Annotated in this window: 94 protein-coding genes, 3 tRNA genes and 1 riboswitch (1 of these 98 running past the window's edge); of the genes, 45 read left to right on the top strand and 52 right to left on the bottom strand. The window is 57.1% G+C overall.

Going from position 1 to position 115,343, the window contains the following annotated elements; translation table 11 throughout:
* On the top strand, window positions 1–401 hold the end of the coding sequence (locus JAO32_RS06015) for a choice-of-anchor D domain-containing protein (protein WP_334238504.1). It extends 5,470 nt beyond the left edge of the window; the window shows 401 of its 5,871 coding nt (coding positions 5,471–5,871); its start codon lies beyond the left edge, outside the window; the stop codon is at window positions 399–401.
* 21 nt (window positions 402–422) lie between these two features.
* Here JAO32_RS06015 and ribB read toward each other — a convergent pair whose 3' ends face one another.
* Together ribB and JAO32_RS06005 are read right to left on the bottom strand one after the other, a co-directional pair.
* Window positions 423–1,580: a 3,4-dihydroxy-2-butanone-4-phosphate synthase gene (ribB, locus tag JAO32_RS06010; protein ID WP_334238502.1), complete on the bottom strand. Its 1,158-nt coding sequence runs from the start codon at window positions 1,578–1,580 to the stop codon at window positions 423–425.
* Between the two features lie 114 nt (window positions 1,581–1,694).
* On the bottom strand, window positions 1,695–1,922 hold the full coding sequence (locus JAO32_RS06005; protein ID WP_083344693.1) for a hypothetical protein: 228 nt from the start codon (window positions 1,920–1,922) through the stop codon (window positions 1,695–1,697).
* Between the two features lie 158 nt (window positions 1,923–2,080).
* On the opposite strand from JAO32_RS06005, the gene JAO32_RS06000 reads away from it, so the two are divergent.
* The 3 genes from JAO32_RS06000 (at window position 2,081) to JAO32_RS05990 (ending at window position 5,638) form a co-directional block, all read left to right on the top strand.
* On the top strand, window positions 2,081–3,496 hold the full coding sequence (locus JAO32_RS06000; protein ID WP_334238496.1) for a sulfatase-like hydrolase/transferase: 1,416 nt from the start codon (window positions 2,081–2,083) through the stop codon (window positions 3,494–3,496).
* Window positions 3,497–3,560: 64 nt separating this feature from the next.
* Window positions 3,561–3,647, top strand: a tRNA-Leu gene (locus JAO32_RS05995).
* Window positions 3,648–4,351: 704 nt separating this feature from the next.
* A complete protein-coding gene (locus tag JAO32_RS05990; protein WP_334238494.1) occupies window positions 4,352–5,638 on the top strand; it encodes a sensor domain-containing diguanylate cyclase in 1,287 nt (428 codons plus the stop codon).
* A 41-nt stretch (window positions 5,639–5,679) separates the two neighbouring features.
* Here the strand turns inward: JAO32_RS05990 and JAO32_RS05985 are convergent, their stop codons facing one another.
* The 12 genes from JAO32_RS05985 to JAO32_RS05930 form a co-directional block, all read right to left on the bottom strand.
* Complete coding sequence (locus JAO32_RS05985; protein WP_334238492.1) at window positions 5,680–6,801, bottom strand: acetate/propionate family kinase; 1,122 nt, start codon at window positions 6,799–6,801, stop codon at window positions 5,680–5,682.
* Between the two features lie 4 nt (window positions 6,802–6,805).
* A complete protein-coding gene (locus JAO32_RS05980) occupies window positions 6,806–9,190 on the bottom strand; it encodes a phosphoketolase family protein (RefSeq protein ID WP_334238489.1) in 2,385 nt (794 codons plus the stop codon).
* Between the two features lie 189 nt (window positions 9,191–9,379).
* A complete protein-coding gene (locus JAO32_RS05975; RefSeq protein WP_334238487.1) occupies window positions 9,380–11,869 on the bottom strand; it encodes a glycoside hydrolase family 95 protein in 2,490 nt (829 codons plus the stop codon).
* 22 nt (window positions 11,870–11,891) lie between these two features.
* Window positions 11,892–12,962, bottom strand: a complete 1,071-nt coding sequence (locus tag JAO32_RS05970; RefSeq protein ID WP_334238485.1) for a LacI family DNA-binding transcriptional regulator — start codon at window positions 12,960–12,962, stop codon at window positions 11,892–11,894.
* A 130-nt stretch (window positions 12,963–13,092) separates the two neighbouring features.
* The gene (locus tag JAO32_RS05965) at window positions 13,093–14,472 is read right to left on the bottom strand and encodes an alpha/beta hydrolase family protein (RefSeq protein WP_334238483.1); all 1,380 of its coding nucleotides are present in this window, start codon (window positions 14,470–14,472) and stop codon (window positions 13,093–13,095) included.
* Window positions 14,473–14,537: 65 nt separating this feature from the next.
* The gene (locus JAO32_RS05960; protein ID WP_334238481.1) at window positions 14,538–18,287 is read right to left on the bottom strand and encodes a TonB-dependent receptor; all 3,750 of its coding nucleotides are present in this window, start codon (window positions 18,285–18,287) and stop codon (window positions 14,538–14,540) included.
* A gap of 304 nt (window positions 18,288–18,591) precedes the next feature.
* Window positions 18,592–19,581 carry a pectinesterase family protein gene (locus tag JAO32_RS05955; protein WP_334238479.1) on the bottom strand — a complete coding sequence of 330 codons (990 nt, stop codon included), beginning with the start codon at window positions 19,579–19,581 and terminating at the stop codon, window positions 18,592–18,594.
* A gap of 99 nt (window positions 19,582–19,680) precedes the next feature.
* Window positions 19,681–21,189: a GDSL-type esterase/lipase family protein gene (locus JAO32_RS05950; RefSeq protein ID WP_334238477.1), complete on the bottom strand. Its 1,509-nt coding sequence runs from the start codon at window positions 21,187–21,189 to the stop codon at window positions 19,681–19,683.
* Window positions 21,190–21,196: 7 nt separating this feature from the next.
* Entirely contained in the window at window positions 21,197–22,579 is a 1,383-nt protein-coding gene (locus JAO32_RS05945) for a glycoside hydrolase family 28 protein (protein WP_334238476.1), read from the bottom strand.
* Between the two features lie 108 nt (window positions 22,580–22,687).
* The gene (locus tag JAO32_RS05940) at window positions 22,688–23,509 is read right to left on the bottom strand and encodes a VOC family protein (protein WP_334238473.1); all 822 of its coding nucleotides are present in this window, start codon (window positions 23,507–23,509) and stop codon (window positions 22,688–22,690) included.
* Window positions 23,506–24,276, bottom strand: coding sequence for an SDR family oxidoreductase (locus tag JAO32_RS05935; RefSeq protein WP_334238471.1), 771 nt, complete (start codon window positions 24,274–24,276; stop codon window positions 23,506–23,508). The genes JAO32_RS05940 and JAO32_RS05935 overlap by 4 nt, the downstream gene beginning before the upstream one ends.
* Before the next feature lie 62 nt (window positions 24,277–24,338).
* Window positions 24,339–24,839: a cupin domain-containing protein gene (locus JAO32_RS05930; protein ID WP_334238469.1), complete on the bottom strand. Its 501-nt coding sequence runs from the start codon at window positions 24,837–24,839 to the stop codon at window positions 24,339–24,341.
* Between the two features lie 82 nt (window positions 24,840–24,921).
* Here JAO32_RS05930 and kduI point away from each other — a divergent pair, with 82 nt between their 5' ends.
* Window positions 24,922–25,737 carry a 5-dehydro-4-deoxy-D-glucuronate isomerase gene (gene kduI, locus JAO32_RS05925; protein WP_334238467.1) on the top strand — a complete coding sequence of 272 codons (816 nt, stop codon included), beginning with the start codon at window positions 24,922–24,924 and terminating at the stop codon, window positions 25,735–25,737.
* Window positions 25,738–25,772: 35 nt separating this feature from the next.
* On the opposite strand, the gene JAO32_RS05920 is transcribed toward kduI, so the two are convergent.
* On the bottom strand, window positions 25,773–27,020 hold the full coding sequence (locus JAO32_RS05920; protein WP_334238464.1) for a glycoside hydrolase family 88/105 protein: 1,248 nt from the start codon (window positions 27,018–27,020) through the stop codon (window positions 25,773–25,775).
* A 162-nt stretch (window positions 27,021–27,182) separates the two neighbouring features.
* Here JAO32_RS05920 and JAO32_RS05915 point away from each other — a divergent pair, with 162 nt between their 5' ends.
* Window positions 27,183–27,449, top strand: coding sequence for a hypothetical protein (locus tag JAO32_RS05915; RefSeq protein ID WP_334238462.1), 267 nt, complete (start codon window positions 27,183–27,185; stop codon window positions 27,447–27,449).
* Window positions 27,450–27,536: 87 nt separating this feature from the next.
* Here the strand turns inward: JAO32_RS05915 and JAO32_RS05910 are convergent, their stop codons facing one another.
* Entirely contained in the window at window positions 27,537–28,586 is a 1,050-nt protein-coding gene (locus JAO32_RS05910) for an L-threonylcarbamoyladenylate synthase (protein ID WP_334238460.1), read from the bottom strand.
* Window positions 28,587–28,644: 58 nt separating this feature from the next.
* On the opposite strand from JAO32_RS05910, the gene JAO32_RS05905 reads away from it, so the two are divergent.
* The 3 genes from JAO32_RS05905 (at window position 28,645) to JAO32_RS05895 (ending at window position 29,571) form a co-directional block, all read left to right on the top strand.
* A complete protein-coding gene (locus JAO32_RS05905; RefSeq protein WP_334238458.1) occupies window positions 28,645–29,232 on the top strand; it encodes a class IV adenylate cyclase in 588 nt (195 codons plus the stop codon).
* A 117-nt stretch (window positions 29,233–29,349) separates the two neighbouring features.
* Window positions 29,350–29,424, top strand: a tRNA-Gly gene (locus JAO32_RS05900).
* A gap of 72 nt (window positions 29,425–29,496) precedes the next feature.
* Window positions 29,497–29,571: transfer RNA gene (locus JAO32_RS05895), tRNA-Cys, on the top strand.
* 71 nt (window positions 29,572–29,642) lie between these two features.
* Here the strand turns inward: JAO32_RS05895 and JAO32_RS05890 are convergent.
* Window positions 29,643–30,689 (bottom strand): NAD-dependent epimerase/dehydratase family protein, encoded by a 1,047-nt coding sequence (locus JAO32_RS05890; RefSeq protein WP_334238456.1) that lies wholly within the window; start codon window positions 30,687–30,689, stop codon window positions 29,643–29,645.
* A 114-nt stretch (window positions 30,690–30,803) separates the two neighbouring features.
* Between JAO32_RS05890 and JAO32_RS05885 the strand changes: the two genes are divergently transcribed.
* The gene (locus JAO32_RS05885) at window positions 30,804–32,447 is read left to right on the top strand and encodes an NAD(P)/FAD-dependent oxidoreductase (RefSeq protein ID WP_334238454.1); all 1,644 of its coding nucleotides are present in this window, start codon (window positions 30,804–30,806) and stop codon (window positions 32,445–32,447) included.
* Here the strand turns inward: JAO32_RS05885 and JAO32_RS05880 are convergent.
* Window positions 32,444–32,761, bottom strand: a complete 318-nt coding sequence (locus JAO32_RS05880) for a Rieske (2Fe-2S) protein (protein ID WP_334238452.1) — start codon at window positions 32,759–32,761, stop codon at window positions 32,444–32,446. The genes JAO32_RS05885 and JAO32_RS05880 overlap by 4 nt on opposite strands.
* 88 nt (window positions 32,762–32,849) lie before the next feature.
* Between JAO32_RS05880 and JAO32_RS05875 the strand changes: the two genes are divergently transcribed.
* The 5 genes from JAO32_RS05875 (at window position 32,850) to JAO32_RS05855 (ending at window position 37,355) form a co-directional block, all read left to right on the top strand.
* Complete coding sequence (locus tag JAO32_RS05875; RefSeq protein ID WP_334238450.1) at window positions 32,850–32,966, top strand: translocated intimin receptor Tir; 117 nt, start codon at window positions 32,850–32,852, stop codon at window positions 32,964–32,966.
* Between the two features lie 88 nt (window positions 32,967–33,054).
* A complete protein-coding gene (locus JAO32_RS05870; protein ID WP_334238448.1) occupies window positions 33,055–34,275 on the top strand; it encodes a GRP family sugar transporter in 1,221 nt (406 codons plus the stop codon).
* A 29-nt stretch (window positions 34,276–34,304) separates the two neighbouring features.
* Window positions 34,305–35,324 carry a LacI family DNA-binding transcriptional regulator gene (locus tag JAO32_RS05865; RefSeq protein WP_334238445.1) on the top strand — a complete coding sequence of 340 codons (1,020 nt, stop codon included), beginning with the start codon at window positions 34,305–34,307 and terminating at the stop codon, window positions 35,322–35,324.
* A gap of 91 nt (window positions 35,325–35,415) precedes the next feature.
* Window positions 35,416–36,282, top strand: a complete 867-nt coding sequence (locus tag JAO32_RS05860) for an inositol oxygenase family protein (protein WP_334238442.1) — start codon at window positions 35,416–35,418, stop codon at window positions 36,280–36,282.
* Between the two features lie 101 nt (window positions 36,283–36,383).
* Window positions 36,384–37,355, top strand: coding sequence for a carbohydrate kinase family protein (locus tag JAO32_RS05855; RefSeq protein ID WP_334238440.1), 972 nt, complete (start codon window positions 36,384–36,386; stop codon window positions 37,353–37,355).
* Window positions 37,356–37,358: 3 nt separating this feature from the next.
* Here the strand turns inward: JAO32_RS05855 and nadC are convergent, their stop codons facing one another.
* From nadC to JAO32_RS05840, 3 genes are all read right to left on the bottom strand, one after another.
* Window positions 37,359–38,216: a carboxylating nicotinate-nucleotide diphosphorylase gene (gene nadC / locus JAO32_RS05850; protein ID WP_334238438.1), complete on the bottom strand. Its 858-nt coding sequence runs from the start codon at window positions 38,214–38,216 to the stop codon at window positions 37,359–37,361.
* Window positions 38,216–39,493 (bottom strand): quinolinate synthase NadA, encoded by a 1,278-nt coding sequence (nadA, locus tag JAO32_RS05845; RefSeq protein ID WP_334238436.1) that lies wholly within the window; start codon window positions 39,491–39,493, stop codon window positions 38,216–38,218. The genes nadC and nadA overlap by 1 nt, the downstream gene beginning before the upstream one ends.
* A gap of 106 nt (window positions 39,494–39,599) precedes the next feature.
* Window positions 39,600–40,790 carry a DNA topoisomerase IB gene (locus tag JAO32_RS05840; RefSeq protein WP_334238434.1) on the bottom strand — a complete coding sequence of 397 codons (1,191 nt, stop codon included), beginning with the start codon at window positions 40,788–40,790 and terminating at the stop codon, window positions 39,600–39,602.
* 21 nt (window positions 40,791–40,811) lie between these two features.
* Here JAO32_RS05840 and JAO32_RS05835 point away from each other — a divergent pair, with 21 nt between their 5' ends.
* Window positions 40,812–42,125: an NCS2 family permease gene (locus JAO32_RS05835; protein ID WP_334238432.1), complete on the top strand. Its 1,314-nt coding sequence runs from the start codon at window positions 40,812–40,814 to the stop codon at window positions 42,123–42,125.
* Between the two features lie 69 nt (window positions 42,126–42,194).
* Here the strand turns inward: JAO32_RS05835 and JAO32_RS05830 are convergent, their stop codons facing one another.
* The 4 genes from JAO32_RS05830 to JAO32_RS05815 all read right to left on the bottom strand — a co-directional run bounded on the left by JAO32_RS05830 (window position 42,195) and on the right by JAO32_RS05815 (window position 47,352).
* Window positions 42,195–43,121 carry a thioredoxin domain-containing protein gene (locus tag JAO32_RS05830; protein ID WP_334238430.1) on the bottom strand — a complete coding sequence of 309 codons (927 nt, stop codon included), beginning with the start codon at window positions 43,119–43,121 and terminating at the stop codon, window positions 42,195–42,197.
* A gap of 202 nt (window positions 43,122–43,323) precedes the next feature.
* Window positions 43,324–43,959, bottom strand: coding sequence for a hypothetical protein (locus JAO32_RS05825; RefSeq protein ID WP_334238428.1), 636 nt, complete (start codon window positions 43,957–43,959; stop codon window positions 43,324–43,326).
* Window positions 43,960–44,124: 165 nt separating this feature from the next.
* Window positions 44,125–45,798: an NAD+ synthase gene (locus tag JAO32_RS05820; protein ID WP_334238426.1), complete on the bottom strand. Its 1,674-nt coding sequence runs from the start codon at window positions 45,796–45,798 to the stop codon at window positions 44,125–44,127.
* Between the two features lie 45 nt (window positions 45,799–45,843).
* The gene (locus JAO32_RS05815) at window positions 45,844–47,352 is read right to left on the bottom strand and encodes a sugar transferase (RefSeq protein WP_334238424.1); all 1,509 of its coding nucleotides are present in this window, start codon (window positions 47,350–47,352) and stop codon (window positions 45,844–45,846) included.
* Between the two features lie 232 nt (window positions 47,353–47,584).
* Between JAO32_RS05815 and JAO32_RS05810 the strand changes: the two genes are divergently transcribed.
* The gene (locus JAO32_RS05810; protein ID WP_334238422.1) at window positions 47,585–48,478 is read left to right on the top strand and encodes a ChbG/HpnK family deacetylase; all 894 of its coding nucleotides are present in this window, start codon (window positions 47,585–47,587) and stop codon (window positions 48,476–48,478) included.
* On the opposite strand, the gene JAO32_RS05805 is transcribed toward JAO32_RS05810, so the two are convergent.
* Complete coding sequence (locus JAO32_RS05805; RefSeq protein WP_334238420.1) at window positions 48,475–49,824, bottom strand: sensor histidine kinase; 1,350 nt, start codon at window positions 49,822–49,824, stop codon at window positions 48,475–48,477. The two genes, JAO32_RS05810 and JAO32_RS05805, sit on opposite strands and share 4 nt — an antisense overlap.
* A gap of 73 nt (window positions 49,825–49,897) precedes the next feature.
* Between JAO32_RS05805 and ribA the strand changes: the two genes are divergently transcribed.
* Entirely contained in the window at window positions 49,898–50,533 is a 636-nt protein-coding gene (ribA, locus tag JAO32_RS05800; protein WP_334238418.1) for a GTP cyclohydrolase II, read from the top strand.
* Between the two features lie 33 nt (window positions 50,534–50,566).
* Window positions 50,567–51,463: an alpha/beta hydrolase gene (locus tag JAO32_RS05795; RefSeq protein WP_334238416.1), complete on the top strand. Its 897-nt coding sequence runs from the start codon at window positions 50,567–50,569 to the stop codon at window positions 51,461–51,463.
* Between the two features lie 49 nt (window positions 51,464–51,512).
* Here JAO32_RS05795 and JAO32_RS05790 read toward each other — a convergent pair whose 3' ends face one another.
* Window positions 51,513–52,247 (bottom strand): OmpA family protein, encoded by a 735-nt coding sequence (locus tag JAO32_RS05790; RefSeq protein ID WP_334238413.1) that lies wholly within the window; start codon window positions 52,245–52,247, stop codon window positions 51,513–51,515.
* Between the two features lie 245 nt (window positions 52,248–52,492).
* On the opposite strand from JAO32_RS05790, the gene uvrC reads away from it, so the two are divergent.
* Window positions 52,493–54,454, top strand: coding sequence for an excinuclease ABC subunit UvrC (gene uvrC, locus JAO32_RS05785; RefSeq protein ID WP_334238411.1), 1,962 nt, complete (start codon window positions 52,493–52,495; stop codon window positions 54,452–54,454).
* Here uvrC and ypfJ read toward each other — a convergent pair whose 3' ends face one another.
* Window positions 54,455–55,375, bottom strand: a complete 921-nt coding sequence (ypfJ, locus tag JAO32_RS05780; protein ID WP_334238409.1) for a KPN_02809 family neutral zinc metallopeptidase — start codon at window positions 55,373–55,375, stop codon at window positions 54,455–54,457.
* Between the two features lie 126 nt (window positions 55,376–55,501).
* Here ypfJ and JAO32_RS05775 point away from each other — a divergent pair, with 126 nt between their 5' ends.
* Genes JAO32_RS05775 through JAO32_RS05760 form a run of 4 tightly spaced genes read left to right on the top strand, consistent with a single transcriptional unit; the run spans window position 55,502 to window position 59,744 of the window.
* A complete protein-coding gene (locus tag JAO32_RS05775; RefSeq protein WP_334238407.1) occupies window positions 55,502–57,106 on the top strand; it encodes an ArnT family glycosyltransferase in 1,605 nt (534 codons plus the stop codon).
* 46 nt (window positions 57,107–57,152) lie between these two features.
* Window positions 57,153–58,541 carry an APC family permease gene (locus tag JAO32_RS05770; protein WP_334238406.1) on the top strand — a complete coding sequence of 463 codons (1,389 nt, stop codon included), beginning with the start codon at window positions 57,153–57,155 and terminating at the stop codon, window positions 58,539–58,541.
* 5 nt (window positions 58,542–58,546) lie between these two features.
* A complete protein-coding gene (locus JAO32_RS05765; protein ID WP_334238405.1) occupies window positions 58,547–59,305 on the top strand; it encodes a HipA family kinase in 759 nt (252 codons plus the stop codon).
* A complete protein-coding gene (locus JAO32_RS05760) occupies window positions 59,289–59,744 on the top strand; it encodes a DUF3037 domain-containing protein (protein WP_334238404.1) in 456 nt (151 codons plus the stop codon). The genes JAO32_RS05765 and JAO32_RS05760 overlap by 17 nt, the downstream gene beginning before the upstream one ends.
* Before the next feature lie 65 nt (window positions 59,745–59,809).
* Here JAO32_RS05760 and glgA read toward each other — a convergent pair whose 3' ends face one another.
* Window positions 59,810–61,258: a glycogen synthase GlgA gene (gene glgA / locus JAO32_RS05755; RefSeq protein ID WP_334238402.1), complete on the bottom strand. Its 1,449-nt coding sequence runs from the start codon at window positions 61,256–61,258 to the stop codon at window positions 59,810–59,812.
* A 61-nt stretch (window positions 61,259–61,319) separates the two neighbouring features.
* Here glgA and rsmA point away from each other — a divergent pair, with 61 nt between their 5' ends.
* Window positions 61,320–62,108 (top strand): 16S rRNA (adenine(1518)-N(6)/adenine(1519)-N(6))-dimethyltransferase RsmA, encoded by a 789-nt coding sequence (rsmA, locus tag JAO32_RS05750; protein WP_443082575.1) that lies wholly within the window; start codon window positions 61,320–61,322, stop codon window positions 62,106–62,108.
* Window position 62,109: 1 nt separating this feature from the next.
* Here the strand turns inward: rsmA and JAO32_RS05745 are convergent, their stop codons facing one another.
* Together JAO32_RS05745 and ruvC are read right to left on the bottom strand one after the other, a co-directional pair.
* A complete protein-coding gene (locus tag JAO32_RS05745; RefSeq protein WP_334238400.1) occupies window positions 62,110–62,745 on the bottom strand; it encodes a hypothetical protein in 636 nt (211 codons plus the stop codon).
* Complete coding sequence (gene ruvC, locus JAO32_RS05740; RefSeq protein WP_334238610.1) at window positions 62,742–63,248, bottom strand: crossover junction endodeoxyribonuclease RuvC; 507 nt, start codon at window positions 63,246–63,248, stop codon at window positions 62,742–62,744. The genes JAO32_RS05745 and ruvC overlap by 4 nt, the downstream gene beginning before the upstream one ends.
* A 192-nt stretch (window positions 63,249–63,440) precedes the next feature.
* Between ruvC and JAO32_RS05735 the strand changes: the two genes are divergently transcribed.
* The 7 genes from JAO32_RS05735 to JAO32_RS05705 all read left to right on the top strand — a co-directional run bounded on the left by JAO32_RS05735 (window position 63,441) and on the right by JAO32_RS05705 (window position 72,596).
* Window positions 63,441–64,427: an acyl-CoA desaturase gene (locus JAO32_RS05735; protein WP_334238398.1), complete on the top strand. Its 987-nt coding sequence runs from the start codon at window positions 63,441–63,443 to the stop codon at window positions 64,425–64,427.
* Window positions 64,428–64,553: 126 nt separating this feature from the next.
* A complete protein-coding gene (locus tag JAO32_RS05730; RefSeq protein WP_334238396.1) occupies window positions 64,554–65,978 on the top strand; it encodes a PP2C family protein-serine/threonine phosphatase in 1,425 nt (474 codons plus the stop codon).
* Window positions 65,975–66,940 (top strand): sensor histidine kinase, encoded by a 966-nt coding sequence (locus JAO32_RS05725; protein WP_334238394.1) that lies wholly within the window; start codon window positions 65,975–65,977, stop codon window positions 66,938–66,940. Before JAO32_RS05730 ends, JAO32_RS05725 begins: the two co-directional genes overlap by 4 nt.
* Window positions 66,937–67,689 (top strand): response regulator transcription factor, encoded by a 753-nt coding sequence (locus JAO32_RS05720; RefSeq protein ID WP_334238392.1) that lies wholly within the window; start codon window positions 66,937–66,939, stop codon window positions 67,687–67,689. Before JAO32_RS05725 ends, JAO32_RS05720 begins: the two co-directional genes overlap by 4 nt.
* A gap of 89 nt (window positions 67,690–67,778) precedes the next feature.
* A complete protein-coding gene (locus JAO32_RS05715) occupies window positions 67,779–70,145 on the top strand; it encodes an LptF/LptG family permease (protein WP_334238390.1) in 2,367 nt (788 codons plus the stop codon).
* Between the two features lies 1 nt (window position 70,146).
* A complete protein-coding gene (locus JAO32_RS05710) occupies window positions 70,147–70,845 on the top strand; it encodes an FKBP-type peptidyl-prolyl cis-trans isomerase (RefSeq protein WP_334238388.1) in 699 nt (232 codons plus the stop codon).
* 2 nt (window positions 70,846–70,847) lie between these two features.
* On the top strand, window positions 70,848–72,596 hold the full coding sequence (locus tag JAO32_RS05705; protein WP_334238386.1) for an ABC transporter ATP-binding protein: 1,749 nt from the start codon (window positions 70,848–70,850) through the stop codon (window positions 72,594–72,596).
* Window positions 72,597–72,599: 3 nt separating this feature from the next.
* Here the strand turns inward: JAO32_RS05705 and JAO32_RS05700 are convergent, their stop codons facing one another.
* From JAO32_RS05700 to JAO32_RS05685, 4 genes are read right to left on the bottom strand one after another with little or no spacing between them, the layout of a single operon-like run.
* Window positions 72,600–73,388, bottom strand: coding sequence for a tetratricopeptide repeat protein (locus JAO32_RS05700; RefSeq protein ID WP_334238383.1), 789 nt, complete (start codon window positions 73,386–73,388; stop codon window positions 72,600–72,602).
* Window positions 73,378–74,160 carry a hypothetical protein gene (locus JAO32_RS05695; protein WP_334238382.1) on the bottom strand — a complete coding sequence of 261 codons (783 nt, stop codon included), beginning with the start codon at window positions 74,158–74,160 and terminating at the stop codon, window positions 73,378–73,380. The genes JAO32_RS05700 and JAO32_RS05695 overlap by 11 nt, the downstream gene beginning before the upstream one ends.
* Window positions 74,161–74,194: 34 nt before the next feature.
* The gene (locus tag JAO32_RS05690; RefSeq protein ID WP_334238380.1) at window positions 74,195–74,929 is read right to left on the bottom strand and encodes an SDR family NAD(P)-dependent oxidoreductase; all 735 of its coding nucleotides are present in this window, start codon (window positions 74,927–74,929) and stop codon (window positions 74,195–74,197) included.
* A gap of 2 nt (window positions 74,930–74,931) precedes the next feature.
* Window positions 74,932–75,666: a hypothetical protein gene (locus JAO32_RS05685; RefSeq protein WP_334238378.1), complete on the bottom strand. Its 735-nt coding sequence runs from the start codon at window positions 75,664–75,666 to the stop codon at window positions 74,932–74,934.
* 146 nt (window positions 75,667–75,812) lie between these two features.
* Here JAO32_RS05685 and JAO32_RS05680 point away from each other — a divergent pair, with 146 nt between their 5' ends.
* On the top strand, window positions 75,813–76,106 hold the full coding sequence (locus JAO32_RS05680) for a co-chaperone GroES (protein ID WP_334238376.1): 294 nt from the start codon (window positions 75,813–75,815) through the stop codon (window positions 76,104–76,106).
* A gap of 133 nt (window positions 76,107–76,239) precedes the next feature.
* Window positions 76,240–77,907: a chaperonin GroEL gene (gene groL / locus JAO32_RS05675; RefSeq protein ID WP_334238374.1), complete on the top strand. Its 1,668-nt coding sequence runs from the start codon at window positions 76,240–76,242 to the stop codon at window positions 77,905–77,907.
* Between the two features lie 72 nt (window positions 77,908–77,979).
* On the opposite strand, the gene JAO32_RS05670 is transcribed toward groL, so the two are convergent.
* From JAO32_RS05670 to hemW, 4 genes are all read right to left on the bottom strand, one after another.
* Window positions 77,980–78,918, bottom strand: coding sequence for a hypothetical protein (locus JAO32_RS05670; RefSeq protein WP_334238373.1), 939 nt, complete (start codon window positions 78,916–78,918; stop codon window positions 77,980–77,982).
* A gap of 101 nt (window positions 78,919–79,019) precedes the next feature.
* Window positions 79,020–81,464, bottom strand: coding sequence for a TonB-dependent receptor (locus JAO32_RS05665; RefSeq protein WP_334238372.1), 2,445 nt, complete (start codon window positions 81,462–81,464; stop codon window positions 79,020–79,022).
* 37 nt (window positions 81,465–81,501) lie between these two features.
* A riboswitch (cobalamin riboswitch) is annotated at window positions 81,502–81,743 on the bottom strand.
* Between the two features lie 39 nt (window positions 81,744–81,782).
* The gene (locus JAO32_RS05660) at window positions 81,783–82,829 is read right to left on the bottom strand and encodes a threonine aldolase family protein (RefSeq protein WP_334238371.1); all 1,047 of its coding nucleotides are present in this window, start codon (window positions 82,827–82,829) and stop codon (window positions 81,783–81,785) included.
* Window positions 82,830–82,858: 29 nt separating this feature from the next.
* Window positions 82,859–84,061, bottom strand: a complete 1,203-nt coding sequence (gene hemW / locus JAO32_RS05655; RefSeq protein ID WP_334238370.1) for a radical SAM family heme chaperone HemW — start codon at window positions 84,059–84,061, stop codon at window positions 82,859–82,861.
* An 80-nt stretch (window positions 84,062–84,141) separates the two neighbouring features.
* On the opposite strand from hemW, the gene JAO32_RS05650 reads away from it, so the two are divergent.
* From JAO32_RS05650 to JAO32_RS05640, 3 genes are all read left to right on the top strand, one after another.
* Complete coding sequence (locus tag JAO32_RS05650) at window positions 84,142–86,139, top strand: ABC transporter ATP-binding protein (RefSeq protein WP_334238369.1); 1,998 nt, start codon at window positions 84,142–84,144, stop codon at window positions 86,137–86,139.
* Window positions 86,140–86,257: 118 nt separating this feature from the next.
* On the top strand, window positions 86,258–86,881 hold the full coding sequence (locus JAO32_RS05645; protein ID WP_334238368.1) for a DUF47 domain-containing protein: 624 nt from the start codon (window positions 86,258–86,260) through the stop codon (window positions 86,879–86,881).
* Between the two features lie 3 nt (window positions 86,882–86,884).
* Window positions 86,885–87,967, top strand: coding sequence for an inorganic phosphate transporter (locus JAO32_RS05640; protein ID WP_334238366.1), 1,083 nt, complete (start codon window positions 86,885–86,887; stop codon window positions 87,965–87,967).
* A 69-nt stretch (window positions 87,968–88,036) separates the two neighbouring features.
* On the opposite strand, the gene JAO32_RS05635 is transcribed toward JAO32_RS05640, so the two are convergent.
* Window positions 88,037–89,101 carry a YXWGXW repeat-containing protein gene (locus JAO32_RS05635; protein WP_334238365.1) on the bottom strand — a complete coding sequence of 355 codons (1,065 nt, stop codon included), beginning with the start codon at window positions 89,099–89,101 and terminating at the stop codon, window positions 88,037–88,039.
* Window positions 89,102–89,253: 152 nt separating this feature from the next.
* Between JAO32_RS05635 and lpxB the strand changes: the two genes are divergently transcribed.
* The 4 genes from lpxB (at window position 89,254) to JAO32_RS05615 (ending at window position 94,421) form a co-directional block, all read left to right on the top strand.
* A complete protein-coding gene (lpxB, locus tag JAO32_RS05630) occupies window positions 89,254–90,429 on the top strand; it encodes a lipid-A-disaccharide synthase (RefSeq protein WP_334238363.1) in 1,176 nt (391 codons plus the stop codon).
* Window positions 90,430–90,524: 95 nt separating this feature from the next.
* Entirely contained in the window at window positions 90,525–92,510 is a 1,986-nt protein-coding gene (locus tag JAO32_RS05625; RefSeq protein ID WP_334238361.1) for a M1 family aminopeptidase, read from the top strand.
* Between the two features lie 298 nt (window positions 92,511–92,808).
* Window positions 92,809–92,967: a hypothetical protein gene (locus JAO32_RS05620; protein WP_334238359.1), complete on the top strand. Its 159-nt coding sequence runs from the start codon at window positions 92,809–92,811 to the stop codon at window positions 92,965–92,967.
* Between the two features lie 107 nt (window positions 92,968–93,074).
* Window positions 93,075–94,421, top strand: coding sequence for an amidohydrolase family protein (locus tag JAO32_RS05615; RefSeq protein ID WP_334238357.1), 1,347 nt, complete (start codon window positions 93,075–93,077; stop codon window positions 94,419–94,421).
* Window position 94,422: 1 nt separating this feature from the next.
* Here the strand turns inward: JAO32_RS05615 and JAO32_RS05610 are convergent, their stop codons facing one another.
* The 8 genes from JAO32_RS05610 to JAO32_RS05575 form a co-directional block, all read right to left on the bottom strand.
* Entirely contained in the window at window positions 94,423–94,905 is a 483-nt protein-coding gene (locus JAO32_RS05610) for a 3-hydroxyacyl-CoA dehydrogenase NAD-binding domain-containing protein (protein ID WP_443082576.1), read from the bottom strand.
* A 50-nt stretch (window positions 94,906–94,955) separates the two neighbouring features.
* Window positions 94,956–95,138, bottom strand: a complete 183-nt coding sequence (locus JAO32_RS05605; protein ID WP_334238355.1) for a hypothetical protein — start codon at window positions 95,136–95,138, stop codon at window positions 94,956–94,958.
* A 45-nt stretch (window positions 95,139–95,183) separates the two neighbouring features.
* The gene (gene malQ, locus JAO32_RS05600) at window positions 95,184–96,827 is read right to left on the bottom strand and encodes a 4-alpha-glucanotransferase (protein WP_334238352.1); all 1,644 of its coding nucleotides are present in this window, start codon (window positions 96,825–96,827) and stop codon (window positions 95,184–95,186) included.
* Between the two features lie 388 nt (window positions 96,828–97,215).
* Window positions 97,216–99,204 (bottom strand): peptidylprolyl isomerase, encoded by a 1,989-nt coding sequence (locus JAO32_RS05595; protein WP_334238350.1) that lies wholly within the window; start codon window positions 99,202–99,204, stop codon window positions 97,216–97,218.
* A 171-nt stretch (window positions 99,205–99,375) separates the two neighbouring features.
* Complete coding sequence (locus tag JAO32_RS05590) at window positions 99,376–100,797, bottom strand: BON domain-containing protein (RefSeq protein WP_334238347.1); 1,422 nt, start codon at window positions 100,795–100,797, stop codon at window positions 99,376–99,378.
* Window positions 100,798–100,960: 163 nt separating this feature from the next.
* Complete coding sequence (locus JAO32_RS05585) at window positions 100,961–102,892, bottom strand: M61 family metallopeptidase (protein ID WP_334238345.1); 1,932 nt, start codon at window positions 102,890–102,892, stop codon at window positions 100,961–100,963.
* Window positions 102,893–103,159: 267 nt separating this feature from the next.
* On the bottom strand, window positions 103,160–104,014 hold the full coding sequence (locus JAO32_RS05580; protein ID WP_334238343.1) for an NAD(+)/NADH kinase: 855 nt from the start codon (window positions 104,012–104,014) through the stop codon (window positions 103,160–103,162).
* 70 nt (window positions 104,015–104,084) lie between these two features.
* Window positions 104,085–104,861 (bottom strand): TlyA family RNA methyltransferase, encoded by a 777-nt coding sequence (locus tag JAO32_RS05575; protein WP_334238341.1) that lies wholly within the window; start codon window positions 104,859–104,861, stop codon window positions 104,085–104,087.
* Between the two features lie 147 nt (window positions 104,862–105,008).
* Between JAO32_RS05575 and JAO32_RS05570 the strand changes: the two genes are divergently transcribed.
* Together JAO32_RS05570 and JAO32_RS05565 are read left to right on the top strand one after the other, a co-directional pair.
* The gene (locus JAO32_RS05570) at window positions 105,009–105,632 is read left to right on the top strand and encodes an RNA polymerase sigma factor (RefSeq protein WP_334238340.1); all 624 of its coding nucleotides are present in this window, start codon (window positions 105,009–105,011) and stop codon (window positions 105,630–105,632) included.
* Window positions 105,629–106,567: an anti-sigma factor gene (locus tag JAO32_RS05565; protein ID WP_334238338.1), complete on the top strand. Its 939-nt coding sequence runs from the start codon at window positions 105,629–105,631 to the stop codon at window positions 106,565–106,567. Before JAO32_RS05570 ends, JAO32_RS05565 begins: the two co-directional genes overlap by 4 nt.
* Before the next feature lie 77 nt (window positions 106,568–106,644).
* Here the strand turns inward: JAO32_RS05565 and JAO32_RS05560 are convergent, their stop codons facing one another.
* The 3 genes from JAO32_RS05560 to JAO32_RS05550 form a co-directional block, all read right to left on the bottom strand.
* Window positions 106,645–107,934: a YncE family protein gene (locus JAO32_RS05560; RefSeq protein ID WP_334238337.1), complete on the bottom strand. Its 1,290-nt coding sequence runs from the start codon at window positions 107,932–107,934 to the stop codon at window positions 106,645–106,647.
* Window positions 107,935–108,097: 163 nt separating this feature from the next.
* The gene (locus JAO32_RS05555) at window positions 108,098–108,763 is read right to left on the bottom strand and encodes a YdcF family protein (RefSeq protein ID WP_334238335.1); all 666 of its coding nucleotides are present in this window, start codon (window positions 108,761–108,763) and stop codon (window positions 108,098–108,100) included.
* Between the two features lie 11 nt (window positions 108,764–108,774).
* Window positions 108,775–109,419, bottom strand: a complete 645-nt coding sequence (locus tag JAO32_RS05550) for an L-threonylcarbamoyladenylate synthase (RefSeq protein WP_334238333.1) — start codon at window positions 109,417–109,419, stop codon at window positions 108,775–108,777.
* Window positions 109,420–109,652: 233 nt separating this feature from the next.
* On the opposite strand from JAO32_RS05550, the gene JAO32_RS05545 reads away from it, so the two are divergent.
* Window positions 109,653–110,420: a TrmH family RNA methyltransferase gene (locus tag JAO32_RS05545; RefSeq protein ID WP_334238332.1), complete on the top strand. Its 768-nt coding sequence runs from the start codon at window positions 109,653–109,655 to the stop codon at window positions 110,418–110,420.
* Window positions 110,417–111,763 carry a replication-associated recombination protein A gene (locus tag JAO32_RS05540; protein ID WP_334238330.1) on the top strand — a complete coding sequence of 449 codons (1,347 nt, stop codon included), beginning with the start codon at window positions 110,417–110,419 and terminating at the stop codon, window positions 111,761–111,763. Before JAO32_RS05545 ends, JAO32_RS05540 begins: the two co-directional genes overlap by 4 nt.
* 2 nt (window positions 111,764–111,765) lie before the next feature.
* Here JAO32_RS05540 and JAO32_RS05535 read toward each other — a convergent pair whose 3' ends face one another.
* Window positions 111,766–114,654, bottom strand: coding sequence for a bifunctional YncE family protein/alkaline phosphatase family protein (locus JAO32_RS05535; RefSeq protein ID WP_334238328.1), 2,889 nt, complete (start codon window positions 114,652–114,654; stop codon window positions 111,766–111,768).
* Between the last annotated feature and the right edge of the window lie 689 nt (window positions 114,655–115,343).

The following is a 115,343-nucleotide window of genomic DNA, read 5'->3' as shown; positions in this document are numbered from 1 at the left end:
TCACCTGTACACCGGATGCCACGGTCGCCTACGCTACATGTTCACTGTTGCCTTCGACAGTGACATTGAACAGTGGATCGCAATCCTCCACTGCCACCGTCACAACTGTGACGGGTGTTAACACCGCGAAGCTGAATCCCCTATTTCATGACACAACCATGCTGGCTTGCTTCCTGCCTGCAGGGGCCATGCTCCTTTGGCTGCGTCGTCGCAGGCTTCAGGGCACTCTGCTGTTGTGTCTGCTGTCTTTTTCTCTGATCGGTTGCGGCAGCGGTGGTTACCCACGTTTCCGCTATGTGGGGCCAGGCACATACACATTTCACGTCACTGCCAGCGCTACCAACGGCACCACAACTTCGCAATCGGTCAAGCTCACGCTCGTCGTGACGCCTTTAACCTGAAGCATTGCAGTGATGTGATGATCAGACAGCTTTTACGACTTCGCCCATGGGGATTTGCTCTGCAATCTCAACACCGAAGCCCTGCAATGCAGGAACGTGCGTCGGGCGCGACACAAGCAGCCGTAACCGATGAATTCCCAGGTCAGAGAGAATCTGACCACCAATGCCGGTATGCCGCAGCGTCTGCGTCTGGTCCTTGCCGCGTGTCACACCGTCACGATGCAGCACCATGCGAGGCGGCATGACGGTGCGGTCGATGCCGAAACCGCGGCTTGCGTTGTGGAGATAGACCAGAGCACCGCGTCCCTCTTCACCGATCCGGCGCAAAGCTGTTTCAATGCTCTGCCTGCACTCGCAACTGTCATGGCAAAAAATGCCCCCCGCCAGACAATGCGTATGCACCCGAACCAGAGGTGCTTCGGTACCGCCGGCAGCCGTCACATCGCCCATGACAAGGGCAAGATGGCTTTCGCCCTCTTCCACGTCGCTGGCATAGGCAATCGTGCGGAATTCTCCCCACGGCGTGCGCAATAGCGTCTCCGCCTCACGATGGATGTAGCGCTCATGCTGCAACCGGTAGCGAATCAGCTCCGCAACTGTCAGCATGGCCATATCGTGTTCACGGCAGAACGTAATCAGATCCGGCACCCGCGCCATGGTCCCGTCTTCGTTCATGATTTCGCAGATCACTCCCGCAGGAATCAATCCGGACATGCGTGCCAAATCCACCGACGCTTCCGTCTGCCCCGCTCGCACCAAAACACCGCCCTTGCGGGCGCGCAGCGGAAACACATGTCCCGGACGTGCGAGGTCTGCCGCCGTACTTCCTGGATTGACTGCCGTAAGGATCGTATGCGCACGGTCTGCCGCGGAAATGCCCGTCGTCACGCCTTCACGGGCTTCAATGCTCTCGGTAAACGCCGTGCCAAAGCGCGAGGTGTTCTCGCTGGCCATGGGCATCAGGCGCAGATAGTCTGCGCGCTCCTCGGTCAGCGTCAGGCAGATCAGTCCGCGGCCATACTTCGCCATGAAGTTGATCGCCTCGGGCGTAACGTGTTCCGCTGCAAGGGTCAGGTCGCCCTCGTTTTCGCGGTCTTCGTCATCTACGACAACGATCATCTTCCCTGCGGCAAATTGCCGCAGCGCTTCCGGAACATCGACAAACGGGCTCTCAGGCATACGCCTCCAGTGTAGTCTTCCCTTCTGTCGGATGCTGCACGGAAAGAAAGGCTTCGGAAAAAGCGAAGGGGCTTCGTCCGAAGACGAAGCCCCTTCCTCATGGATTTCAATTCTTTACAGGGTGGACTCGATTTCAAATCCCCACGCTTCCAACAGCGCCTCCGGGATGTACTTCGAGTTCTTGTTACGGCGGGCCCACTCACGCAACCGCGTGGACCGAACATACTGGTCCGGGGTCAGCTTGTATTCCTTCACGATCAGCTCAAACGATGTCACCGTCGGGACGACCGGCCCAATCGGCTCCGGCTTGCCCCAGTTCGGATTGCCACGACGCTTCGCCATGCACGCTCCCTCACGTCAATTCGTCGGCCACTGCTCAGCGCATTTCGCGAACCCGCAGCCAACACCTTAGTATACCTCGATTTTGGCCTGATTCCAAGTCAAAGCCCACTCTCGGCCACCGGCAAGCTAAGATGGCTACCGGGACAAGGAGTTGCCGATTGGATCGCCGGGATTTTCTTCGTAAAAGTGGAATTGCAGCAGCCGCACTAACCGCCAGCGGCGAGATGCCAGCCCAACAGGCGCCTCGCCGCCGACCGAACATAATCCTGTACCTTTCTGACCAGTTTCGCTGGGACTTTGTCGGTGCAAACGGGGCCAATAGCTCCACGCGGACGCCCAATCTGGATGCCATGGCACGCCGTGGAACCAATTTCACCCATGCCATCACCAATCAGCCGGTCTGCGCCCCATCTCGGTCGGTCCTATTCACCAGCCGTTACGCAACGGAAACAGGCGTGTGGCAAAACGGTCCCGGCATGCGGCAGGATCTCCCCACGCTCGCCGGCGAACTGCGTAAGGCAGGCTACACCGCAAACCTGATTGGGAAATGGCATCTGGCACCCGGCAACCCACAACAAGGTGGTCCCGGAGCCGTCGCACCAGCCTGGCGGGGTGGATTTGATGATCTGTGGGAGGGCGCGAATGCCTTGGAACACACCAGCCATCCCTACGAGGGCACTCTCTACGACCGCGATGGGAAGGAGATCACCTACAAGGACCGTTACCGCGTGGACTTTTTGACCGACCGGGCGGAACAGTTCCTTCGCCAGAAGCATGACAATCCGTTCTTCCTCTTCGTTTCGCAACTGGAACCACATCAGCAGAACGACCTGAATCGCATGGTTGGCCCCAAAGGCTCCGCAGAGCGTTTCATCAACGCCCATGTTCCTCCTGATCTGCGAGCGTTTCCCGGCGACTGGCATCAGCAATTGCCAGATTATTATGGCGCCTGCGAAAGCATCGACGCTTCTGTGGGACGCCTCCACAATGTGCTGAAGGAGACCGGGCAGGATGAAGACACGATCTTCATCTTCTTCTCAGACCACGGCTGCCACTTCATGACGCGCAATACGGAATACAAACGCTCCACGCACAACAGCAGTATCCGTGTGCCTATGATCATCGACGGCCCTGGCTTCAATACAGCGCAGCAGATTAGCCAGCTTGTCGGAATCATCGACATGGCGCCGACACTACTACAGGCTGCAGGTGTTCCGGTTCCCTCGTCATGGAAGGGTCATAGCTTCCTTCCGTTGCTGCAGGAGGGAGCCGCACGAGCCGCATGGCCAGATCAACAACTGGTACAGATCAGCGAATCCATGACCGCCCGCGCTCTTCGCACGCAGGACTGGACCTACTGCGTGGCAGACATCTCCGGCGCCAAGAATGCCGCAAGCCCGCAATACATGGAATGGCAGATGTACGACCAGCGCAATGATCCACACGAACTGGTGAACCTTGCCGGCCGCAAAGAGTATCGCGAAAAAGCCAAGGAGTTAAAGGCGCTCCTGGTGGAACACATGAAATACGCTGGCGAAAGCGCCGAGATAAAAGATGCAACGCTGTACCACTAATGCCATCACCGCACCTGGGTCCTTCCACACCGTAACAGCACGACGGACTCTACAATAGACATAAGCCCGGATGGTGAAATCGGCAGACACAGCGGACTTAAAATCCGCAGACCGCAAGGTCGTGGGGGTTCAAGTCCCCCTCCGGGCACCACGATCAACCATGTATTCTTCGTTGCCCCGAGACGACGGCGGCACGCCTCAGATCCCTTAACTGCTGGTGTGATTGTTGGCCGTGATGTAGGCGGAGCCTATCAATCACCCAGCTGAACTGTTCCATTCGTTCAGCGTCTTGGGCCCTTGGTAACTATCAGGATCAAGCCCCAGGCTTCACACTTAACTTGCAACACAGACCTGGGAGAAGGCGGCTCTGCAAGAGTCGCCATTTTTTTCTTTCCCCCCGTCCCTCCGTCGCGTACTCTTAGGTTATCGAGCGTCGGTACCGTAGCCATAGACTGTGCGACACGCAGCGGGCGCGGAAGCCAGCGACGAGGGATGGCTCATCAGGTCTGCGTTAATAAAAAGAGTCTTCATCCCTCGTCATCCTCGTACCTCTCATTCCCACCACGTCATGCCCATGTTCCGGTCATATAACCGGCGATCCGATAGGCGGGCCATCGCCGTGTAGAAGACACGACTGGCAGCTACAGTGGCAACATGGCCACGAACGAAGTCATCTCTGGCATTGACGAAGAGATCGTCAACTTTAATGGCTCGTTCCCTTCTATCCGGCTATTCCGATCCAACTCCTTCTGCAAATGGAGGCGAAGGATGCAGCGATGGTCTATGGACTTCGTAGCTTGGTTTATCAGGCTCAGTCTATGAGACACTCACTGCGTCCAAATGGGAGGCCAGCAGATGACATCAGTCAGCATTTCCGATCCTGCGGATGAACTGGCTCGTCTACGCGAGCTTGTGGCCCTTAACTCGGATTGGATCTGGGAGGTCGATGCGGAAGGACGTTATGTCTACTCCTCTCCCGTGGGCACAGAAATTCTGGGATATTCCACGGAAGAAATACTTGGCAAAACTCCTTTGGAGTTCATGCTGCCGGAAGAAGTCGAAAATGTTGGAGCGGTTTTTGCCGCAAAGGTAGCGCGTCGAGAGCGGTTTTCTGGATTGATCAATCGGAACCGCCGCCAGGACGGTGCGGTCATCATCCTGGAAACCAGCGGTGTCCCCATATACAACAGGAACGGTGAGTTTGCCGGTTACCGCGGCATTGATCGCGACGTCACTACATTGTGGTCGCGACAGTATCAACTGCAGGCTGTTTATGATTCCGCTCCAGTCGCGTTGTTCGTCGCGGACCGCGAGCTTCGGTTTGTGATCGCGAATGATGTGATGGCATCGCTATGCGGCGTTTCGAGTAAAGAACTAATCGGGCGCAAGGTTGCAGATTTTCTTCCTCCGGCACAGGACGGCAATGGACGAGATGCCTTCGCGATCCTGGATGCAGGCGGAAATGTTCCCAACCGCGACATCGCGTGGGATGGGATGCAGTACGAAATAATCGTGAAGCCTTTGCGGGATATCTCCGGCACGATTACCGGACTGACAATTGCAGTCGTTGACATTACAGAACGTGTCCACGCAAAACGTGCGTTACAGGAAGCGAAGCAGCGTCTGGAAACCTACGCAGGACAGGACTATCTAACCGGCCTTGCTAACAGACTGAGCTTCGACGAGCTACTGATACGTTCTGTGCGCGCCGCTCTCCGCGAACAGCAGATGATTTCTGTGATCATGGCAGACATCGATTTCTTCAAAACATACAACGATCGCTATGGCCATCAGGTCGGGGATGTTTGCCTGCGAGAGATCGCACACGTATTACGCGACACCGTGAAACGGCCCGAGGATGTAGTAGGACGCTATGGCGGCGAAGAGTTCATTGTTGTGCTGCCAAACACGGGGCTGGACGGGGCAAGAGTCGTTGCCGAGCAATTGCGAGAAGCTGTTGAGGCGATGAACAAGCTGCATGAGGATCATCCGCTGCAACGTGTCACGATGAGCTTCGGCGTTGCATCCATCGATCCCTGCTCGCCTTGTCCTGCGGGGACAAATCCTTGGGAAACGTTGGTGAAGCAAGCCGACGTGGCGCTCTATGAAGCCAAGTCCAGTGGCCGCAACTGCGTTCGTTAGGAACCTTAACTTCTTAGAAGGCTACGCCCAAGAATACAGACCTATCGCAGAATTGCGCGACAATGACGCGCGATCTGCAGCTCTTCCTGAGCTGGCACAATAACGATGCATTCCGATGTTAGTCCAACGAACTCCAGGCCATCACATATCGCGCTACGCACGTCATCACTGTGTTCGCCAATGCCTCCGGTGAAGACGAGCAGGTCAATACCTTTCATGAGTGCGGCATAGGCTCCAATCGTCTTGCGGACGCTGGTACAGAACGCGTCGATAGCAAGTGCTGCCGCAGCATCCCCTGTGGCGCGCCGCTGCAGCAGAGCGCGCATGTCGCTTTCGCCGTTGCTGTATCCTGCAAGACCGCTGCTCCGATTCACCAGTGTTTCCAATGCATCTGCATCTAAAGTTTCTTTGCGCATGAGGTACAGCAAAACTCCGGGGTCCAGATCGCCCGTACGTGTTCCCATCACCACTCCGCCGGTTGGTGTAAGCCCCATGCTTGTATCCAACGATTTGCCGCGAAAGACCGCAGTCACGCTGCTGCCATTTCCAAGATGCGCCATCACCGTGCGCTCAGGAAGGCTGCTTCCAAGATGACGCACGATGGATTCGTAGGAAAGCCCATGAAATCCGTATCGCATCACACCCTCATCAAAGTAATGCGAGGGTAAAGGCAAGCATGCTGCCACAGGTGGCATGGTGCGATGGAACGCTGTATCGAAACACGCGATATGAGTTGCGTTGGAAAAGGTCTCCTGTGATTGCCGCACAAGTTGCAGAGCCCCTGGAATGTGTAGTGGAGCGAAATGGACCGCCGCATCCAGTGTTTGCAATAGCTGCGACGTGATGCGTTGATGTTCACGCAGATGTGGGCCGCCGTGAACGATACGATGGCCAACGGCGATGGGCGCCTCGTGCAGATAATCCCACAATGATGCTGCTATCGTTTGCAGCGCCTCCGGTTGCGACTCATGAACGGCTTCACGATGCAGCAGAGTTGTTCCATCAGTGGACTGTATGTGCAGCGTGCCATCACTGCGACCGATTCCCTGCGCGCTACCAGACAACAGCAGTTCCTCATCGTTTCCGGAGTTGGCAAAGACTCCAAACTTCAACGATGAAGAACCGCTATTCAGTGTAAGGATGGCGTTATGCGACGCGTTCATCGCATTAACCCGGCCATGTCCAATTGCGAATCTCTTCGCGGTCAATGCCTTCTTTATAGGCGTAGTTCAGGTGTTCAATAATTTCATTTTTAAGCCAGTCTTTCAGGTGAGCCGCAGTGTCCCGGAAGCGCGGCACTCGATCAATCACGTCAATCGAAAGATTGAACCGGTCAATCTGATTGATGATGGCCAGTTCCAGCGGCGTGTTGATATTGCCCTTCTCCTTGTAACCGCGGACGTGAATATTCTCATGATTGGTGCGACGATACGCGAGTTTATGAATGAGTGATGCGTAACTATGAAACGCAAAGATGACCGGTTTGTTCTTTGTAAATAAGGAGTCGAAGTCGCGGTCGGACAAGCCATGTGGATGTTCCGTGCTGGGCATAAGGCGGAACAAATCGACCACGTTTACAAAACGTAGCTTCAGGTCTGGAAGCTTTTCTTTCAGAATGGCCGCGGCGGCAAGCGCCTCCATGGTGGGCACATCACCGGCACACGCCAGCACCACGTCCGGCTCCTGCCCATTGTCTGTGCTTGCCCAATCCCAAATGCCAATACCCTTCGTGCAATGCTTTACCGCATCGTCCATGGAGAGATACGTGAGATGCGGCTGCTTATCGGCAACGATAACGTTGAAATAATCTACCGATTTCAGACAATGGTTCGCCACGCTCAACAGGCAGTTCGCATCTGGTGGCATGTAGATGCGTACTACGTCAGCACTCTTGTTGGTCACAATATCCAGGAAACCCGGATCTTGATGAGTAAAGCCATTGTGATCCTGCCGCCATACCAGCGATGTAATCAACAGGTTGATGGAGGAGATCGGAGCACGCCAACTAAGCTCGTTCTTCGCTTTCTCCAACCACTTTGCATGTTGATTGAACATAGAGTCGATGACGTGAACGAATGCTTCGTAAGTGGAGAAGAACCCATGTCGTCCGGTCAGTACGTATCCCTCAAACCAGCCTTCCAGCGTATGCTCACTGAGCATTTCCATCACGCGCCCGTCGAGCGCGATCTCAGTACCATCAGTGTCTTCCGGCTTATACTCTGCCACCCATGTTTTCTCAGAAGCAGCATAGATACCGTCGAGTTTGTTGGAAGCAGTTTCGTCTGGCCCAAAGACACGGAAGGTCTTCATGTTCTGCTTCATCACGTCGCGCAGAAATATTGCCAGCGTGGCTGTAGGTGAAATGTACTCTGCACCCGGCTTTTTCACTTCCACCGAGTACGCGTGGAAGTCCGGAAGATTCAGAGGCTGACGAAGCACGCCACCGTTGGCATGCGGATTTGCGCTGATGCGGCGAGTTCCTTCCGGTGCTGTGGCGCGTAGTTCAGGACGCAGTCGACCTGTTTCATCAAACAGCTCTTCGGGCTTGTAACTGCGAAGCCAGTCTTCTACCTGGGCGAGGCTCTTCGGATTGATAACGGGGTCAAGAATAGGTACCTGATGGGCGCGCCAGAAGTCCTCCACCTTGTGGCCGTTGACTTCCTTCGGGCCGGTCCATCCCTTTGGGGAACGCAGCACGATCATGGGCCAGCGAGGACGTTCAAATGTTCCGGAAGAACGCGCTGCATCCTGAATCGCGCGAATCTCCAGAACACACTTCTCCAGTGTTGCTGCCATCTCCTGATGCATCACCTGAGGATCGGAACCTTCGACAAAGTAAGGCTTATATCCCAGACCAAGGAATAGCCATTCCAACTCTTCATGCGGAATACGAGCAAGGATCGTGGGATTCGCAATCTTATATCCGTTGAGATGAAGTACCGGAAGCACCGCACCATCACGAATCGGATTGAGGAACTTGTTTGAATGCCATGATGTTGCCAGCGGCCCTGTCTCTGCTTCGCCATCGCCGACGACACACGTAACGATCAGTTCGGGATTATCAAACGCCGCGCCATAGGCATGCGACAGGCTGTATCCCAGTTCTCCACCCTCATGAATCGACCCCGGTGTCTCTGGCGTGCAATGACTGCCGATGCCTCCCGGAAAAGAAAACTGACAGAAGAATCGCTTCATGCCCGCATCATCGAGCGTGCGATCTGGATATATTTCCGAGTAATGACCTTCCAGATAGCTGTTGGCCAGGGTTGCAGGCGCGCCATGCCCAGGGCCAGAAACGAACAGCACATCCAGGTCATATTTGCGAATCAAACGATTCAGATGGACCCATACGAACGATTGTCCGGGATCAGAACCCCAGTGACCCAGCAACCTATTCTTAATATGCTCTGGCTTGAGTGGTTCACGCAGTAATGGATTATCACGCAGATAAATCATGCCTGCGGAAAGATAGTTACAGGCCAGCCAATAGGCATGAAGCTTGCTCAGTTCATCCTGTTCAAGGGGACTGCTGCTGGGGGTGGTACCGGACATTCGAAACTCCTTCACAGAAAAGGGCTCGTTTACGAAGGGCGGAATTCTTTACCGCCAGAACCAGACACGGATCAGCCGATCCGTTGCTAACAGCATACGTTCCCTTCTGCGATTGCGCAGCAAACGATATGCGAACGACAAGTTCCTTGGATGCAAAGAGTGAAGCCCCTTGCGGGGCTTCTTTTGCATTTATTGAATTTTCACTTCGTATGTTCGATTTCTCTTCACTGGAAGCACGCCAGATGTCACAGCAACTTTTTTCCCTTGGCTAATAACCTCCGCAACAGAGGTACCTGTCGGTAATAACAGGTGCAGACTTGTATCGCCATCTGCATGAATGCTCATCGCAGTGATCTTGCCATTGCTCCAACGCATGTCCACGCTGGCACCGCCGCGTACGCGCAATCCTGTAACCGCACCGGAGTTCCATTGTTGGGGCAGCGCAGGAAGCAGTTCTAACTCCGCTCCATCTTCTGTCCAACGCGATTGCAGAATCGCTTCGAGCATTCCGTTGGCCGCTCCTAGATTGCCGTCAATCTGAAAGACTCCCGGTGGATGTGTATCCATCAGATTTGGAAATGTTGACTGCCGGAATAACACCTGCAGACTCTCGTATGCCTTTTCGCCTTCATGTAGATGGTCCCAATAGTTAACAACCCATGCGCGCGACCATCCAGTTTGTCCGCCGCCGTTCGCAAGTCGACGCTCGAGTGTGACGCGTGCTGCTTTCGCAAGCTCTGGTGTATGCGTCAGTGAAATCTGTGTTCCTGGAAACAACGCCCACAGGTGCGAGATGTGGCGATGGCCCGGAGCATCTTCCGTGTAATCCAGGGGCCATTCCTGCAACTGTCCCAGCTTGCCCACCCGGAACGGCAGCAACTTTGCTCGTGCGTCTTCTACCTGTTTCAGGAAGGCAGGATCTTCGTGCAGCACTCGTCCACTATCCAGCGTGCGTGTGAATAGTTCCCGGACAATTTCCATGTCCATAGTCGGCCCCATGGTCAGCGAATGCGACTTCCCATCGGCCAGCTTGTATTTGTTCTCTGGCGACAGCGATGGTCCTGTGACCAGATGCCCTGAGCCATCATCGGTCAGGTAATCCAGGTAGAACTGCGAAGCATCATGCAGGATGGGCCATGCACGTTGTTTCAGAAAGGCATTGTCCAATGTGAAGGCGTAGTGCTCCCACGCATGCAGTGCCAGCCATGCACCACCCATCGGCCAGATACCGTACTGATATCCATCAATCGGTTCGGCATCGCCCCACAGATCAGTGTTGTGATGGATCACAAACCCGCGCGCGCCGTAGTATTTCTGTGCTACCTGCATACCGCTGCCGCTGGATGGAGTCCGCACCATGTCAATGAGATTGATCAACGGCAGGGTTGTGTCCGAGAGACCAGCCGGTTCAGCCAACCAGTAATTCATCTCAGTGTTCACGTTGATGGTGTACTTCGAGCCCCATGGATTGTTGACACCTGCAGCCCAAAGTCCTTGCAAATTCGCAGGAAGACCGTCTGGACGTGACGAACTGATGAGCAGATAGCGTCCGAACTGGAAGTAAAGCTGCTGCAATCCAAGGTCGTCCGCACCGGCGCTGACACGCTTCACACGCTCATCCGTTGCTAACGCTGAAAGAGCCGCATCTCCCGAACCCAACTGCAACGACATGCGCCGATAGACCGGCTGATACACCGCCTCCTGGGCCCCGAACATTGCAAGGAAGGTCAGGCCGTTTGCCTTGCGGAATGCCTGCTGGCACTGCTCTTCCGGATCACCACCTGCAAACGGACCACCTTTGAAGTCCGTTGCTGCTGCAATCAACACAGTCACCGTGTTCGCGTCGGACACGACGATCTCTTTACCATCGGCTTTCACTGAGCCGCCAGCAGCGACGAATTTGGTTTCACCAGCGAAGTGAATCTGCCCTTCGTGAGTAGTACCTTCACGCAATACCAGCGTGTCGTTGCCCTGCGTACGAACGGCAAAGTCCGAAGGACGATCCATGCTTGCGCGGAAACTGATTGCTCCCTTTTTGTCAGCAGACATTCGCATGACAATGAGTTGGTCCGGAATGGATGCGAAGACTTCGCGCACATAATGCACGCCATTCATCGTGTAGGTCACGCGGACGATACCTGTCTGAAGATCAAGCTCACGCCGATAGCCTGTGACTGTCTGCGCGTTCGTGGCACGCAAATACAGATCGCCCAGGGTGCTGTAGCCCGGCATTTTGATTGGCACGCCGAGCATGCCTTCCTGTGCAATCTTCTCTGCGGCTGTGATCTTTGCGCCGTCTGTGCCCTTTGAATCCAGCAGCAGCTTGCGCGCCTCAAGAAACGATTCATGCCCCTTGGGGTTTAAGCGATCTGCGCGACTTCCCTGCCACACGCTGGTTTCGTTCAGCTGCAAGTGCTCGTCTGCAGCCGAAGTCTGGCTGCCATCCATCAGCGCTGCATTTTCCTTCGCGTCCTGCAGATCGCCATTGTTCGCGCCGGTGTTTGCACCGCCGAACACCATAGCGCCAAGCCGTCCGTTGCCAATAGCCAAAGCGTGATCCCATATAGGAGCAGGCTGGCGATACCACAACACGTTTTCGCTCGATGCGGCAGAGTGTGTCTGCGCGGGAAGGCATAGGCCTCCCATTAGCAGGAATGGAAGGACAAGGATGCGGCGCATAACGTTCCTCTGTGGTGCGGGGCTATTCTTTCGCGGGCGGTGCCGTCGATTCACGTAATACGATGTTTGCCGACAGCGTTGGTTCGTTTACATGCTCTTCCCCATCGACATAGCGGAAGAGCATATCCAGAACGCTGTGAGCCAGTTCGTTGCGCGGCGTCGCCACTGTAGTCAAAGGTGGATGCAGGAAGCGGCACAGGTACGTGTCATCGAATCCCACGACGGAAACGTCATTGGGAATCGTCAACCCTGCAGCCTGCAATGCACGGAATGCGCCCAGCGCCACAAGATCATTAATAGCTACCACTGCGGTAAAGCGGTAGTGCTTCAACGCACGCTCGACGGCGCTCAAACCTGCTGCAGCTGGCTCGCCTGGTTCGTCGATGATGTGAACATCCATGTCCGCGGCGTTGTACTGATGCAGAGCCTCTTCAAAGCCAATCTGACGCTCCATATGCGAGAACATCGGCGGCGCGGCAGAATCGCGCTGCGAATTCTTGATCAACAGAATGCGCCTGTGCCCAAGCTCCAGCAGATGCTTCACCGCCACGTACATACCGTGGCGCTTGTCCACGCGTACGGTGCCGATAGTCGGTGCGGAATGATTGTTGTCCAAATAGACCGCAGGCGTACCGCTGGCCTTGAGCTGGAAGAAGGCCTCAGGATCGTTCTCAGAGGTCATCATGGCAATGCCAGCCACACGGAGCGACAACATCTGGCGAACGGCCACGCCCTGCTGCTCCATGTTGAAGTTCGTGGAGGTAAGGAATGTCTCATAGCCATGCTTGCGCGCTTCAATGTCGAGGGCACGCGCAATCTCAGCAAAGAATGGATTCAACAGATCCGACACGATAATGCCGATCAGCTTGGTGCGGCGGCGCGCCAGGTTGCTGGCGAACATATTTGGCGTATAGCCAAGCTGCGCAATCACGTCCAGTACCCGCTGCCGAGTCTCCGGACGGATATTGTCCTTTTCGTTCAGCACGCCAGAAACGGTGCTGAGCGATACCTGCGCCAGCCGTGCGACATCCTGAATTTTGATTCGGCCGGAGCGGCTCTTCTTACGTGCATCCGGTTTTCGGGTGACGGACAAGTTTAAATCTCCTGAGAAGGCAAAGCAGATGACACGGTTAAACCAAGAATTGCGTTGTAAAACTTATACATTCTTCAGCCCCCAAAGGGATTGCAGACTCGCATAAAAGTAACCTTTACGGGCATCTGCATCACTGCGCCTTTCCTTCTTCCAAGGCGCGGGCTCTTTCAGCCCAGGCGTCATAGATCAGCACATTTTTCTCCCGCTCCCACTCGTCATCTGGCAGCACCATCAGGTCTTTGCGAGAAATTGCCGGAAAGCCCTGTCCCACCGCATCCAAGCCGCCTTCGCGATCTTCGCGGAAGTACGTGGGCGAAATGTCGACGTTATTGGCCTTAATCCATGTGGAGATATGGGTTGTACCGGCCGCCCGGATGGCTCTTTCATCCCACAGAGCAAAGTGAAGCTGCTGGTTCAGCCACAGCATTCCATCCAGATCCACCCAGCTTGTGCGGTGGCTGATCCCCGGATACATGATGTTCGTGAACATATTGCGATCATTACCGTTGAGCGCGATCGCTCGCGCACGCACGGCATCAAACCACGGCTGCGGATGATCTGCCATCTTCATCACGGTATCGCTTTCGCCGTTCATCACATACAACGGTCCACGCGCCGCATTCAGCGCATACAGAATGGCTCCGCGATCTCCCAGCACGCCCAGCGACAGATACGGCGGTGTCTGACAAGGCAGCTTGTTGCTGTCGTAATACTCGTGGGGGCCATCGTAAACTCCGCCTCCGCTCAGCACAATCGCATGGATGCGAGGGTCAATGGCTCCAGTAATGCCGGCGATCAAGGAGCCCAGGGAGTATCCCACCATGCCAATGCGCTGCGAATCCACCTCTGGAAGTGAGCGGAGATAGCTGACTCCCTGCATCGCATCCACCTGCATCAATCCTGCAAGGCGTTGCCCCCAATGCGGCAGGTCGACGACACGATCATGCTCTGCCGGTGACTGGCGGCTGGCCTTGTGCGCATTGCGTTCGCCTTCGCCAATCTGGTCGTAGGTCACCGCAACTGCGCCAGCCTTGGCAAACAGAATGCCGCTGTAAAAGTCGTACCAGCCAAATTTGTCATTACCATGCCCGTTCACCACAACGATGCCGGGCAGCTTGCCCTTCCAATGCGTCGTCTTGGGATCAGGCCGATACACAATGGCAGGTACACGCATGCCATTGGCCGTGGAATAGGTCACACGGTCTGCAAGCACGCCGGGCGTAGGAGAAAACGTCGACCAAACTTTGGCCCGCAGCACAGGAAGTTTGTCCGGAACAAAAAGCTGTTTGCGGATTTCAGCACGCCACGCCTCATCGCGCTTCTTAATCTGTGCCGCGGAAAGGTCCTTGCCCGGTGCGACAAAAATCCCGCTGTTATAGGGTGCCTGCACCGAGAAGAACTGATCCGGACGAGGCACGCCGCCGCCACCCGCGGCAACCTGTCCATGCAGGCTTGTGAATGCGGAAGCGGCAATCAATACGGCAACGGAGAGGCAAGATGAAATTCGCATAGAAAGTAAGAAGACAAGACCACCGACCATATTAATCGGTGGTCTTGTCTCTATGGGGTTAAGAGTTAGAACTCGATACGTGCAGCAAGCTGCAGCGCGCGGATATAAGGCACCGTCGTGTCACGAACCTTGGTGCCGTAGCTGGAGGTTCCGAAGGTGCTGATGACGGCATTCGACTGGCTGTAGACAAAGCGTGTGTGATTCGTCACGTTGAAGTAGTCCGCCTCAAGCACCAGCTTCGTGCCTTCATGCCGTCCGGTCGGAATGTCAATCGCCCGGCGAAGGCTCATGTCCAGGTTGTAGTTGCCCGGTTGATACAGTCCCGACAGGGGAGCCGTACGTCCGGTCGTGCTGAACATGTAGTTCGGTGTATTGGCGGTGCTCAGGAATGCGCTGGAATCCAGATACTGCGTGGTTCCCAGATCAGCCGAGGTCTTTGGACGCGTGCTTCCCTTAATCTGTCCGTTACCCGAATAGTTCGGGTTCAGGAACGGGTAGCAAACGTTCTGCGACGGGTTCGTGTTGCACGAGTTCATCACGATGGAAAGCGGTGCGCCCGAATAGGCCTGAAAGATACCCGACAACTTGAACCCGCCGAAGGCCGCCCTTGTGAACGCATTGCCTCCACCCAGGACACCTGTGCCAAAGGGCAGATTGTAAGCACCGGTGACAACGAACTTATGACGCTGATCGCCGAGAGATGCAGCCTTATCCAGTGAACGAGCAGCATGGAACTTTCCATCTGCTGCATAAGCCGCAGGAATGTCGTAGCCAGAGCGGAACGTTCCGTTGTTGTCGATCGACTTTGCCCACTGATAGTTCGTCATGAAGGTGAGGCCGTGCGTCAGACGCTTTGTCATGTACAGCTGCAGCGCGTGAAAGCGGGTGTTGCCAACGAAACCATAGGCATCGCTGATGCTGCCGTACTGTGCATAAGGCTTAAGCGCCTGTGCAATGGATGGGTTCTGCGATCCACCAAAGCTGGCGTACGGTACCGTCACACCTGCTGCTGCCAGATTTGCAGCGGTAGCCGTGTTCGATAGCTGCGTTCCCAATCCCAGATACTTGGGATCAAGCTGGTTGCTGGCAATGCCGCGTCCGTTCAAGCTGTCCGGCTGAAGGAAGTGGCCCTGCGATCCGACGTAGCTGATGGTCAAAGTAGTGCTCGGGGTGATCTCGCGCTGCAGGCCGAAGTTCCAGTTCAGGAACTGCGGTGCACGCCCACCGTAGTACGGGTCAGCGTACGTGGGTGTCTGCGAGGATGCAGTGGTTGCCGTGGTGTACGACGTACCCAGGCCCGGATCAAGCGTCGGAGGCAGGGTGTAGGCCGGGTACGGGTTGTCGATCTTCCAGTACTGCGTTCCCGTCTGGCTGGCCGTAGGTTGAACCACCGTGGTGCTGGGGCTCACGCTATAACCCTGCAGGCCGGAACCCTGACGGCTGGTTGCTGAACCACCATTTGCGTTGCCGTGGGTGTAGATCACGCTGAAGCTTCCGCGGAACACCGTCTTCGGATCAGCCTGATAGGCAAAACCCACACGAGGCCCGAAGTTCTTCATGTAGTCGTGGACAGGGCTGCTGCAGTTGCAAAGTCCGTTGCCATAACCACCGAAAGCAAGGGCGCCCTTAGATCCCGTCAGCGGGTTGGTTGCGTTTGGATCGAAATAGGCGAAGCGGTTCTTCACTTCGCGATACGTCGGGAAGTAATCCCAGCGCAGACCGTAGTCAAGCGTCAGCTTCGACGTGATCTTCCAGTTGTCCTGGAAATATGGCGACTGCGGACGGAAACGACCACCCGTCTCGGGTACTGAAGAAAGCGTGAAACCACCGGAATTGGCTGCTCCCAACATGAAGCTTGCATAGCCCTGGCCGGAGGTCGAAAGCGCAGTTGTGTTGTTGCTGTAGCCCGCAGTCAGTGCATTGCTGAACGTAAGCTGGAGCGGATTTACGCCCGTTGCGTTGTTCAGGAAGTTGTACTGCATCCAAGCAATCTGGTAGCCGAAGGTGAAAGTATGGTTGCCCTTCACCCACTGCAGGTTGTCCAGCAGCACATAACCGTTGGCAACGGGGCGATTGCTGGAATAACCAGCCCAGCGATTGATATTCGTGTTGCCGCTGAACGTGACCGTCGGGAACGAATCCTGAGCCTGGCCCGCGGGGAGTCCTTGGATACCGTTTGCAGCTGCGCCGTAGTTACCACCAATATCCTGGTTGTAGCCAGGGCCGTCATAACGGCCGAAACCATACTTCAGCTGGTTGGTGATGTGCGGCGTGATGGCATACGTGTGCTCAAACAGGAACACCTTCGTCTTCGGCGCAAACTGCTGCGACGAGATGTACGGTGGCGGCATGCCGTTCGACGTGGAGGAGACAGTTACAGCTGCAGGAGCAGTCGTCGCCTGTCGTCCCCACGCCAGCACCACGGAAGCCGCCTGCTTCTGGTTGATCGTCCAGTCAACGCGGTTCGTCGTGGTCCAGTTGTTGAGGCCGGTCTTGTAGTTGACCAGGTAGTTGTTGTTCACATTGCCATTGGTCGGCGCTGGCAGATACGACTGCATGCGCTGCGCAACAGGAGACAGGCGTGAAGCTGGGATGATGTTGTTGGCGAACGGCGTACGCTGATAAGCCTGTGTGGCCTTGCCATTTACATTGATCGTCACAAGCTTGGTGCTGTCCGGATCGTAGATGCAACCTGCAACCGCCTGCGTGGTAGGTGCGGTGCCGCAGCTTGCGGGGCTCGTAACGAACTCGCCAAAGTCACCCGTACGCATACGAGCGGTGGGAATTGTCTCAAGCTGGTACGGCACCTGACGCGAGAAGCGGTAACCTTCATAACCACCAAAGACAAACAACTTGTCCTTAATGATGGGCAAACCTACGAACAAGCCATACTCATGCTGATGCTCGGTAGGCTTTTGAGCTTTACCCGTCACAGGATTAATCGTCTGCTGGAAGCCCCATGTATCCAGACCCGTGTCACGGAAGTAGTCATACACGGCACCGTGGATATTGTTGGTACCACGCTTCACCACGTAGTTCTGTACGCCTTGGCCTTCGTAGATGGCGGAGTAGCCTACAGTCTGCACCTGGAACTGCTCAATCGCGTCCACAGCCATGGACGTCCACACGAAACGCGGATCGCCTTCGCCGGCAACTGACGTGATGGGCACGCCGTTGATGTAGATTGCCGAGACAGCGCCACGGCTGCCGCTACCGTTGACCGAACCTGCGTTTGTCGTCTGGTTGCCGTTGGTGGTCTGCGAATTCACACCCGGAAGCAGAGCGGCGAAGTCCGTTGCACGACGCTGGCCGCCGCCATCCTGAATCAGCGGTAGAGCTGAGTACTGCTCCTGCTCGATGGTGACGCCCAGGGTGGCGTTTGAAGTTTCGAGCGTCGGAGGAGTGTCCACCACAGTGACTGTTTCCGTCGTTTCGCCGGTCGGCAGCGTCAGATCGACGGAGAACGTCTGCAACGCATTAACGTTCACATTCTCCTGCGTAACAGACTTGAAGCCGTCATGCGCAACCGTGATGGTGTACTTGCCCGGATCAAGGGAAAAGCTGTACTCACCCGAGCCGCTCGACTTCAGGCTCTGCAGCTTATTGGTTGCATTGTCCTTGATGGTCACCGTCGCATCGGGAATGGCAGCGCCCGTGTTGTCCACGATGCGGCCATTGATGGCACCCTTACCGGCAAGCTGTGCGCCCGCCGAAAGAGTCATGGTGGCCACCAGGGCGAGGGGCACCGCAATACGCATGGGTTGCAGAAGGCCTGCTCCAAGCGTCATGCGGGAAAGAGGGTTGCGAAACGTCATTGGTTACTCCTGAAGAGACTCGAAAGGTTTTTATTCTCACTACCAGTTAGCTCCCTTTGCACGGCTGGTAGGACATATCTCGGTTTTTAGCGAGAACGGGCGAATACTAGCGGTCACAACATAGCGTCGTCAACCAATTTTCACGGTTTTGAAAAAAGTCCGAGAAAATAGCGAAACGGTTCGCTAATATCCGGCCAGTTTTCGCATTCTTTCAAGTGATTCTCGCTATTGAACCGTTTCGATATGAATCGATTCAGATACCCTTTTTCTTCGCTTTATGCATGAGGTATCGCATATGCACTGCTTAGCGACGACGGCGGAGTGTATCGGCAGCCTTCACCGGGTTCCATCCATCCCCATCAGCCAGAAGTGCTTTTGGCGTGAGTCGCTTCTCTTCTTCCCGGGATAGCGGAGGATAAGCCACAATGCGATTGCCACCATTCACGCCTGGTCCATGGGACAGATATTCGCGATAGGTGCTGGTCTTCAACTTGCCACCCCACTCTGACCACCCGTCGGTCGACAGCATTGGCTGGATATCCGTGTCATAAAACAGCACTGTCGAGTACGTGCGCCACGGCCGCCCCAGCACCAGCTTGTCACCGGGCTGCGAATCTCCAGTGATCCGGCAATGCAGAAAGTAATATCCCGAATCCTCTTCAGGGAACTGGCGGCTCTGCGCCGTAAACATCACGTTGCTGTTATGCCTGGCGTGCAGTTCACAGTGATCGAAAACAGCCTTCGCATCGCCAAAGATGAAGTCAACATGACCTTCGATGTAGCAGTTCCGGAAATACTGTCTTGATGCACGGCATGCCGCGCGGCCCGGTGGTGGTGGACTACCATCCTTCGGCAGATTCTCGTGACATGTACGGCTGTTGGCATACAGCGTGTCCTGTGCCGCAATCAGGCGCACGTTGTCCAGCACGGCACGATCGCTACTCATCAACAGCGCTACAGCCTGCGAGCCTTCTTCGGTGCGTGTATGCTCCAGTTCCCAGGTGTTTTCGATGGTTAGGTTCTCTGCCATAAAACCATCGGCGTCGACACTTACGCTACCGCTCTTTCCAGTGCCACCAGCGCTCTTCGCGGAATCATTCCAGCTCAACACGACATCCTGCGGCTGCTTCCCTGCGCCAATCAGATGTATGTTTGCGGTGTTGATATGAATCTTCTCGCGGTAGGTTCCCGGTGCAATGCGAATCTCTTCGCCGTCGGCAGGCGCATGATCGATCGCTTCCTGCAGCGTATGAAAGTCAGACTTCCCTTCATGCGCTACAGTGACACGTTTCAACGACTGCGCATGGCACGTCATCACACAAGTAAGAGCAGCAAGCAAAGCGAGAGGGGCCCGATACACAGTCCATCCTTTTCAAAGGTGAGTCAATAAGTTTTAGTGTCCGTCTGTAGGCGCCGCCTGAAGAACAGCCAATGCGCCATCTGGAAGCCCATTGACATTCGGCCCTAGCTCAACCTCAACGCGGATTACATTGTCGGCAACCATGCGCCCAAAGAGAGCTTTGCCTTTGTCATTCAGGTGTGTGCGATCCGGCTTGGCAGCGCTGGCGTTTTCTGCTTTCTCATCTGGATGACCCACCATGTCAAAGGTGTCAGCCTGCTGCTGCGTGATACCGCTCAGATACTTCTGCGACACACTGAACAAATCAACAACGGTCACCTTCTCTTCGGCACCCACCTTGCGAACGGAAGCCGCGTAGTCTTCCAATCCATCCTTCACCAGTGCTCCGTCCTTGTAGTTGCGACGAGACAACGGTGTCACCAGAATAGGAATGGCATCAATCGCGCGAACATCGCGGATGAAGCGGCGCAGATTCTCCGCGTAGAGTCCATCCGCATCCGCATGACGCTTTGGATCGGGCTTTTGATCGTTATGACCGAACTGGATGAAGTAGTAATTCCCCTTCTCATCCAATGCCTTTTGCCACAGGCCTTCGTCGATGTAACTCTTCGTGCTGCGACCATTCATGGCCATATCCACGCACGAGACATTCGACGTTAATGTGGCGCAGAACCCCGGTCCCCATCCACCTTCTGTGGCAACCGTGGAATCCCCAGTAAGAACAATTTTGAACGGCGCCTGCTGTATGACGCGCATGGCCAGTTGTCCTTCTGGTGGCAACATTGCAGCCTGTGAAAGCACGAACTTCTTCAACGCTGGCACAGCGTTTCCGAGATCCACTGCAACCATACGGCCAAAGACATAACTTCCCTGCCAATTCAGGTGCGTCTTGTCAGCAATCGTCTTTCCCTGCCCGTCCTTCTTCGTGATCCCGAGCTTGTTGCCAGCTGCCTCACCAACACTATCCAGGTACGTGATGCTTTCACTCTGAAGGTCGATCAACGGCACATGCATGTCTGTAGCGACGCGCTTCATCACAGCAGCATGCCCTAGCAGATCGCTATGGATCTTTCCGTCCGCTTGGAAGTAACGCCGCGTCAAAGGCGTTACCAACACTGGCTTGATGCTGTGGCTTCGCGCTTCCGTCACAAAGTTCCGCAGGTTCTGCTCGTACACAGCGATTGGAACCTGCCGATCGTTATGCTCGGCCGACTCCATGTCATTGTGGCCAAACTGAATCAACATGTAATCCGGCTTTGTGGCGAGAGTACGATCCCATAATCCAAGTTCGCGATACGTCTTGGTGCTCGCACCACCTTTGGCCACGTTGAGGCAATCGACTTGCGACGATAGATTCGCACAAAAGCCGCGACCATATCCTGCATTGTCCGTTTGGGTTGAATCTCCGATCAGGTCAACACGAACCGAGGTGCCCGTCCTGCGTTGTGCAGGATTGTTGCCGACGTATGCATCCTGTGCCACAGCACCGATCGTGCTTGCAACAAGAAGCACTGCAGAGAGTGAGTATTTCTGCCACGACATGATCGCGTTAATCCTCATAAGGAACAAACTTGCCATCGCAAGAGATGGTGGACTTCACTGCCGGCGGCGTCGCAGGATTGCTCGTTACGCCCTCACCCGAGAAACTCAGATTCGTGCCTTTCGCTCCGTAGGTGAATGCAGCAAACCGAGCACGCATCTGCTTCGGCTGAATCCCGCGCACTTCTACGCCGTTCAGTGTGACTTCGCTGATATGGTCTTTGTTCAACCCAGCTACCTGAACGATCCCCGGAGTGAGACTCAGTACGTCTTCGATGTGAATATCCTTGTAATCCGGGGTCATATCGCCCTTCAGCCCGGTGTCTTCAATACCGTCGGTTGTTTGTCCTGTGTAGAACGGCGAAATGGAAATCGGCATCGCCACGTTGCGCATACACACATTGCGATACGTCACACCGCGCACCATGCCACCACGCTGCACATTGCTTTTAATGCGAATACCACTGGTGGTGTGATCCAGCGTCAGCGTGTCCACGTAGATATCCGATTCATCGCGTGCCTCGGAACCCATTGACATACCGTGACCGCTGTAGAAGTGATTGTCCAATACGCTCATGTGGTGCACGCTGGCCTTGATGGCAATATTGTCATCGCCGTTATCAATCCAGCTCTTGGCCACGGTCACATTCTCTGAGGAACCAGGATCGATGCCGTCGGTATTGCGTGCATCCGTGCCACGCACAGTGGGCGTCAGCAGATGAACGCCCCACGCTGTAAAGCCATTCGTATTGTTCACCGTCACGTGAAAATTCGGCGAGTTATGCAGCCGAATGCGATAAAGGATCAATCCATCCGCATGATTCGCAACAATGAGTCGCGGTGCGGAGTATTTCGTTCCGGTGGGTTCCATGGCGCGTGACTGTTGCCACCACGTAAAGGATTTACCAAGTATCTGCTTATCACCACGGCCATCGATTACACCTTCGCCCATGACGGCTGCGTTCTTCACGTCACGCACATTGATCAGCGCAAGACAGTTCTTTGCCTGTGGCCCTGTAATGCCGCAGGTATCCGGCGTCGCATCAAACAGCCGCGGATCGCGCGAAGCGTACAACGTCACGCCTTTTTCTATCAGCAGCGTTACGCCATTGCGCAGTTCCAGTGGTCCACTAAGAAATGCATTGGAAGCACCGTCTGCCCTGAGCGCCACTGCTTTGCCTTCGCCGCAGTGATCCATTGCTTTCTGGATGCGTGCGGAATCGAGCTTCTGTTCATCTTCTTCGCGCAAGGCATTTTTCGTTGCCTGAAGCTGAGCCTTCAACACGGTGCAGGTGGGAGGAATCACGGGTTCAGTGACGTGCCGCGTGTCCTGTGCGTGGAGGAGAAGCGGCGAACCAAACAGCAGAGCAACTGCGGATACGTAGCGTTTCAAGTGGATTCCAGTCTGATGCGGATTCGATCCGATGCATCGCAACTATAGGAGTCCAGATTCACTGTCGTCAATCAATATCGAAACGTTTCATATTCTGGCGTGACGCGGCTACCGTAAAGTGAACACCAGCAGGTTGCCGTCTGGATCACGGACCAATACACGATGCTCTTGCACTGTTGCAGAAACTCCGCGATTTTTCAGCTTTCGCAACGTTTTTTTCTCTTTTACCCCGGTAAAAACCAGCACAAGCTTTTCCGGCGAACTCTCCGGCAGAAAAGCGAATGCGCTGTCCTTTTCATCGGCAGGAGACGTTACGTGCGCGCCCTCGCGCATGCCCCCATCCACAAAGTTCATCTTCTGGATGAAATACGCTGCCGTAGCTGCCGGATCCTTCATAGGGACCACGGCTGCGGCAAGATGTGTTGCGATCCGGTCCGTGCCCAGGTGCTGGCCGAAATCATTGCTGTGCTTTGAACCGGGAAGGTATTCCGTAATCTCTTCGGTCTGCCCCTCCGGCCCCCTCCATGCCAGCAGCATGTTCCCCGCCCCCGCCTTGCGTACCGGTGGTGCAACCACGCCATTGGCGGTGTAAATGGGATACAAACCCGGCAGGTTCACTGCTTCAAAGCACACATGCAGAAACGCCGCGGTTTGTTCCGCGCTTGCCGGATACAGCTCCAAGTATTGGCGGTCATTCAGTTTGACGAACGCCTCCGTCACCTTGCCGTCTTTGGAGATTTCAAACGGTTGCGCGAAGCCGAGCTTTTCGTAAAACGCACGGGATGCCTGCAGATCCGCCACACGAATTGCCACATGCGCAATACCCACGATCGCGGGTTTCTGGGTCGCGCTCGGCGAAACGACCTGCGCGTGGAGCGTCGACAGTAGCATCGCAGACAAAAGCGCCAAACTGGCAAAGGTCTTTTTCATCGCGCCATCCATCCCCCGTCCACGGTCAGGACGGTACCGGTCACGTAATCGCTGGCAGCAGACGACAGGAAGAGCGTTGCGCCGACGAGATCCGAAGGCTGTCCCCAGCGCCCTGCCGGGATGCGCTCCAGAATTTGTCGATTGCGCGTTTCGTCGGCCTGCAATGCTTCGGTATTCGTCGTTGCAAAATAGCCAGGGGCAATGGCATTCACCTGAATCTGTTTCACGGCCCACTCATTCGCCAGCGCCTTCGTCAGTTGGGCCACGCCGCCCTTGGACGCCGCATAGGCGGGTACACGAATGCCTCCTTGAAAACTCAGCAGCGAGGCGATGTTCACGATCTTGCCCGGTGCGCTGCGGCCGATCAGGTCGCGCCCTACGAGTTGCGAAAGCTGGAAAACGCTCGTCAGATTCACCTGGAGAACGCGCTGCCAGTCTTCCAGCAGCACGTTCTCTGCTTCGTTGCGGTGGATCATCCCCGCGTTGTTGATCAGGATGTCGACATGGCCGAACTTCGCCTTCACCTGATCGAACAACGTGCGTGCGCCGTCCGTTTCGGACAAATCTGACTGGAAGGCTGCCGCAGAATCGCCAATTACAGCCGCAGTTTCATCCGCTGGACGGCGGTTTCCGTGCACAGCAACGGACGCACCAGCCTGGGCAAGCCCCACGGCAATGGCAGCACCCAGGCCGCTGGCGGAGCCGGTCACCAGCGCCACCTTCCCATCCAACCGAAACAGATCCAGCGAAGAAACAGAAGTCGACATAGCTGCATGTCACTCTATGCGCCACACGTCACACTCTGCAAATACGTTTCGATAGAACCGACTTAACGTGCAATTCCTTCGGACGAGATCAGGTAGAACGTCACCTTGTCTGCAGTGGTGCGCTTGTGCAGGGTACCGCGCGGAATCACCAGAACATCACCTTTCTTCAACTCCACCCGGCTGGCACCGTCCGCCGATGGTGCAAGCCATTCGCCCGGCTTCACGTTGCGACCATTTTTCGGTGCTCCGCCAAGCTCGTACACCGTGGAGCCTTCCAATACCTGGAGGATATGGTCGCGGCCTTCGTGCCACTCAAATTCCTTCGCAGCTTTCTTCTCCTCCACGGTCATCACCATGGTCAATCCAGCAGAGCCTTTGAACAGGTTGTCGTTGCCTGGAGCAGCGCCCAGATTCTTCCTCGAGGCTTCTAGTTTTTCGTCCGAGAACAACTGAAACGGCTCGGGATGCGGGATCGCCTGCGCCGGTGTCTCCATCAAAGGAAGAGCCAAAGCAGTGAGCGATGCGGACGAAAGAAAACTGCGGCGAGTGGATGTCATAGCCATGGTGTGTGAAGCATACATGCGCGTTCACACTTGCGGCTAGATCATTACGGCTCGCTATACTGCACACATGAAACTGCTTCAAATGTCCGATCCCGTGCGCTTTCCCCGCATGACCACTGCAGAATTGCGCGAGACCTTCCTGCTGGAAAATCTCTTCACCGCAGGTGCGATCGATCTGGTCTACGTTGATCTGGACCGCACCGTGATTGGCTCTGCTGTTCCGACAATGACTCCACTTCATCTCGAAACGCAGCCGGAATTGCGCGCAGAGTTCTTCTGTGAGCGTCGTGAGCTTGGCGTACTGAATGTCGGTGGCACTGGCACCATCACCGTGGATGGCGAGCGTTATCCCATGGAGAAACTTAGCTGCCTCTACGTTGGTCGCGGCAGTAAGACTGTCTCTTTTGAGAGCAACAATGCCGACGAACCTGCAGCCTTTTATCTACTGAGTTATCCAGCACACGCGGACTATCCCACAAAATCAGTTGCATTCAAAGACCTGCAAGGACTGCAACTTGGCACCGTGGAAACGTGCAATAAGCGCACGATTTACAAGGCTATTTATCGCGACGGCATTCGTTCCTGCCAGCTTGTGATGGGCTTCACTTTGCTTGATGCAGGATCAAACCTGAATACCATGCCACCGCACACGCATATGCGTCGTTCTGAGGTGTACATGTACTTCGACGTTGATCCGGCACACCGCGTGCTGCATCTGATGGGGCCGCCGAAGGAGACCCGTCATCTTGTCGTTGCCAATCGTGAAGTAGCTGTTTCACCAGGATGGAGCATCCATGCAGGCGCAGGCACCAGCGCCTACGGTTTCTGCTGGGGCATGGGCGGTGAGAATCAGGCGTACGACGACATGGACGGCGTCAGCATTGCCGATCTAAAGTAAACAAAACTAACCAACGTGAATGAAACGGTCCGCACCTACTTCGTGCGGGCCGTTTTCTTTGCAAGCATCTGTATTTCGCTTGTAGCGAGAAGATACGCGCCGATGCCCTTCGCATCCTTATCGCCTACAGCTTCGTGCACATAGTAGCTGTAATCACCTGCGCGATACGGCTTGCCCCCTAGACCACTCACCTTTACCGTTCCGTGCAATGTGACCTTGCCGTTGCTATCTGTGGTGATGAACTCTTTCTCGATGCCGAGCCAGCCTTTCACCGCATTTGATCGATACTTCTCTGGCAAATAGCCCAACCGCACGCCCTTTGCCAGTGCATAAGTAAACATGGCACTTGCGGATGCCTCGCGGAAGTTACCAGCCTGTCCGCCCTTGTCCATCACGTCCCACCATGTGCCGTTCTCAGCATCCTGATACTTTGCAGCCCCCTCGGCAACATGCTGCAACACGGCAATCAGCTTTGCGCGTTGCGGATGGTTCGTTGGAAACGATGGAATGGTATCGACCAGCGCCATTGCATACCAACCCAATGCACGCGCCCATACTTCCTGCGAAAGCCCCGTCGATTTATCGGCCCACGGCTGTTCTTTGCTCGCGTCCCATCCGTGGCGCAGCAATCCTGTCTTTGGATCGCGCATGTGTTCGTCCATCAGAAGAAGCTGTTTGGCGATGTCGTCAAACTCACCTGCAACATGGAAGGTCTTCGCATACCCCGCGCGAAATGGCTCCCCCATGTACGCGCCGTCAAGCCACATCTGATTCGGGTAAATCTGCTTATGCCAATAGCCACCCAATGAGTTCCGCGGCATCGTCTGAAACTGATTGAAGATCAGCTTCGCCGCTTTCGCATAACGTTGATCGCCAGTTTTCTCATACACCGCGAGGATGGCGCGACCAGGCTCCAGATTGTCCAGCGTATGCAGTTCGGGGTTGAAAGCCTTGCCGGGTTCTGTCGTCACATTGCCGTCTTTATCTACCCAACGGTCAATCGTTGCGCGTACATAGGCAAAGGCGTTCGCATCATCTGCTGCTCGGGACTGCGCTGTCATGCCATCCAGTAGCGTGCCTACCTCATAAGCCCACGCGCCCGGCCGAGCCTGCGTGGTGATGACACCTGCGGGCCAATCCTGTTCCACGGTGCGGGCCATCGCTGCGCCTTGTGTGGCAGCTTTTTGGGAGACTGCATCCAAAGTCTGTCCATGCATTGGCGCAACCGCCGATAACACCATTACAGCCAACGCGAACCGAACCCCGAAGACACGAACAGACATGAAACCTCTTCCGGACAACCATTTTCACCAATGTTCTGCATTGAGAAAAACGTTTTTAGACTTCCTACGCCCAAATACTACGGCATGGAATACGCGTTCGTCAGATTCACGCTCCGCAATATCCCGCGAAGAGGCACGCCGCCTGATATTCTTCCCCTTGAGATGACTACCGTTGACGTGCTCTACCACTTCGAGATCACCCCGAGCGAACGCTCCGTTCTGGCCATTGCGCGCATCCGTGAGGTTTACGGTATTCGCCGCGTCACGCTAGACGAACGCGCTAAGACGATTGGACTTGAGTACGACGCAACACGCCTGACCGAACCCGCTGTGCGCCAGCTTGTGCGTCGCGCCGGTGTCATGCTGGTCGATCCGCCATCGCCGGAAGAACCGCTGGAAATTGATGACCCGGCAGTTGTTCCGGCTTAAAGAAGGCTTGCAAGACAAAACAGCACTGCATGATCTGAGCGATCATGCAGTGCTGTTTTCAATTCAGAAGCCGTTTAGCGTTTTCCGTTAAGCATCACGAGCGGCCTTAAGCAGGCGGTCGCGAATGGCCTCGACCAAGGGTTCTTCACTGGAGGCAGGCAGAGGGCAGACGATAGTGCGAACTCCCTTTTCATCGAGCGTACGCAGCCCTGTGTAGAGTGTTCTTGCCAACGAGGCAGGATCACTCCACGCCTCCCACGCAAACACTTTACCGCTCCATCCGCTTGCCTTCCAGCCCTTGGGCAGCATCACGCCGGTGTGCTCAGGCGTAACGTGCAATAGCAGATCGTCCATGTCCGCCTGAGTGTGTACCAGCATCACGTTTGCCTTTGGTGCGTAATGCCGAATACCCACACCCGGCGAGGGAAGGCTCTCTGGTTTTGCGGCGGGCTTGGTGACGTCTTCACGACGGTAGTAGACGGTAACAGGCTTACCCAACACTGCTTCGATCTGGGCGCGACTCACGCCTCCCTGGCGATAAAGCACCCGTGCCACCGGATCCAGCACTGTCGATTCCACGCCGATCTCTGACGGACCGGCATCCAGCACGGCATCGATCCGCCCATCCAGATCTGCCAACACATGTGCGACGGTCGTGGGGCTAACGTGGCCAAAGAGATTGGCGCTGGGCGCGGCCAGCGGTAGTCCGGCTCGATGAATCAGTTCCTGCGGCGTCTTGTGCGCAGGCATTCTCACGCCGACCAGTTCTCGTCCCGCAGTCACTGTATCGGATAGGTTCGGATGGCGCGGCAGCAGCAGCGTCAACGGGCCGGGCCAGAATTTCTCCATCAGCATCAGCGCGGCGGTAGGCACCTCACGCACCACGCGGGAGAGCATCACCATATCGCTTACATGGACGATCAGCGGATCCCAGCTTGGGCGTTTCTTGGCTGCGAAGATGGCGGCCACGGATTTTTCGTCAAGAGCGTTAGCGGCCAGACCGTATACGGTCTCGGTTGGCATGGCGACCAGGCCACCATCCTGAAGGATCTTGGCCGCCCTGTCGATGTCCGCGGGTAGATTTGCCTGAAGATGCAGCGTTCGTTGTGCAGAGGAAGAAGATGTCGCAATTTTCACCGGACTATACTGCCCACTTTCTCGTACCGTTCGCAAGTACCCATGCCTATACTTTGATATGCAGCACGCGGAGATTGAGCTCAAGTTCCGTGTCGGCGATGCGCGCGAGTTCCATACGCGCGCCCTGCGCGCCGGCTTCCAGATTCATACCGAACGCACGCTCGAACGCAACACCCTCTTCGATACGCCGGAACGACGCCTGCTTACAGAGCGGCAAATTCTGCGGCTACGCGAATACAACGGCCGCAATCTGCTTACCCACAAGAAACCGCCGCCTGACAACGACGATACCTCGTTCTACAAAGAACGCATGGAAACCGAAACGGACGTTACTGATCCCGACGCATTAGCCGCTGTGTTTCTTGAGCTAGGTTACGGCCCCGTCTTTCGCTATGAAAAATTCCGCACGGAGTTTCGCGATGGCAACGGCGAACTTTTGCTGGATGAGACTCCCATTGGCATCTTTGCTGAACTGGAAGGCGCGCCGGAGTGGATTGATCGCGCGCTGGAAAGGCTCAACATCTCTCGCGATCTGTGCTTTACCAATAGCTATGGTCGTATGTTTCTGGATTGGAAAGAACGCAGCGAGTCTTCTGCGGAAAATATGACGTTTGAGGAGATCGAAGCATCGCGGGCTTTGGCGTAAGTTACATCCGCTGAAGCAGGAACCAGAATATGTAACTGCTTTCCACAGCAGATGTTATTCCGAGGGCGAGCGCACGTTGACCGCAGCCCTCTCATTCGATATAGTTAATCTTGTTGAGCGGGAGTAGCTCAGTGGTAGAGTGCTTCCTTGCCAAGGAAGATGTCGCGGGTTCAAATCCCGTCTCCCGCTCCATTTAAACCTTCCTCCGATCCCCAAATGGAGTTGCAAGGATCGCACGTTCCCTCCTCTCTCGAATGTGCAAGCGGCGCGGTACCCAAGTGGTAAGGGAGAGGTCTGCAAAACCTTTATGCGTCGGTTCGATTCCGACCCGCGCCTCCATCTCCCTGCACGTCTGCAGGGCTTTTCATTTCCGGTCGCCATGTGTGGTTCCCTGGTCTACGCTGACAGGCCTACGAAATCCATTTCAATAAGCGAATGACGCCCATGTCTGCGGGTTTGCGGTGTGCGCTTACATCGGTACGTGCGGCGATTTCGTTGCGATTTTGTTTGTAATAGTCGTATGCGCGCAACAGCATCTCTTCATTGGTCAGAGTCGGATGCCAGCCGAGCTCGCGTTTTATCTTCGTGGTGTCGAAGATAAAACTCTCCGCAATCATCTTGTAGTGATACGGCCCCAGTGGAGACACCTTCAGTTTGTGGGCCAGCATCATGGCTGCAATGGTTGGCGTCTTGGGAAGTGACCGCACTTTACTGCGGCTCCCGCCTGCAGCAATGACCGCCTCATACACCTCGCGCATCGATTTCACGTTGTCCGAACCAATGTGGAAGATGCCGCTGCCCTGGTATGTCGCTCCCTGAATACATGCCGTCGCCAGATCTTCAGCGTAGATGAACTGATAGCGATTGCTGCCATCGCCCACCACCCATACTGTTTTGTGATCGTCGATGAACTCATAAAGAATCGCCAGCAACCCCAGGCGTCCGCTATCCATGATCGTGGGGCAACGAATGATGACCACATTCAGGTCGCCCATGAAGGGCTTCAGACGATGCTCCGCCTCAAGCTTGGAACGCCCGTAGAGTTCCACCGGCGCTGGCGTGTCGTTTTCTTCATGAACCGGATGTCCCAGGTTCGACGCCCACAGACAGTTTGTAGAGACAAAGACAAACGGCTTTACACCATGTTTCTTCGCTAACTCCGCCAACAAACCCGTGGCATCCACGTTGCTCGTCCACATTAAATGCTCATCCAACTTCATGCCGTGAGCAAGCTGCGCGGCGGCATGAAAGATGGCGTCGAAACGGTGTTCGGCAAAGGTGCGTTCCATCAACGCGCGATCGCGCAGATCGCCTTGGATGCTGGTCAACCCGTCGAGCCCGGCGTCTTCATCGCGTTCGAGATCAATGTTGACAACGGTATGTCCTTCGCGCAGAAGCCTGCGCTTCAACACGCCGCCAAAGAATCCTGATGCACCGGTAACGAGATAGTGAGCCACGAAAAATCCTGTTTCTATCGTACCGAAATACGCCATTGCCAACCTGTCCGCAACAAAGGAAGACACTTACGCGATGCAATCCGTACACTAGCGTGAGTAGCCTTGAAGGAAGCAATGCCGTCCCGCAAAACCGCCCTCATCATCGGTGCAGGCCCCGCAGGCCTCACTGCAGCATTGGAGTTTCAAAAGCAGAGCTCCATTCACCCCATCGTCCTGGAGGCATCCGGCGAAATTGGGGGCATTTCGCGCACCGTGCAGTACAAGGGCAACCGCATGGACATTGGCGGACACCGCTTCTTCTCAAAGAACGACCGCGTGATGAAGTGGTGGCTGGACCAGATGCCTACCGAACGCGGAGCGGATAGTAAAGCGGCCATCGCTTACCAGAACACGACGCGCTCTATCGAAGGTCTTGCAGAAAACTCAGATAAGACGGCTCAGGAGGCGGATTTACTCATGCTCATCCGTCCCCGCAAGAGTCGCATTTACTACCTGCGGCGCTTCTTTGACTACCCCATTACGCTCACGCGCGACACGTTAGAAAAGCTTGGCCTGCTGCGAGCGGTGCGCATTGGCATCAGCTACATTGAATCGCGCTTAGCGCCGATTGAAAACGAAAAGTCGCTCGAAGACTTTCTCATCAACCGCTTCGGACGTCAGCTCTACCTTACCTTTTTCAAGAGCTACACCGAGAAAGTATGGGGTACGCGCTGCGATGAAATCAGCGCGGAATGGGGCGCGCAGCGCATCAAGGGCCTATCGCTGACCACCGCGATCAAGCATTTTCTGAAGAAGTCCTTCAGCAAAAACAATGCCGACACGACGGACATTCAGCAGAAGAAAACAGACACGTCTTTAATTGAACGCTTTCTGTATCCCAAGTACGGCCCCGGTCAACTTTGGGAACATGTCGCCGATACTGTCGTGTCTAACGGTGGCGAGATTCACATGGAAAGCACCGTCGTCGGCCTCCATACACAGGGCAATCGAGTAACTTCTGTGGACGCTGCCGATCCACACGGCAACATCACAAACTATCCTGCGGACGTTTTCCTCTCCACCATGCCCATGCGTGACCTCATCCGCGCCATGGAACGTACGGACACGCCCATTCCTGCGAATGTGAAACAAGTGGCAGAAGGCCTTGTATATCGCGACTTCATCACGATTGGACTTCTCGTCGATCGTCTTGCGGTTACAGAAAATGATGGCTCTTTGCTGAAAGACACATGGATTTATATTCAGGAACCCGACGTTCTGATCGGGCGTTTGCAAATCTTCAACAACTGGAGCCCGTACCTTGTTGCATCCGACAAAATATGGATTGGATTGGAGTATTTCTGCTACGAAACGGACCCACTCTGGAGTATGCCGGATGAAGAGTTAAAGCAACTTGGCGCAGCAGAACTGCACAAGATCGGTATTCTTCCTTCGCCTCAGTTTGAAGATGCACATGTGGTCCGCGTCCCCAAAACGTATCCCGCCTACTTTGGCACCTACGATCGTTTTGATGAACTCCGTGCCTTCACCGATCAGTTTGAGAACCTCTTCCTGGTTGGCCGTAACGGCATGCACAAGTACAACAATCAGGACCATTCCATGCTGACTGCGATGCAAGCTGTAGACAACGTGGTCCATGGCGTCACGGATAAGCGCAACCTTTGGAAGATCAATTCGGAAATGGTCTACCACGAAGAGAAAGATGCTGAAGAAGTACCGGACGCCGAAGAAGATTCCATGCGCACTCCAACGTCCTAGATGGAATTAGGAAGCCTAACGAACACTTCATCGTCGTATTGACGGATATCGTAAGTCTCCAGATCAGGATCGGCGATGTTCTCGCTCTTGCCATTCGTTACATCAAACCGCCAGGCATGATACGGGCATACGACCATGCATCCATCCAGATGCCCTGCAGACAACGGCGCACCCTGGTGCGGGCAGCGATTGTTGAATGCAACCAGCTTCCCTTCCAGCTGCGTCACGCAGATCTGTAGTCCGTTGCGCCCCGCAAATGTCTTCATTTTTCCTGCATCCGGCAGGTCGTTTGCACCGCACAGCTTCGCAATCATTCGAAACCCTTTTCATGGCGGAACTTGACATCGTCCGCACAGCATCCTAACGTGACAATCGCAAAGCACTTATTGCAGCGAGGACCGTTTGAGCACATCGCCATCCGCAGGCCGCACCCTTAAAGCCATTGTCACCGACGTCCAGTTCTGGGTGCCAGTCGCCGTTCTTGGCTTCGGCCTCGCGCTGCTTATCGCGCTTCACTAAGCGCCATCTTCTCTTCAGGATTACTGCCCTGTCACAAGAACATTCATCCAATGCGTCGTCGCTGCATTCCCTGGGCGTTCTCTGCGGTTTGACCGCAGGCGTCTGGTTGGGAGCCGCAGAAGCGCCTACCAAACTCGTCACCGCAGGCTTTTCGCCCTTTGCCATCTCGCTCTGCATGGTCGCCGGCGTGTTTACCGCACGCTGGACCTTCCCCACACTGCTCAAGGGCACGGGCTACGTCTTTCGCGACCTCATGGCACGAAAGCACCTGCTTGTGTGGGCGATCCTTGCAGGTGCACTGTGGGCCGTAGCGAATACGCTGACTGTGTTCGCTATTCGTGATGTGGGCCTGGCCATCGCCTTCCCCATGTGGAATACGAACTCGCTCGTTGGCCTCTTCTGGGGTCGTGTTTTGTTTCGCGAACTGCAAGGTGCAGACGGCAAGACTACGACCAAGGTCGTTCTGGGCACCACCTGCATCATCATCGCGGCCATCATGCTCGGCTTCAGCACGATTCACGGAGCCACCTCCACCGGCCACAATGCACTCGGCGGTGTATTGGCTGCCATTGGAGCCAGCCTGATGTGGGGCACCATGTACGTGCCCTATCGCAAGGCATACCTCAGCGGCATGAATCCGCTGTCGTTCGTCACGGCATTCACCGTAGGCGAATTGTTCACCATGTTCGCTCTTACCTGGACACTCGACGGCGGACGGCACTCCTCCGCATTCACGCTCGCGCAGAGCGGCCCGCTACTGTTCTGGCTCTTCCTCGGCGGTTTTGTCTGGGTCATCGGCGATCTCTTTCAGCAGTTCGCAACGAAGTATCTCGGCATTGGCCGTGGTATTCCGCTCTCCAATACGAACCAGTTGTGGGGATTGGCATGGGGTGCACTGGTCTTTGGTGAACTTCGCAATGCCGACAGCCAACACAAGGCTCTGGTCATCGCCGGATCGCTCATCATGATCCTTGGTGCGCTGTTTATCAGCACGGCCAAAGCTTCCATTGGTGAGCACACCTCGCGTAACAAAGCGCTGGAACGTGAGTGCGACCGCTATGGCCTCGACTACCGCGAAACTCTGCTGGCACAGGCGGGAGACGAGTTCTCGGGACGTGAAGAAAAGCGTCGCTGGTGGGATTACCTCATCGTCGCAGTGGCGACAGGATTCTTTATTTTCCTTGCAGTTCGTGCAGTCGTACCGCCCCTGGAGATGAATTTCCGCTGGATGGCTGCGCTTGGTGTCGTCCTGGTGGTGAGCCTTGTGGCCGCCGGGTTACGCCTCCGCCGCGAGACGCGCTTTTCCTGATGCACACCGCACCGTAAACTGGATTTACCGTGGCCGTACGACTGAAAGACATTGCGCGTGATCTGAACGTGTCCACCGTGACCGTTTCCAAGGTGCTGCGGGGTAACCCGGACATCAGCGAAGCCACACGTGCTCGCGTGTTGCAGCGGATGCAGGAACTGAACTATCAGCCGAATATGCTGGCGCGCGGCCTCGCGAGTGGCCGCACCTATACCGTCGGCCTGGTGGTTCCGGATCTTGTGCAGACCTTCTTCGCGGAGTTCGCGAAATCCCTCTCTGCAGTCCTGCGTGAAACCGGGCGTGCGCTCATCATCGCGTCTTCAGAAGACGATCCCGCGATTGAGCAATCGGAGATCCGTACAATCCTCAGTCGCGGTGTGGACGTGCTGCTTGTGGCGTCCTGCCAACAGAACCTGACAAGCATTTACCAGTCCGGCGATGAACGCACTCCGTATCTGTTGATCGACCGTAACTATCCCGAACTGGAAGCTCCTTTCGTAGGCGGTAACGACTTCGCCGTCGGCCGTATGGCTACACAGCACTTGATCGACACGGGCAGAAGGCGCATCGCCCACATCACAGGACGACCGCTGAGCCCGTCTCTCGAACGTGCGCGCGGTTACCGCGAAACCCTTGCAGCAAACAATCTCCCGGTAGATGAATCGCTCGTTGTCCGCTTCGATCACATGGACGAAGCCGGCGACCGGGAGGGCTACGCCGCCATGCAGCGGTTGCTGGAAACGCATCCCGACGTGGATGCGGTCTTCTGCTACAACGACCTCGCCGCCATTGGCGCCATGGAAGCCGCACGTGACGCTGGCCATTCCATCCCCGGTGAGATTGCCTTCGTCGGCTGCGGCAACATGCCTTATGCCCGCTACCTGCGGACTCCGCTTACCTCCATCGATCACGGCACGGATCGTCTTGGCCAACAGGCCGGACGCCTCGCGATTCAGCTCGCGGAACAGCCGAATCTGGAACCCCGCTCCGTCCTTTTGGAGCCGACGCTGGTCGTCCGCGAATCTTCTCAGACAACTTCTGCCAAGTAAGAACTTTTCTCCTTGCGTAACGTCTCATTCACTGGGTATAGTTACCGCTAACTAAACGCCCGCAGGAAAGGCGTAGCTGGGAGGGGTTGTCATGGGTACTGCAGTTGTGGATGTTGCGGGTGAGAACGGTTTACCGATCGAGCACGAATGGGAAGAGTTTCTTCAGGGCCGTTACAAGGAAGGCAAGAACCAGGAAGAATTTCGCGTCTACGACGCAGAGGCAAACCCCGGTGTTGCAGAGTTTTACCGCCTGAACCACACTAACCAGACGCACGAATACGTGCTGGGCAAAGAGAAGGAATACTTCGGCCTGACACGCGGAAAGAAGAGCATCTGGGAAGCAGCCGAGTACCTGAACACTCTCGTCGATGACAGCGATCCCGACACCGACCTGACTCAGATTGAGCACCTGCTGCAGACCTCCGAAGCCATGCGCGCCAACAACGAGCCGCGCTGGATGGTGGCCACGGGTTTCGTTCATGACCTGGGTAAGTGCCTGTGCCTGTATGGCGAACCTCAGTGGGGCGTCGTGGGCGACACCTTTCCCACCGGCTGCGCATACTCCGACCAGGTAGTCTTCCCGGAATATTTCAAGGCAAACCCGGATTACAACAATCCTCTGTACCAGACCAAGTACGGCATCTACGAGCCGAACTGCGGACTGGACAAGGTGAAGATGAGCTTTGGCCACGACGGCTACATCTACGAAGTGATGAAGAACTACCTCCCCATGGAGGCGCTCTACATGCTTCGTTACCACTCGTTCTACGCATGGCACCGTCACGGCGCTTATGACCACCTGTGCAATGAGCAGGATCGCGCCATGCTTCCTTCGGTGCTTCGGTTCAACCCCTACGACCTGTACTCCAAGGGCAACACCAAGCCAGACATGGCCCAGTTAAAGCCCTACTACGACGATCTTTTCGCGGAGTTCTTCCCCGAAAAGCTCGACTGGTAAGCCAGCATCCCTCTTCCTCCAGCGCCCCCGGTTATCCGGGGGCTTTTCATTGAACGCAACCAACAACATGGCGTTCTGCTTTTGCTTTTAAGGGGAGTACGATGAAAGAGATGTCGCATAAACCGAAGAGCACAAAGGTCGATCTGGTGGGCGTGGGTTTGAACGCCACCGATACTGTCATTCCCCTTGCCAGCTTCCCCGCCCTCGGCTCCAAGACCGAATATTCGGAGCGCAGCATCCTTCTTGGCGGCGAAGTTTCGACCGCTGTTATCGCCTGCCGCCGCTGGGGTCTGCGTACGCGCTACATTGGCCGTCTGGGTGATGATTACGCCGCGCGCCTTCACCGCGCCGCATTTGACGACGTCGGTGTCGAAACACACATCACCACCGTAGATGACGCTGCCAGCCCGCAGTCGCTGATCCTTGTTGACGGCTCCGGCGAGCGCACCGTCCTCTGCCATCGCGACCCTCGTTTGACGTTGCAGCCGGAGGACCTTCATCGCGAATGGATCACTTCTGCCCGCGCGCTGCTCGTAGACGGGTATCACACCACCGCGGCGATCACCGCAGCAGGATGGGCGCGTGAGGCTGGAATCCCCGTTATCGCCGATCTCGACGTGATCCGCCCCGGCGTGGACGATCTCTTGCCATTGGTTGATTACGTTCTCGCCAGTCGTGAGTTCCCGTCCGCTCTCACTGGTGAGCCAGATCCATTGAAAGCTCTTAAACTCCTGCAGGAGCGTGCGGACTGCAATCTGGCCGGAATCACTCTGGGGCTGGATGGCGTGCTCACCTTCAACGGCAAGCAAATTCTGCAGCGACCGGCCTATCGCGTCTCCACGGTAGACACTACGGGTGCCGGAGACCTCTTCCATGCGGGCTTTATCTATGGACTGCTACAGGGCTGGCCTCTCGAGCGTCAGCTTGACTACGCCTGTGCCGCCGCCGCGTTGAACTGCACACGCGCAGGCGCACGTGGCCGCATCGGGACAGTGGAAGAGGTCACCCGCATCATGCTCGCGGATCAGCGATACACCATTCAGAACGCTGTTACAGAACAAACAGCTTCGTAATAACTAGCTGTCTTCGATATCCAATCCAAGATCCAGCGCACGGACACTATGAGTCAGTGCGCCTACCGAGATGATGTCGACACCGGTCTCCGCAATCTCACGGATGCGTGGCAACTGAACACCACCGCTTGCTTCCACCAGTGCGCGCCCGTTGATCTGCTTCACCGCGTCGCGCATCTGCTCCGTGGTGAAGTTATCCAGCATGACAGTGTCCACCCCTGCAGCCAGCACAGGTTCAATCTGATCCGGACGATCCACTTCCACTTCAAAATGCGTGGTGTGCGGAAGGCGGTTGCGCGCTTCGCGCAAAACCGCAGTCAGATCTTTCTTGCCGCCGTCGGTAACGATGGCAAGATGATTGTCCTTTGCCAACACCGCATCCGAGAGCGAATAGCGATGATTGAATCCGCCGCCACAGCGGACAGCATAGCGCTCCAGTAGCCGTAATCCTGGCGTTGTTTTGCGTGTGTCTACGATGCGAGCTTTTGTTCCAGTGGTCTCTGCAACATACTTCGCAGTGAGAGTCGCAATGCCGCTCATACGTTGAATAAAGTTCAGCGCAACACGTTCTCCGCGAAGAACACTGCGAGCGAAGCCACTTACTGTTGCCAACACTTGGCCCGCAGCAAACGATTCTGCGTCGCGCACAGAGAACGTGACAAGCGTTGCGTGGTCCACAAGACGCATCGCTGCTGCAAAGACCTGCGCCCCGGCAAGAACCCCATCTTCTCTTGCAGCCAAAACGGCTGTGACTTGCGCATCTTCGGGAATAAGAAGCTCGGACGTGACGTCCCCCCAAGGGGCATCCTCGTCGAGAGCAATGCGGACAATGCGATCAACTGCATCAGCAGCGAGTGTCATTATGCCCCCTTGGGCTTCACGGAGAGCATACGTTCCAACGCAATGCGCGCTGGCTCCGCGACATCATTCGCAACCGTGATCTGATTTACGATCTCACCGCGGTCCAGCGATTCCAACACCCACGCCAGATAGCTCGGATGAATGCGATACATCGTGGAACATGGGCAGATGATGGAATCCAGGCAGACGATGGTGTGTTCCGGATGCTGGTCAGCAAGCCGCTGTACTAAATTGATCTCTGTTCCGACGGCAAATACGCCACCTGGTTCGGCTGCTTCGATGCGTCTCTTGATGTAGTCCGTGGAACCGTATTCGTCCGCAGCGTCGACCACTTCCATCGGGCATTCTGGATGCACAAGCACACGTACGCCGGGGTGGCGATGGCGCGCATGACGAATCTGCTCCACCGTGAAACGCTTATGTACTGAGCAATAGCCGTGCCACAGGATGACCTTCGCCTCACGCATCGCGGCTTCGGTATTGCCACCAAGCACCTGTTCTGGCTGCCATACCGGCATCTGTTCAAGCGGAATGCCCATCGCCTTTGCGGTATTGCGGCCAAGATGCTGGTCCGGGAAGAACAGCACACGCTGTCCGCGCGCAAAGGCCCATTCCAGCACTTGAGCTGCATTGGACGAGGTGCACACAATTCCGCCGTTGCGTCCGCAGAATGCCTTCAATGCAGCCGAGGAGTTCATGTACGTGACTGGAATGACAGGAGCGCGGCCATCGGCATCAGGCTCATTGCCATACAAATCCATCAACTCTTCCCAGCAATCCTGCACACTATCCAGATCGGCCATGTCGGCCATGGAGCATCCAGCGGCAAGATTCGGCAGCACAACCGACTGCGTGGACTGCGACAGCATATCCGCCGTCTCCGCCATGAAGTGAACGCCACAGAAAACGATGTATTCCGCGTCAGGCCGCGTCTTTGCAGCCTGCGCAAGCTGGAAGCTGTCGCCTACAAAGTCGGCGTACTTCACCACTTCATCACGCTGATAGAAGTGTCCAAGGATCACCAGTCGATCGCCCAACGCATGCTTTGCCGCGCGAATACGCAGATCAAGCTCCGCAGCCGTGGCATTGCGATACTCACGCGGAATCACGCCTTGCGCAGGCGAGCCTTCGGGGAGCATGTCGCGCTGCGACGCACCGGGACCATAGCCCGTGACGGCGTCGTACTGCCAGGGATCATCTGCAAGTGCGGAAGAGCAACTGGAGCCTTGCTGTTCGCCGATACGAATCAGCCGGAGGGTGTTGTCAACGGAAGCCACGCCAATCCTCATAAGCCACGCGTCCCTGGATTCCGCTGGCGCTCGCTGTTCTGATGCACCGCGTGTACGCGCTTCTACCAAGGATAAACGTTCTGCGAATGTTGCGTCAGGCCGCCTTCTTCAAAAGCGCTTGCTGATGTAACAGATTCACCAGTTCCCGCTCCTCGTCATGTAACGCCGCAGCGTGTTTCGCGATGCTTCTGCGTTCCGCGGAAATGTCCTGCTCAAGCCTTTCTTTCGCTTCTTCTGCACTGATGGCACCAAGATAGCGTTCCAAAACCGCCGGATGAACGTAGCATTTGCGGCATACGCTGGGCGTATTGCCGAGCTGTGAGGCCACCTGCGCAATAGCCTGCACCACATTCTTCTTCGCCTGCGTGATGGTTGTGGCAGGTTCCAGTTCGCTAAGCAGCGAACAGCACAGCACGCTGCCAGCCCAGGTGCGGAAATCCTTCGCGGTGAAGTGCTCACCGGTAATCTCCCGCAGATAGTCGTTTACGTCAGAGGAATCAATGTTGTGGCGGTTCCCTTCCTCGTCTACATACTGAAACAACTCATATCCGGGAAGCTCGCTGATCTTGCGGATGATCTTTGCAAGCCTGCGGTCCTGCAGATTGATGGTGTGATGCACTCGGCTCTTTCCCTGGAAGTCGAATGTTATCTTTGCCCCGCGAACATCCACATGCTTCGTCCGCATCGTCGTCAGGCCATAGCTCTTGTTCGTGCGGGCATATTCTTCGTTGCCCACGCGAATATGTGTCTCCTCCATCACGCTGACGACGGTAGCAAGAACCTTTTCGCGCGGTAATCCTGGTTCCTCCAAATCGTTTGCAACACGTTTGCGGATGACAGGCAGTGCCTCCGCAAAAAGTGCCATGCGCTCATATTTCGTCTCGTCACGCACCTCGCGCCAGCGCGGATGGTAGCGACTCTGCTTGCGTCCGCGGGCATCCCGTCCAGTGCATTGCAGATGGCCATTGTCATAAGTCGTGATCCAGACATCTATCCAGGCCGGTGGGATCACCAGTGACCGAATCCGTGCAAGCACGTTCTTATCACGTAGCATCTTTCCGTCAGGTGTGGTGTAACGAAACGCCTTGCCATGCGCCATCCGCCGATAACCGGGTTGACGATCGCTTGTGTAGCGAAGTCCCGCTGCCTTTGCTGCTTCCACCGGATCCAGAATGATCTCCGGCGCTTTCACTCTGACTGCCTTCTTCATCGCAACGAATGGGATGCAGAATCCGCAATCGGGGTCACCGCTGTGCCGGGGATGGATGTCTCGTATAGTGACCATATCCCCTCCTGCAGAAAGGACATGCTTTTGCGCCAGGCACTGGAGCGCTATTTCGACTTCGCCGGTCTTCACGCCAATTGGCGCACCGAGATTCTTGCGGGCTTAACGACCTTTCTGACGATGGCTTACATTATCTTCGTCAACCCCGCCATCCTCTCTAAGACGGGTATGCCTATCGCCGCAGTGACGGCTGCAACGTGTCTCTGTGCCGCCTTCGGCTCCATCCTGATGGGGTTTCTTGCGCGGTATCCGCTGGCCCTGGCACCGGGGATGGGGCTGAATGCTTACTTCACCTACACGGTGTGCCTGAAGATGCATATTCCCTGGCAGACGGCGCTGGGGGCGGTGTTCCTCTCTGGAGTCGTCTTCCTGCTGCTTACCTTTGGTGGCATTCGGCAGTTGCTGGTGGAGGCGATCCCGCGTGAGCTGCATGCATCGGTTGCAGGTGGTGTTGGACTGTTCATCGCCTTCATCGGGTTGATGGAATCGGGCATTATCGTGCGTGATCCGGATACGACGGTTGCGTTAGGTAATCTGCGTGCTCCCGGAACCGCGCTGGCATTGTTTGGGCTGCTGTTGATTGGGGTGTTGCAGATACTGCGGGTGCGGGCGTCGATCCTCATTGGTATTGCCGGGACGCTGCTCACCGGATACGTCTTCGGGCAGGTACATTTGGCGTCGCAGCCGTTCTCCTTCCGGGAGATTACGGCGACCGCATTTCACCTGGACATTCCGGGCGCTCTGCATACCGGTGCGCTGGAGATCATCTTCGTGTTCCTCTTCGTGGACCTGTTCGACAACGTGGGAACACTCGTTGCCGTGACCAAGAAGGCCGGACTCATTACGGATGATGCGAAGATACCGCGGCTGTCACGCATCTTCTTCGCCGATGCGACCGCGACGATTGCGGGGTCGCTGGCAGGTACCAGCACTGTGTGCTCTTACATCGAGTCGTCTGCTGGCGTCGCTGCGGGTGGAAGGACAGGCATTCCTGCCATTGTGACGGGGTTGTGCTTCCTGGTGTCCATGTTTGTGGCACCACTTGTGGGAGCAATTCCCAGCTCTGCTACTGCACCTGCGCTCATCATCGTGGGAGCGCTCATGCTGGGCTCGATTGCCGAGGTGAACTGGAGTGATCCTACGGTCGCGATTCCGGCGTTCCTGACGCTGGTGATGATTCCGTTGACCTACTCCATTGCGAATGGGCTTGGGATTGGCATTACCAGCTTCGCGCTGTTGCGGCTGTTCAGTGGGCAATCATCACGCAAGGACTGGCTGCTGTTTGTGCTGGCTGCGCTGTTTGTCGCCCGCTTCCTCTTTCTGTCACATCACTAAAGACATCCACATGAAGAATGGCCGCAACGTCTCACGTTGCGGCCATTTTCATTGGTTCTATGCGAAGAATTACTTCAAACCTTCCTGCTTCAAATCCCAGTCGATGACTTGCTTCAGGGTCTCGTAGGGTACGCCACCCAGGGGCATCAGGTGGCCGTTGACGGCCAGCATGGGGGTCTGGTCCACACCCAGCTTCTCTGCCAGTGCCATCTGCCCGTCCAGTTTGGCCTTGGCGGCCGGGGAGGCGGCGCAGGTAGCCATAGCGGCGGGCTCTGCGCCAGCGGCCTTTACGGCGTTGGCAATCGTGGTGTCAGCCATTGCGTCCGTCAGGCCTTCCTGGTGAGCGAAGACGTCCTTGATGTAGGTGAAGAAGGCAGCATCGCCCTTGGCCTGCGCGACGCAGTTGCCGGTTGCGGCGGACTTGTAGGCGAAGGGGTGAATCTCCACCAGAGGATAGTTCTGGTACACAAAGCGTGCCTGCGGGAAGTCCTGCTGCAGGTGCTCCATGACCGGTTCCGCCTCCTTGCAGTGCGGGCACTGGAGATCGGCGAACTCTACGAAGAGGATCTTCTTGTCGGCGGCGCCAGTGGCGGGACCGTTAGCTTCGGCAGCGAGTACCTTGGCGTTGTCCTCGAAGGGGCGCGCTCCGAAGCGGAAGACCGTATCGGCGATGGCGTACTTGCCATCTGGCGTGACGAAGAAGCGTACGCTGTCGACCTTGTTGCCCTGGCTCTTGTCCGCCACGAAGATGGTTACCTTGCTCACGCCGGGAGCGGGTGTCTTCTGGATGGCCATCACCTTCCATGAGCGGTTGGTGTCGTAGCCCCAAATGGCCTTGAGGAAGGCGTTTACGTCATCTGCTGTGGGCGATGCGGCATCGAAGTACTTCTGGTTGACGGCCGGAAACGGGTCAGCGGCAGGAGCCTGAGCAACGGCGGCAGAACCAACCGCAATTGCCACGGCTGCAGCAAAGGAGAGCAAGGACTGGGTTCGCATGATCACGTTCATCTTCTCACCCACGAGCGTTGTTCGTTTCTTCTTTCATCGCGCCGGAATACGCTACCCCTCCCCCTCCCCCTGTTTTTCTAAAATCGTCTTTCTATTGGGTTTACGGCGCGAGTGGCTGCAAAATCGTCTATCTATTGGGGTTAGAGGCAAAATCGTCTTTCTAGAGGAGTTATGCTCAGCTTCATCCGAATTAATGAACTTCATTGTGCTTTGGGCAGGCCGATATAGCACCGTTGCCCAAAGGACTAAAACAATAGTCCGTTCGATAAGCATTTCCAGACATGTCCTGATAGTAGATACGCCCAGCAATGAATACTTTCCGGCGTTTCATCTGAATGGCGGCCTCTAATTCCGAAACCGTATCTTGAGGAGACACTGTAGAAAAGACGCAGCTAAAGTCACTTGCGCCCACGGCGCCGTCTTCCTCCTTTGGGCATGTCGCTGACGCGTTCGAAGGGATAGTTACGTCACTCCCAGTCGGAGGAATTGTCTGCGAAGGCGTAAGGGTATCAAAAAATTTGTCTAAGTTTTGTTCTGCTGCGTCCCCCAAGAACACGCGATCTTGGCTGACTTTATGAAGTGCTGGTGACTTTCCGTAATTCGTTAGTCCGACGTTGAAGGTCAATGGCACGACCCCATCGCCTTTATAAGGTGCGACCTGCTTCGCGAGGACATACGGTCTCTGATCTTTGATGAAAGAGTCTCTGGTCAGTCCCAATGATTCCCGAGAGAGTAGGGCTTGATAGCCGGAAAAAACGGTCGCTCCTGCAACTGCTAGGAATGTGGCTATATCGAGCCACCTATGCCTTTCCTTACCTTGGTTCATTACACATATCCTCAAATCGGTAGCGATTTTATCAACCGTTCGATCCGATCAGACATTGTGTGTGCGGTACAACCTATTTCTATTTTAGATATTTCTTGGAAATACCATGCCAGCTCTATTTGCTTTGCTTTCTTGTGGTTGAGGGCCGAAGGGGCTTGACAGGTTTTAGAGTTGCTGACGGATGCGGGCTGCGAGTGGGAAGCGGCGGCCTGTGCCGAAGCTCTTGGCGGTCACCTTGAGGACAGGGGCTGCCTGCTGGCGCTTGTATTCGCTGCGTTCTACCAGCCGAAGTACCTGCTCCACGCGTTCGCGGTCCACGCCCTGGGATGTGACGATCTCCTCTGCCGATTCGTAGCGCTCCACATATGCCTGCAGGATGGGATCGAGCACCTCGTAGGGCGGTAACGAATCCGTGTCTTTCTGATCGGGCCGAAGCTCCGCGCTTGGCGGTTTGGTAATGGTGTTTTGCGGGATGACTTCGCGCTCGCGGTTGGCGTAATGGGCAAGCTGGTAGACCTTTGTCTTCCAGACGTCGCCGATGACGGCGAGTGCGCCGACCATGTCGCCGTAAAGCGTGCAGTAACCTACGGACATCTCGCTCTTGTTTCCCGTGGTCAATACCAAGTGACCGAACTTGTTCGAAACGCTCATCAGCAGCGTGCCGCGGATGCGGGCCTGCATGTTCTCTTCCGCAAGGCCGAAGGGTGTGCCCGTAAATACTGGCTCCAGAGCCTTATCCATTGCGTTAAAGGTTTCGCGAATCGCCATGATTTCACACTGGATGCCGAGATTATTCGCCAGGGCGAGCGCATCATCGACAGAACCGCTTGAGGAGTATTCGCTGGGCATGCCGATGCCCATGACGTTCTGCTTACCGACCGCATCGACAGCCAAGGCCGCGACTACCGCAGAATCGATGCCACCACTCAGGCCAATCAAAACTTTTGAGAAGCCGCACTTGCGTACGTAATCGCGGATGCCCATTGCAAGTGCCTGCCACGCCGCTTCTACGCCGTCGACAACAGGCGTTACGGTTTGCGGATGCGAAAGCGTGGTGTCAAAGAGCAGCAAGTCTTCTTCAAAGCTCTTTGCTACTGCAACGGCCTCTCCTTCACGATTGACCACAAAGGACGCACCATCGAAGAGGAGGCTATCGTTGCCGCCCACCTGTGCAGACATGGCTGCCGGAACACCATGCCGTTTCGCAATGGCGCCGATCATGCTGCGGCGCACCTGCTGCTTTCCTTCCCAATATGGCGACGCGGAGATGTTCAACATATGCGTGGGCTTCCGGCCATCTGGCAGCGAACCGTCCAGCAGGCGCTCCACGGGATCGTTTGCATAAAACCGCTCGGGCCAGAAGTCCTTATCGTTCCATGCGTCCTCACAGATAGTGATGGCCAGGACTTCGCCACGAAACTCCACCAGGGACTGGGATTCCGCAGGCTGGAAGTAGCGCTGTTCGTCGAAGACGTCGTAGAACGGCAACAGCATCTTCTGCTGGATAAATTGCACCTTGCCGTCGTAGCAGAGTGCGGCGATGTTGCGCGCGCGCTTACCGGGACGAGTGGCTGACTCTAATGCCGTTCCGCACAGAATGGCCGGCATACCGGGCTGGGCCGTGGCCTGAGCGATCGTATCCAGTGAACGCTGGCAGTGGGCTAGGAAGTTGTCGTCTTCCAACAGGTCCTGCGGCGGATAGCCGGGGATGGCAAGTTCTGGAAAGACGGCTAGTTCTGCGCCCGCTTCTCCAGCACGTTTCGCATATTCCAGGATGCGTGCGGTGTTGCCCTTGAAATCGCCTACGGTGGGGTTCAACTGCGCCAGTGCAATCTTCACAACACCATTATGAAACGGTGGGCGCAGTTATCGCGAATGGCGATGTTAGCTGCCGGTGCCGCTGATGACCACGCTGATGGTGCGGATGAGAATCTTCAGATCAAGCCAGAGATTCCAATTCTCCACGTATGCCGTATCGAGCGAGATATAGCTGTCGAACGACGGATCCTGACGCGCTTCCACCTGCCAGAGGCCGGTGATGCCCGGTAGAACGTCGAGGCGGCGGAGATGGGAGAGATCGTAACGCTCCACTTCCGACGCGATCGGCGGACGCGGGCCTACGAGGCTCATGTCGCCCTTGAGGACGTTGAAGAACTGCGGGATTTCATCCAGCGAATACTTGCGCAGGAAGCGGCCCATGCGAGTGATGCGTGGGTCGTTGCTCATCTTGAAAAGGATGCCGTCGCGCTCGTTCATGTGTGCCAGTTGCGCCTTCAGATGATCAGCGTTCTGGACCATGGTGCGGAACTTGTAGCAATTGAAGGTGCGTCCCTTACGTCCGATACGGCGGGCGCGGTAGAAGATGGGCCCCGGAGAATCCAGACGAACCGCAATGGCAATCAAAAAGAGAAGCGGGCTGAGGATGACCAGAGCGGCGAACGACAACGTAAGGTCGAGTGCTCGTTTGACCATGAACGAGCCAATGGGGAAATCGCGGCGATGGAGCGGAATGGTTGGGAACTGTCCCACGTATTCGATCGGCGCATTCCATGCGAGGCCGTCATAAAGATCGGGGACGACACGCACGTCAATGCCAAGCTCACGCGCTTCCTGAACAAGGCCGATTACGATTTTCTTTTCCGCCGGGACCGAGAAGAAGATTTCATCCACGAACAGCGCCCGAGCAATGGAGAGGCAGTTCGTTACGTCGCCTACGATGTCCGCGTCTGCTGACTCAATTTCCTGTTCGTTCAGGGCGATGAAACCACGGAAGCGGAATCCGAGATGCCGCAAGGATTCGAGATGATTCCGCAAAGCATGGCCTACACGGCCGGAACCGATGATGAGAACGTTCCGCGTATCGACGCCATCGCGGTAGCGGGTGTACACCATGGAACGCCACAGAGCGCGGCGTGCACACAACATGGTTCCCGTGAGGATGACGGAGAGCAGAACGACGATGCGGGAAACGGTTTCGCCGCGAAGAAGATAGATGCTGCCGCAAAGCAGAAGGCCAGCCACCAAAGTTGCCTGAATGGTGAGGCGCTGTTCATTGAGGCCGCTGCGATTCTGGATGGGACCGTAAAGCCCGTACGAGCGCGAAAAAAATGCCAGGCAGAGAGCAAACCAAACCACATACGCGCCGTACTCGCTCCACATGAGGTGCAGAACACCCTTCTGTGTGAGAGCGCCGCTAATATGTGCGACGTCCAGCCGGAAGTGCATGGCAATGAGGCTGCCGATCAGCGCAGTAAGGATGTCCAGCGCCGCCCATGCTGCGCCCGTAACAGATGGTCGTTCCAGCACTCCGGCCGCCATAGACACGCCACGTCCTGGAGAAGACGATGTCTCTGTAGCAATGACATTTCCCTGCGCGTACTCTTGTGCTGGCATTACATACCTTTTTATGCCGTTGGATGCACCCAAGGGCATTTTCCGGCGGATGAGGCTTTACCTGAGTTGCGGGGAGGTCGGCTGACGGCACACTTACCGCCTGGCTGCACTTCCTAATGAGGATACCCTATGACACCACATTAGTTGCGGCAAGCCGCACCATATGTATCACATCGCAACAATTTGTTCTGTTTTTGAAGCCGTTCCTACCACGACTTTTTTGAAATCCGGGATGCAGCCGGTACACTGCCCCGTGATGTCCTCCCATGGAAACGCCCAGCGGCGCCTGATCGTAAACGCAGATGACTTTGCCCTTACCGAAGGGGTGAATCGTGCAATTGGAGAGCTTTCCGAAGCTGGTGCTTTACGGTCCTGCACTCTGATGGCTGCAGGTGCTGCCTTTGATGACGCTATTCGTACTACAAAGGAGTACAAAAACCTGCGTGTGGGTTGCCATGTCGTATTGGTTGATGGCTCCTGTGTGGCTCCGGCAGAGACGGTTCGTGCTCTTCAGGAGGGGGACGAAGGGCAACTGAGGAACTCCTTGCCGGGCTTTATCGCCGATTTGCAGCGCGGGAAGATTCCAGAAGCACAGATTGAAGCCGAGGCGGTTGCCCAGATCCGGCGGCTGCAGAATGCGGGGCTGACCGTCACCCACGTGGACAGCCATAAACATACGCACCTGTTCCCCCGTGTGGCACGTCCGTTGATGCGGGCAGCCATGCAATGTGGGGTTTCGGCGATTCGGAATCCGTTTGAACAGGCGTGGTCAGCCGGGCTGACGCGTGGGCCGCTGTTGCGAAAGCTGGAAGTGGCGGCTTTGCGTAACTTCAGCAGCACGTTTCAGAAACTGCTGCGGGCTTCCGGGTTGAAGACAACGGCGGGGTCGATTGGCGTTTCGGCTACGGGGACTCTTGACGCTGAAAATCTGAAGCGGCTGCTGGATGGGATGCCGGAGGGTACCTGGGAGCTGGTGTGTCATCCCGGTTATAACGATGCCGCGCTGGGGGCGGTTCGTACTCGGCTGCGGAATGAGCGCGATGTGGAGCGGAATGCGCTGTTGACTCAGATTCCTGCAGCCGTTCGCGATGGGCGTTTTGAGCTGATTGGATTCGACGAGCTTTAATTGCTACGGACGCCCGCAGGGGTTTGCTGCAGGTCGGTGGTTGCGACTACCGGCATTTCCAGGGTGATGCGGGTGCCTCGACCGGGGCGGCTTTCCATTTCCAGAACGGCGTCGCTGCCGTAGAGCACTTCCATGCGCTCGCGGACGTTCTTCATGCCGATGCCGTTGCCGGCGCGGCGCAGGCCGCTGACGGGCATGGCGACGTCGCGTTCGGGGGCGATGCCTACGCCGTCGTCTTCTACTTCCAGCAATAGGCGTTCGCCGCGGATGCGGCTGCGCAGGGTGACTGTGCCGCCGCTGATGCGAGGTTCCAGACCGTGCTTGATACTGTTTTCAATCAGCGGCTGCAGCAACATGCTGGGGACGACGAGGTCGAGCGTGTCCGGTGCGATTTCTTTTACGACGCGGAGCTTTTCGCCGAATCGCACGACTTCAATGGCGAGGTAGTCGTCGGTGAAGGCGAGTTCGTCGCGGAATGGGACGAAGGCTTCGCGCTTCTTGAGCAGGATGCGCAGGATGTTGGCGAGGCGGACGATCATCTCGCGTGCCAGTTCGGGTTCGAGGCGGATGAGTGAGCCGATGGAGTTCAACGTGTTGAACAGGAAGTGTGGGTTGATCTGGCGTTGAAGCGCGTCAAGACGTGCTTCCAATAGAAGGCGCGCCTGTTGTTCCAGCTTGTCTTCAATACGGATGGCGTTCCAGATTTTCAGTGGGATGCCGACGATGACGGGAGCTGCGGCAGCGATGGCGAGTTGCAGCAGCCATAGGTTCGAATGCAGCGCAAAAAAGCGGCGTGGGCGGTACATGGCCACTTCGCTGGCGCCAAGCTGCAACAACATAATGATGAGCAACAGCAGTACCTGCCGGTCCAGATGCGGGCGGCGCAGGTTGCGACGCACCCACTGGTACAGGCTGAGGTCGATCATGGGGGAGAACGACCAGATGGCTTCTACGTCTGCGAAGCGATAGAAGCCTCCTGCCACGAGTGCGGCGATGAGGTTTACCGGAAGAGCAAGAAATTCGTGATGCAGCACGGCCGGGAACGAGAGAATGATTGCGCCGACCGCTGCAGCGGATGGGCCGAGGATGGCACCGAGCAGGATCGTCGTTGCAAACGAGATGTCCGCGGCAAGGAAGTTCGGGACTACGGTGCGAATCCACACGCCCAAGGTGAGTGGCGTGACGATCAGCAGCATGAGCTGCATGCGGTCAATCGTGGTGCGCTCTGTTGCGAGGAGCAGTCTGCGAAAGACAGTGGAACGCGCCAGCGAACTGGAGACAGCCGCAGCTACACCAAGCTGAATGAGCAACGAGATGAGGACGAGCTTGGGTTCCAGCGGATTCACGTCTTCAGCTTACCCCGGCGGGTTCGAATGCTCTGCATCCACATACGTCCTTAGGCATCTATAGAATCGACATATGCAGTACAGCCGGGTTGAAAAAGTCGCAGAAGCCGAACTTCCCACTCGCTGGGGAAGCTTTCGCATCCTTGGCTTTGAGGGGCATCTTGCCCCCGATGCAACGCCGGGGCCCATGGGGAATACCGTGGATGAGGCCGTGGTGCTGATCTATGGCGATGTGAGCAAGGGGTCGCCGATTGTGCGTGTGCATTCGCAATGCCTGACGGGTGATGTTTTTCATTCGCTGCGGTGCGACTGCCGCCAGCAACTGGAATTGGCGCTGGACACGATTACGGCGCATGGTTCGGGCATTGTTCTGTATGAGGCGCAGGAAGGACGTGGCATTGGCCTGATGGCGAAGCTGCGCGCCTATGAACTGCAGGACGCCGGACGGGACACGATTCAGGCCAATGTGGAACTGGGTTATCGTGCGGATCATCGTGACTTTACGCTGCCCGCAGAGATTCTGAATCAGCTTGGGATTGGTTCGATTCGCTTGATTACGAACAATCCTGAAAAGGTACAGGCAATGGAAAGCCGCGGGATCAAGGTGGCAGAGCGCATTAGCGCTGAAGTTGCCGCTGAACTGACCAGCCAGAAGTATCTGGAAGTGAAGCGGGACAAGATGGGCCACATGATCGGTTCTTTGCTCTAGACTTTTCACCAGCTTGGGATAGGATGGCGCATCATGCACATCCGTGTCCTTGCTGCTGTGACAGCCTTTTTGCTGTGGCTTCCTTCTGCTCTATGCCAGAAACCGTGTGGCAGTACTGTCACGGGCCATCTGGATGTAATTCCGTTTCATGACAAAACATTTGGCAGGGATCGGATGCTGCGCGTCTGGTTGCCACCGGGTTATGACGATGCTTCGAACGCGCATCACTTGTATCCGGTCCTGTATATGTTCGATGGCCAATGGCTATTCGACCGCTGCCTTTCGCCGTGGCTGAGCGAATGGAAGATCGACGAAACGTTGACGGCGCTCATTCCGCAGCATCGCGTGGAAGCGATGATTGTTGTTGGGATTGATAACGCTGGCAGAGAGCGTTCGAACGAATACGAACTCTACAGCAATCCGCTGGGCCACTCTGCGACAGCTCCGAGTGGCGATAGGATTCCTGCTTTTCTGGACGAGGTTCTTCCCTTTGTGGAATCGCGTTATCGCATTGCAAAAGGTAGAGAACATACGGCAATCGGCGGTTCGTCTTTTGGCAGCCTGGCGGCGCTGACGGCGTTGTTGAGAAGGCCGGATGTCTTTGGGCTTGGCTTACTGGAAAGCACTTCGTTGCAGGAGGGCAATGGACTTGTGCTGCGTGATGCTGCAACGATTGTCCGCGGTCCGCTGCGTGTCTCGATTGGAGTTGGCTCGGAGGAGCTAGGTGAAAAGGATATTGCGGCGTTACAGATTCCGAATGCCGATCCCGGATTCGTTCGTATGCACCAGATGCTGGCCGATAGTATGCGGCATAGCCTAATCAATACACCGGAAGTAAAGTTCACCGTGACGCCTGGTGGCAGACACACCGAAGAGTTCTGGAGTGAACGCTTTCCGGATGCAATTGAATTTCTGTTTCCCTATCGCTGAAAAGAAAGGCGGCCCTGAGGCCGCCTTATCTCTTGGAAGCAGTCGCGTATTAACGAGCCTGGGCTGTCTGTGTTCCGTCAGCCTGCATGTTGGAGAGCACGCGAACCTGTACGCGACGGTTCTGCTTGCGACCTTCTGCGGTGTGATTCGAGGCAACTTCCTGATCCTTGCCGATGCCTACAAGGTAGAACTTGTGCGGAGCGATATCGTACTTGCTCTGCAGGTAGTAGGCCACTGCGTCAGCACGCTTCTGGCTCAGGGCGTAGTTGTATTGCGCATCGCCCGTGGAGTCGGTGCCGCCGGTCAGTTCCAGGATGTAGTGCTTGCTGGACTGCAGGTTCGTGGCCAGCTCATCGAGCTGCTTCTTATCCGATGCGGTCAGTACAGACTTGTCAAAGCCGAAGGTTACGCTGACATCCTGCATGGACTTATAGTTGTCGAGGTTTGCAACGACACCGGTCAGCGTATCCACGCGGTTATACGCGTCTTTAGCGCTTGCCTGCGCCTTGTCAGCGGCCTGACCGGCAACAGTTGCATGCTGGTCGGCTGCATCCGCAGCACCCTGAGCCTTGGCAATGCCAGCCTGTGCACGCTGATCCGTGTCTACGATGTTGCGATGGTCAGAGGCGGTACGCGCATCCAGTTCGTTGGTCTGCTGGATGATGGGGGCAGCCTGCGACCGCACATAGTTCTTCGTGCTGCAACCTGTGGTCAGAAAAAGAATCAGGGCAGCCGATCCGGCCGCCACACTTGCGCGAGTCATCTTGTCTGCTTTCATAGTCATTCCAGCTTCCTCCGGTTCTTACATCGGCGCTCTTTAGGAAAGCGCCTGTACGGCCTAAATGAATGCACGCCCCATGCCAAACACACATATTGTTTACTTTGTTATAGATACACCATTTTCGGCAAACTCTATGGCCGTGTGATTCAGGTACAAATTGCCTTTCTTTCAGGCAGAAACTTCCATCGCCTGATTCCATCTAAACTGTTGCACAGACGCGAAGATATCTTCGCCTGCCCGAACCACGCATGGATCTCCATCAGAAAATCCGGACGCTTCCCCAGCAACCTGGCGTGTACCTGTACAAGAACGCCGAGGGCGAGGTCATCTATGTTGGCAAGGCGAAGAACCTGCGTAGCCGCGTCAGCAGCTATCTGCTGAAGGCGAATCAGGCCAATGCAAAGACTGGCACCCTGATGCGCGAGGCCGTGGATGTGGACTACATCCAGGTGGCTAACAACCACGAAGCGCTGGCGCTGGAAAACAACCTGATCAAGCAGCGCAAGCCGCGGTTCAACATTCTGCTGCGCGATGACAAGACGTATCCCTATGTGAAGTTGACGACGGGCGATCGCCATCCGAAGGTCTTTGTCACTAGGAAGCTGCGCAAGGATGGCAGCCAGTATTTTGGGCCATATTTCCCAGGGAATCTGGCGTATCGGATTGTCGACCTGATCCACCGCTCGTTTCTGATTCCAAGCTGCAAGGTGGATTTGAACCGCTATCATCCGCGGCCGTGCCTGGAGTACTACATCAAACGCTGCCTGGGGCCATGCGTGGAGAACCTTGTTGCGCCGGAGACTTACCGCGAGGCAGTTCGCGATGTGCAGCTATTCCTTGAGGGCAAGGAAGGCGAACTGGAAGGCCGCTTGAAACAGCGCATGGGCGAGGCTGCGGCAAATGAACAGTTTGAGCTTGCAGCCAAGATGCGCGATCAGTTGATCACGCTGCAGGAGTTGCAGGCGAAGCAGCGCATTGCCTCCACGGAGAATGAAGATGCGGATGTGTTCGGATTCCATTTCGACAAAGAGATGCTGGCCGTGGCGCAGTTCCATATGCGCGAAGGCAAGATCGTGGACAAGCGCGACTTCTTCTGGGAAGACCTGCCCGAGGTGAACTTTGAAGTGGGTGCGGAGGAAGAGGATTCTTCTCCGACAAGTGCCGATGTATTGCGCGAGGATGCGCCGACGCAGCCACAGAGCTTTTCGCCTACGCTGTTCTTCGCAGCATTTCTGAAACAGCTTTATCTGGATCAGCCGTATGTTCCTCGACAGATTCTGCTGCCGGTTGAGTTTCCCGATCGTGTTGCGCTGGCTTCTGCATTGAGTGAACAGAGCAAGCGCAAGGTGGAGATACTTGCACCGCAGCGTGGTGACAAACGTTCGCTCGTCGATCTGGCCGGGACGAATGCGAAACAGAGTTATGACCAGCGATTCCGCACGCTGCAGCCTTCCAAGAAAGCGATTGCGGAAGCGCTGCAGGATGCGCTGAGCCTGCCGGAAGTGCCAACGCGCATTGAGTGCTTTGACATCTCGCACATTCAGGGTGCTGAGACTGTTGCCAGCATGGTGGTGTGGGAGAACGGCGATATGAAGAAAGCGGACTATCGCAAGTTCAAGCTGAAGACGGTAACGGGCGTGGATGACTTTGCTTCGATGCACGAGATTCTGGTGCGTCGCTATGCTAAGTTGCAGGCGAACAACGAGCCCTTCCCTTCACTCATCCTCATTGACGGCGGATTAGGACAGCTTCACGCTGCGTATGCTGCGTTGGAGAGCATTGGCGTGACGCTGCAGCCGTTGGCGTCGATTGCGAAGCGTGAGGAAGTGATTTACGTCTACGGGCAGGAGGATGATCCGGTGGTGCTGGATCGTCGTTCGCCGGTGCTGCACCTGGTGCAGCGCATTCGCGATGAGTCACATCGGTTTGCCATCAGCTATCACCGCAAGCGTCGCGAGATGCGTGATCGGGACAGTGAGTTGTTGCAGATTCCCGGTGTGGGGCCGACGACACGTAAGCGGTTGATTGAACATTTCGGTAGTCTGCGCGGCATTAAGGCTGCGGGATCGGATGCTCTTACAGCCGTGGTGAATGCTGCAACGGCGAAGAAGATTCGCGCTTACTTTGATGGTGAACGTGAGGCTGCTATTGACGGCAACGGCGTTCCGGTAGAAACCGAAACGCCGCCTGAGTTCCGTATCTTGCAGTAGCTAGTTTGCGTCAGAAGACTGGTAACCATCCGCGCCGACATCGAAGGTGTTGCAGGATTTCACTTGGCCGGTTTCGAAGCCGCGTTTAAACCACCCCTGACGTTCGGCGCTGGTGCCGTGGGTGAAGCTTTCCGGGCTTACTGTGCCGCGCTGCATTTTCTGGATGTGGTCGTCGCCGACGGCTGCGGCGTTCTGCATGGCCTGATCGATGTCGCCCGGATCAAGGATGTGGCGCTGCTGCGTGGAGTGCGCCCAGATGCCGGCGTAGCAGTCGGCTTGCAGTTCCAGTTCTACCGAGGTCTTGGAACGTGTTGCAGGATTGCGCATGGCTTGCTGCGCTTTCTGTTCCGTGCCGAGGATGTTCTGTACGTGGTGGCCGATCTCGTGCGTGATGACGTAGGCCTGCGCGAACTCGCCCGTGTTGCCGCCGAGTTGCTTCAGTTCGTCCCAGAAGCTGAGGTCGATGTAGACACGTTCATCTTCCGGGCAATAGAACGGGCCGGTGGCGGACTGTGCATTGCCGCAGCCGGACTGTGTGCGGTTGCGGAAGAGCACGAGTTTTGCGTGGCGATAGTTGCGGCCTGTCTGCTCGGGGAGGATCTGTGACCAGGTTTTCTGTGCGTCGTCCAGAACGAAGGAGACAAGCTGCACATCGTGATGTTCGGCGGCGCTTTCCTGTACGGATTGGCCCGGTTCGCTGTGCTGCCGCACCTGCGGTCCGCCACCGCTCCCTGCGGCTGCGCCAAGGCCGGTGAGCAGGCTGCCGATGAAGCCGCGACCGGAGATCAATCCAATGACGACGACGAGGATGAAGCCGCCAATGCCGAGTCCTCCGCCACCGAGATTGAATCCGCCTCCGCCTCCGGAATCTCCACGACGGTCTTCAATATCGCTGCTGGTGCCTCCGGGCGTCCATTCCATTGTTGTTCCCTCTTGATGGTGCTTCGTTTGGAGTCATCGGGTTGGATGCGCGATGCGCTTTTCCGAATGCCTCCACGGGAAGCATAACGCGGAACTAATCGCTTGGGTTGCACGTATGCTTCCTGCATGACAAGGTCGACGATTGTCCGTCCCGTGGATGCATCACTGCGTTCCGCGATCCGCATCTCCCTGTGGTTTGCATTGGCGAAGCTATTGCTTCATGTTGCCGGGACGCTCTGGCAACGGCACATTGGCGTGGGTTACTTCCGCGATGAGTTTTATTACCTGATGTGTGGACGGCATCTGGCCTGGGGATATGTCGATCATGGACCGGTCGTCGCCGTGCAGGCGCGCATTGCGGAGACGCTGTTTGGGCATTCGATGGTGGGCATTCGAATGCTGTCAGCGTTGGCTGGCGCGGGACGCATCTTTCTGACGGGATTGCTTTGCTGGTCGCTGGGCGGTAAGCGAAGTGCGCAGGCGTTGGCCATGCTTGCGTGCATCTGCATGCCGCTCTACCTTGGCGTGGACAGCTACCTGAGCATGAACTCGTTTGAAAGCCTCTTCTGGATGACTTGCCTGCTGGTTGTCATTCTTTTGTTGCGCGATGAGAGCAACGGAGTGGATCGGCGATGGATGTGGTGGAGCATCTTTGGCGTGTCCGCGGGGATTGGGCTGCTCAACAAACCGTCGATGGCTTTCTTTCTTGTCTGCCTGGGCATTGCGTTGCTGGTTACACCGCAGCGGCGGGTATTGTTTACTCGTCAGGCGGCGTTGGGTGTTGCGCTGCTCATTCTTATCGCCACGCCAAATCTTCTGTGGCAGATGCACAATCACTGGCCCACGCTGGAGTTTCTACACAATGGCCGCGTGAAAGGTAAGAACGTTCGTCTGAATCCCATTGCGTGGATTCTGAACCAACTGATGGTTCTGGGGCCTTGGACGGCTTTTGTTTGGATCCCTGGTTTGGTGCACCTGTTGAAGCGTGCGGATCGCCGCTGGCTTGGCCTTACCTGGCTGATTCTGCTGGTGCTGATGATTGGGCTGGGAGCTAAGGACTACTACTTTGCGCCGATCTATCCGATTCTGTTTGCAGCGGGCGGGATTGCGTGGACCAATCGTTTCGCTTCGCGCGCGGCGGTGCAGCAGGATCGCGTGGTTGCCTTCCCTGTGGCGTTTGTCACGATGATTGTTCTTACAGCGCTGGTGCTGCCGACCGCGATCTTTGTGCTGCCTCCGAATACCTTTGTGGCTTACACGAAGGCGCTACATATTCCTGTTGGCGATTCAGAGAATACCGGTGGCCACCAGATGTTGCCGCAGTTTTATGCGGATCGCTATGGATGGGAGGAGAACCTGGCGGAGGTCAATCGCATCGTGAATTCGCTCTCGCCAGAGGACCGCGCGAAGGTGGGCATATTCGGCGGGAATTATGGCCAGGCGGCGTCGCTGGAATGGTTAAGCAGCTTACATGGCATTAAGCTGCCGACGGTGATTTCGGAACACAACAATTATTGGCTGTGGGGTACACGCGGGTTGGACGGTGAGGTGATGATCATTGATCGCAAGACCACCGTCGCCAAGCTGCAGGAGTACTACTACGACGTGCAGGTGGTGGGGCATGTCGATCACCCGCTGTCGATGTGGTACGAGCAGCATGACATCTATCTCTGCCGCCACCGGAAGGTGCCACTGCCGCCGGATTGGGCTGTGAGCAAGTTCTATTACTGAAAATTTTGGCGAGGAGCGCGGTGGATGCTAGGCTCGATTGCACCGCATGAACTCTGATCACGAACTTCCCCGCGTACTTGGCGCACGCCATGCAATGGCCCTGGTGGTGGGCATCATCATTGGCAGCGGCATCTTCCTGGTGCCGCGCGAGATGGTGGCTGCCGTCGGCAAGAGCAGCACGCTGTATGCCGTATGGATTGTGGGCGGATTGCTGAGCCTGTTTGGTGCGCTTACCTATGCAGAGATTTCGGCGGGACGCCCAGCGTATGGCGGTGAGTATGCCTTTCTGCGCGAAGCCTACGGTGATCTGGTTGGCTTTCTCTATATGTGGACGTGGTGGACGATTGCGAAGCCTGCGTCGATTGCCACTGTAGTTAGCGGACTTACGCGAACCCTGGCAACTTTTGCTGTCTTCTCTTTCTTTGCGAACCCAGCCTTTCTTGGCATGAACTGGGGGCAGATTGCAGCGCTGGTGGCGCTTTGGCTTGTAACCGGGCTGGATATCGTTGGTACACGTAAAGCAGCGGACGTGCAGGCAGCACTTACGTTGCTGAAGGTTGCCATCATCCTTGTCATTGCCGTCAGTTGCTTCGTTTTCTCTGGTCCTATGGGCACGCTGCATAACTTCTCCACGATGTTTGGCGGGGCGCGCGGTGGATTCTCAGGCTTCATGGTGGCGCTGATTGCGGCACTGTGGGCGTATGACGGATGGAGCGATGTGGCCACGCTGGCTGGCGAAGTGAAGAAGCCGCAGCGCGATCTTCCGGTGGCTTACATTGGCGGCATTATCATCGTGGGCGCGTTGTACATGCTGACGAATGCGGCGATTCAGTACGTGCTGCCTGCATCGTCACTGGCTGCGGCAGATCGACCTGCAGTTGACGCGGTCAAGTTGGTGTTGGGTCAGCATGGCATTGCGTGGGGTGCCGCTCTGGTCAGCATTGGAATGGCGATCAGCATTTCTGCAACGCTGGTAGGCACGACGCTTTCCGGTGCGCGTATTGGGTTTGCGGCGTCGCGCGATGGATTGTTCTTTGCGCGCATTGCAAATGTGCATCCGCGCTTTCAGACACCGGCTTTCGCGCTGGTCATACAGTCTGTGATCGGATCGCTGCTGATCTTTGCCATTGGCAAGTTTCAGGCGCTGTTTTCTCTGGCGATCTTTGCGGAATGGATTACGTATGGGCTTGCGGTGAGCACAGTGTTTGTCTTCCGCAAGCGTGATGCGATTTCAGGACGCCCGCGTGTGTTTTCGACGCCGGGATATCCGGTGGTGCCGATCCTCTTCATCCTTGCGGCGGTTGCGTTGACCGTGTTCCAGCTTGTTGACGATCCGAAGAATACGCTGCTTGGCTGCATTGTCATCCTGCTTGGCATCCCCCTCTTCCGTTACTTTGAACGGAAGAAGAATGCAGCGGCTCTCCCGATACACTAAGAAACATGCGGTCTGTTCTGGCAACACGGTATGTCCTTGCGCTGCGTGAAGGCGGTTCCCTGCCTGCGATTGTGGAGGCGGATGATCTTGGCATGTATGTGACCAAGTTTCGCGGCGCCGGGCAGGGATTGTTTGCCCTGACAGCCGAGATTGTTGCCGGAGAGATTGGCCGCGCACTTGGTTTGAAAGTGCCGGAGATTGTGCTGGTGGAAGTTGATCCGGTGCTGGGGCGCAGTGATCCTGACGCGGAGATTCGTCATCTGCTGAAGGCAAGCGTGGGAACGAATGTGGGTCTGGATTATCTGCCGGGCTCCACGGATTTTGTTGCTGCTGCTGGTGACAAGGTTTCTGCGGAGACGGCTTCCCTTGCCGTATGGTTTGACAGCTATGTGCAGAACGTTGATCGCACGCCGCGTAATCCGAACCTGTTGATGTGGCATCGCGAACTGTACCTGATCGACCATGGCGCGGCGATGTATTTTCATCACCACTGGGAGACGATGCCGGGCAAGGCGCGCTCGCCGTTTCCGCAGATTGATCAACATGTATTGCTGCCTTTGGCCAGTGACATTACTGCTGCTGGAGCGGTAGCTCGCGAACGGTTGAATGAAACTGTCCTTCGCAACGTCCTTGCGCAGGTGCCAGATGATTTTCTTGGCAGCGACGCAGACGGCATCCGCGAAGCGTATCTACGCTTCTTTGTGGAACGGCTGGAACACGCGCACATCTTTGAGCAGGAGGCCATCCGTGCACGCGAACGTTAGTTTTGATTACGCCATGCTGCGCGTGGTGCCACGCGTGGAGCGCGAGGAGTTTGTGAATGCGGGCGTGATCCTGTACAGCCAGGAGCTGCGCTATCTTGCATGTTGCATCGCGTTGGATTGCACACGACTGCGTGCTTTGGCTCCGAATGTGGATGCCGATGTGATTCAGCAGCATCTGAAGGCGTTCGCGCATGTGTGCTCAGGGGATGACGCTGGCGGCCCGATGGCGAAGCTGTCGCAGCGCGAGCGTTTTCACTGGTTGACAGCGCCGCGCAGCACGATGCTGCAAACGTCCAGTATTCGTACTGGTGTTTGTTCGCGTGACGGCATGTCTCATGAGGCGCTGGATGAACGCCTGCGCGAGATTGCATCGACTGTGCTGGATGAGATTCCGTCGGATCAGAATGCGTTGCGAGCGTTCGCACGTAGCGCCCGATAGCTTACTTACAAAGAGATGGCCCACGTCTCAAAACGAGACGTGGGCCAGTTTCATAAAGCGCTCGCTTAACTCCAGGTGCGGTTCGCGATAACGCCTTCGTAGATCTTGATGTATTCTTCCGCTGGCTTGTCCCAGGAGAAGTCTTCTTCCATGCCGCGCTTCATGATCTCTTCCCACTCTTCCTTGTCCTGGAAGGCAGCGACTGCGCGGCGGATAGCATCCAGAAAATCTTCCTGGCTGTAGCCGTAGAACTTGAAGCCATTGCCATCGGGTCCTTCGTGAATGGTGTCTTCCAGTCCGCCGGTGGAGCGAACGACAGGCACGGTACCGTAGCGCAAGGAATACATCTGGTTCAGGCCGCTTGGCTCGTAACGCGATGGCATCAGGAAGATATCGCTGCCGGCTTCCACCTTGTGCGCCATGGTGTTGTCATAACGAACCTGTACGCGCACCTTGTCTGGATAACGCAGCGCGAGTTCGCCCAACAGGCGTTCGTAGTATTCTTCGCCCGTGCCGAGCGCGAGGAGGACAACATCGTCCTTCACCAGTTCGTGCATGATGCCTGCAAGAAGATCGAAGCCCTTCTGCGTGGCGAAGCGTGAGACGATGCCGAGGACTGCCGTGTGGTCTTCTACGCCGTCCATGCCGAAGGCATGCAGCAGATCGCGGCGGCACTCTTTCTTGCCCTTCAGGTTGTCAGCGGAATAGTGCGCGGCAATGTGCTTGTCGTGCGCTGGGTCCCACTCCGCGTAATCAACGCCGTTCAGGATGCCGAAGAGGTCAGACTTGCGACGGCGGAAGAATTCGTCGAGGCCGTTTCCAAATTCGCCAGTCTGAATCTCCTCCGCGTAATGGCGGCTCACCGTGGTCAACGCGTCGGCGTAGACCAATGCGCCTTTGAGCAGGTTTACCTTGTCGTACATCTCCAGCTTGTCCAGGGTGAACATGTCCCATGGCAGCAGGAGGCGCGGCATGATGTCTGACGGGAACCAGCCCTGGTAACCCGCGTTGTGAACCGTGAAGACGCATGGCACATGGCGCAGAACCGGGTCGAAGAAATAGATGGAGCGCAGGAAGATGGGGATGAGCGCGGTTTGCCAGTCGTGCGCATGGAAGACATCGGGCACGCCGAGAATCTTGCTTGCCTCAATCACCGCACGGCTGAAGAGGCCGAAGCGCTCCCAGTTGTCGGGATAGTCGCCGCTGGGTGTGGCGTAGAAATTTTCGCGGTCAAACATCTCCGGGCAGTCGATGAAGTACACCTGCACGCCTTGATGCACGCCGCCGTCCAACACGCGCGCGTAACGCTGGTAATACGTGTACGGCATGGTGAGGCTGGGGATGACTACGGGGAGGTCCGATAGCTTTTTGGCCACCTGCCGGTAATACGGCACGAAGGTGGTGACACGATGCCCCATGCGTACCAGCACGGGCGGCAACGCACCCACCACGTCCGCCAGGCCGCCGGTCTTGGCCCAGGGTACACACTCCGATGCTGCAAATACGATGTGCATCTACACTCCTACTTCCATGCTCCACGTTAACCTAACGAGAGGAGCACGCACACCGTATCAGATGCAACAACGCAAACCAAAGCTCGGACAAAACTTTCTGGTGGACGATAATGCCCGGCACCGCATTGCGGATGCACTGGGCGATGTGTCCACGCGCATGGTCATTGAAATTGGCCCAGGACACGGTGCCATCACGACGATTCTTGCGGAACGAGCGAAAAAGCTGACCTGCATTGAGCTGGATCGGTCGCTGGTTCCAGAGCTGCGCTTCAAGTTTCGTAATCATCCAAACGTAGAGATTATTGAAGCGGACATTCTGGAGACGGACATCACGGCGCTGATCCCTGCGGGAGAAAAGGCGTTGGTCATCGGCAATTTGCCGTACTACATCACCAGCGACATTCTGCTGCATTTGTGCGCGCATGAATCCGCCATTGAACTGGCCGTTGTGATGATGCAGCGCGAAGTGGCAGACCGTGTGGCAGCGCAGCCGGGCAATCGCGATTTTGGACTGCTCTCCGCTACCGTGCAGATGCACGCGGAAGTGGCCAATGTGTTCACGCTGCCACCGGGCGCATTTGATCCTCCGCCGGATGTGTACTCCACTGTGCTGCGGATGCGCTTTGCGCCGCGATTTGCGGAGCTCGGCATTACGGATGCCGCGGGGTTCGATCGTTTCCTGAAGCTTTGTTTCCAGCAGAAACGCAAGACACTGAACAATAATCTGCGTGCCGCGGGATACACATCGCAGCAGATTGCGGAGGCATGTGATGCTGCGGGGATTGAGCCTTCTGCGAGAGCCGAGGCACTACCGCTGGATGGTTTTGCGGCGCTTTATCGCGCCATCTAACTTACTTGCCCGTCTCTGACTTCGCCAACGCCAACAGATCCTGCGCCTTGGCGCGCACACGATCCATCAATGCTTCGTCTTCCACAATGCGTTGCAGCGTGGGCTGAATGGCGATGACTTCCACGGCACGGTGTTCTTTTACGTCTGCTACGAGGCGGTGCATGACTGCATCCAGGCCGAGGCGGTCGTAGCGGTGTAGTCGATCCAGCTCAATGCCTGTCTGGAGCGTGTTTGCGATGGCCATAAGGTATTCCGTGGACTGGCCCAGCGCCTTGTTATCGGTGTAATTGAAGCTGCAGTGGACTTCCGAGGCACCGCTGGGCCAATACGTCACATCTTTCTGGCCCATGTTCGCAATACCCTTGCTCCTGGTTTCGCAGGGTTGCAGGTTATTTGTTTGGCCCAGGAGCCATCCAAGCTTTTCGCGGCCCGACGCTGACATATGGAAGTTGACCAGTCCCGGGTCAGCTCCCTTGATCGGTTTGCCGGTGTACTGCGCGTCGCCCTGTTCGGGAATCATGATCTTCCAGTGCGGCACGGTGAGGCCGTCACGGTCATACGTCATGGTGACGCTGTAGGTTGACTGTGCGTGCGAGGGCAAGGCAAACAGCAATGTGGCAAGGAACAATTGCTTCATCGGACTCCGACGCCTATCTGTGTCTGAGCAGTATGAACGTGGCAGATGGCGATGGCCAGAGCATCGGCAGCATCGGCAGGTTCTGGCGCTTTCTCCAAATCCAGCAACCGGGCCACCATGAACTGCACCTGCTCCTTCGCGGCAAGGCCGTAGCCCACCACTGCGGATTTGATGGACAACGGCGCGTATTCGCTGACGGAAAGACCGCAGGATGCTGCGGCCAGCATGGCCACTCCGCGTACATGGCCCAGTTTTAGCGCGCTTTTGGCGTTGGCGGCGAAGAAGACATCTTCAATCGCCACACAATCAGGCTGATATGCCGCCATCAGGCCGGTTAACTCGGCGTATACCTGCTGCAAACGCAGCGGCGTGCGCTCTTTCTTGTTCAGCCGAATGGCCCCGGCCGCAACTGGCACAAGACGGCGTTCGCGCGGCGTTTCCTCCACCTGGACGATGCCCCATCCGGTGTATTCCGTGCCGCAATCGATGCCGAAAACCCGCATGGTGACGAGTGTATCGTCTGCAGGCTGCGAACGGCGACCGGGAGGTGGCCGAGTCGATAACCGGCTCATGCAAAGCTGTGCCCTTTCCTGTACCTGGCCGTGACAGAACTCTTACACACAGACGGGTGCCCTTCGCGATAGGGTCAATGGTGTAGAGCGGAACCAGAAACCTCCGCCGGAAAGCAGAGCAGAATGTCACCAGCAGTTGAACAGGTTGAACAGAACACCTCCACGGCCGCACCGGTTCAGCGGCCCGCTCGCCATGTCCCCGCAGCCGTCGAGCAGCGTGAAAAGGTGAAGCAGGACCTGCGCATGGGCCGTGAGCACCAGCAGGGACGCATCAACTGGATCACGACCATCGCCTTCAGCATCTTCCACGTGCTGGGCTTTGCGGCTCTGTTCTTCTGGTCGTGGAAGTACGTCATCTGCGCGGCGGTCATGTACTTCCTGGCGATCAACGTGGGTATCGGCATGACGTACCACCGCCTGCTGACGCACCGCGGCTACCGCGTTCCCCGCTGGCTTGAGATTGCACTGACCACCTGCGGCACCCTGGCGCTGGAAGGCGGACCGATTTTCTGGGTAGCCACGCACCGCGTTCATCATCAGCACAGCGATCACGACGGCGATCCGCACACGCCGAACGATGGCACGTTCTGGGCACACATTGGCTGGATCATCACCGGCCGCGCCCTGCACAGCGAGACTGCCCTGCTGGGCCGCTACGCTCCTGACCTTACCCGCGATCCCGCACAGCGCTGGCTGAGCAAGTATCACTGGCTGCCGCTGACCATCGCTGGTTTCATCCAGATGGGCATTGGTTACTGGATGGGTGGCATTCACGACGCGCTGGGGATGGTTCTGTGGGGCACGTTCCTCCGCGTCTGCGTCGGCGTCCACGCCACGTGGCTGGTGAACTCTGCAACCCATATGTTTGGCGGTCGCCGCTTTGAAACCAAGGACGACTCCCGCAATAGCTGGTGGGTGGCACTTCTGACCGGCGGCGAAGGCTGGCACAACAATCACCACGCACATCCCGTGAGCGTTCGTCACGGCCTGGTCTGGTACGAGTTCGACCCCAACTACTACGGCATCTGGCTGCTGGAGAAGATTGGTCTGGCGAAGAAGGTCCAGGTTGCCAAGTGGGATCCGAAGAACCCGAAACCGGCAGGCGCATAACCCTATCCACAAACAACATCAAAAGGCGCGACGTTGCTCAACGTCGCGCCTTTCTCTTGCACACGGGAGTATCTGTCGCCTGATGCTCCGGTAGATAATGGCTATCGGGATGGGGGCGCACAACGAATGCTGATTGCTGCAGTACCCAGGGTGCAGATCCCTGTTGAAGAGGCCCTACGCCTCTTCAATTACGACCAGATATTTCTATGCCTGGGTACGGTCATCACATTCGCAGGGCTGGTCGCCGCGGTAGTGTGCATCCTGCGCCGCAAGGCAGACCCTCTGTTGCTGTGGTTTGCGCTGTTTTCCATTCTATATGGCGTACGACTCGTCGTCCGTCATCAGCCTACGTGGCAACTGCACTCACAATCTCGGCTTGTCCTATGGCTGACCATTGGTCTTGGCTATCTTGTACCGATTCCGGCGTATCTCTTTTTCAAAGAGTTGAACCTCTTCCATCGAATTGGACGGATCCTGCTCTATGCTGTGGCACCGATCCTCATCGTGCTGTCGTTGCTCACGCTGGTTACCGGCCCGCACTACCAGATAGCAAACATCTACACCCTTGTCGTGTCGATCTCGCTGATAGTGGCTGCCGTGGAACTGGCGCTGGATCGATCGGTATCGCGAGAGACGCGCCTGATTCAGCAGGGCCTGATCCTGTTTATCGTTGGCGCGTTGTATGAAAACCTTGCGGACTTCGTCCACACCATCCCGTATTTCAACGTAGAGCCGTTCGCATTCCTCGTACTGCTCGTAGTGCTTGGAACAGTCGCCGCTCGTCGGACACTTGCACGAGAACAACAACTGCGAACGATTGAGAATGAACTCGATATTGCGCAGCGTATTCAACGCTCAATTCTTCCCACAGCGTCGCCAGTTTCCGACTTCTTCGAGGTGGCTACGCAATACCAGCCAATGACCGCCGTGGCGGGCGACTTTTACGAATACATCTCACTCCGTAACGAAGAGGTTGCCCTCTTCATCGCCGATGTCTCAGGTCATGGGGTGCCAGCAGCTCTCATTGCATCCATGGTGAAGGCGGTTGCGGCGTCTCTGCGCGCAGTTGCAGATGATCCTGCGGAAGTGTTGCGACGGATGAATGGAAGCCTTTGTGGCAATGTTCAGGGACAGTTCGTCACCGCTGCGTATGTCTATCTGAATAGCGAATCCGGCGAACTGCGATACAGTGCTGCTGCGCATCCGCCCATGCTATGGCTTCGGGAAAACACGATACTGCCCATCGAAGAAAATGGCCTCCTTCTGGGTGCGTTTGACTTTGCTGACTACACAACCAAGACACTTCCCTTGCGACATGGTGACCGCATCCTGTTGTATACGGATGGCATGCTGGAAGCAGAGAGTACCGCAGGGGAAGAGTTCGGGGTGGAGCGCCTGGCATCTCTCCTGAGAGATAATCGTGACCTCTCCGCGGAGGAGTGTGCTCGCAGCATGATGAAGACGGTGATGCAATGGTCGGCTGCCCAATCCGATGATCTGACGGTGATGGTCTGCGATTACCGTAATGAGTTTGCAGGAGCCACTGCATGAATATCACCCGCAGACGCGGCACCATTGCCTTCTTCATTACGCTGGGTATCTGCCTGGTAGGGCTGGCGGTTGCGCTGAATGTTGGCTGGATCATCCTGAACGTGACGGAACGCCGCGTTGCGCTGCTGGTCATCGGCATTCTGTTCTTTGCCGTCATCATTGCCGGCCTTGTCCTGAACACGATCTTTCTGGTGCGCGAGATTCGCCGCAACGAACGGCAGGACAGTTTTTTGAACGCCGTGACGCACGAACTGAAGACGCCGATCGCCTCCATCCGGCTTTATCTGGATACGTTGCAACGGCGTCCTCTGGACGAAGCGCAGCGGCAGGAATTTTACAGTCGCATTCGTGAGGACAATGACCGCCTGCTGGCCACAGTTGAACAGATTCTGCGGGCGGGCGAGGCTGGCGCCAAGGGCGTGAAACGCAACCTGAAGGCGCGTCTGCCGGTAGACCTTCGCACACTGACGCAATCCTGCCTGGAGGAAACGGTGCGACGGCATCATCTTTCGCCGGATGCGGTGCAGTTTGAGGATCGCGCCGTGGGCAAAACGATTCAGGTGATGGGCGACGCGGATGCCCTGCGTACCGCCATCCTGAACATCCTCGATAACTCCGTGAAGTACTCCCCCAACGGCGTTCATATTACGGCGGAACTGAGCGCGCCACGCTTCAACACGGCGACGTTGCGCGTTACCGATCAGGGTGTAGGCATTGCAGCAGCTCATATTGGGCGCGTCTTTCACCGCTTTTATCGCGTGGGCGGCGTGTCGCTCTCCAAGGTGAAAGGCACGGGACTGGGCTTGTTTATTGTTCGTTCTATTGCGCGTCAGCACGGTGGTGACGCGACTGCACAGAGCCACGGTGAGGGTCGCGGCGTAACCATTACGCTTCAGCTTCCATTGATTACAACCGCTGGTCTGAAGCCCGCGCCTGCAACGGAGGAGGAAGCGACTGCATGAGTGAATCTCCGCTGATTGCACTGGTGGAGGACGAGGAGCATCTGGCTGAAGCCCTGCTCTTTAACCTGAAGCTCGAAGGCTTTCGCACGCATCACGAAGCCGACGGAGAAGCGGCCCTGAACTGGCTGCTGCACACACCGGAACGGCCTGCCGCAGTGTTGCTGGATGTCATGCTGCCCGGCATCGACGGTTTTGAGATTGCCCGGCAACTGCGCGCCGCGGATAACTATGTCCCGATCCTGATGCTGACGGCCCGCGACCGTCCGGAAGATGTTCTGGAAGGCTTTTCGGCTGGCGCGGACGACTACCTGAACAAGCCGTTTGACCTGTCAATTTTGCTAGCGAGGCTGAACAGTTTGTTGCGGCGCATGCAGTGGCAGGAAAAGGCTGTTCCCCCTGCTGCTGAGGTCGAGCCCGAACCCGTCGCCAGGAATATCTACGAGTTTGAAGGCAAGGTCATCGACTTTGACACGCTGGAAATCCGCGCTGGAGACAAGGTCACCCGGCTCACGTTGATGGAGGCAGATTTACTGCGTTATCTGCTGGGGCGCGAGGGGCGCGTGGTCTCGCGTAAGGAGATTCTGGAAGAGGTTTGGCGCGTCCGCGAGGATACGGATACCCGCGCTATTGATAACTTCATTGTCCGCCTGCGCCGTTATCTGGAGGACGACCCTGTGAAGCCGAAACACCTGTTGACGGTGCGCGGTGTCGGTTACCGCTTTGTGATGGGTGATGGGACCGCCCAATAGGCAGATATCGAAGATTTTGCGAACCTCAGGCGATGTCCACAGCGTCCAATTACTAAACTGGTAAGGATGCAAGAGGCGGCGCTGACATTGTGCGGATTCTGACGAAATACATTCTGCGCGAAGTGCTGTCGCATGCCCTGTTGGGTGGCGTGCTTTTCACGTTTGTGCTGTTCATGCGCGACCTGGGGCACATCCTGGAACTGCTGGTGCGCGGTTCGGCATCGGTGCAGGCTGTTGCGGACGTTTTCTTCTACACGCTGCCCACCACGCTCATCCTGACGATTCCCATGACGGTGCTGGTGGGTATTCTGCTGGGGCTGTCGCGTCTCTCTGCCGATAGCGAAATTACTGCCATGCGCGCGGCAGGTGTGGGTGTTCTGCACTTCGTCGGAATTGTCTCTATCGCAGCGAGCATCGGCCTTGGGATTGGGCTGTTCAATTCTCTCTATGTTGCACCGCGATCCGCTGCGGCCCTGCTGCGGCTGGAAGACAGCCTGAAGACACAGCAGGCGGGTTTTGAAGTGCAGCCGCGCGTGTTCTATGAAGACTTTAAGAACTACGTTCTCTATGTCCAGAACACGCGGCCCGGCCAGGGCGCGTCGTTATGGCAGCATGTGTTTCTTGCAGACCTGACCAACCCTGCTACGCCGCGCATCACCACGGCGGAAGACGCGGTCGTCCTCCCCGCTCCCGGCAACGAATTGCGCCTGCATTTTCGCGATGGCACCAAGCACGAGACGTCGCCGAGAGATCCGAACCAGTACGACATCTCAACCTTTACTGAGACAGACACGCCCATCCAGATTGGCTCGCAGGAAGATCTGAAGCTGGGTCATGCGGACACGCCGCTGGTTGCCATGTCGGCAACGGAATTATGGCAGCGTCGTCATGAGGCACAGGGCCGCACCTACATGATCGAGTGGAACAAGCGCCTCTCGTATCCGGTGGCGTGCATTGTTCTGATGCTGGTTGGCGTGCCACTGGGCCTGTCTTCGCGGCGCGGCGGTAAGAGCACCGGCTTTGTGCTGACGGTGGCCCTGGTCTTCGTTTATTACTTCTTTTCGTCCATCGGCGTCGCCATGGCGAAACAAGGCAAGATTGCACCCGTCGTTGGTGTTTGGGCCGCGAATGTGGTCTTTGCTGCGGTTGGCATTGTTTTATTGCGACAGATGTCGCGTGGTGAAACAGGACTCATTGCTACCATGGCTCGTGGCCTGGCCCCGGTTGGTGTATGGATTGAACGCCGCCTGCCGAAGCGCATGCGGAGTGCACACGCCACACCAGTGGATGAGAGCGGGACACACCGTACTGCAACGACCGTGCATCGTCCCACGCGCCAAAGTCGCTTCCCGCTGATCTTTGACGATTACATGATGCGGCAGTTCCTCACCACGTTTGGTTTGGTGCTGTCGTCGTTCATTCTGCTGTCGTTGATCTTTAGTTTCTTTGAACTGATTGGGGACATCTTCCACAATCGCACACCACTGATCACTGTGGGCGATTATCTGCTGAACCTGATTCCCTACATGCTCTATAACCTGACGCCACTCTGCGCTTTGCTGGCCGTATTAATTACAGTCGGTGCGCTTAGTCGCTCCAGTGAACTCACTGCGATGAAGGCCAGCGGCGTGAGTCTGTATCGCCTTATCGTTCCGCTGTTGGCACTTGCAGCCATCCTTGCGGTTTCGCTTTTCACTTTTGACGAGCTTTATCTACCGCAGGCAAATCGCCGCCAGGAGGCATTGCGTTCTGTCATCAAGGGCAAGCCCGCGCAGACCTTTCTTCGGCCAGATCGCAAATGGATCAGCGGACAGCAAGACTCTGTCGGTGAACCCACGCGCATCTTCTACTATCAGTTCTTTGATCCGGACAAGGATGTCTTCGCCAACCTGACGGTCTTTGAGTTTGAGCCGAACAGCTTCCATCTCAGCCGCCGCATTTTTGCGGGATCAGCGCACTGGGACACGCATGCACAACGATGGGTATTAGAGAACGGATGGGAGCGCGACTTCCAGGGTGACAGCGTCGCTTCGTACAGGCCGTTTGAGGTTGCATCGTTTCCGGAGATACGTGAGCAGCCTGTGTACTTCAAGAAGGAAAGCCGTCAGTCGCAAGAGATGAGCTTCGGCGAATTGAATAACTACATTCACGATCTGCAACAGAGCGGCTTTGACACGATGCGGCTGCGTGTTCAGTTAAACAACAAACTGGCGTACCCACTCGTCACGCTTGTGATGGCGATCTTTGCTGTTCCATTCGCGCTCACGATGGGGAAACGTGGTTCGCTTGCAGGCTTTGCGACCGCTATCGGCATGGCGATCGCGTATAAGGTGGTTGCTTCCATCTTCGACGCCATGGGCAACGTGAATGCGTTGCCACCTGTGATTGCTGCATGGTCACCGGACCTGCTGTTTGGCATGGCTGGTGGATACCTATTGCTGAAAGCGCAGACGTAAAATGGGTACGAGGACCAAGATGCGAGCATTGGCAGCAGCCTTGATCGTCAGCACTACGCTGGCGGCGCAAACCACCACCACGAAGAAACCTTCCACGGCTGCGAAAAGCACGACCGCTCCACAGAAACTGAGACCGACTTCCCCATCACACACTATGCCAGCAGATCCTAAAGCTAATGAAGGCGTCGCCGCCGTGGGCACCATGCCTGCCGCGACCGGCACACCCGCGCAACTGTTTTCACTGCGCTTCATCGACCTGAAGGTGGGTGACGGCGAAGAAGCTCGTCCGTCCATGCCGCCGGACAAGGTGGTCTTCTACACCGTGCATTACACCGGCTGGACCACTGACGGCACCAAGTTCGACTCGTCTGTCGATCGTGGCGAACCGATTGTTTTTCCGATTGGGCTGAAGCGTGTCATCACCGGATGGGACGTGGGTTTTGAAGGCATGCGTGTGGGTGGAAAGCGTCGCCTCATCATTCCGTGGCAACTTGCGTATGGCGCGGCAGGTCATCCCCCCGTCATTCCTGAGAAGGCCGATCTGATCTTCGATATCGAGCTGGTAGGACAAGGAAATACACCGCAGCCTGTGACCGGAACCCACTTTGAAGCGCCAGAGGCTGGCCCAACCATTCCTCATGCAGCAAGCCAGACACCTGCTGCCAAACCTGCGGAACGTCCTGAGGAGCGCCACGAGTAACGATGCTGGATAAACTGCGGCCACTGTTCCCTTACCTGAACCGTTATCGCGGACATCTTGTCCGTGGAGCGGTGGCCGTTCTGTTTTACAACGCGTCGAAGGTGGTCATGCCGCTGCTCATTGGCCACGCGGTGGACGACGTGGTCCACCACGGTGCGCAGGGTATTGTGGCGCGCAATGTGATGTTGCTGATCGCTGTCGCTTGTGTGGCCGCGGTTTGCTTGTATGCCACACGATGGATTCTGATCGGTGCATCACGCGAGATTGAATACGATCTGCGCAACGATCTCTTCGCCTCGCTGGAGAAGCAGTCCATCACGTTCTTTCATGAACATCGCACGGGCGACATTATGGCCCGCGCTACGAACGATCTGAATGCGGTTCGCCAGCTACTTGGACCGGCAATCATGTATTCGGCAAATACCGTGGTCTTCACTGCGGCGGCGCTTCCGTTCATGATTCGCATTTCGCCTCGTCTTACGCTATTGGCGTTCCTGCCGTTGCCCATCGCGTCGGTCGTGGTGCAGTTGATGGGACGCCGAATCCATCAGCGTTTTGAACGCATCCAGGCCATGTTCTCGGAGATCAGCGCCAAGGCACAGGAGAACTTTTCCGGTGTGCGACTGGTGCGCGCCTTTGCTCAGGAAGAGGCCGAGGTCCGTTCCTTTGAAGAGGCGAATCACGAATACATTCGGCGTTCGCTGTTCCTCGTCCGCATCATGGCCATGCTGTGGCCCACGCTGGAGTTTGTCCTCGGTCTGTCTATCGTTCTGACGTTGCTCGTCGGTGGGCACCAGGTTGTCTTAGGGCATGTCACTGCGGGGCAGTTCACCAGCTATATGGTCTTCATGGTTCAGTTGACCTTCCCCATGCTGGCGCTTGGCTACGTCATTAATCTCTTCCAACGTGGCACCGCTTCCGTAATGCGCATCGACGAACTGATGAAGGCCGTACCGTCGATTCAGGATGAGAGCGGCAATGCTGTTGCGATTGATGCAGTGCCGCAGGGCGAAGTGGAGTTCCGCAATCTCACGTTTGCTTACGGCAACGGGCCAAAGATTCTTGACGGCGTCAATCTGACCATTCCTGCAGGGTCATCGCTTGCCATCGTAGGTCCTACGGGTAGCGGTAAGACGACACTCGTAAACCTGATCCCGCGCTTGCTGGATGCGCCTGCCGGTGAAGTACTCATCGATGGCCTTCCCATCCGCGAATGGCCGCTTGCCACGCTGCGACGCGCGATTGGTTTTGTGCCGCAGGAAACATTCCTCTTCTCGACGTCCATCCGCGACAACATCGCCTTCGGTGTTCCGGATGCTACAGACCAGCAAGTGGAAGAAGCCGCACGTCGCGCGCATATTGCCGCGGAGATTCTTGAGTTCCCACACGGCTTCGCCACGCTTGTTGGCGAACGCGGCGTAACGCTCTCAGGTGGACAGAAGCAGCGCACGTCGATTGCACGTGCTCTGTTGCGCAATCCGCGCATTCTCATTCTTGATGACGCGCTTGCATCCGTGGATACATACACGGAAGAGCAGATCCTGAAAGGTCTACGCGAGGTGATGCAGGATCGCACCACCATCCTCATCGCGCACCGTGTCTCCACTGCGCGTTCTGCTGACCGCATCGCTGTTCTGGTCAATGGGCGTATCGCTCAGCTTGGCACGCATGAAGAGCTGTTGGCCGAGGGCGGTTACTACGCGGAACTTTTCGAGAAGCAACAACTCGAAGAAGAGATCGTCGCAGAATAGCAATCACGCATCGCGATACTGGCGACGCTTCAGTTCCTTCACTGCCTGCTCATGGCCCTGTTGCGCGGCTTTGCGAATCCAGTAACGCGATTGCACGTAGTCATGCTCCACTCCTTCGCCAATCGCGTACAGATGGCCCAGTTGAAACTGCGCTTCTGCATTTCCCTGATCGGCAGCCTTGCGATACCACGCCGCAGCCTGTACATAATTCTGCGGCACGCCTTGTCCGAAGTAATACATGTCCGCCAGCTTCTGCTGTGCCTCTGAAAAGTTCTGCGCTGCTGCAAGGCGATACCAATACGCAGCCTGCGTATCACTCTGCTCTGTGCCTTCGCCTTTGCGATACATCAGGCCCAGGTTGTACTGCGCCCACGCCAGCTTGCTGTACGCCGCGCGCTGGCACCACGTGAAGGCCTCAGCAAAATCGTTCACGGAGTAATAACGAAAACTCAGGTTGGCCTGCGCATACGCGTGCCCTTGTTCAGCGGCTTTACGTTCCCAGTACGCAGCCTGTTCGTCGTCCTGGGCGACGCCGGTGCCTTCGTCATAGAGCGTGCTCAGAATGTATTGCGATTCCGCATGTCCCTGATCTGCGGCGAGACGGAATGACGCTGCAGCCGCAACATGATCGCCTGCGTTGTACTGTTCCAGCGCCCGCTTGTAATGCGGGTTGGATGCTGCACTCGCCGCATCGCGACGACCACGCGCAATCATGCCGGAGCGTGCCGTGTGTAACGACAACCCAGAGCCCGTGGGCACATGTTGCAGTCCGGACTGTGCGTTATCTTCCATGAACGTTCATCTGCCGATCAATCAAATCAAAGCGACGCTGCGCCTCTGCAATCTGTTCGCGCACGCTGGCGGCAAGTTCCGTCAGCAGGTCACGATGTTCACGTGCAGCCGTCTCCGCGTCCTGAAACAGCATGGCAATCTCGCTGCCTTGTAGCGTGTAGCGCTCCATCTCCAACGATGCGATGTCGCGCTTGGCATGCTGCATCTGTCGCGTGATGCGCAGAAGTTCCGCCGCAGTGGTTTCACCTGCAACCGCCGCGTTGATTTCAAGATGGTCGTCCAACATCCGTTGCAACACCTCGGCATCGCCGCGTCGATACGCTTGATTCGCACGCGCCATCAGCAAGGTGAAGTATTGCTGCTCCGCATCATCGCGCGCAAAGTCAGGATGAATGCGCTTGGCCACTTCGCGAAAGAGTGTCTTCAGATTCGTTGGAGGATCAAACTCCTCTGCTTCGCGTGCCTCACCGAAGGCGGCATCGTGGCTCTCCTGCGCACGCTGCTTTGCTTCTTCTGCACGCTGCCGCGCCGCATCAGAATCATAGAGTGCAGCTTCGTGTTCGGTAATGCGTGCTTCAAGCGCATCCAGCTCGGCATACAGCACGCCCACTTGTCGCAGATAGCGGCCCTCAAATGCCTTTAGCTGCGCGCGAAACTGTGCAAGCTCCGCTTCCAGCTCCGCAAGCTGCGTGCGCACAGCAGCAAGCTGTTCGCGCCGTTCTGCAAGCGAAATAGCATCCGGAGAAGGTTTGAGAACAATTTCAGAGGACATGAGCAGTCAGCTTCCAGTGTATCGAAGCAAGGGCTCAGGCAAGCCCAAGACCGCCATCGACTGCCAGCACCTGTCCCGTGATGAACTGCGGCGCTGATGCAAAGAACAACACTGCCTTCACGACATCAGCCGGTGAACCGTCGCGTTGCATCGGAGTCTTCCCTGCCATGCGTTCTGGCTCATCGGGAAAACGAATCATACCCGGCGCAATCGCGTTCACACTGACCTCTGGTGCCCACGCCTTTGCCATGGTCTGCGTCAGCATGTGCAACGCGGCCTTGCTGGAGCAGTAGTGACCATGCGTTACCCACGGACGGATACCGCCGAGCGATCCGATGTTGAGGATTCTTCCCTGCCCGCTGCTGCGAAGATGCGGCAACGCAGCCTGAGCCACCAGGAACGGTCCACGCGTATTCGTTGCAAAGATGCGGTCCCACTGTTCCGGCGTCAGGTCTTCCAGCTTTGCCGACTCAAACATCCCCGCGTTGTTGATGAGGAGATCGATACCGCCAAGAAAGCTCGCGGCCTCGTCCACGGCACGGCTAACTTGTTCAGGAACGGTCACGTCGCATTGGACCGCTGCATAACGGCCGCCTAGTAGCGCCACAGCTTGCAGCAAATCGGTTGCAGCTTCATCGGAGCGACGCGTGGTGACAACAACATCGGCCCCTGCGTTCGCCAACGCCAAGGCAAAGGCACGGCCAAGCCTCCGTACGCCGCCTGTAATCAGGACGCGACGTCCACGAAGGCCCTCGTGCGAAGAAGTCATACTTAATTCGTTTGCGGCGGCGCGGTCGTACCATCCGCGACCGGTGCGGAGTTACCCGTCTTCGTCGGCTGCTTCGATGCGGGTGCGGATGTGGTGCCAGGCTGAACAGTAGCATCGCCGTTTGCATTGGTCGACTTCGGCAGCGCAGGCAGCTTAATGACCGGCTCACTGGCCGATAGCGGCTTGGCCGTCGTGGTGGGCGCAGTCCCAGTGCGGATTGGCTCCTGCACGCCGACATTGCGCTTCAGGTTACCCTTTCCCTCGTTCTCGTCGTACGCAGACACCTGCTGCGTCGGCCGCTTCATGCGGACGGTCAACTGCTTCGAAGGAGCATCCAGCTTGATGTCGCCCGCATAGGTCTCAAACCCATTTGCAATCACCTGCACCTGCACATCGGATCCCGTGGGGATGATGTCGATGAAAGCCTTGCCATCGGGGCCGGACTTCACTTCCAGGTTGCCCTCGTCGATTCCGTCCTTGGTGGGATGGAAGACGACGCCAGCGTTCTCAATCACCTTGCCGTTGAAGTCGCGCACCACCAGAATTTCAAGATGGCTGGTCTCCGGCGGAGCCTTGTACTTACGTCCATGGCGTTCGTTCTGGGCGGAAAGTAACGGTGCAGCGGAGAGCAGCAAAGTGGCAACGACGGGAAGCGAACGACGAGACAACATGCCCTGCATTCTATCGTTCGGAGGCATGTTCTGTCGCGGCGAAGGTGGCGCGTTCTGACGCTTCATTGTCCGAAATTCGAACATGAGTGCCTTTCACTCATATTTCATCGATTAGCACTTGACGACTGTGACTGCCAGTCCGTACATTAGCAATCGGAATGATGGAGTGCTAATTACCTCCATCGACCATTACCCAAGGAGAACGAAACACCATGGCATCGACTTTCACACCGCTGCATGACCGCATTCTGGTGCGCCGCCTGGAAGAGGGCGAGACGCTTCGCGGCGGCATCATCATCCCCGACTCCGCTAAGGAAAAGCCCCAGCAGGGCACCGTCATCAGCGTTGGCAAGGGCAAGAGCAACGATGAAGGCAAGGTCTTCCCGCTGGACGTTAAGGCTGGCGACACGGTTCTCTTCGGCAAGTACTCCGGCACGGAAATCAAGCTGGACGGCGAAGACTTCCTGATCATGCGCGAAGAAGAAGTCCTCGGAATCCTCAAGTAAGCATTGCATGCAGCGGATGCGCTTTGCGCCCTTCGCTGACTGGAATGAATGCTCAGCTTCCCTTCTGCTCTATCGGCAGTGACAGTTTTGAATCAACTCGCGCAATGAGCGCGAATGTAAAGGAAGAAAGACAATGGCAAAGGTAATTCTGCACGGTGAAGATTCCCGTCAGGCTATTCTGCGCGGCGTGAATACGCTCGCGGACGCCGTCAAGGTCACCCTCGGTCCCAAGGGCCGCAACGTTGTTATCGAGAAGAAGTTCGGTTCCCCGACGATCACCAAGGACGGCGTTACCGTCGCCAAGGAAATCGAACTGAAGGACCCGATCGAGAACGTGGGCGCACAGCTCGTCAAGGAAGTCGCTTCCAAGACCTCTGACGTTGCCGGCGACGGCACCACCACCGCAACGGTTCTGGCTCAGGCAATCTACCGCGAAGGCGTGAAGACCGTTGCAGCCGGTGCAAACCCGACCGCTCTGAAGCGCGGTATCGACAAGGCTGTTGAGGCTATTGTGGGCAAGCGCGATGAACAGGGCAACGTCTCGGGCGGCGCTCTGTCGAAGCTGTCGAAGCCGGTTTCCGGCGACATGATCGCTCAGGTGGGCACCATCTCGGCAAACTCGGATTCGCAGATCGGCACCATCATTGCCGAAGCGATGAAGAAGGTTGGCAAGGACGGCGTCATCACCGTGGAAGAAGCGAAGAGCATGGAGACCCAGCTCGACGTCGTGGAAGGTATGCAGTTTGACCGTGGCTACCTGTCGCCCTACTTCGTGACCGATGCAGAGCGCATGGAAGCTTCGTTCGACGATCCGTACATCCTCATCTACGAGAAGAAGATCTCGGCCATGAAGGATCTGCTGCCGCTGCTGGAGCAGGTTGCTCGTACCGGCAAGGCATTGGTCATCATCGCGGAAGACGTGGACGGTGAGGCTCTCGCAACCCTCGTGGTCAACAAGCTGCGTGGCACGCTGAATGTGGCTGCGGTGAAGGCTCCTGGCTTCGGCGACCGCCGCAAGGCTATGCTGGGCGACATCGCCATCCTGACCGGTGGCAAGGCCATCACGGAAGACCTTGGCATCAAGCTGGAGTCCGTGAAGCTTGAGGATCTGGGTACCGCGAAGCGCGTCTCCATCGACAAGGACAACACCACCATCATCGACGGCGCCGGCAAGGAAGCCGACATCGACGGTCGCGTGCGTGAGATCCGCAGCCAGGTTGAGAAGACCACCTCCGATTACGATCGCGAGAAGCTGCAAGAGCGCCTCGCTAAGCTGGTCGGTGGCGTTGCTGTCATCAAGGTCGGTGCAGCTACCGAGACCGAGATGAAGGAAAAGAAGGCACGCGTGGAAGACGCAATGCACGCAACCCGTGCAGCCGTTGAAGAAGGCATCGTCCCGGGCGGTGGTGTGGCTCTGGTTCGCACCGCGGCAGACGTCGATGCTCTCATCAAGACCCTCGAAGGCGACGAGAAGATCGGTGCATCGATCATCCGCCGCGCCATCGAAGAGCCCCTGCGTCAGATCGTTGCCAACGCTGGTGAAGAGGGTGCAGTAGTTGTGGGCAAGATCCTGGAGTCCAAGGACAACCAGGGCTACAACGCAGCAACCGGCAAGTTTGAAGATCTGGTTGCCGCTGGCGTCATCGACCCCACCAAGGTAACCCGCACGGCTCTGCAGAACGCAGCCAGCATCTCCGGCCTGCTGCTCACCACGGAAGCTCTCATCGCAGAGATTCCGGAGAAGGCAGCTCCGGCAGGTGGCGGCCACAACCACGGCGGCGGCATGGACGGCATGTACTAAGCCCAAGCACGTACAACAGAGAAGCCCCGGAGCAATCCGGGGCTTCTCTGTTTGTTACTTACTCAATCTTCTCTAGCGAAGAACGCCACCCGCCGTTACGTCGCGGCCCTGCGCCATGCGCTGCACATAGAGCTTGGTTCCCTTTGCTCCATCAACTTTGAGCTGTTCCAACTTGCGCGTTCCCACCTGGAATGACAGTAGCCAGCTCTCACTCAGGTTCTTCTCAAATTGCTTCAGATACGGGCTGATGCTGGGCGGGTTCAGGCTTCCCTGATTGAACGTATTCGCGCCGGTTGAATCGGCGAGATCGCCAAGGTAGCTCTGTCCACTGAAGCTGGCAAAGCCGGGATGCGTGTCGAAACGACCGTAGTAAATGGAATACACCGGGACGCCCGCTCGCTGTGCATCCTGAATTGCTGACTGCACGTAGGGGCTGTACTGATTATTCGGCGTAGGTGCGCCGTTATATAGATCAATGCCATTCGTAATCATCAACACGGCACGCGGCGCTGTCTTATCGCCCGGCCAGTTCTTGATCAGATCCTGCAGGCAGAAATACGGGCTTGCACTTATACCTGCACCGCCTTGGGATAGCCGCAACTGCTTCGACACCACTTCAGGGTCAGAGGTGAATCCACCACCACCAAATACAGCGCGGCCATTCTGCATATACGCCACGCCCACAGTGACGTGCTCGGCTACAAGATCAGCCGCGAACCGACGGATTTCATCCACCTGATTACCAAAGCTGCCCCGCAGGCTGTCATCAATCAGGATGGCTACCTCAACAGGCTTTGCGCGGTTTGCAAGCAGCGGTTCCAACCGCTGCACGGGCACTTTCTTACCAGCAAACTGCACGCGCAGATCGTTCTGTTGCAACGTCGCAGCCTGTCCCTTGTTTTCAGCGCGCAACACGACTCGAACGTCATACGGACCTTCCTGTGCGTGAGAAGGAAGCGCCGCAAAAAGAAGCGCAAAAGCAGTACATGCAAAACGAAGTCGTGCCAACATGAGATTCCTCCGGCCCAAATCATAAAGGCCCACACTGATGAGACGCTCAGTGTGGGCCTTTTTACTCAGCCGTGGCGCATGTTCAACACTTGCACAATGGATTACTCGTGCGGGAAACGTAGCTTCAACCCTGCACGGAAGGTAAACGGCAACGATGGATAGCCGATTGGCCCCATATGTTGGTTATTGAGCAGATTGTCCAACTGCGAAAACACCGCTACCGATGGCCTCACCTGGTACGTGAAGTTCGCATCCAACTTCGTAAATCCGGGATCAAGATTCCGGTTGGGAAGCAGCATGGAATTATCGAACGACGAGTTGGAATAGGCATCGATAAAGGTGGAATCATCCGCCCGCGAAGCAACCGCGCCCTTCACAGCCGCTGACCACTTTGCTGTCGTGTACTGAGCCAGGAAGAAGCCTGTCTGCGGCGGACGACGGAACGGACGCTGTCCGACCAGCGGCGAATACTGCCCAATGGGAATGCCGGGATAGTTCGGGTTAATCGTCGTGGAGCCACCCAACGCCGCCAGTGCATCGCTGGAGAACGACTGCTTCACCAGTGAATCCTGATACGTATATCCAGCACGCAGGAAGAGGTGATTCGTAACCTGGTACTCAAACCACGACTCCACGCCTACAGAACGCGTATCCAGCGAATTGAGATAGAAGCTACCCAACGCCACCGGCAGGTTCTGGTGGAAATACGCGTTGAACAATGTCACTGGAACGCCTTCCGTTCCGCGTCCGTACGAGGAATGAAAATAAGTCACATGCAGAATGGCGCGGTCAGAATAAATATTCTGATCCACTCCGCCCTCATACACGCGGCTGCGCTGCGCGCCGATCGGACTTACGTTGAACTTCGTAATATCCGCGGGATCTCCAATCGCAATCAGCTTCTGATAGAGCGATGAAAGCTGCGCATTCAGACTTGGTTCCTGCACACCCTTCGCAAACTGGAAGCGAAGACGTGTGCCATGAAACCATCCGCGTCCCGGTTGCAGAGCGTAGTACGAAAGCCCGATCTGGGGCTGGCCCTCGGTTCCATACAGTGAGTTACGCTGGATCGCTCCACCAACGGTATAAAACAACCGATGCCACGCATCACCATGCAGTTCCAGCGTGTAGTCGTAATTGCTGCGACCCACCTGGTCGTTTTCGCCATACAGCGGATAGCGATACGCACCGCGCTCATCCTGGAATCGGAAGCCGCCCAGCAAGGTTAAATGGCGATTGAAGCTATAGCTGGTGCGATAGTCCAGCCCATCGCGATTGTTCACCATCTCGTAGTAAGTAGGAAATGGGTCATAACCAACGATGACCTGACCTGTGGCCTTCGTTCCGTTGGCACCGCGAATCGTCACCGTGTTGCCAAAATATTCGCCGTAGCCATCCGGCGTGCCTACAGCGGCAAAGTAACGAGACTGCTCACGCTTCCGTGCGCCAATGTAGCGGAGCGTGTTGTGCCAACCGTTGCCGCGTGTGTCATCCAGCACACCGCTGAAGTACGTATCCTGATCGGCTTGCTTACCGTTCTGCGCAAGCCCCTGGAAGTCCCATGCACCCGGAATCCCCACAGCACTCACTGAATTACGCACGGTGCCGCGAACGCTTGTATTCGCGCTGAAGCTGTACCCTAGGTTCGCCGCAGCGGTTGCAGCGTGATAACGATCATTCGGCAAAGCATTGGAGCTATCAAAGCGCGAGAAAGCGCCGAAGTAATCGGCCTTGCCATACGTACCGGAGAGAGTGCCCTCATTACGCCACGTGTGCAGATTGCCCGCATCGCCGGAGTACGTCAGCACGGGCTTCAATGTGGCTCCATGCGGCGTTTCAAAACGAACCACGCCGGCGCGTGCATCGGTTCCGTACAGAATGCTGTCGGGCCCGCGATGTGTCTCGATCGTGGAAAGCGCAGTAGACGATACCGTGCCGTAATCAAACACACCACCCACATCGTTCGCAGGCACATCGTCAATCAGCACTTTGTTTGCATCAGAGTTTGCGCCACGCACAAACATTGACGTTACTCCGCCATACTGCCCGGTCTGCACCATCGCTACACCGGGCTGCAGACGAAGCTCATTCACCACGCCAGCACGCGTGCTCAAAGCCTGAGGGTCGATCAACGACACGCTGGCGCTGGTCTGCTGCACGGGCGTCGGTTCGCCTGTCGCAGTTACGGTAATGTCCTGCTTGATGGAGCTGATCGACAGTTGCAGATTTTTCTGCACCAGGTCCCATTGCCGCCCATAAAACGTATCGCTCACCTGCGGAGAGAATGTTGGCGCATCCGCAATCAAGAGGAAGCGACCATCTTCCGTGGAGCGAATTTCAAAAGAACCATCTGGCTGCGTGACAGTGGATGCCACCACCTGCGTCCCTTTGACCAGTCGCACATGTGCAACGGTGATAGGACGTCCCAGCGGATCGCGGACGACGCCGCGGACAACAACAGCGTGTGCAACCGATGCAGTAAAGGCGCACACAGCAACTGCGCACAATTGCGCGGCCGCGCGTCGCTTCTGAGCGATGCGATACATATCAGAATTCTCCTCTGCTTCCCCCGCGGGAGCATGGCTTACAACCAGCAGTGGAATCGGTCTCCTGACTTACGCGCATCGCACATTGCTTTCGTATCTCGCACATGCCGTCTTCCCACTTACGCAGTGATAGCCGTGTCACGAAAGAATATGTCTCCGAAAAGCATTTCCGAAGATGCGCGCTTACAGTTGCGGGGCAGTGGCGGATTCTCACCGCGCTTCCCAATGCATTCCGCTGCGCTTGTGTTGAAGAAAGCAATCCCTCTTTAGAATTGCACCAAAACGTGTATTGCCAGTGTACCGCGTAAACGCCGTGTTTTATGCGGTTTTAAGAAGCATCTGAGCAGCAACCTCTACGGCAATCTCGCCAGCACGCGCGCATTGTTCACCGCTTACATCATGATGCGTAACAAAACGAACTGTATTTCCATTAATCGCGCTGGCCAGCACACCACGCTCTTTCAGCAAAGCGACATAAGCAGGCGCGTCAAACTCCGTGCGGAAGATGACAATGTTTGTCTCCACTTCCGCGGGATCGACAGAGATACCTTCGACTCCCGCGATCTGCTGTGCCAGCAGCTTTGCATTGGCGTGGTCGTCATCCAGCCGCTTTGACATCACATCCAGCGCAATCAATCCAGCCGCGGCCAGCACGCCAGCCTGACGCATGCCACCACCCAGCGCCTTGCGAATGCGCCTCGCCTTGTCGATGTTCTTGCGTGAGCTCACCAGCAGCGATCCCACCGGTGCGCACAGTCCTTTCGACAAGCAGAAGTTCACGGAGTCGTAGCCTGCGGTGAGTGTGGCTACATCTGTCTTCAACGCGGTGGCGGCATTAAAAACACGCGCACCATCCAAATGAATCGGCAATCCGCGACCATGCGCACCATCGCGAAGCTCGCGCATCACCGCAAGCGGTGTGACCGATCCACCTGCCATGTTGTGCGTGTTCTCTACCCAGATCAGGCCTGTCTGCGCCTTGTAATACAAACCCGTTGTGGCAAGCGCCGGCTCAATATCCTTCCAGCGAAGAATGCCGCGCTGCCCCTGCACTGTACGAAGCTGGCATCCGCTGAACATTGCAGCCATGCCCATCTCCCAATCCAGCACATGCGCACGCGATTCGCAGACGACTTCCCTTCCCGGCTCTGTGTGCAGACGCAGAGCAATCTGGTTCCCCATCGATCCGGTAGGGACAAAAATCGCCGCTTCCATGCCAAAGACCTCTGCAGCGCGCTCTTCCAGGCGATTCACCGTCGGGTCTTCGCTGTACACGTCATCGCCCACTTCGGCAGATGCCATAGCCGCACGCATCTCCGGCGTAGGCTTGGTCACGGTGTCGCTGCGCAGGTCAATTACTTCCATCGTTACTTCTCCTAATCTTTTGGGAGCACTCATGCCACGGCTGGCTCATCCGCCAGCAATTCGCCGAAGATGCTCGATGACACGATGCGTCCCTGCTGGGTCAGCATGGTGCGGCCATCTTCCAACCGCATCAGTTCATCGCACTGCAGGCTCTGCACACGCTCTACAAAAGCATCCAGCCAAGCGGCAGGAAACGATTCCCGTAGCTCCGCAATGGAAACGCCTTCCACCAACCGCAGTCCCAGGAAGATACTCTCTTCCCACTCGCCCAGCATGTCGATGTGTTCCACTTCAACGGCTTCGTTGCCTGCAATGTAGGGATCGAGTTCATCGCCGTTGGCAAAGCGCGAGGCGCGTCCATCCGCTTGTGAGCGCAGCATGGAATGCGCATCCAGCCCGAAGCCGAAATACGCATCACGCTTCCAGTACCTCAGGTTATGCCGCGACTCATAGCCTGGACGCGCAAAGTTCGAGATCTCATACTGCGCCAGCCCTGCGGCATCAAATGTTTCGCAAGCCTGAGCATACAAATCCGTCACCAGCGAATCCGTCGGTGCAGCATGCGCTCCATAGCGAACACCGGGGCCAATCAGTTCACGCCCCAGCCGCGAGTCCTCATCCACTTCCAGCATGTAGACCGACACATGCTCCACATCAGAGCCAATCGCCGTCTGCAAGGAATGCGACCAAGACTCAACCGTCTGGTGCGGTAATCCTGCAATCAGATCCACATTCAGGTTGCGAATCCCCGCGGCACGCAAACGCTTCAACTCCGCAAGGCAAGCGTCACCCGTATGCACGCGTCCCACGGCACGCGATTCCGCATCGACAAAACTCTGCACGCCCAACGAAACACGGTTCACGCCGCTCTGCAGCAGCACATCCAGCAGCTCATCTGAAATCTGCCCCGGAGCCGCCTCTACGGTAATCTCCGCGTCCTGCTCCATGGGATAGGCCGCGCGCAGTGCTGCAAAGACTCGCGCCATCTGCTCCGGTTCCAGCAGCGAAGGCGTTCCGCCACCCAGAAATACGGAATTCACCCGCTGCGGGATGGTGAGCTGATGTTGCGCGGCAAATTCACGCGACGCTTCAATTTCCGCTGCAAGCCGTTCGACATAAGCCGCCATCCGCGCCGGGGGAAACGCGTCCGAGGCGAAGTTACAGAAAGTACACTTCTGCCGGCAGAACGGCACAGACACATACAGGCCGAGCGTGGCGTCGTGGGGGTGCATCGTTTCTATTTTCCCATGTATGTGCTGTAAAAATCGTGAGCCGAAGCGTGCCACAAAGACATCTACAATCAGACAAGCGCATGGCCAAGAAAAGCAAAGAGAAGCCGAAAACCGCGGCAAAGTCCACACACGACGAAGAGGTGCTGGGCAAAGCGTATGACAGCCGCCTGATGAAGCGTCTGCTGACCTACATGCGCCCTTACGCGGGCCATGCTGGCCTCAGCTTTGCCTCTATCCTGCTCAAAGCAGGCGCGGATGTCGTCGGCCCATATCTTGTCCTCGTAGCGACAGACCGCTACATGACGGGCCACAACACCACGTTTGTACCCGGATGGTTTGCGCGCCATCTCAGCCCGCAACCCCTCGTCGGCATCACCGAATGCGCGGCGCTCTATCTCTGCGCCTTACTGCTCAGCTACGCGCTGGAATTCATGCAGACCTACCTGATGCAGTGGACTGGCCAGCGCATTATGTTTGATATGCGTTCGCAGATCTTCCGCCATCTGCAACGCATGGACGTCGGCTTTTACGACCGTAATCCCGTAGGCCGCCTCGTCACCCGCGTCACCAGCGACATCGATGCACTGAACGAAATGTTCACCAGCGGCGTTCTCGCCATCTTTGAAGACGTGTTTGTACTGATCTTCATCGTGGGCATCATGCTGTGGCTCAGTTGGCCACTGGCGCTGCTTACGCTGTCGGTACTGCCGCTCATTGGCTACGCGACACGCCTCTTCCGTATTGCCGTCCGCAGCAGCTATCGCCGCATCCGCGTAGCTATCGCCAAGATCAACGCTTACACGCAGGAACACGTCAGCGGCATGAGCATCGTGCAGCTCTTCAACCGCGAACAGCGTGCCTATGACGATTTCACCCTCATCAACGCCGAACATCGAGACGCCTACGTCGATCAGGTGCAGGCGTACTCGCTGTACTACCCCGCAGTGGAACTGCTCAGCACCATCGCCATCGCCATGGTGCTCTGGAAGGGCGGTTTCGGCGTTCTGCATGGAGCCACATTCTTTGGCCGCGCAGTCACCGTAGGCGTGCTGCTGGCGTTTATGCAGTACGCGCAACGCTTCTTCCGCCCCATCCAGGATCTCAGTGAAAAGTACAACATCCTGCAGGCTGCCATGGCCGCCAGCGAGCGCGTCTTCAAACTCATCGACACGGAGCCGGAGATCGTCTCTCCCTCCACCGCTGTTGAACCGCCGCACGGCGAACCTTGCGCCATTGAGTTCCGCAACGTCTGGTTCACATACCAAACATTGACCGAGGAGCAGAAAGCCTCCCTCGCACTCGCGCGGACTGACGAGGACCTCGCCTCAATTCCTGACGTGGAGTGGATTCTTCGCGGCGTCTCTTTCAATGTCGCCAAGGGCGAAACCGCAGCGGTTGTGGGCCACACCGGCGCGGGCAAAACCACCATCACCGCCTTGATGATGCGCTTCTACGACGTGCAGCACGGCAGTGTTCTCGTCGACGGCATGGACGTCCGTCAGATGCCGCTGGAAGCACTTCGCAAACGCTTCGGCGTCGTGCTTCAAGATGCCTTCCTGTTCACGGGCACGGTCAAATCCAACATCCGCCTCGGCTCCGAATGGATCACCGATGCGGAAGTGGAACGCGCCGCCGACGAGGTCAACATCGGCGACTACATCCGCACCCTTCCCCAGGGCTTCAATGAGCCCATGCAGGAACGCGGCGCCACCCTCTCCACCGGCCAGAAGCAGCTGATCAGCTTCGCCCGTGCCCTGGCGCACCGCCCGGAGATCCTCATCCTCGACGAGGCCACCTCCTCCGTCGACACGGACACCGAACTCCGCGTCCGTTCCGCGCTGGAAAAGATGATCACGGGCCGGACATCCTTCGTCATCGCGCACCGATTATCGACCATCCAGAGTGCAGACAAAATCCTGGTGATGCACAAGGGCAAGCTCCGCGAGAGCGGCACCCACAACGAGCTTCTGGCCCACCGCGGCCTGTATTGGCGTCTATACCGCCTCCAGTATAAGGATCAGGAAACCACCGCAGTCCCACTGGCGATCGACGCCCTGCGGCTGCAGCCCGGCGACTGACGATTGTTACAGTTCTGCAAAAAACCAACACAACACTACGATTTACCCCGTCCGGTGCGCTATTCTTGCCCGGGTGCCTGCGCTCAGAAACGCAACGCAGGAGGAGAAGAACGCAAGCATGTTCAGCGTGATGCCACAGGACAGAAGTTTTTTTGACCACTTTGAGCAACTTGGCAAGTGCCTGGTGGTGGTCTCTGACCAACTCGCTGGAAGCATGAATCTCTGGCCTGGCACGAACGGTCACGTCGCCAAAATGGAGCAAAGCCGCCATGAAGCGCACCGCGTCATGCGCGAAACGCTCCTCCGGCTCGACACCGCTTTCATCACCCCGTTCGACCGCGAAGACATCCTCGAACTCACCAGCCGCATTTACGAGGCGATTGCTGTCATCGCCTCGGCTGGCCGCCGCATGGAACTCTACCGGCTTGAGGAGATGCACCCCTCCCTGCGCGCACACACCACGGCCATTGACACCATGGCGTCTGAGGTTTCAGCTACGCTGAACCGCCTGCGCAAAAAGGCGAAACTCAGCGAACTCCGCGGCAATCTGGACGAAATCGGCCGCCAGGAAGAAGCTGCCCGCCAGAGCCGCGATAAGTTTCTGGTGGAACTGTACAGTGGCCAGCCGGATCCCATCTCGGTCATGAAAAAGCGCGAGGTCCACGACCTGATGCTCGAGGCGATCTACCTCCTCGACAACCTTGGCCGCACCATTGAGCGCATTCTTCTGAAGAACGACTGACGCATGCACGCAGCGCCTCTGCTTCTTGTCATCATTACGGTCGTCATCGCTCTGGGGTTTGACTTCCTCAACGGCGTGCACGATGCGGCGAACTCCATCGCCACCATCGTCACCACACGCGTGCTGACGCCGCCGCAAGCCGTCGTCTGGGCTGCCATCTTCAACTTCATCGCGGCCTTCGTCTTTGGTACCGGTGTGGCGCACACCATCAGCAGCGGTCTCATCCGCCCAGAGGCTATGACCATTTATGTGGTCCTTGCTGGCCTCATCGGCGCAATCCTCTGGAATCTGCTGACCTGGTATCTCGCCCTGCCTACCAGCTCTTCTCACGCAATCATCTCGGCCCTCGCGGGTGCGGCCATCGCATCGTTCGGCAGCTATCGCGCCATTCTCTTCACGGGTTGGGGCACAGGATGGGGTTCCATCCTCATCTTCCTTATTCTGTCTCCGCTCGTCGGCATGATTTTGGGCTACATCATCATGCATATCGTGGCGTGGACCAGCCATACAACACCGCGTGAAAAAGCCGCCCGCTGGTTCCGCCGCCTGCAGCTTATCTCCGCCGGAGCGTACTCACTAGGCCACGGTACCAACGACGCGCAGAAGACCATGGGCATCATCGTGGCCACGCTAGTCGCCACCGGCTACGGCAACTATGCGCAGGGCCACGCGGTCCTCTTCGGTCGTCATCACGAAATTCCCATCTGGATCATCCTGTCCTGCCACGCAGCCATCGCCGCCGGCACCATGATCGGTGGATGGAAGATCGTCAAAACGATGGGTTCGCGCATTACGCCGCACCTGCGTCCCATGGGTGGTTTTTCTGCAGAAATGGCCGCCGCCATCACCATCGGTCTTGCCACTGTTGCGAAGGTTCCTATATCAACCACTCATGCCATCGGCGGAGCCATCTCGGGCGTCGGTGCCACGCGTGGCCTTCACGCCGTTCGCTGGATCTGGGCCAAACGCATTATCTATGGCTGGATTCTCACCTTCCCCGGCGCAGCCCTCGTCGGCGCGCTAACGTACTATCTGCTCCACGTCACACTGGAAGCATGGCTCGGCGGCGCAGTCGCCATCCACTAAGAAGCAAGCATCGTGCAAATAAAGAGGGCGCGCTTAGTTATAAGCCCGCCCTCTTTATTTCAGTGCTGTTTAACGACGCGGGCCGTGTGCCTCGTTATGGTTTTCGTGGCTGATCTGACGGCTGGCAGCGTTCTGTTCGTGGTTCACCTGCTGCCGTTCCGGAGCCGTCATCCGACCGCCATTCGCCACACGATCCTGACGCACCTGGCGATCAATCGATTGCTGCCGATTTTCCGCGCGCGCTGCCTCGCCCGGTGACATACGGCCACTTTCAATGCCATTGCCAATGCGCTGCTGCTGATTCACCTCACGATTATTCACCGTGTTGTTGGCAAAGCCACGCTGCACCGGAGCTGCATTCGCAGGTCCGCCCGGACGCGCTCCCGCGTTCATCGCCGGTGCGCCAGTAGGACGTCCCTGAGCGCTAAAGCGAGTGCCGCCTACATTCGTCATCGCCATCGTCTGCGGACGTCCACCATTGTTCCTGGCAAACGCATTCCGATCCTGCGCTGCGAAGTTCTGGTGCTGCTGCTGGTTCACCGTTGCACCAAAGTGCTGCTCACGGCTGAATGCCATTTGCTGCGGTGTAGGCCGTGCTCCAATACCGCCAGGGCCATTGAAGCTGGTGCGATTCACCACCGTATTGTGGATCACCGTACGGTCAATGTAGGTGTTGTGGATCACCGTCGTGTTCACATTCATCACGGCAGTGTTGTAACGGAAGACGCCACCGGACCACATGCCACCGCCAAAGCCTACGCCGCCATATCCAAAGCCATAGTTCACGCCGCCATAGAAGCCAACATGCGGACCCCAGTAGCCTGCATGCCACAGGTAAGCGCCGCTCTCAAAGCCCCAGTAACCGGGCGTCCACAATACACCCACGCGAGGCGGAGCTACCCACACACCGGGAACCCAGTAATAACCTTCTGGACCCCAGGCCCAGTATCCAGGCGTCCACATGTAACCCGGCTGCGGGCACGGCGGCTGCACATACACCGGCAACACCGGCGGCGCGGTATGAATGGAAATGCCAATCGCAAAAGACTGCGCGGATACATGCTGTGCCAATGGAACAGCAGCAGCGAAAGCAGCAATGGCTGCAAGAGTGGCAGTGCGTGTGAACGTCTTCATCAGAATCGTCTCCCTTTGTTCGCAGCATGGCTGCGGGACAAACGTGAAGACACGGCTACGTCGGGTATGTTGCACAGAAAATTCTTCTTTCTGCTTCGACGATTTTTTCTGCCACCTGCACATTCGTACTCAAGCCACTAGACTGAAGGTGCGTGAAGAGTCCGCTCATTTTTCTGTCAGCAGGCGAAGCCTCCGGCGACCACTACGGCGCAGAGCTGATCACAGCCCTTCGCACCGTGCTCCCTGAAGCTCGCTTCACCGGCCTTGGCGGCACCGTCATGGAAGCCGCAGGACAACATCGAGTCATCCGCGCAGAAGACGTCGCCGTCATGGGCATCACGGAGATCCTTCGCCACATCCCCACCATTCTGCGCAGCTACAACACGCTGGTTCAGTCGATAAAAAAGGAGCGGCCAGACGTCGCTGTCCTCATCGACTTCCCCGATGTGAACTTCCGCCTCGCCAAACACCTCAAGCGCATGGGCGTGCCAGTCATCTGGTTCGTCTCACCGCAGCTATGGGCATGGAAGCGCAAGCGTCTGCGCTGGGTGCAACAGCGCGTTGCGAAGATGCTCACCATCTTCCCGTTCGAGCAGCCCTTCTATGCCAATCGCGGCGTACAAGCCGAGTTCGTTGGCCATCCTTTAGCGGAACAACCGCTACCCACAACCTCGCGCGAAGACTATGCCAAACAGCACAGCTTGAATCCACACAAACAATGGATCGCCATGTTGCCCGGCAGCCGCGGTGGTGAGATCGACGCGAACCTTCCCGAGCTTGTGCAAGCTGCAAAGCTACTCAGCGATGACAACGAATACCTCATCCCCGTAGCACCCACAGTCAGTCGTGAACGACGCCAACGCATGCAGGCGGCAACGAACATCCCAAGCATCCATTTGGTAACCGACGCACGAGCAGCTCTCATGCATAGCCGCGCCGCAGTCGTAGCCAGTGGAACAGCAACCGTACAGGCTGCCGTCATCGGCACGCCCTTCGTCGTGGTCTACCGCGTCTCCAATCTCACCTTCCGCATGGCCAAGGCGCTCGTGCAGTACCCGCCAGAGATCCCCGCAGAGATCGACGCCCACGGCAACCTGCCCATCGCCATGGTCAATCTCATCGCCCGTAGCCGCATCGTCCCGGAGCTCCTGCAGGAGCAATTCACCGGCGCAAACGTGTCCGCAGCCCTGAAGCCGCTGCTTGCCGATACTCCCCAGCGCGAAGAGCAAGTCGAAGCCCTCGCCGAAGTCCGTCGACGGCTTCTTAGTCCCACCAACCGCACCGCCATTGAAAGTCTGCGCGACGCCGTTCTGGAGGTACTACCCTGATACCTCACAACACACCCCGCCGTTCTGCGTCTAACCGTTTGACAGCTCGGGAGAACCGGCTAGTCTGTCCCTGCACCAAAAGGATTTCTGCCAGCATGCCTGCGATTCGCACGACACTCGCCTTTGCCAGCGCCGCCCTCCTCGCGCTCGGCTCCGCTGCCTTTGCGCAGAGTTCCACGCGACAGCCCATCAGCGTCACAGGCTATGCCATCACCGCCGAAGTCGACCCCACCGCACAGCGCCTCACCGCTACTGCGCAGGTCACCTTCACGGCGAACCAGGACATCACCTCCGCCACCTTCGAGCTGAACAACGGTCTGCGAGTCACCAAGATCACCGGCCCTGGTCCCAAGCCGCTCGACAGCGACCGCGACGCGCGACGCTCCACCGTCACCGTCTCGCTTCCCGCACCCATGGCCAGCGGCACAAGTGCCACGTTTACATTCGCTTACGCGGGCATCCTGAAAGACGAGGATACAAGTCCGGTCGAAGGCATCAAGATGGCCGCCATCGCCGATCCGGTCTCCATCCTGCTCTATCCCGGACGCTGGTTCCCGATGGTCGGCCTGTACACCAACCGATTCACCATGGACCTGAAGGTCACCGTGCCGGAAGGCGAAACCGCCGTCTCCAGCGGCTTCCTCGCCAAGAAGGCCATGCCCGGCAATAAGACCGAGTTTGACTTCGCCTGGACGAAACCCGGCCTGCCCGGAACACTGGTCGTCGGCAAATTCCTTCCCGCGATCAAAACCCCAGACGCCCGCCAGATTTCCGTCTACGTAACCGAGAAGCACAAGGCCAACGCCGCTGAATACGCCGCTACCGCTGCGCAGCAACAGGAGTTCTTCACCCAGAGCTTTGGCGCGCCAGAATCCGGCATCCTGCAAATCGTCGAAATTCCAGACGACTCCGTCAGCGCCTCGTGGGGTCCGGAAGTCATCGCCATCGCGGGGAATCGAATCGGCGACAAGAATAGCCATCGCCTCCTCGCCAACACCATTGCGCACCAGTGGTTCGGTTCCGAGATAAGTCCGGCCACGCTCAACGACGCATGGATCACCAACGGCATGGCGCGCTACAGCGAGTTGATGAATCTGGAAGAGAACGGCGGCAAAACCGCGTTGCAGACCGCCATGCTCGATATTGAGGCAGGCGCGCTCGCTTACGACACGCAGCCTCTCACCACACTGGCCCGCATCGACCCATTCTCGCCGCAGTTCCAGTCCATGACGCTGGAAAAGGGCGCCATGGTCTTTCACATGCTGCGCTACCAGTTTGGCGACGACAAGTTCCTCACCTTCCTGAAGAACCTGCTCTCCACGTACCGCGATAAGCCCGTGCGCACCTCTGATCTGGAGAACATCGCCAAACTCACCGCGGGTGACAACACCAACTTGACGCCGTTCTTCGCGCAATGGCTGGACGGCACGGGTTCGCCCACCTTCCAGAACAAGTACACGGTCTACCGCTTAGGCGGCGGCAAAGGCTTCCGCACCGTCGGCACCGTGGCGCAGGACCTCGACCTCTTCCGTATGCCTGTCGACCTCCGCATTGAAACCGACGGTAAGACGGAAACACGCAAGATCGACGTCTCCGGTACCGACTCCGCGTACACCATCGAAACCTTCGGTCGCCCGCGCCGCATCGTCATCGATCCCGACAACTGGATTCTCAAGAGCACACCCGACCTCGCTGTTCGCGTTGCCGTGCTGAAGGGCCAGCAACTCGTCGCACAGGGCGATCTCATCGGCGCTCTCGCCGAGTACCAGAAGGCACTCGACACCAACAAGAACTCATCGCTCGCCACCTATCGCATCGCGGAAATCTTTTTCACGCAGCGTAACTACCAATCCGCCGCCAATAGCTATCGCGATGCGCTCCGCGGCGATGGAGACCCGCGCTGGACGCAGGTCTGGAGCCACATCGGCTTAGGCAAAATTTTTGATATCACCGGCCAGCGCGACCGCGCCGTGCAGGAATACCGCCTCGCTGTGCAGACCAACGACAACACGCAAGGCGCCATCAACGAAGCTCGCGCCCTGTTGCAAAAGCCCTACGAGCGCCCCAAGTCGACGGATTAATCTGACTTCATTCGACATAGGGACGTGGCGTAAAGCTGCGTCCCTTTCCTGTGCCATCAGAGGCAACAGCTCCCCAAAAACATGAATCCTCGATCGAATTCGCGCGTCTAGAAATGTGTACCGAAGTTGGTCCGAACCGGGGCGTCGACACCCGGAACGCCACCTTCGAGGATTGGCATAAGGCCAACCGTACCGGTGGTTTTGAACGGACCCGGTATGTAAATGTCCCGCTTCCCAAGCCGAGTCTGGCAATGGCCGCGACCGCTCGACGGTGCCCGACTCATCAGGGGTGTTCCCCATGACGTATCGTATCGCCGCAGTTCTTCTTGCCCTCGCCACACCACTTGCCATCGCCGCCCAGGAGCACGACCGCTCGCCGCGCACACACGATAGCGCACCCAGCTATCACAACAGTTCGCCGCGCCCCACGGGCCAGCAGCAGACGGCACACCGCTAAACATCAGGACTGAAGTTAAGTCCACACCAGATGGCCCTGAAGACGTTCAGGGCCTTGCTTTTTGTTCATAAGGAACTTTCCGCCTCCATTACACGTAGCGTCTGGTCATGGCGAAACGATGTCTGATTGCGATTCTGGCCCTCCTATGGGCCTTGTCTTCCGCGTCTGCGGAACGCCCTCTTGTCATCCGCAATGTGACCATCATTACCGGCAATGAAAGCGCACCTCGCGCGGGCATGTCTGTTCTCATCATGAACGGACAGATCAAAAAGATTACATCCTTTTCGCACTTAAGAATCCCCGCAAATGCGCAGACTCTTGATGCGCAAGGTAAGTTCCTTATTCCGGGCCTATGGAATATGCACGTTCATCTCGGTGCCTACGCAGATGGAAAGCGTGCGCTCGCGGACTATCTCGCCAAAGGCATCACTGGCGTTAGAGACATGGGATCGCCTCTGGAAGACATCCTTCGCCTCCGGAAAGAAACTGCAGATGGCAAAATAATTGGCCCTGACATGGTCGTTGCCGGCCCGATTGTGCAGGGGCCACTCCCTTTTAAGCAGCCAGTCTTCATCTCCGTAAACGACACAGCCGAAGCGCGACAAACAATCGATATGCTGCACGCAAGCGGTGTGGACTTCATCAAGGTGCAGGACGCAATTCCGCATAACATCTATCTCGCCGTCGCGGAACAAGCGCACAAAGATGGGCTCACCTTCGTCGGTCACATCCCGCCAACCGTATTGCCGGAAGAAGCCTCCGACCTTGGTCAGCACAGCATCGAGCACATGGGCGGACGCTTTTGGGGAGTACTCATCGGCTCTTCAAAAGAAGAAGCGGCGTTGCACGCAGAAGAAGTTCAGTTTTACAAAGATATTCTCAAAGCGCTGGACCAACACAGTCCGCCGCCAATGGCGAATATGCACGCCGCATTCACCAAACGGCTCATCGAAAGCTACGACGACACCAAAGCTGCTGCACTCATAGCGCGATTCAAGAAAAACGATACGTGGCTGTGTCCCACGCTCGTCGCGCTGCACACGCTATGGGAAGGTGATGCGCAATATTCCAAAGAAGATCTGCTTTGGGCTGACAAAGTGATCGCAAAGAACACCTCGTTGGTCCCACTCATGCAGAGACAAGGCGTCGGTCTACTTGCAGGAACAGACCTACCGCCAAACGCCAAAGGTGGCACCATTCAGGATGAATTGGTCGCCCTGGTCGATGCCGGCCTCACTCCCATGCAGGCTCTTCAGACAGCCACGATCCAACCCGCAAAGTTCCTGAAAAGAACACGGACGGATGGCACAGTGGAAGCCGGAAAAGTCGCGAACCTTGTCCTTCTCGAAGCCAATCCGCTGGATGACATCCACAACACAACCCGAATCGCAGCAGTCATCCTGCACGGACGCATCGTCGCGCCGCCACAGCTTCTCAATAGTGAGAAGAAATGAATCAGGACAGAACCGGCGTCTCTTCGCGCAGCGCAACTGCCTCACGGCAAGACCGCGCAAAAGCTTCCACTAACTGCAGAGTCTCATCTGACGTCTTCGCACCGCGCGTGATCAAGGCTGAAGCATCGTCAAACGCCAAGCCCACACAGCGGTCCGCGCGATAAGTGCAAGAGGCAAGATCGGTCACATTCAACGCACGCGTCTGAATGCAAAGAATCGTCTTCGGCGGGGCCATGCGGTCCACCATGCAGACAATCTCCAGCTTCGATTCCAACTCATCCGGCACAAAATCGATTGCCAGATCGGCCTGGCGCACGGCATCTTCCACGGTGGTCACCGTCTCCAGAGTGCCGGGCATTCCTTCTGTTGGAATCTCTTCCAGTGCTTCGCGCAGCTTCGCCGGCATTACGTCTTCCAGTACCACGCGATGTCCTGCTTTCACTGCCGCAGCAGCAAGCGAACGGCCCGCCTTGCCTGCACCAATCAGTGCAAGCGTCAGCGGGCGTGCATGTTTTGTTCCGTGTTCAACGTGTCTTACTTCGCTTCAATTGCAGCAACGACCGACGCGTAGCTAGGTTCAGATTTCTTGATGTGTTCAGCAACGCGGCTGCGCTCCTCTTCGGTCAGAGAAGGCAGCACGGCCAGAATGCGGCGCAGCGTTACCGAAATATCGTCAACGTAGTTCATGGTGCGGATCGCTTCACCGGACAGCGGCATCGTGTAAGAAACTCCTTCCCAAGAAGTCTATTCGATTACGCCACTCTATGCGCTGGCCAGCGCCTCTGGTTGAGTTCCCTGCTGCTCTCCGCTCTGGTCGTGCAGCGCTTCCGGCGGTGGCGGTGCATCGAGATTTTCCAGCACCTCCTCAGGAATGTACGCATCACGGTCACACTCTTCCGTAATGTGCCGCAGTTGTCGGCTGATATCTGGATGTAACTGTTCCGGCAAATATCGCCATGTCCAGTTCGCCTCTGGAATCCCCGGCGTATTCATGCGGCCCTCGGACCCCAGATGCAGCAGATCCTGCAACGGCACAATGCAGATGGAAGCCACCGAACGCTCCGCGCAACGGATCATTGCCCACACGCAATCATTCGGATGTGCCAGCGGGCCCAGATACGTCAGCAGGTTCTTCCGGTCCATCTCCGGCGCTTCGTGCCACCACCCCAGCGTGGTGTTATTGTCATGCGTTCCGGTATAGCAGACGGTGTTGCGATCGTATCGGTGCGGCAGATGCAGATGCGCTCCGCGTCCTGAAAATCCAAACTGCAACACACGCATGCCCGGCATGGAAAAGTCGCAGCGCAACTTATCCACCTTGTCCGTAATTACGCCAAGGTCTTCCGCGATAAATGGCAGAGATCCGCCCAGCGCAGCCTTCAGACGATCGAACAACGCATGCCCCGGCGCTTCAATCCACTCGCCATTCATCGCCGTCTCTTCTTCCGCAGGAATGCGCCAGTACGCTTCAAATCCGCGGAAATGATCCAGCCGCAGCAGGTCATACAACTCCATCTGCCGCTTCACACGATCAATCCACCACTGAAATCCCTGCTGCTCCAGATAGCGCCAGCGATACAACGGATTGCCCCATCGCTGCCCTGTCTCTGAAAAATAGTCCGGCGGAACACCGGACACAGCAATCGGCTTGTAGTGCTCATCCAGATCGAAGACTTCCTTGTTCGCCCACACGTCCGCCGAGTCGTACGACACAAAGATCGCCATATCGCCCATCACGCGAATATCGCGGCTGGTGCAGAACGCGCGCAGCGTCTCCCACTGCTTCATGAACAGGAACTGCACCGCGAACTCAATCTGCATCGCGTCGCGGTTCTCTTCGTCAAACTTCTCCAGTGCAGCCTCATCATGTGCTGCTAACTCCGCGGGCCACTCGTTCCAATGCCGGTAATCAAACCGCCGCCGCAGAATCGTAAAGCGAGCGTAATCCACCAACCAGCCCGCACTGTTCTCGCGGAAGGCTTCAAATGCTTCGCAATCCGTCGTGCTGCAACGTTTCAAAAACCGCCTCGCAGCGCGTTCAATCAGCGGCAGTTTCTCGGCATGCGCACGAGCAAAATCTACTGGCCCCTGCGCGTTCGCAAGACCATCGGCCTCACCGGCATACAGCCATCCATCACGCTGCAAATGCTCCAGGCTAATCAGCAGAGGATTTCCCGCAAACGCTGACACGGCCGAATAAGGCGAGTTTCCATAGCCCACCGGGTTCAGCGGCAACACCTGCCAAAGCCTCTGCTTGGCCGCTGCGAGAAAATCGACAAACGCATAGGCCGCGGGGCCGAAATCGCCAATGCCACCCTGCGAAGGCAGTGAGGTCACGTGCAGCAAAACACCGGAAAGTCGCTCAGAAATCATGTCCGTGATGTGTGATGCGATTTTACGGTGCAAAGACGCGAAGCTTGCTGCAGCGTGACGTCATTTACCCAGCCCGCATCAGGATGGTCATTGCGATGGTGAAACCGGGTGCCCCAGGTTTCGCGAAGCTAACCTGGGCATCGCACAAAGCGCGATCATATGAACGAAGTTCGTCATCCTGAGCGAAACGAAGCGTAGCGGAGTGTAGTCGAAGGACCTGCATTCCCCTCAACCCTCTGCAATGCCCCATGGAAGCCATCCCCCTTTCACAAAGCGAGAATCGTTTCCCGGCGACTCATAGTGAAGGAAAATAATGCAGGTCTCGACTACGCTACGCTTCGCTCAGGATGACGAAGATTAAAGGGACAAAAGAAAAAGGCCGACTCAAACGAGTCCGGCCTTTGTTCCTTGAAGAGTTTTCTTACCCGCCAATCGGCAAGCTTGGCTGTGTGGGCTTCTGATGAATCCGCACAGCGCCCTTCTTCGTGTATTCATCGATCAGCGTCTGCATGTAAACGCCAAACAGCTCCGCACGCTGCTGCTCGACCAGCTTGTCGCGCTGTGCCGGGAATGACTTCGCAATCTCCTCAGCCGAGGGCTCCTGCTTGTCCGTCACCTGCGCCACCACGCCGTTCTCACCATTCGCAATGGGAGCACTGACGCCGCCCTTTGCCAGGTCAAACACAGCGGAAGCTGCGCCGCCCATCGAACCCACATCCGGCACATTGCCCGTGCGGTCCACCAGATCCGACGACTTCACCGGCAGGCCCATTTCCTTCGCGGCAGCATGCAGATCGCCCAGCAGCTTCGCCTGATCGCTCAGCTTCTGCAGCTTCGCCTGCAACATCTGCGGTACCTGCTCGCTGCGATAGTCGTTCAGCAGCTTGTCCTTCCACTCTGCGAACGTGGGCGCATGCGCAGCCTGCACATCCACAGTCTGGAAAACAACATAGGTACCTTCGCCAGCAGGAGCAAAACGCGGCGAATCGCCCTTCTTGCCAGTGAACGCAGCCTGCATCATCTGCGCGCTATCAGGCAGCGCAGGAATGCTGTCGCTGCTGGTCACCCAGCCAGACGTCGTCACCTTCAGGTTGTGCGCAGCAGCGGCTTTCTCCATGCCGTCCTTCGCAGCCTGATTCGCAATCTGTCCAGTCAGCGCCTGCAGAGCCTTCGCTCCATTCTGCTGTTCCAGAATTGGACGAATCTCACCTGCAACTTCGCTCAGCGGCTTGTCGTGAGCTTCATCACGAGCCTCAGCCTGAATGATGTGGTAACCAAATGTCGTGCGAACAAGACCCGATGTTTCGCCCGCCTTCAACGCCATCGCGGCATCCTGGAACGGCTTCACCATCTGGCCATTGGCCTTCACATAACCCAGCTCACCACCCTGCTCCTTCGAGCCGGGATCGTCCGAGTTCTCCTTCGCCAGCTTGGCAAAGTCGCCACCGGCATGAATCTTGTCCAGAATGCTCTGTGCCTTGGCCTTCGCTGCAGCATCCTTCTGCGAATCACCCTGCGGCGCCGAGATCAGGATGTGGCGTACCTTCACCTGCTGGTCCACGTGATAGTCGGCCTTATGCGCGTTGTAGTACGCCTGCACATCAGCATCGCTCACCTGCGGCTTGCCACCCGGCAGATTCGACAGCGTTACAGGGATGTACGCAATCTGGCGCTTCTCCGCAACAGCCGTCGCATAACGCGCCTTGTTCGTGTTGAACCACTTCTCCAGGTCGCTGTCGATCGGGTTCACCGTCTTCGCAATATCCGCAGACGAGATCACCACGTAGTCGAACTTCACCTTCGAGTCCTGCTTGCGAACCAGCTCACGAACAGCGTTGTCGCTTACCACCGCGCCTGCTGTCACAAACTCCTGCAACTTGCGGCCCGTCAGCTCCTGGCGGATCTTTTCTTCAAACTCGCCAACGCTGGCAAAGCCAAGGCGCGTCGTTACAAACTCGCGATACTTGTCGTCGCCAATGAACTTGCCATCCGGGAAGAAGAACTGGCCAAGCTGGCCTGTCTGCAGTTCCTTCTGCACGTCAGCAGCACTTGCGCTCAGGCCAAGGCGTTGAGCTTCGCGATCTTCAATCGCCTGTGCAATCAGCAACTGCTGTGCCTGTGCTTCAAAGCGCGGCATCAGGAACGGCAGATACTGCGCGGGCAGGTTCTGCTGCTGCGCCAGGTTCTGGGCCACCTGCGAAACCTCGGTGGACTTGATCTCCGTCGCATCGCTGAAGCGACCAAAGAAACCCGGTTTACGGACCGTGGCATACACACCCTGCGGCGTGCCAGAGATGCCGTCATACAGACCCGGCACAAGGTAAAGCACCATCGAAAGCGTGGCGACGCCGATGATTACGGCGAAAATCGCCTTTGTTACACGGTTATCCTTCTGCAGAGAACGAATCATTGGCTTTCGACGGAAACCCTTCAAAGAGTGAATCGGGATGTGTTGCGCGGACAGGTTCAGACGCGCGCATGCGTCCATCCTCCCGGACGGACACTTACGAAAGTATAGCCGAGCGAAGACACAGAAAGGGCCGCAGCATCTCTCGCTGCAGCCCTTTCTCATGAACCAGACTTAGTACCAGTACGGTCTCGGCCCCCAGTATCCGCGACGATAGTAGCCATACGGATAAGGATAGGGAGCCGCATAGACCCCAACGCCAACAGCGGGATAAGGACGACCATAAGGCCCAGGCCCCTGACGATACGCACTCGCAGGTCCGGCATAGCCGCCCAAACGCTGCATCTCTGCCTCGGAGACGGTCACCAATTGCACCGGCGACGTCAGCCGGAACTGCAACATCGCCTCCGCCGGAACGTTCGCATTACCGCCGCCAGAAGCCGCCGACGTACCCAGACCAGCCGCACCACCGACACCCGCGCCAATCGCCGCCCCGGTTCCGCCACCGATCGCCGCGCCGAACAACGCACCCACTGCGCCGCCAATCAGCGTCGAATTCACCGACTGCAGGCTTTTGTCGTGTCCGTTGATCACAAACGGCTGGCTCTGCAGCGGAATCCGCTGTCCGCCCAGGTTCAGTGCGGTCAGTTGCAGTGTTAATTCGCCGCGTCCCTTCAACACACCCGCGCCCTTCGCGTCTACGACCGTTCCTTCAACGGTCGCGCCGCGAGGAATCGCAATCTGCCCACCAGCCAGAATGTCACTGGTTACAAACGCGTCAAACGTCGATCCCGGCTGCGCGTTGCCACTTGAAATCCAATGATTGATGCGCACCGGCAGCACTGTTCCGTCAGGAACTGTCACCTGCACGCCACCGGCCTGGCCTTGTTGCGGCGCATAGCCCTGCTGTTGCTGCGGATATCCGCCTTGCTGCTGTTGCGCCATCTGACGCTGATAATCGCGGTAGTACAAACGACGCTGCGGCGCCTGCTGCGGAGCGTTCTCCTGTCCCGGCAGCGGATAGCTGTTCGGATCGCCGTCAGGCATCTGCGAAGCAGCCTGCTGCCCATCCTGCGGCGGTTGCGCATAACCCTGCTGCTGAGGTGCCTGATTTCCGTTCTCTGGATCGGTCTGCGGATGTTGCGCAGCAATGATCTGCCCCTGCGCCGCAGGAAGCGACGAGCCATCCGCCGGCATCATGTTTGTGTCTGCAGGATCAGCACTCGCGGTAGCCGGAGCACCCACGGTCAACTGGCTGACCACCTTCTTCACGCCGTCCACATGCGCAGCCACCTGTTCCGCGGCAGTGCGTGAAGGCTCATCCGTCACCGAACCGGTCAGCGTCACAGTTCCAAAAACGGTGGAGGAGTTAATCGACTGGTTCGCCAGGCGGTTATCCGCGGCAAATGCCTTCAAAACATTCGCTTCCACCTGCGCATCGCTCAACTTGTCCTGCGTAGCGGTCGAAGCAGCTTGAGACTGGGCAAATCCCGCGACAGGCGCGGCAAGGACCGCCGCGAAAGCGAGCGATCCCAAAGTACGTGCGGCAAGGTTCCACATAATCCAAACTCCGCCGGGCTTGCGGCCCTCGATCATACGCGGCCTGCCCGTATACGTTAGAACGCACTTCGCAGCAGGAAGTTGCGGTTATCTCTCGTTGTCCACGAACACCCGCCAGCAAACGAAAATTTCCGCCGACAAAGCTAAAGAAAAACCCGCCCGCAAATCTCGCGGACGGGTCTTCATTTTTTTCTTGCAGCTACTTCGCCGCCGTTTGAGGTGTCGTCAATGGCTTGATGATGTCGTCCAGATAAGCGGGCGTCCCTTCCTGCCGCACCAGCACCGCATAGCGCTCGCCGTCATGGTAGTCCACATCCACCGGCAGAATCGCATCTTCCTGCTGCACCAGCAGGTGAATCGGCGCAGGATCCGTCTTCGCCTTCACAATCGCAGCCTTCAGCGCATCGGCGGAGAAAGCCTGCCCATTCACACTGACGATCTTTTCTCCCGGCGCCAACTTTGCGCGGTCTGCAGGCCCATCCCACAGCACATCGCCGATCACACCTTCGCCAGCGATGCGCATGCCCAGCGAATACCAGACATTCAAGCCACCGCGACGGCTTCCCGCCAGCATGCGCTCGCTCTTGCTCGGATGATCCTGGTACACCAGCTTGTAACCGCCGCGCTCAATGCCGTCCAGGTCCACCTGTGGATCTACGCCATTGATGCGGTCACGCAGGAACTTGTCCCAGTCATACTTCACCACCTGGTTCAGATCGGCAACAATCTCGGGGAACTCGTAGCCCACAATCAACGGCCCGGTATTGCCCCCCTTACCCAGAAAGATCTTCGCGAAATCCGTCAGCGACTTCTTGTTATCCGTCAGCTTGCGGATCAACGTATCCGCATCCAGCCACACAAGCTCGCCTTCCTGGTAATAATCCTGTCCACGACGCCAGTTCATCCACTGCGGATTACCGCCACGAATCAGGCTGCCTGCAATCGCTGTGTCTTCCGTCGAACGCCAGTTGCGGCCACGCTTGTAATCTAACTGCGCCGCAGACAGCGCCAGCAGATCGCGATAGCCCTCAGCATTCTTCAGCCCCGCACGCGCAGCCAGCACGTTGCCCCAGTACTGCGTCATGCCTTCGTACACCCACATCAGGTCGCCCTGCTGCGGCGTAGCAAAATCCGGTTGATACAACCGCGCCGGACGCCGGTATTTGCCATTCCACGAATGCGTAAACTCGTGCGCCAACAGATCAGCTTCCGCCAACTGGTGCACATCGTCCGCGAATCCCTTTTCGCCCGTGCCGTTGTCTGAAGACTGGCCATGCTCCAGGCCTTCGCCGCCTGCGCGATCCGAAAGCGTCAGCAGGAAGTGGTACTCGTTGTAATGATGCGAGGCATAGTTCGCATCCGCCTCGCGTACCAGATTCCCGATCTCCGCCAGCGTCTCCGGACGCATCTTCGCGTCCTCAGGCTCATCCGCCACAACATCAAGAAAATGCTTCGGCGAAATCTCCGGGGCCAACGCGAATTCATGGAAGTACTTGCCCGTGATCACTGGCGAATCTTCCAACTGCTCCACGTTCGTCACGTCATACTTCGTGGTCACCGCATCGGTAGGCGGTGTATGCGCGCCTTCCAAAACGCCGGTCGTCTTCGGCGTCGGTACAGTACCAACAGGCTTCAGCGCAGTACCTGTACCCCACCCCGCAGGCACCGTCACCGAAGGCTGAACTGCAATATCCTTCACCGGAACATGTGCCGGATACATCATCAGGTGCTCCCACTCCAGCACGCTCATCTTCGACGTCACGCGCCCCGGAATAATGCAGTCCAGATGCACATGCACGCTGCTCACGCCCTTCGGCACCGTCACGTGAAACTCGGCGAGCTCCACATCATCGCGACGCCACTTCAGCGTCTCGCCATTGCCCGTAAACACCACGCCCGTAATCGCACCAATCGGCCCACCCGGAGCATGCGTACCCGGAATCCACTTCGGCGTAATAAAGTCCGCCGTCGAATCCGGCTTCACCGGGATATCGATCTCCGCGTGATACAAGTGGCGAACGCCTTCGGTCAGATCAGCCGTGATCTGAATCGGGGTCTTCTGCGCATAAAGCGAAGACACACCGCACGCAAGCACTGCGGCGGCAACAAGACTGCGGGAACTCTTCAGCATGAAAGGCAAAACTCGAAAGGAAAATACGCGAGGCGTACAAAGAAATTCGCGTCTGCACTGATGCTACATCCTGCAACGACAGCAGCAACCACGCCAACGCCCGTCATCCCAGAAGAAGCGTGACGCTCCAACGCGCAGCGCGTCCCAGCGAAGCTTCTACGGTCGAAGACCGTCATCCTGAACGAAGCGAAGCGGAGCTGAAGGACCTGCATTCTTCTCAACCCTCTACAACGCTTCAGGAAGCCCAAACAACCTCTGAGGGAAACTCTACCGCTCGCCCCACTTCAGCTTCGACCGCAGCACATTAAACAAACCATGCTCGCCCAGCCGGATCAACCGCACCGAATACTGCGAACGGCGGCAATGCAGCTCATCCGACAGCTTCAATTCCACAGCTTCCTGCCCATCCACGGTAAGGAAAGTCTGATCCGCAATCCCCACCACCGAGATGCGAATCTCCGTATCTGCCGGCGTCACAATCGGCCTCAGCGTCAGCAGATGTGGGCAAATCGGCGTCACCACCATCGCCTCCACGCTGCCCATCACAATCGGCCCATCCGCTGCCAGGCTATACGCGGTCGATCCCGTCGGCGTGGAAACAATCACACCATCCGCACGAAACCGCGCCACGCTCTGCCCACCAATCTGAATGAAGTAATCGCCCATGCGCGCAATCGCGCCCTTGCTGATCACCACATCGTTCAGCGCATCCCACGCCTGATACACCTTGCCATCGCGCCACAGCTCCGCATGCATCATGCTGCGCTGATCCACGGAGCAGGAACCCTCCTGCCAGGCATCAAACGTCTTATAAATTTCTGACAACGGAACTTCCGTTAGGAAACCTAACGAACCAAGATTCGCACTCAGAATCGGCGTATCGGTCTTGGCAAACGCACGCGCCGCGGACAGCAGTGTGCCATCTCCACCCAGCACAATCACCAGGGACGGACAACAACCCGCCATGGTTTCGCGAGCCATGCCGTGTTCTTTTACGTATGCCGCGCTGGTCTCATCCAGATGCGCTTCAAAACCGCGTTCCTTCAGAAAGTAAATAAGCTCCGGCAACAAGGTTGCGAGTTCCGGCTTCTGCGGCTTCGAGATAATGGCGACGTGCTGCATGCCTGTTTAGTGTACTTGGCTTCCCCTCTGCGCAACCGTCCAGGACGACCTTTCGCATCCACAGGAAGCCTTATCGAAAACATGCGTACAACAAAAACTCCCGATTCCCTTCCATCCCGGTGATCGGCGAATCAATCACCTCCACCGTCTCCCCGCCCGCCACACGGATCGCCTCTTTCACACGTTCCGTCGCAATGCGATAGGCCTCGGGATCACGCACAATGCCGCCCTTGCCCACCCATTCGCGGCCAGCCTCAAATTGCGGCTTCACCAACACCACACACTCGCCCACCCAGCGCGACTCCGGCTTGGTCAACGCAGCAACCACCGCAGCAATCACCAGCGACGCAGAGATAAACGAAACATCCATGCAAAAGAAACTCGGCGTGATATCACCAGCCAGCGAAGAAGCCTCCTGCAACAACGCACCGGGCTCCAGCAGCCGCGCATTCGTGCGCTCCAGCAGCTTCACACGTGCATCGTTGCGCAACGACATCGCAAGCTGCCCATAGCCCGTGTCCACCGCCAGAACAGCAACAGCGCCAGCCTGCAACATGCAATCCGTAAAGCCGCCAGTAGACGCGCCGATGTCCACGCACAGCCGTCCGGCGAGATCAATCTTCCAGTGATCCAGCGCACCTCGCAGCTTCAACCCACCGCGGCTGACATACGGCATGTCCTCGCCCAGAATGCGAATCGCCGCATCCTCGGCCATCGCAAACCCTGCCTTGGTCTGCTTCTGTTCGTCCACCAAAACACGGCCTGCCAGGATAAGACTCGCGGCACGTTCTCGCGAAGGAACCAGCCCTCGCTCCACCAATGCCTTATCCAAACGAACCTTTGCCATGTTTCAGCCTCCCTTCCCATCCTCGCAGATTGCGCAAAGCCCACACCCGCGGGTTAAACTCAACGGGAGGTTAGGTCGCCTTTGCGGATTCGCATCCAGTTTTGGAAACGCACGCCGCCTGAGGAAGCACTGACTTCATCCACGCCCATGGCATCATCAGAATTCTCTTTCGGCAACATCACACCGCGACCCAATCCCGCGGAACCTTTCGCACGTTCCTTTGCCCGCGAAAGCGAAGTGCTGCCAGCCAGCGACGACAACTTTCTCCTGCGCGGCATCCAGCGTGGTGACGAAGCAGCCATAGCGCAACTCTTCGACCGATATTCCCGACTCGTCTATTCGGTCGCTCTCCGCGTTCTGCGCGATCCTTCCGCCGCCGAAGACGTTTTGCATGAAGTCTTCCTGCATCTCTGGAATCAATCGGAGTCGTTCAACGACGCGACCGCATCACTCGGCGGATGGTTAGCCATGTCCGCACGTAATCGTTCGCTGGACACGCTGCGCCGCAAGAAGACAGAGGCACCGGTACAGGAGTTCCAACTGCCTTCCGCAGTTCGCCTCTCTGACGAATCCGATCGCAACGCCACACTCGAACGCACCCATGCGGCCTTGCTTCGACTGCCCACAGAGCAGCGCAAGGCACTCGACATGGCGTACTTCGACGGCCTCACCCACACGGAAATCGCCGAGCTCACAGGCGAACCTGCTGCCACCGTTAAAACGCGTATTCGCACAGGTCTTCTGCAGCTCAGAAAGGCCATGCAGGTATGACCCGGCAACCACCCGTCACCGCCGAAGACCTCTACCTGTACGCCATGCAACTGCTGGCACCGGAAGAGCAGACACGTCTTCAGGAATTTCTGCAACACTCGCCCGAAGCCCGCAAAGAGCTGGCCAACGTACGGGGCGACCTTATCCTGCTATCCCTGACACCGGAACAGCACACACCGCCAGCACTCTGCCGTCAGCGGCTGCTCAAGCAGATTGCACGCGGCAAGAAGTCCCAATCCGCAATCCACTCCATTGCCGATCGCGCCACAGCGCAGCACGCCATAGCGATAGATCCAATCTTGACGACGGAACCCGCGCCCGATCGCCTCAGCGCCATCCGTGAAGACAGCTACACTCCTTCGCAGGAGACCTCGCTCCCCTTCCGCTCCTTCCACGAAGAAGCGCCGGAGCGCAGCCTCCTCGGCAGACTTCTGCCGTGGGCAGGATGGGCTGTGGCTGCAGGCCTCGCCGTCAGCACATGGACGATGTGGCACAAGGCAGAAACACTTCAGGAGACAGCCTCCACTGCGAATGCAAAGGCAGCGCATATCGCATCGGAATCGGACAAGTCTCTGCGCGCTCTCGACGTCCTGCGCAACAGCGCAGCGCAGCGATTCCAGCTCACGAAGCAAAGCTCGCAGCCCATCTCGAATGCGCGCGTAACCTATGTGTCTGAGACAGGCTCGCTGATCTTCCAGGGCGCCAATCTCGACCAGCTACCCGCCGGCAAAGTTTATGAACTCTGGCTCATCCCCGTCGGCGACGGCCGCACGCCGATCCCGGCAGGCACCTTCCGCCCAGACGAACGCGGCTACGCCAGCGTCGTCCTGCCTGACATCCCCAAGGGCGTCGTTGCAGGCACCTTCGGCGTCACCATGGAAGAAGATGGCGGAGCCAAAACCCCCACCCTGCCCATCCTCATGATCGGCGCATAAGCGCCTCAGATTTCAAAGTCAGCACAAAGAAGAGAGGGGACCCGAAGGTCCCCTCTCTCTTTTGATAATCGTTAGAGTTACTGCGATACGCGAATGCCGATACCCTTGCCCTGCAACGGAATCGTCGCCGTCACAACGTCCGTATCCGTGCGAATCATCGTCAGGTTCTGCGTATCGGCTGCGGTCACCAGGACCTTACCAGTGGGATTACCCGCAACAGCCTGAATCCAGTTCAGCGTACCGCCCACGGTGATGGTCTTCGTGGCCACCATCGTGTTCATGTCCACCACAGTCACCGTGCCATCAGCATTGGCAACATAGGCTTTGCTCAGATCCGAAAGAATCGCCACCTGAACCGGGTTTACGCCTACGGGAATGGTCGCCAGCACCTGGCCAAAGTTCGTAGAATCTGCCGGATTGTTCGAATCGCAAGCAGCATTACCCGGCAGCGCAACCTGGTTGCAGAGCGCCACATTGATAATGCTCAGCGATCCTGCGGACGTTCCGTTGCCCTTGTTCAAAACGGCAATTTCATTAATCGCAGGAGCCACATCCGCCCACAGCGGGTTCGAACCAACCGTGATCGTCTTATCCAGGTTGTTACCCACCGTGTTGATCACGGTCACAGTGCCGCTGCCCTGATTCAGCACAAACGCACGGCGTGCATCCGGCGTCATCACGCCATATACCGGGCTGATTCCCACGGGAATTACGGCAGAAATAGAGTTGTTTGCAGTCGCTGTACCGGCCTCAATCGCCGTCGCCACGCCAGTGCTTGTACCAGGGGTAGCGCCCTGGCTCAGCGTATACGCACGCGTCGCATTGGCATTCGCAATGGTGTACACCGGATTCTCAGTAACAGGCAGTTCCTGGCGAATCGTAGGCGGCGTTCCCGCCGTCATCACCGCAACCTTGTTCACGGAAGGCTCAACGATGAAGATCGGTCCTGCCGTCGAGTTCGTCGTGACCTGCGTCGGGTTTACACCCTGCGCCAGCGACGAGTGCTTCACCGTCGTGGTCATCAGACCCTCGGCCGCACTGAACGAGTCAATCAGCGAATTGCCGCTATGCAGCACATAGGCCTGCCCTGCAGAGTCCACCGTAAAGTACAGCGGATTCGGAGCAACAGCCGCCGTCGCAGCTACCGTCTCGCCAAAAACGTTAATGACCGTGGCAAGACCATTGTTGCCATTGCCCGGATCGGCAATGGCCGTGGCGTAGACCTGAGGCTGGGTCGAAGGCCCAACCGGATTGATCGCACTGACAACCGGACGATAGTTATTGCCGCAACCGGCAAGGGCCAACACCGCAATTGCGCTCAGACCGGCTGCGCTTACGCGAAATACCTGACGTGGAACTGAAAACAAACGCTGCTCCTGCTTCGGGAGCACTGCGGCCCCGCCATCTTCAGATTGTAACGGAAACAAGGGCACAACTCCGGCACCTTTCCAGATGCCCGTATTGCATTCCTCAACCGAGAGACGAAGTGATCCTCAAATCGTCATCGAACAGACGACAGAAGAACAACTTTTACGCCTCTTCCTTCCCTTCCATCCATCGTTTTGCCCAACCGGCCTCCACGTGCAGCCGAAGGAAGGTATAGCTCAACATTTCATGCGTGATCCGCGTAACGTGCCCCCAGGTCGACAGGTTTCCATACGGCGCCCGTGGCGACGTCAACACATCCAGCCCCTCTCGTTCGCAAAGCGCCCGTATGCGGAACAGGTGCGTCCCATCGCTCACCACAATCACCCGCTTCCACTGGTTCTCGCGGACAATGCGCGCCAGCTGGTCCACCTGCTGCCCTGTATCCAGCGACCGCGTCTCCGCAATGATGTGGTCATACGGCACACCATTGGCCAGCAGATAGTTCCGCCCCACATCGCCTTCGCTCAGGCCGTTTTTCTTATCCGCCGAACCGCCCAGCGTCACGATGTAAGGCGCCATGCCATGTTCATAGAGCGAAACCACGTGGTCCAACCGTGCGTGATACACCGGCGATGGGTGCCCCACGTACTGCGCCGCCCCAAACACGGCAATCGCATCGGAGGGCGCCGCCTGATCTTCCTGCGCCACGCGGTCAATGCGCATGTACAAACTGGCAAACCACACCGCGGTGATCAGCATGATCACCACCAGCAGCGTTCGGAACGCATGTCCGCCGCCGTCCTGCCGTCTTCCGTGTCGTCGCGCCATGTGCCTTTCGTTTAGTGCTGCAAAGCCAGCGCAATCTCATGCGTGGGAATTGCACCCTCACGCAAAATCATCCACGAGTTTCCGCCGCCGCTCAGATCCACAATCGTCGTCGGCACTGTCCGCGCCGTCGGTCCGCCATCCACAATCAGCGGAATCTTATCGCCCAACTGTTCGCGCACACACCGTGCATGTGTGCACTCCGCATGGCCCGCCAGATTCGCGGAAGTTGCTGTAATCGGTAGGCCCAGATGCTCCACCACAGCGCGCGCAATCGGCGCTTCCGGTACACGAATCGCCACATTGCCTGTATTCGCTGTCACACGCAGCGGCAGCTTGGACCCCGCCTTCACAATGATCGTCAGCGGCCCCGGCCAGAAGCGTTCCGCCAGCCTGTCAAACGCGCTATCCAGTCCACGTGCCAACTCATATCCCTGCGCGGTACTGCCAACCAGCAGCGACAGCGGCTTGTGCTTGGCGCGGCTCTTCAACTCGTAAATCTGTTCCACAGCACGCAGATTCACCGGGTCTACGGCCAGACCGTAGAACGTGTCCGTAGGCAGCGCCACCACCTGGCCACGCTCCACACACTGCGACACATAGCCCACCAGCTCCGCTTCTGGTTCATCCGGATGAATCCGCAACACTTCTGCCGACATGCACACTCCCGAAGTCCCGCGAAGAACCTCCCTCGCAGCATCGCCCAAACCACACCGGAACGCAAGCTGCCACAACAAGTTAATCCTTAGTGAACCTCAACAACGACCATTCGGTGAAGCTCCTACGGTCGAAGACCGTCATCCTGAGCGAAACGAAGTGAAGCCGAAGGACCTGCATTCCTCTCCCTCACCCCAATGCCAAAGCGCAAGCCCCGATACACTTACCAGAAGCAATGCCCGAACGAATCACAAGCCGCACCAACGCCCGCGTCAAAGCCCTCCGCGCCGCGCTGACCACCCGCAAATCTGACCGCATCGGCATCGAAGGCTTCCATCTCATCCGCGAAGCCATCGCCAGCGGCCTGCAACTCGACACCCTCTACCTCCGCGAAGACCACGCGCACCTCTTGCGCGACCTCCCGGAAGACGCCGCCCGCGAAGTCCTACTGCTTTCCCCGGACGCCTTCCAGAGCGCCGCCGAAACCGAAAACGCGCAGGGCGCAGCCGCCCTCCTCAAGCGCCCCGAACTCCCCTACGCCCCACGCACCGGCGACCTGCTCCTCATCGCCGACGGCCTGCAGGATCCCGGCAATCTCGGCACGCTCATCCGTTCCGCAGAAGCCTTCGGAGCCTCCGCCGTGGCGCTCACGCCCGGCACCGTCGATCCCTGGAACGGCAAATGCCTCCGTGCCGCCGCCGGAGCCGCCTTCCGCATCCCGCTCCCCCGCTGCGATAACGTGCTGATACAGGCATTAAAAGCCGTAGACACCCAACTCCTCGCCGCTGTAGCGAAAGACGGCGAAGCCGCCCACGCGACCGATCTCCGAGGCACCGTCGCCCTCGTCATCGGCAACGAAGGCGCAGGCGTGTCGGAAAAAATGCTGGCCATCTGCAACAAGCAGATCACCCTCGCCACCACTGGCCCCACGGAAAGCCTCAACGCCGCCGTCGCAGGTTCCCTTCTGCTCTACGAAGCATCCCAACAAAGGAACTTCAAATGAGCAGCCTCTTTGCCAATCTCGAACCCGCCACACCGCTCAACCGCCGCGACATCCCGCTGCCTGAGCGTATGCGCCCCACCACGCTCGACGAGTTCGCAGGTCAGAAGCATCTCATCGGCCCCGGCAAACCATTGCGCCTCGCCATCGAACGCGGCGAACCAGGCTCCATGATCTTCTGGGGCCCTCCCGGCACCGGCAAAACCACGCTGGCAAAAATCATCGCACGCACCACCTCCGCCACCTTCATTGAGTTCTCCGCCGTCACCTCCGGCATCAAGGAAATCAAGCAGGTCATGGCCGACGCGGAACGCGCCGCCGCCTCCGGGTCCCGCACCATCCTCTTCGTCGACGAAATCCATCGCTTCAACAAAGCCCAGCAGGACGCCTTCCTGCCCTACGTCGAACGTGGAGCCCTGCGCCTCATCGGTGCAACCACCGAGAACCCATCCTTCGAAGTCAACGCCGCGCTACTCTCCCGTTGCCGCGTCTACGTCCTCCAGTCCATCCCCGACGCAGAGATCGTAGCGCTCCTCCAGCGTGCATTAAGCGACGAAGACCGTGGCCTCGGCAGCCTTCAACTCACCGCAGCCGAAGGCGCACTTGAAGCCATCGCCTCGTTCTCCAACGGCGACGCCCGCTACGCCCTCAACGCGCTCGAAACCGCCGCATCGCTCCTCATCGGTCGCGGTGAAACCACACTCACCCGCGAAGCCGTCGGCGACGCGCTCCAGCAGCGCACCCTCCTCTACGACAAGAACGGCGAGCAGCACTATGACCTCATCAGCGCGCTCCACAAAAGCGTGCGCAACTCCGACGTCGACGCCTCACTCTACTGGCTCCGTCGCATGTTGGCCGCAGGCGAAGACCCCATGTACGTCGCACGCCGCGTCGTACGCATGGCAGTAGAAGACATCGGTTTAGCCGCACCCGAAGCACTCAACCTCACGCTCTCCGCGCAACAAGCGATGCACCTTCTCGGCTCGCCCGAAGGCGAACTCGCACTCGCACAAGCTGTCGTCTATCTCGCACTCGCACCCAAGTCCAACGCCGTTTACGTCGCCTTCAACGAAACCGCCGCAGACGTGAACGCCACCGGCGCACAACCCGTCCCATTGCACCTGCGCAACGCCCCGACACGCCTGCTCAAGAACCTCAACTACGGCAAGGACTACCAGTACGCGCACGATCTCCCGGGCAAGGTCGCAGACATGCAATGCCTCCCCGATGGCCTTGAAGACCGCCGCTACTACCGCCCCACCGGCGAAGGCCGCGAACGACAACTCTCGCAACGCATGGAAGAAATCGCACGCGCCAAAGCGGAAGCCCGTAAGTCAAAACCTTAGCCTTAGTCGTCGTCCCCATCGCCGTTGTACTTCTTGGCGACTTTCACCAACGGCCCCGGCATCATGACCTTATCTTCGCCGGGATACGGGCGTGTCCAACCCGTCATCACATACCAGGTGGAATGGTTCAGGAAGTTCGGCTCAACAGCATCGGCCTTGTCATACTTACCCTTCATGACCGTGGCGGTAGCTTTGAACCATGCCTTCTCCATCGGGTTCGATGAAACAGTAGCAGTGCCACCCAGTCCAGGTCCCCGATCCAGCGGCAGCACAGCGGGCACAGCATCGTAAGGCGTCAGATCAGCCGTGTTCTGGAACGCGTCAAACATGGGCGAAGCCACCAGATCGAACTGCGTAAGAGGCTGCGTACCAAGAATGTTTTCGATCGTCCGGTTGATGTTCTCAGCGGTATAGGTCGTGTGGATAGCCTTACCCTGGCCCGGAATCCGCGACGTAACGGTATAGGGGCTGATGATGTAGATCGGCTGACGATGTCCATCAACATGATCCGCTCCACCCTGCGAATCATCTTCTTCAACAAAGATGGCCGACTGTCCCCACACCTTGCTGTGACTAATCGCCTCAACCATACGACCAAGAGCCAGATCATTGTCTGCCTGATAGCTGGCCGGATCAGGCATGCCCTTTGAAGCACCTGCCGTGTGGTCATTCGGAAGCCAAAGAATAGTTAAGTTAGGTACCTTTCCTTGGGCATCCATCGCCTGAAAATCTTTAATCCAGTAATCAACGCGATATTGATCTGGAATATTTAGGTTGAACGGCGGATAGTGCGGGTCCATGATCTTCGCTGCAGAAGGAATCACCGAACTCACATGAATGGCATCATCCGGAACAACGCAACTGGAAGCCGGCGCCTTACCTTCCTTGCATAGCGACGTGTTGTAAAAATCTGTCCACGTATAAGCCGAACCATCTGCCTTGTGGGCAATCGTAGCGCCACTGCTCCATTCGCCGTACAGCTTAGCGGTAAGTCCCTTAGCCTCAAGTCCCGTCCACAAAAATCCCTTGGGCGTATAAGTCAAAGGATCCTCTGCACCACCACCCGGGTAAGAACGAATCCAATCCGGCGACAGAATGTCATTGGAATAAAACGAACCCGACATACCAATCCACGGATGACCATCCGCCGATTGACGGCTGGGCGCATACACATTGTCGAGCAGCGGGAACCGTTTCACCAAAGCATGTTGGTTAGGCACAGCAGAAGCAAACATCGCCAGCTCCGCAGAGCCATTCCCCCACTTCACATCGCCCAGCATCTGATCGTAAGTGCGGTTCTCTTTGATGATCAGGAACACGTGCTTGATCAGCGAAGGCTCGCCGATATGCTTGGGCACCGCGACCGCCACAGCGCGCGGATCAACGAACTCTTTCCCAACTTCAATATTGGTCGTCAGGTTCCAGTGATTGTTATCAAACACCTGCTTGCTGAACTTCGCCAACTCTACAGAGTTAGGTTCCGCAATCAGGTTCGCAACACCCATATCGCCATGCGTGTTATAGCCAACCACGTTTTCTTTGATCGTCGTATTCCCGCGCGATCCCAGGCCCTTGTCATCAGCAACAAGAATCTGCTTCCGCGCCTTGTCATACGTGATGGAAGTTGGGAAATAAGCAGTCGGGATATAACCAACAACCGGGTTGGCTTCGCGTCCCTGCAAGTTAACAACGGCAACCGCATTTGCCTGGCCCAGCGTTACATAAGCCTTGCCATCATCCGTAACGGCAACACCATTGGGCCCAGCGCCAAACGCACCTTTGGCAATCGGAACACTCAGGCTGATCGTGCGTTCAACCTTGTCCGTCTGCAGATCAACGATCGAAAGACTGTCGCTGTAAGCATTCGCAACATAGAGCTTGGAACCGGAAATATCCATGCCCACAGGATGCAAACCAACAGGAATGGTCTTCACTTCCTTACCCGCAGTCAGATCAACCACAGACACCGTGCCGGAGATCGTAAAAGCGTCTGTCCGATCGACAACGATCGCCGTGCCATCCGAATCGTTCGTGAAATCCTCGCTCGTTGCAGGCCGTCCACCTTCATTGGTGACGTAAGCATAGTTACCACGCACAACAACACTGTTCGGCACATTGCCAACAGGAATCTGGCTAATCAGTTTCGCCGGTGACGATGTAAGGTCGATCACGCCAAGCGTGTTCGCAACATTCAGCGCAACGTAAGCGCGCTTACCGTCAGCCGAGAATGCAATGCCACCAGGATTGATCGCCTTCGCATTGTGATACGTGCGCCCATCCGCAGGTGGCTCCGGCAACTTCACTCGCTGATCGCTGCTAAGAAGGCCAGTCTTCTTATCCACCTTCGCAATCACAACATGGTTGTTATCCTGGCTGAAAAGCAGCTTCGTACCATCAGCGGAATAGGTAACGCCTGTGAACGAACCTGTCGTCCTGTCCTTTGCATTGGTTGCAGCCGCGTCGTCAGGCGTAAAGCGCTGCAGCACCTTTCCGGCCACCGTATCGAATACGATGATCGGCTGCGGCGATCCCATCAACAGCACGGCTGCACTGTGAACCATGCGATTCGGATTAAGCGCAATTGCCTTCACGCGTACAGGCGTGCCCATCTCCACAATCTTGCCTGCGGGCGTCAGCATCTGATTGTCCGATACAACAATCGAGCCATCCCGCTGCGGTCCCACCGTGCGATTCGGGCTGCTTGCGTCGGAGTTTGCACCGGCTCCAGCCTTCCCCGTTCCCATGATTTCGTCTTTTGGAGCGGCCGTATCGAAATCACGGCCCTTCGTCTGAGAAGGTTGTGCCTGCCCCCAGGCCAAGCCAGATCCAATCAGCACACAGGCTGAAAACAAACGAACAGTATGCCCGGTGAAGAACCGCTTCAGACGCATGGCTACTCCTTATTTCCCTTCTTACAGAGCGAGGATTAATGGGTAATTAACCGTGCCACACAGTATCAGCCAACGCGACAGTCCGCGTTGCAATCTTTTTCTCGATGAGCTCTGCGATGGCCGTGTATAAGGACAATGCCGGCACGTTCAACTGCGACAGGATGCGGGGCGGGCCATCGATATGGTCTTCATGGCGAACTGCGAAAACTTAGAAGGCAACGCTAGCGTTCCGTGGGAGGTAACCCCTCGCTTTCAGCCAAAGAGACAAACCAGCTTCGCGAAAGCGAAGCTCGTACGGTCGAAGACCGTCATCCTGAGCGAAACGAAGTGAAGCCGAAGGACCTGCATTCCTCTCAACCCTCTCCAATGCCGCATCAACAGCAAAACCACCGGCTGCCCCAGGTTCGCGAAGCTAACCCGGGCATCGCGCAAAGCGTCGAGAACGGTACGGAAGTACTCGGAAGGGCAGGGCTTCGCGCACCCACGGAACGACCATGGCTGGCAGTCTTTCCGAGAACCGCACGAATCCTGTCAAGCCCCAAAACAACTCAACCCACACAAAGCAAAAGAAATAGAGCTGGCAGGTTATTTCCACCAAACCGCTAAAATAGAACAAGAAGGAAAAGGGCCACGCATTCGCGTGGCCCTAACTCTTTTAGAAAGACGATTTTGCCTCTAACCCCAATGGG

This window comes from Terriglobus sp. ADX1 (genome assembly GCF_036877645.1).
Lineage (GTDB): Bacteria > Acidobacteriota > Terriglobia > Terriglobales > Acidobacteriaceae > Terriglobus.
The sequence above is the reverse complement of the archived record's forward strand: the minus strand, read 5'-3'. Positions and strand labels throughout refer to the sequence as shown.

Excerpts from the sequence above, each read along its gene's own strand:
- JAO32_RS05690 (WP_334238380.1), bottom strand. The coding sequence starts at position 74,929 with ATGACTTCTTCGCACGAGGGCCTTCGTGGACGTCGCGTCCTGATTACA.
- kduI (WP_334238467.1), top strand. The coding sequence starts at position 24,922 with ATGTCCGATCCCGTGCGCTTTCCCCGCATGACCACTGCAGAATTGCGC.
- rsmA (WP_443082575.1), top strand. The coding sequence starts at position 61,320 with ATGCAACAACGCAAACCAAAGCTCGGACAAAACTTTCTGGTGGACGAT.
- JAO32_RS05725 (WP_334238394.1), top strand. The coding sequence starts at position 65,975 with ATGAATATCACCCGCAGACGCGGCACCATTGCCTTCTTCATTACGCTG.
- JAO32_RS05615 (WP_334238357.1), top strand. The coding sequence starts at position 93,075 with ATGGCGAAACGATGTCTGATTGCGATTCTGGCCCTCCTATGGGCCTTG.
- JAO32_RS05685 (WP_334238378.1), bottom strand. The coding sequence starts at position 75,666 with ATGAAGCGTCAGAACGCGCCACCTTCGCCGCGACAGAACATGCCTCCG.
- ruvC (WP_334238610.1), bottom strand. The coding sequence starts at position 63,248 with ATGCGGGTTTTCGGCATCGATTGCGGCACGGAATACACCGGATGGGGC.
- JAO32_RS05985 (WP_334238492.1), bottom strand. The coding sequence starts at position 6,801 with ATGAACGCGTCGCATAACGCCATCCTTACACTGAATAGCGGTTCTTCA.
- JAO32_RS05660 (WP_334238371.1), bottom strand. The coding sequence starts at position 82,829 with ATGGAAGTAATTGACCTGCGCAGCGACACCGTGACCAAGCCTACGCCG.
- JAO32_RS05565 (WP_334238338.1), top strand. The coding sequence starts at position 105,629 with ATGACCCGGCAACCACCCGTCACCGCCGAAGACCTCTACCTGTACGCC.
- JAO32_RS05575 (WP_334238341.1), bottom strand. The coding sequence starts at position 104,861 with ATGGCAAAGGTTCGTTTGGATAAGGCATTGGTGGAGCGAGGGCTGGTT.
- JAO32_RS05915 (WP_334238462.1), top strand. The coding sequence starts at position 27,183 with ATGACTACCGTTGACGTGCTCTACCACTTCGAGATCACCCCGAGCGAA.
- JAO32_RS05950 (WP_334238477.1), bottom strand. The coding sequence starts at position 21,189 with ATGTCGTGGCAGAAATACTCACTCTCTGCAGTGCTTCTTGTTGCAAGC.
- JAO32_RS05765 (WP_334238405.1), top strand. The coding sequence starts at position 58,547 with ATGCGGTCTGTTCTGGCAACACGGTATGTCCTTGCGCTGCGTGAAGGC.
- JAO32_RS06005 (WP_083344693.1), bottom strand. The coding sequence starts at position 1,922 with ATGGCGAAGCGTCGTGGCAATCCGAACTGGGGCAAGCCGGAGCCGATT.
- JAO32_RS05650 (WP_334238369.1), top strand. The coding sequence starts at position 84,142 with ATGGCCAAGAAAAGCAAAGAGAAGCCGAAAACCGCGGCAAAGTCCACA.
- JAO32_RS05855 (WP_334238440.1), top strand. The coding sequence starts at position 36,384 with ATGAAAGAGATGTCGCATAAACCGAAGAGCACAAAGGTCGATCTGGTG.
- JAO32_RS05705 (WP_334238386.1), top strand. The coding sequence starts at position 70,848 with ATGCTGGATAAACTGCGGCCACTGTTCCCTTACCTGAACCGTTATCGC.
- JAO32_RS05585 (WP_334238345.1), bottom strand. The coding sequence starts at position 102,892 with ATGCTGAAGAGTTCCCGCAGTCTTGTTGCCGCCGCAGTGCTTGCGTGC.
- JAO32_RS05700 (WP_334238383.1), bottom strand. The coding sequence starts at position 73,388 with ATGGAAGATAACGCACAGTCCGGACTGCAACATGTGCCCACGGGCTCT.
- JAO32_RS05885 (WP_334238454.1), top strand. The coding sequence starts at position 30,804 with ATGCCGTCCCGCAAAACCGCCCTCATCATCGGTGCAGGCCCCGCAGGC.
- JAO32_RS05930 (WP_334238469.1), bottom strand. The coding sequence starts at position 24,839 with ATGGCTATGACATCCACTCGCCGCAGTTTTCTTTCGTCCGCATCGCTC.
- JAO32_RS05720 (WP_334238392.1), top strand. The coding sequence starts at position 66,937 with ATGAGTGAATCTCCGCTGATTGCACTGGTGGAGGACGAGGAGCATCTG.
- JAO32_RS05665 (WP_334238372.1), bottom strand. The coding sequence starts at position 81,464 with ATGTATCGCATCGCTCAGAAGCGACGCGCGGCCGCGCAATTGTGCGCA.
- glgA (WP_334238402.1), bottom strand. The coding sequence starts at position 61,258 with ATGCACATCGTATTTGCAGCATCGGAGTGTGTACCCTGGGCCAAGACC.
- JAO32_RS05990 (WP_334238494.1), top strand. The coding sequence starts at position 4,352 with ATGACATCAGTCAGCATTTCCGATCCTGCGGATGAACTGGCTCGTCTA.
- JAO32_RS05595 (WP_334238350.1), bottom strand. The coding sequence starts at position 99,204 with ATGATTCGTTCTCTGCAGAAGGATAACCGTGTAACAAAGGCGATTTTC.
- JAO32_RS05670 (WP_334238373.1), bottom strand. The coding sequence starts at position 78,918 with ATGTTGGCACGACTTCGTTTTGCATGTACTGCTTTTGCGCTTCTTTTT.
- ribA (WP_334238418.1), top strand. The coding sequence starts at position 49,898 with ATGCAGTACAGCCGGGTTGAAAAAGTCGCAGAAGCCGAACTTCCCACT.
- JAO32_RS05735 (WP_334238398.1), top strand. The coding sequence starts at position 63,441 with ATGTCACCAGCAGTTGAACAGGTTGAACAGAACACCTCCACGGCCGCA.
- JAO32_RS05935 (WP_334238471.1), bottom strand. The coding sequence starts at position 24,276 with ATGTCGACTTCTGTTTCTTCGCTGGATCTGTTTCGGTTGGATGGGAAG.
- JAO32_RS05795 (WP_334238416.1), top strand. The coding sequence starts at position 50,567 with ATGCACATCCGTGTCCTTGCTGCTGTGACAGCCTTTTTGCTGTGGCTT.
- JAO32_RS05775 (WP_334238407.1), top strand. The coding sequence starts at position 55,502 with ATGACAAGGTCGACGATTGTCCGTCCCGTGGATGCATCACTGCGTTCC.
- JAO32_RS05640 (WP_334238366.1), top strand. The coding sequence starts at position 86,885 with ATGCACGCAGCGCCTCTGCTTCTTGTCATCATTACGGTCGTCATCGCT.
- JAO32_RS05535 (WP_334238328.1), bottom strand. The coding sequence starts at position 114,654 with ATGCGTCTGAAGCGGTTCTTCACCGGGCATACTGTTCGTTTGTTTTCA.
- groL (WP_334238374.1), top strand. The coding sequence starts at position 76,240 with ATGGCAAAGGTAATTCTGCACGGTGAAGATTCCCGTCAGGCTATTCTG.
- JAO32_RS05545 (WP_334238332.1), top strand. The coding sequence starts at position 109,653 with ATGCCCGAACGAATCACAAGCCGCACCAACGCCCGCGTCAAAGCCCTC.
- JAO32_RS05965 (WP_334238483.1), bottom strand. The coding sequence starts at position 14,472 with ATGCGAATTTCATCTTGCCTCTCCGTTGCCGTATTGATTGCCGCTTCC.
- JAO32_RS05840 (WP_334238434.1), bottom strand. The coding sequence starts at position 40,790 with ATGGTCACTATACGAGACATCCATCCCCGGCACAGCGGTGACCCCGAT.
- JAO32_RS05940 (WP_334238473.1), bottom strand. The coding sequence starts at position 23,509 with ATGAAAAAGACCTTTGCCAGTTTGGCGCTTTTGTCTGCGATGCTACTG.
- JAO32_RS05580 (WP_334238343.1), bottom strand. The coding sequence starts at position 104,014 with ATGCAGCACGTCGCCATTATCTCGAAGCCGCAGAAGCCGGAACTCGCA.
- JAO32_RS05960 (WP_334238481.1), bottom strand. The coding sequence starts at position 18,287 with ATGACGTTTCGCAACCCTCTTTCCCGCATGACGCTTGGAGCAGGCCTT.
- JAO32_RS05605 (WP_334238355.1), bottom strand. The coding sequence starts at position 95,138 with ATGCCGCTGTCCGGTGAAGCGATCCGCACCATGAACTACGTTGACGAT.
- JAO32_RS05790 (WP_334238413.1), bottom strand. The coding sequence starts at position 52,247 with ATGACTATGAAAGCAGACAAGATGACTCGCGCAAGTGTGGCGGCCGGA.
- JAO32_RS05645 (WP_334238368.1), top strand. The coding sequence starts at position 86,258 with ATGTTCAGCGTGATGCCACAGGACAGAAGTTTTTTTGACCACTTTGAG.
- JAO32_RS05680 (WP_334238376.1), top strand. The coding sequence starts at position 75,813 with ATGGCATCGACTTTCACACCGCTGCATGACCGCATTCTGGTGCGCCGC.
- JAO32_RS05905 (WP_334238458.1), top strand. The coding sequence starts at position 28,645 with ATGCAGCACGCGGAGATTGAGCTCAAGTTCCGTGTCGGCGATGCGCGC.
- hemW (WP_334238370.1), bottom strand. The coding sequence starts at position 84,061 with ATGCACCCCCACGACGCCACGCTCGGCCTGTATGTGTCTGTGCCGTTC.
- JAO32_RS05880 (WP_334238452.1), bottom strand. The coding sequence starts at position 32,761 with ATGATTGCGAAGCTGTGCGGTGCAAACGACCTGCCGGATGCAGGAAAA.
- JAO32_RS05570 (WP_334238340.1), top strand. The coding sequence starts at position 105,009 with ATGGCATCATCAGAATTCTCTTTCGGCAACATCACACCGCGACCCAAT.
- ypfJ (WP_334238409.1), bottom strand. The coding sequence starts at position 55,375 with ATGGAATGGACGCCCGGAGGCACCAGCAGCGATATTGAAGACCGTCGT.
- JAO32_RS05830 (WP_334238430.1), bottom strand. The coding sequence starts at position 43,121 with ATGCGAACCCAGTCCTTGCTCTCCTTTGCTGCAGCCGTGGCAATTGCG.
- JAO32_RS05815 (WP_334238424.1), bottom strand. The coding sequence starts at position 47,352 with ATGCCAGCACAAGAGTACGCGCAGGGAAATGTCATTGCTACAGAGACA.
- JAO32_RS05920 (WP_334238464.1), bottom strand. The coding sequence starts at position 27,020 with ATGTCTGTTCGTGTCTTCGGGGTTCGGTTCGCGTTGGCTGTAATGGTG.
- JAO32_RS05620 (WP_334238359.1), top strand. The coding sequence starts at position 92,809 with ATGACGTATCGTATCGCCGCAGTTCTTCTTGCCCTCGCCACACCACTT.
- JAO32_RS05975 (WP_334238487.1), bottom strand. The coding sequence starts at position 11,869 with ATGCGCCGCATCCTTGTCCTTCCATTCCTGCTAATGGGAGGCCTATGC.
- JAO32_RS05770 (WP_334238406.1), top strand. The coding sequence starts at position 57,153 with ATGAACTCTGATCACGAACTTCCCCGCGTACTTGGCGCACGCCATGCA.
- ribB (WP_334238502.1), bottom strand. The coding sequence starts at position 1,580 with ATGCCTGAGAGCCCGTTTGTCGATGTTCCGGAAGCGCTGCGGCAATTT.
- JAO32_RS05860 (WP_334238442.1), top strand. The coding sequence starts at position 35,416 with ATGGGTACTGCAGTTGTGGATGTTGCGGGTGAGAACGGTTTACCGATC.
- nadC (WP_334238438.1), bottom strand. The coding sequence starts at position 38,216 with ATGACACTCGCTGCTGATGCAGTTGATCGCATTGTCCGCATTGCTCTC.
- JAO32_RS05825 (WP_334238428.1), bottom strand. The coding sequence starts at position 43,959 with ATGAACCAAGGTAAGGAAAGGCATAGGTGGCTCGATATAGCCACATTC.
- JAO32_RS05980 (WP_334238489.1), bottom strand. The coding sequence starts at position 9,190 with ATGTCCGGTACCACCCCCAGCAGCAGTCCCCTTGAACAGGATGAACTG.
- JAO32_RS05590 (WP_334238347.1), bottom strand. The coding sequence starts at position 100,797 with ATGATCGAGGGCCGCAAGCCCGGCGGAGTTTGGATTATGTGGAACCTT.
- JAO32_RS05555 (WP_334238335.1), bottom strand. The coding sequence starts at position 108,763 with ATGGCGCGACGACACGGAAGACGGCAGGACGGCGGCGGACATGCGTTC.
- JAO32_RS05810 (WP_334238422.1), top strand. The coding sequence starts at position 47,585 with ATGCAGCCGGTACACTGCCCCGTGATGTCCTCCCATGGAAACGCCCAG.
- JAO32_RS05625 (WP_334238361.1), top strand. The coding sequence starts at position 90,525 with ATGCCTGCGATTCGCACGACACTCGCCTTTGCCAGCGCCGCCCTCCTC.
- uvrC (WP_334238411.1), top strand. The coding sequence starts at position 52,493 with ATGGATCTCCATCAGAAAATCCGGACGCTTCCCCAGCAACCTGGCGTG.
- JAO32_RS05550 (WP_334238333.1), bottom strand. The coding sequence starts at position 109,419 with ATGTCGGCAGAAGTGTTGCGGATTCATCCGGATGAACCAGAAGCGGAG.
- JAO32_RS05730 (WP_334238396.1), top strand. The coding sequence starts at position 64,554 with ATGCTGATTGCTGCAGTACCCAGGGTGCAGATCCCTGTTGAAGAGGCC.
- JAO32_RS05835 (WP_334238432.1), top strand. The coding sequence starts at position 40,812 with ATGCTTTTGCGCCAGGCACTGGAGCGCTATTTCGACTTCGCCGGTCTT.
- JAO32_RS05635 (WP_334238365.1), bottom strand. The coding sequence starts at position 89,101 with ATGAAGACGTTCACACGCACTGCCACTCTTGCAGCCATTGCTGCTTTC.
- JAO32_RS05745 (WP_334238400.1), bottom strand. The coding sequence starts at position 62,745 with ATGAAGCAATTGTTCCTTGCCACATTGCTGTTTGCCTTGCCCTCGCAC.
- JAO32_RS05540 (WP_334238330.1), top strand. The coding sequence starts at position 110,417 with ATGAGCAGCCTCTTTGCCAATCTCGAACCCGCCACACCGCTCAACCGC.
- JAO32_RS05695 (WP_334238382.1), bottom strand. The coding sequence starts at position 74,160 with ATGTCCTCTGAAATTGTTCTCAAACCTTCTCCGGATGCTATTTCGCTT.
- JAO32_RS05710 (WP_334238388.1), top strand. The coding sequence starts at position 70,147 with ATGGGTACGAGGACCAAGATGCGAGCATTGGCAGCAGCCTTGATCGTC.